Source organism: Pseudomonas capeferrum, from assembly GCF_013523055.1.
GTDB classification, from domain to species: Bacteria; Pseudomonadota; Gammaproteobacteria; order Pseudomonadales; family Pseudomonadaceae; genus Aquipseudomonas; species Aquipseudomonas capeferrum_A.
Genome location: NZ_JAAMQM010000015.1, coordinates 56698 through 168978 on the forward strand (window position 1 = coordinate 56698; position 112281 = coordinate 168978).

Annotated in this window: 123 protein-coding genes and 1 pseudogene (1 of these 124 only partly in view); 96 read left to right on the plus strand and 28 right to left on the minus strand. The window is 55.4% G+C overall.

The window, feature by feature from the left end; translation table 11 throughout:
- The 10 genes from G7009_RS17555 to G7009_RS17600 all read left to right on the plus strand — a co-directional run.
- On the plus strand, positions 1-931 hold the 3' portion of the coding sequence (locus tag G7009_RS17555) for a tetratricopeptide repeat protein (RefSeq protein WP_181131294.1). Its footprint begins 32 nt before the window's first position; the window shows 931 of its 963 coding nt (coding positions 33-963); the start codon falls outside the window, past its left edge; its stop codon occupies positions 929-931.
- A gap of 659 nt (positions 932-1590) precedes the next feature.
- Positions 1591-2007: a hypothetical protein gene (locus G7009_RS17560; RefSeq protein WP_060514586.1), complete on the plus strand. Its 417-nt coding sequence runs from the start codon at positions 1591-1593 to the stop codon at positions 2005-2007.
- The gene (locus G7009_RS17565) at positions 2004-3191 is read left to right on the plus strand and encodes a hypothetical protein (protein ID WP_082425728.1); all 1188 of its coding nucleotides are present in this window, start codon (positions 2004-2006) and stop codon (positions 3189-3191) included. Before G7009_RS17560 ends, G7009_RS17565 begins: the two co-directional genes overlap by 4 nt.
- A gap of 64 nt (positions 3192-3255) precedes the next feature.
- Complete coding sequence (locus tag G7009_RS17570) at positions 3256-4887, plus strand: conjugal transfer protein TraN (protein ID WP_258197969.1); 1632 nt, start codon at positions 3256-3258, stop codon at positions 4885-4887.
- Positions 4888-5150: 263 nt separating this feature from the next.
- The gene (locus G7009_RS17575) at positions 5151-5615 is read left to right on the plus strand and encodes an outer membrane lipoprotein (RefSeq protein WP_060514587.1); all 465 of its coding nucleotides are present in this window, start codon (positions 5151-5153) and stop codon (positions 5613-5615) included.
- Positions 5616-5758: 143 nt separating this feature from the next.
- Complete coding sequence (locus tag G7009_RS17580; RefSeq protein WP_181131295.1) at positions 5759-7690, plus strand: helicase-related protein; 1932 nt, start codon at positions 5759-5761, stop codon at positions 7688-7690.
- 16 nt (positions 7691-7706) lie between these two features.
- On the plus strand, positions 7707-8348 hold the full coding sequence (locus G7009_RS17585) for a hypothetical protein (protein WP_181131296.1): 642 nt from the start codon (positions 7707-7709) through the stop codon (positions 8346-8348).
- 79 nt (positions 8349-8427) lie between these two features.
- Entirely contained in the window at positions 8428-10170 is a 1743-nt protein-coding gene (locus G7009_RS17590) for a VWA domain-containing protein (protein ID WP_181131297.1), read from the plus strand.
- A gap of 119 nt (positions 10171-10289) precedes the next feature.
- A complete protein-coding gene (locus G7009_RS17595) occupies positions 10290-11354 on the plus strand; it encodes an AAA family ATPase (protein ID WP_060514613.1) in 1065 nt (354 codons plus the stop codon).
- A gap of 115 nt (positions 11355-11469) precedes the next feature.
- The gene (locus tag G7009_RS17600; protein ID WP_181131298.1) at positions 11470-12591 is read left to right on the plus strand and encodes a DUF3150 domain-containing protein; all 1122 of its coding nucleotides are present in this window, start codon (positions 11470-11472) and stop codon (positions 12589-12591) included.
- 48 nt (positions 12592-12639) lie between these two features.
- Here the strand turns inward: G7009_RS17600 and G7009_RS17605 are convergent, their stop codons facing one another.
- Positions 12640-13335, minus strand: a complete 696-nt coding sequence (locus G7009_RS17605) for an XRE family transcriptional regulator (protein ID WP_256213738.1) — start codon at positions 13333-13335, stop codon at positions 12640-12642.
- A gap of 288 nt (positions 13336-13623) precedes the next feature.
- Here G7009_RS17605 and G7009_RS17610 point away from each other — a divergent pair, with 288 nt between their 5' ends.
- From G7009_RS17610 to G7009_RS17620, 3 genes are all read left to right on the plus strand, one after another.
- Positions 13624-14613 (plus strand): hypothetical protein, encoded by a 990-nt coding sequence (locus G7009_RS17610; protein ID WP_258197970.1) that lies wholly within the window; start codon positions 13624-13626, stop codon positions 14611-14613.
- A gap of 144 nt (positions 14614-14757) precedes the next feature.
- Entirely contained in the window at positions 14758-17292 is a 2535-nt protein-coding gene (locus G7009_RS17615) for a DNA topoisomerase (protein WP_181131299.1), read from the plus strand.
- Positions 17289-19235 carry a hypothetical protein gene (locus tag G7009_RS17620; RefSeq protein ID WP_258197971.1) on the plus strand — a complete coding sequence of 649 codons (1947 nt, stop codon included), beginning with the start codon at positions 17289-17291 and terminating at the stop codon, positions 19233-19235. The genes G7009_RS17615 and G7009_RS17620 overlap by 4 nt, the downstream gene beginning before the upstream one ends.
- 68 nt (positions 19236-19303) lie before the next feature.
- Here G7009_RS17620 and G7009_RS17625 read toward each other — a convergent pair whose 3' ends face one another.
- The 4 genes from G7009_RS17625 to G7009_RS17640 form a co-directional block, all read right to left on the minus strand.
- Positions 19304-20275, minus strand: coding sequence for an ExeA family protein (locus G7009_RS17625; RefSeq protein WP_069553808.1), 972 nt, complete (start codon positions 20273-20275; stop codon positions 19304-19306).
- Entirely contained in the window at positions 20265-21902 is a 1638-nt protein-coding gene (locus G7009_RS17630) for a DDE-type integrase/transposase/recombinase (protein ID WP_200600544.1), read from the minus strand. The genes G7009_RS17625 and G7009_RS17630 overlap by 11 nt, the downstream gene beginning before the upstream one ends.
- A 4-nt stretch (positions 21903-21906) precedes the next feature.
- Positions 21907-22482, minus strand: coding sequence for a recombinase family protein (locus G7009_RS17635; RefSeq protein ID WP_069553806.1), 576 nt, complete (start codon positions 22480-22482; stop codon positions 21907-21909).
- 201 nt (positions 22483-22683) lie between these two features.
- Positions 22684-23580, minus strand: coding sequence for a cation transporter (locus tag G7009_RS17640; RefSeq protein WP_371859254.1), 897 nt, complete (start codon positions 23578-23580; stop codon positions 22684-22686).
- Positions 23581-23678: 98 nt separating this feature from the next.
- Between G7009_RS17640 and cadR the strand changes: the two genes are divergently transcribed.
- The 6 genes and pseudogenes from cadR to G7009_RS17670 all read left to right on the plus strand — a co-directional run bounded on the left by cadR (position 23679) and on the right by G7009_RS17670 (position 27696).
- Positions 23679-24086 (plus strand): Cd(II)/Pb(II)-responsive transcriptional regulator, encoded by a 408-nt coding sequence (gene cadR, locus G7009_RS17645; protein WP_069553804.1) that lies wholly within the window; start codon positions 23679-23681, stop codon positions 24084-24086.
- A 104-nt stretch (positions 24087-24190) separates the two neighbouring features.
- Positions 24191-24533: pseudogene (locus G7009_RS17650) on the plus strand (DUF3703 domain-containing protein).
- Positions 24530-25039 carry a signal peptidase II gene (lspA, locus tag G7009_RS17655; RefSeq protein WP_069553803.1) on the plus strand — a complete coding sequence of 170 codons (510 nt, stop codon included), beginning with the start codon at positions 24530-24532 and terminating at the stop codon, positions 25037-25039. Before G7009_RS17650 ends, lspA begins: the two are co-directional and overlap by 4 nt.
- On the plus strand, positions 25039-25785 hold the full coding sequence (locus G7009_RS17660) for a helix-turn-helix transcriptional regulator (protein ID WP_069553802.1): 747 nt from the start codon (positions 25039-25041) through the stop codon (positions 25783-25785). Before lspA ends, G7009_RS17660 begins: the two co-directional genes overlap by 1 nt.
- Before the next feature lie 68 nt (positions 25786-25853).
- Positions 25854-26720 carry a sterol desaturase family protein gene (locus G7009_RS17665; protein WP_069553801.1) on the plus strand — a complete coding sequence of 289 codons (867 nt, stop codon included), beginning with the start codon at positions 25854-25856 and terminating at the stop codon, positions 26718-26720.
- Between the two features lie 316 nt (positions 26721-27036).
- The gene (locus G7009_RS17670; RefSeq protein ID WP_258197972.1) at positions 27037-27696 is read left to right on the plus strand and encodes a hypothetical protein; all 660 of its coding nucleotides are present in this window, start codon (positions 27037-27039) and stop codon (positions 27694-27696) included.
- Positions 27697-27756: 60 nt separating this feature from the next.
- Here the strand turns inward: G7009_RS17670 and G7009_RS17675 are convergent, their stop codons facing one another.
- Both G7009_RS17675 and G7009_RS17680 read right to left on the minus strand, forming a co-directional pair.
- Positions 27757-28212 (minus strand): hypothetical protein, encoded by a 456-nt coding sequence (locus G7009_RS17675; RefSeq protein ID WP_181131300.1) that lies wholly within the window; start codon positions 28210-28212, stop codon positions 27757-27759.
- A gap of 114 nt (positions 28213-28326) precedes the next feature.
- Positions 28327-29355 (minus strand): DNA-binding protein, encoded by a 1029-nt coding sequence (locus tag G7009_RS17680; RefSeq protein WP_181131301.1) that lies wholly within the window; start codon positions 29353-29355, stop codon positions 28327-28329.
- A gap of 956 nt (positions 29356-30311) precedes the next feature.
- On the opposite strand from G7009_RS17680, the gene G7009_RS17685 reads away from it, so the two are divergent.
- From G7009_RS17685 to G7009_RS17715, 7 genes are all read left to right on the plus strand, one after another.
- The gene (locus G7009_RS17685) at positions 30312-30980 is read left to right on the plus strand and encodes a hypothetical protein (protein WP_177335358.1); all 669 of its coding nucleotides are present in this window, start codon (positions 30312-30314) and stop codon (positions 30978-30980) included.
- Positions 30977-32128: a tyrosine-type recombinase/integrase gene (locus G7009_RS17690; RefSeq protein WP_181131302.1), complete on the plus strand. Its 1152-nt coding sequence runs from the start codon at positions 30977-30979 to the stop codon at positions 32126-32128. The genes G7009_RS17685 and G7009_RS17690 overlap by 4 nt, the downstream gene beginning before the upstream one ends.
- 379 nt (positions 32129-32507) lie before the next feature.
- Positions 32508-33629, plus strand: a complete 1122-nt coding sequence (locus tag G7009_RS17695; RefSeq protein WP_023383511.1) for a ParA family protein — start codon at positions 32508-32510, stop codon at positions 33627-33629.
- Positions 33626-34663: a ParB/RepB/Spo0J family partition protein gene (locus tag G7009_RS17700; RefSeq protein ID WP_060514621.1), complete on the plus strand. Its 1038-nt coding sequence runs from the start codon at positions 33626-33628 to the stop codon at positions 34661-34663. Before G7009_RS17695 ends, G7009_RS17700 begins: the two co-directional genes overlap by 4 nt.
- 2232 nt (positions 34664-36895) lie before the next feature.
- Positions 36896-37363, plus strand: coding sequence for a hypothetical protein (locus tag G7009_RS17705; protein ID WP_060514623.1), 468 nt, complete (start codon positions 36896-36898; stop codon positions 37361-37363).
- A 579-nt stretch (positions 37364-37942) separates the two neighbouring features.
- Positions 37943-39202 carry a group II intron reverse transcriptase/maturase gene (ltrA, locus tag G7009_RS17710; RefSeq protein ID WP_020190400.1) on the plus strand — a complete coding sequence of 420 codons (1260 nt, stop codon included), beginning with the start codon at positions 37943-37945 and terminating at the stop codon, positions 39200-39202.
- A gap of 1687 nt (positions 39203-40889) precedes the next feature.
- On the plus strand, positions 40890-42353 hold the full coding sequence (locus tag G7009_RS17715) for a RepB family plasmid replication initiator protein (RefSeq protein ID WP_181131303.1): 1464 nt from the start codon (positions 40890-40892) through the stop codon (positions 42351-42353).
- A 2-nt stretch (positions 42354-42355) separates the two neighbouring features.
- Here the strand turns inward: G7009_RS17715 and G7009_RS17720 are convergent, their stop codons facing one another.
- From G7009_RS17720 to G7009_RS17730, 3 genes are all read right to left on the minus strand, one after another.
- The gene (locus G7009_RS17720; RefSeq protein ID WP_060514626.1) at positions 42356-43303 is read right to left on the minus strand and encodes a hypothetical protein; all 948 of its coding nucleotides are present in this window, start codon (positions 43301-43303) and stop codon (positions 42356-42358) included.
- Positions 43304-43419: 116 nt separating this feature from the next.
- The gene (locus G7009_RS17725) at positions 43420-44076 is read right to left on the minus strand and encodes a hypothetical protein (RefSeq protein ID WP_060514627.1); all 657 of its coding nucleotides are present in this window, start codon (positions 44074-44076) and stop codon (positions 43420-43422) included.
- A gap of 16 nt (positions 44077-44092) precedes the next feature.
- Positions 44093-44908, minus strand: a complete 816-nt coding sequence (locus G7009_RS17730) for an HDOD domain-containing protein (RefSeq protein WP_181131304.1) — start codon at positions 44906-44908, stop codon at positions 44093-44095.
- 306 nt (positions 44909-45214) lie between these two features.
- On the opposite strand from G7009_RS17730, the gene G7009_RS17735 reads away from it, so the two are divergent.
- Positions 45215-45832: a hypothetical protein gene (locus G7009_RS17735; protein WP_122228166.1), complete on the plus strand. Its 618-nt coding sequence runs from the start codon at positions 45215-45217 to the stop codon at positions 45830-45832.
- 468 nt (positions 45833-46300) lie between these two features.
- Positions 46301-46669 (plus strand): histone-like nucleoid-structuring protein, MvaT/MvaU family, encoded by a 369-nt coding sequence (locus tag G7009_RS17740; RefSeq protein ID WP_060514631.1) that lies wholly within the window; start codon positions 46301-46303, stop codon positions 46667-46669.
- 77 nt (positions 46670-46746) lie between these two features.
- Here G7009_RS17740 and G7009_RS17745 read toward each other — a convergent pair whose 3' ends face one another.
- From G7009_RS17745 to G7009_RS17775, 7 genes are all read right to left on the minus strand, one after another.
- Entirely contained in the window at positions 46747-47919 is a 1173-nt protein-coding gene (locus G7009_RS17745; protein ID WP_060514632.1) for a hypothetical protein, read from the minus strand.
- Between the two features lie 24 nt (positions 47920-47943).
- The gene (locus G7009_RS17750; RefSeq protein ID WP_060514633.1) at positions 47944-48228 is read right to left on the minus strand and encodes a hypothetical protein; all 285 of its coding nucleotides are present in this window, start codon (positions 48226-48228) and stop codon (positions 47944-47946) included.
- Between the two features lie 704 nt (positions 48229-48932).
- Positions 48933-49466 (minus strand): hypothetical protein, encoded by a 534-nt coding sequence (locus G7009_RS17755; protein WP_181131305.1) that lies wholly within the window; start codon positions 49464-49466, stop codon positions 48933-48935.
- 92 nt (positions 49467-49558) lie between these two features.
- On the minus strand, positions 49559-50557 hold the full coding sequence (locus tag G7009_RS17760; protein ID WP_060514635.1) for a lambda-exonuclease family protein: 999 nt from the start codon (positions 50555-50557) through the stop codon (positions 49559-49561).
- Positions 50558-50763: 206 nt separating this feature from the next.
- Positions 50764-51402, minus strand: a complete 639-nt coding sequence (locus G7009_RS17765; protein ID WP_060514680.1) for a hypothetical protein — start codon at positions 51400-51402, stop codon at positions 50764-50766.
- A 1033-nt stretch (positions 51403-52435) separates the two neighbouring features.
- A complete protein-coding gene (locus tag G7009_RS17770; RefSeq protein ID WP_060514636.1) occupies positions 52436-52960 on the minus strand; it encodes an RDD family protein in 525 nt (174 codons plus the stop codon).
- Between the two features lie 705 nt (positions 52961-53665).
- The gene (locus G7009_RS17775) at positions 53666-54703 is read right to left on the minus strand and encodes a ParM/StbA family protein (protein WP_060514638.1); all 1038 of its coding nucleotides are present in this window, start codon (positions 54701-54703) and stop codon (positions 53666-53668) included.
- Positions 54704-54926: 223 nt separating this feature from the next.
- Here G7009_RS17775 and G7009_RS17780 point away from each other — a divergent pair, with 223 nt between their 5' ends.
- From G7009_RS17780 to G7009_RS17815, 8 genes are all read left to right on the plus strand, one after another.
- A complete protein-coding gene (locus G7009_RS17780; protein WP_060514639.1) occupies positions 54927-55454 on the plus strand; it encodes a hypothetical protein in 528 nt (175 codons plus the stop codon).
- A gap of 2030 nt (positions 55455-57484) precedes the next feature.
- Positions 57485-57772 carry a hypothetical protein gene (locus G7009_RS17785; protein WP_060514640.1) on the plus strand — a complete coding sequence of 96 codons (288 nt, stop codon included), beginning with the start codon at positions 57485-57487 and terminating at the stop codon, positions 57770-57772.
- Between the two features lie 30 nt (positions 57773-57802).
- Entirely contained in the window at positions 57803-59674 is a 1872-nt protein-coding gene (locus G7009_RS17790) for a UvrD-helicase domain-containing protein (RefSeq protein WP_181131306.1), read from the plus strand.
- A 33-nt stretch (positions 59675-59707) separates the two neighbouring features.
- Complete coding sequence (locus G7009_RS17795) at positions 59708-60109, plus strand: hypothetical protein (RefSeq protein WP_060514642.1); 402 nt, start codon at positions 59708-59710, stop codon at positions 60107-60109.
- A 356-nt stretch (positions 60110-60465) separates the two neighbouring features.
- The gene (locus G7009_RS17800) at positions 60466-60951 is read left to right on the plus strand and encodes a DUF2726 domain-containing protein (protein ID WP_060514643.1); all 486 of its coding nucleotides are present in this window, start codon (positions 60466-60468) and stop codon (positions 60949-60951) included.
- Positions 60952-61000: 49 nt separating this feature from the next.
- Complete coding sequence (locus G7009_RS17805) at positions 61001-61669, plus strand: hypothetical protein (protein ID WP_181131307.1); 669 nt, start codon at positions 61001-61003, stop codon at positions 61667-61669.
- Complete coding sequence (locus tag G7009_RS17810; RefSeq protein ID WP_060514646.1) at positions 61662-62324, plus strand: hypothetical protein; 663 nt, start codon at positions 61662-61664, stop codon at positions 62322-62324. The genes G7009_RS17805 and G7009_RS17810 overlap by 8 nt, the downstream gene beginning before the upstream one ends.
- Positions 62317-62922, plus strand: a complete 606-nt coding sequence (locus G7009_RS17815) for a hypothetical protein (protein WP_181131308.1) — start codon at positions 62317-62319, stop codon at positions 62920-62922. The genes G7009_RS17810 and G7009_RS17815 overlap by 8 nt, the downstream gene beginning before the upstream one ends.
- Positions 62923-63499: 577 nt before the next feature.
- On the opposite strand, the gene G7009_RS17820 is transcribed toward G7009_RS17815, so the two are convergent.
- Positions 63500-64660 (minus strand): hypothetical protein, encoded by a 1161-nt coding sequence (locus G7009_RS17820; protein WP_181131309.1) that lies wholly within the window; start codon positions 64658-64660, stop codon positions 63500-63502.
- 569 nt (positions 64661-65229) lie between these two features.
- Between G7009_RS17820 and G7009_RS17825 the strand changes: the two genes are divergently transcribed.
- The 17 genes from G7009_RS17825 to G7009_RS17905 all read left to right on the plus strand — a co-directional run bounded on the left by G7009_RS17825 (position 65230) and on the right by G7009_RS17905 (position 77460).
- A complete protein-coding gene (locus G7009_RS17825; protein WP_181131310.1) occupies positions 65230-66120 on the plus strand; it encodes a hypothetical protein in 891 nt (296 codons plus the stop codon).
- Positions 66121-66374: 254 nt separating this feature from the next.
- On the plus strand, positions 66375-66593 hold the full coding sequence (locus tag G7009_RS17830; RefSeq protein WP_060514650.1) for a hypothetical protein: 219 nt from the start codon (positions 66375-66377) through the stop codon (positions 66591-66593).
- A gap of 191 nt (positions 66594-66784) precedes the next feature.
- Entirely contained in the window at positions 66785-67102 is a 318-nt protein-coding gene (locus G7009_RS17835) for a hypothetical protein (protein ID WP_181131311.1), read from the plus strand.
- Positions 67103-67378: 276 nt separating this feature from the next.
- On the plus strand, positions 67379-68926 hold the full coding sequence (locus tag G7009_RS17840) for a DNA cytosine methyltransferase (RefSeq protein WP_181131312.1): 1548 nt from the start codon (positions 67379-67381) through the stop codon (positions 68924-68926).
- A 185-nt stretch (positions 68927-69111) separates the two neighbouring features.
- On the plus strand, positions 69112-69453 hold the full coding sequence (locus G7009_RS17845; RefSeq protein WP_060514653.1) for a hypothetical protein: 342 nt from the start codon (positions 69112-69114) through the stop codon (positions 69451-69453).
- Between the two features lie 132 nt (positions 69454-69585).
- Complete coding sequence (locus tag G7009_RS17850) at positions 69586-69843, plus strand: hypothetical protein (RefSeq protein ID WP_060514654.1); 258 nt, start codon at positions 69586-69588, stop codon at positions 69841-69843.
- A 156-nt stretch (positions 69844-69999) separates the two neighbouring features.
- A complete protein-coding gene (locus tag G7009_RS17855) occupies positions 70000-70506 on the plus strand; it encodes a hypothetical protein (RefSeq protein ID WP_181131313.1) in 507 nt (168 codons plus the stop codon).
- Positions 70493-71137: a hypothetical protein gene (locus G7009_RS17860; protein WP_181131314.1), complete on the plus strand. Its 645-nt coding sequence runs from the start codon at positions 70493-70495 to the stop codon at positions 71135-71137. The genes G7009_RS17855 and G7009_RS17860 overlap by 14 nt, the downstream gene beginning before the upstream one ends.
- Positions 71134-71574 (plus strand): hypothetical protein, encoded by a 441-nt coding sequence (locus G7009_RS17865; RefSeq protein WP_181131315.1) that lies wholly within the window; start codon positions 71134-71136, stop codon positions 71572-71574. Before G7009_RS17860 ends, G7009_RS17865 begins: the two co-directional genes overlap by 4 nt.
- Positions 71575-71721: 147 nt before the next feature.
- A complete protein-coding gene (locus G7009_RS17870) occupies positions 71722-71955 on the plus strand; it encodes a hypothetical protein (RefSeq protein ID WP_060514660.1) in 234 nt (77 codons plus the stop codon).
- 57 nt (positions 71956-72012) lie between these two features.
- Entirely contained in the window at positions 72013-72258 is a 246-nt protein-coding gene (locus G7009_RS17875) for a hypothetical protein (protein ID WP_060514661.1), read from the plus strand.
- 115 nt (positions 72259-72373) lie between these two features.
- The gene (locus G7009_RS17880; RefSeq protein WP_256213739.1) at positions 72374-72895 is read left to right on the plus strand and encodes a DapH/DapD/GlmU-related protein; all 522 of its coding nucleotides are present in this window, start codon (positions 72374-72376) and stop codon (positions 72893-72895) included.
- A gap of 454 nt (positions 72896-73349) precedes the next feature.
- Positions 73350-73514: a hypothetical protein gene (locus G7009_RS17885; protein ID WP_155741805.1), complete on the plus strand. Its 165-nt coding sequence runs from the start codon at positions 73350-73352 to the stop codon at positions 73512-73514.
- 85 nt (positions 73515-73599) lie between these two features.
- Positions 73600-74160, plus strand: coding sequence for a hypothetical protein (locus G7009_RS27800; RefSeq protein WP_258197973.1), 561 nt, complete (start codon positions 73600-73602; stop codon positions 74158-74160).
- Between the two features lie 332 nt (positions 74161-74492).
- A complete protein-coding gene (locus G7009_RS17895; RefSeq protein WP_258197974.1) occupies positions 74493-75296 on the plus strand; it encodes a hypothetical protein in 804 nt (267 codons plus the stop codon).
- A 499-nt stretch (positions 75297-75795) separates the two neighbouring features.
- A complete protein-coding gene (locus G7009_RS17900) occupies positions 75796-76644 on the plus strand; it encodes a hypothetical protein (protein WP_181131316.1) in 849 nt (282 codons plus the stop codon).
- Positions 76645-76920: 276 nt separating this feature from the next.
- Positions 76921-77460: a hypothetical protein gene (locus G7009_RS17905; RefSeq protein ID WP_181131317.1), complete on the plus strand. Its 540-nt coding sequence runs from the start codon at positions 76921-76923 to the stop codon at positions 77458-77460.
- 211 nt (positions 77461-77671) lie between these two features.
- Here G7009_RS17905 and G7009_RS17910 read toward each other — a convergent pair whose 3' ends face one another.
- Complete coding sequence (locus G7009_RS17910) at positions 77672-78430, minus strand: hypothetical protein (RefSeq protein ID WP_308813334.1); 759 nt, start codon at positions 78428-78430, stop codon at positions 77672-77674.
- A complete protein-coding gene (locus G7009_RS17915) occupies positions 78427-79446 on the minus strand; it encodes a hypothetical protein (protein WP_181131319.1) in 1020 nt (339 codons plus the stop codon). Before G7009_RS17915 ends, G7009_RS17910 begins: the two co-directional genes overlap by 4 nt.
- Before the next feature lie 519 nt (positions 79447-79965).
- Between G7009_RS17915 and G7009_RS17920 the strand changes: the two genes are divergently transcribed.
- Both G7009_RS17920 and G7009_RS17925 read left to right on the plus strand, forming a co-directional pair.
- On the plus strand, positions 79966-80181 hold the full coding sequence (locus G7009_RS17920; protein ID WP_181131320.1) for a hypothetical protein: 216 nt from the start codon (positions 79966-79968) through the stop codon (positions 80179-80181).
- Between the two features lie 118 nt (positions 80182-80299).
- Complete coding sequence (locus G7009_RS17925) at positions 80300-81067, plus strand: hypothetical protein (RefSeq protein WP_181131321.1); 768 nt, start codon at positions 80300-80302, stop codon at positions 81065-81067.
- A 140-nt stretch (positions 81068-81207) separates the two neighbouring features.
- On the opposite strand, the gene G7009_RS17930 is transcribed toward G7009_RS17925, so the two are convergent.
- The gene (locus G7009_RS17930) at positions 81208-81609 is read right to left on the minus strand and encodes a hypothetical protein (protein ID WP_060514669.1); all 402 of its coding nucleotides are present in this window, start codon (positions 81607-81609) and stop codon (positions 81208-81210) included.
- Between the two features lie 204 nt (positions 81610-81813).
- Between G7009_RS17930 and G7009_RS17935 the strand changes: the two genes are divergently transcribed.
- The 3 genes from G7009_RS17935 to G7009_RS17945 all read left to right on the plus strand — a co-directional run bounded on the left by G7009_RS17935 (position 81814) and on the right by G7009_RS17945 (position 83366).
- On the plus strand, positions 81814-82038 hold the full coding sequence (locus tag G7009_RS17935) for a hypothetical protein (protein WP_181131322.1): 225 nt from the start codon (positions 81814-81816) through the stop codon (positions 82036-82038).
- 295 nt (positions 82039-82333) lie between these two features.
- Positions 82334-82708 (plus strand): hypothetical protein, encoded by a 375-nt coding sequence (locus G7009_RS17940; protein ID WP_181131323.1) that lies wholly within the window; start codon positions 82334-82336, stop codon positions 82706-82708.
- A 139-nt stretch (positions 82709-82847) separates the two neighbouring features.
- Complete coding sequence (locus G7009_RS17945; protein WP_181131324.1) at positions 82848-83366, plus strand: hypothetical protein; 519 nt, start codon at positions 82848-82850, stop codon at positions 83364-83366.
- Between the two features lie 261 nt (positions 83367-83627).
- Here G7009_RS17945 and G7009_RS17950 read toward each other — a convergent pair whose 3' ends face one another.
- Positions 83628-83810, minus strand: coding sequence for a hypothetical protein (locus G7009_RS17950; RefSeq protein ID WP_181131325.1), 183 nt, complete (start codon positions 83808-83810; stop codon positions 83628-83630).
- Between the two features lie 205 nt (positions 83811-84015).
- On the opposite strand from G7009_RS17950, the gene dnaB (G7009_RS17955) reads away from it, so the two are divergent.
- The 23 genes from dnaB (G7009_RS17955) to G7009_RS18065 all read left to right on the plus strand — a co-directional run bounded on the left by dnaB (G7009_RS17955) (position 84016) and on the right by G7009_RS18065 (position 98371).
- Entirely contained in the window at positions 84016-85545 is a 1530-nt protein-coding gene (gene dnaB, locus G7009_RS17955) for a replicative DNA helicase (protein WP_181131326.1), read from the plus strand.
- 56 nt (positions 85546-85601) lie between these two features.
- The gene (dnaB, locus tag G7009_RS17960) at positions 85602-86999 is read left to right on the plus strand and encodes a replicative DNA helicase (RefSeq protein ID WP_060514675.1); all 1398 of its coding nucleotides are present in this window, start codon (positions 85602-85604) and stop codon (positions 86997-86999) included.
- A 111-nt stretch (positions 87000-87110) separates the two neighbouring features.
- Positions 87111-87362 (plus strand): hypothetical protein, encoded by a 252-nt coding sequence (locus G7009_RS17965; protein ID WP_060514676.1) that lies wholly within the window; start codon positions 87111-87113, stop codon positions 87360-87362.
- A gap of 414 nt (positions 87363-87776) precedes the next feature.
- On the plus strand, positions 87777-88202 hold the full coding sequence (locus G7009_RS17970; RefSeq protein WP_181131327.1) for a hypothetical protein: 426 nt from the start codon (positions 87777-87779) through the stop codon (positions 88200-88202).
- A 304-nt stretch (positions 88203-88506) separates the two neighbouring features.
- The gene (locus tag G7009_RS17975) at positions 88507-88875 is read left to right on the plus strand and encodes a hypothetical protein (protein ID WP_181131328.1); all 369 of its coding nucleotides are present in this window, start codon (positions 88507-88509) and stop codon (positions 88873-88875) included.
- Between the two features lie 8 nt (positions 88876-88883).
- On the plus strand, positions 88884-89201 hold the full coding sequence (locus tag G7009_RS17980; protein ID WP_181131329.1) for a hypothetical protein: 318 nt from the start codon (positions 88884-88886) through the stop codon (positions 89199-89201).
- 77 nt (positions 89202-89278) lie between these two features.
- Positions 89279-89515 (plus strand): hypothetical protein, encoded by a 237-nt coding sequence (locus G7009_RS17985; RefSeq protein WP_181131330.1) that lies wholly within the window; start codon positions 89279-89281, stop codon positions 89513-89515.
- 431 nt (positions 89516-89946) lie between these two features.
- The gene (locus G7009_RS17990; protein ID WP_181131331.1) at positions 89947-90123 is read left to right on the plus strand and encodes a zinc ribbon domain-containing protein; all 177 of its coding nucleotides are present in this window, start codon (positions 89947-89949) and stop codon (positions 90121-90123) included.
- A gap of 61 nt (positions 90124-90184) precedes the next feature.
- Positions 90185-90439 (plus strand): hypothetical protein, encoded by a 255-nt coding sequence (locus G7009_RS17995; protein ID WP_181131332.1) that lies wholly within the window; start codon positions 90185-90187, stop codon positions 90437-90439.
- Positions 90440-90492: 53 nt separating this feature from the next.
- Entirely contained in the window at positions 90493-91785 is a 1293-nt protein-coding gene (locus G7009_RS18000; RefSeq protein ID WP_181131333.1) for a hypothetical protein, read from the plus strand.
- Between the two features lie 604 nt (positions 91786-92389).
- Positions 92390-92635: a hypothetical protein gene (locus G7009_RS18005; RefSeq protein WP_181131334.1), complete on the plus strand. Its 246-nt coding sequence runs from the start codon at positions 92390-92392 to the stop codon at positions 92633-92635.
- Between the two features lie 97 nt (positions 92636-92732).
- Positions 92733-92909, plus strand: a complete 177-nt coding sequence (locus G7009_RS18010) for a hypothetical protein (RefSeq protein WP_181131335.1) — start codon at positions 92733-92735, stop codon at positions 92907-92909.
- Positions 92906-93223: a hypothetical protein gene (locus G7009_RS18015; RefSeq protein WP_181131336.1), complete on the plus strand. Its 318-nt coding sequence runs from the start codon at positions 92906-92908 to the stop codon at positions 93221-93223. Before G7009_RS18010 ends, G7009_RS18015 begins: the two co-directional genes overlap by 4 nt.
- Before the next feature lie 2 nt (positions 93224-93225).
- Complete coding sequence (locus G7009_RS18020; protein ID WP_181131337.1) at positions 93226-93609, plus strand: hypothetical protein; 384 nt, start codon at positions 93226-93228, stop codon at positions 93607-93609.
- 14 nt (positions 93610-93623) lie between these two features.
- Positions 93624-93875, plus strand: a complete 252-nt coding sequence (locus G7009_RS18025; protein WP_181131338.1) for a hypothetical protein — start codon at positions 93624-93626, stop codon at positions 93873-93875.
- Between the two features lie 365 nt (positions 93876-94240).
- Positions 94241-94474 carry a hypothetical protein gene (locus G7009_RS18030; protein WP_181131339.1) on the plus strand — a complete coding sequence of 78 codons (234 nt, stop codon included), beginning with the start codon at positions 94241-94243 and terminating at the stop codon, positions 94472-94474.
- 58 nt (positions 94475-94532) lie between these two features.
- Positions 94533-94811: a hypothetical protein gene (locus G7009_RS18035; RefSeq protein ID WP_181131340.1), complete on the plus strand. Its 279-nt coding sequence runs from the start codon at positions 94533-94535 to the stop codon at positions 94809-94811.
- 35 nt (positions 94812-94846) lie between these two features.
- Positions 94847-95086: a hypothetical protein gene (locus tag G7009_RS18040; RefSeq protein ID WP_181131341.1), complete on the plus strand. Its 240-nt coding sequence runs from the start codon at positions 94847-94849 to the stop codon at positions 95084-95086.
- Positions 95087-95301: 215 nt separating this feature from the next.
- Complete coding sequence (locus G7009_RS18045; RefSeq protein ID WP_258197975.1) at positions 95302-95949, plus strand: hypothetical protein; 648 nt, start codon at positions 95302-95304, stop codon at positions 95947-95949.
- Positions 95946-97013 (plus strand): hypothetical protein, encoded by a 1068-nt coding sequence (locus G7009_RS27515; RefSeq protein WP_219856646.1) that lies wholly within the window; start codon positions 95946-95948, stop codon positions 97011-97013. Before G7009_RS18045 ends, G7009_RS27515 begins: the two co-directional genes overlap by 4 nt.
- 168 nt (positions 97014-97181) lie before the next feature.
- Positions 97182-97598 (plus strand): hypothetical protein, encoded by a 417-nt coding sequence (locus tag G7009_RS18055; RefSeq protein ID WP_181131342.1) that lies wholly within the window; start codon positions 97182-97184, stop codon positions 97596-97598.
- Between the two features lie 228 nt (positions 97599-97826).
- Entirely contained in the window at positions 97827-98024 is a 198-nt protein-coding gene (locus G7009_RS18060) for a hypothetical protein (RefSeq protein WP_181131343.1), read from the plus strand.
- Positions 98025-98038: 14 nt separating this feature from the next.
- Entirely contained in the window at positions 98039-98371 is a 333-nt protein-coding gene (locus G7009_RS18065; RefSeq protein WP_181131344.1) for a hypothetical protein, read from the plus strand.
- 166 nt (positions 98372-98537) lie between these two features.
- Here the strand turns inward: G7009_RS18065 and G7009_RS18070 are convergent, their stop codons facing one another.
- Both G7009_RS18070 and G7009_RS18075 read right to left on the minus strand, forming a co-directional pair.
- Entirely contained in the window at positions 98538-99824 is a 1287-nt protein-coding gene (locus G7009_RS18070) for a Y-family DNA polymerase (protein ID WP_181131345.1), read from the minus strand.
- Positions 99814-100245, minus strand: coding sequence for a LexA family protein (locus tag G7009_RS18075; RefSeq protein ID WP_181131346.1), 432 nt, complete (start codon positions 100243-100245; stop codon positions 99814-99816). Before G7009_RS18075 ends, G7009_RS18070 begins: the two co-directional genes overlap by 11 nt.
- A 191-nt stretch (positions 100246-100436) precedes the next feature.
- On the opposite strand from G7009_RS18075, the gene G7009_RS18080 reads away from it, so the two are divergent.
- The 12 genes from G7009_RS18080 (at position 100437) to G7009_RS18135 (ending at position 106509) form a co-directional block, all read left to right on the plus strand.
- A complete protein-coding gene (locus G7009_RS18080; protein WP_181131347.1) occupies positions 100437-101093 on the plus strand; it encodes an SOS response-associated peptidase in 657 nt (218 codons plus the stop codon).
- A 177-nt stretch (positions 101094-101270) separates the two neighbouring features.
- The gene (locus G7009_RS18085) at positions 101271-101483 is read left to right on the plus strand and encodes a hypothetical protein (protein WP_181131348.1); all 213 of its coding nucleotides are present in this window, start codon (positions 101271-101273) and stop codon (positions 101481-101483) included.
- Positions 101477-101755: a hypothetical protein gene (locus tag G7009_RS18090; protein ID WP_181131349.1), complete on the plus strand. Its 279-nt coding sequence runs from the start codon at positions 101477-101479 to the stop codon at positions 101753-101755. Before G7009_RS18085 ends, G7009_RS18090 begins: the two co-directional genes overlap by 7 nt.
- A 93-nt stretch (positions 101756-101848) precedes the next feature.
- The gene (locus G7009_RS18095) at positions 101849-102040 is read left to right on the plus strand and encodes a hypothetical protein (RefSeq protein WP_181131350.1); all 192 of its coding nucleotides are present in this window, start codon (positions 101849-101851) and stop codon (positions 102038-102040) included.
- A 70-nt stretch (positions 102041-102110) separates the two neighbouring features.
- Positions 102111-102341, plus strand: coding sequence for a hypothetical protein (locus G7009_RS18100; RefSeq protein WP_181131351.1), 231 nt, complete (start codon positions 102111-102113; stop codon positions 102339-102341).
- A 166-nt stretch (positions 102342-102507) separates the two neighbouring features.
- The gene (locus tag G7009_RS18105; protein WP_181131352.1) at positions 102508-102771 is read left to right on the plus strand and encodes a hypothetical protein; all 264 of its coding nucleotides are present in this window, start codon (positions 102508-102510) and stop codon (positions 102769-102771) included.
- Positions 102772-103739: 968 nt separating this feature from the next.
- A complete protein-coding gene (locus tag G7009_RS18110) occupies positions 103740-104129 on the plus strand; it encodes an ATP-dependent DNA ligase (protein ID WP_181131353.1) in 390 nt (129 codons plus the stop codon).
- A gap of 212 nt (positions 104130-104341) precedes the next feature.
- Positions 104342-104692 (plus strand): ATP dependent DNA ligase, encoded by a 351-nt coding sequence (locus tag G7009_RS18115; protein WP_181131354.1) that lies wholly within the window; start codon positions 104342-104344, stop codon positions 104690-104692.
- Between the two features lie 18 nt (positions 104693-104710).
- Positions 104711-104986, plus strand: a complete 276-nt coding sequence (locus G7009_RS18120; RefSeq protein WP_181131355.1) for a hypothetical protein — start codon at positions 104711-104713, stop codon at positions 104984-104986.
- A gap of 265 nt (positions 104987-105251) precedes the next feature.
- The gene (locus G7009_RS18125; protein ID WP_181131356.1) at positions 105252-105575 is read left to right on the plus strand and encodes a hypothetical protein; all 324 of its coding nucleotides are present in this window, start codon (positions 105252-105254) and stop codon (positions 105573-105575) included.
- 49 nt (positions 105576-105624) lie between these two features.
- Positions 105625-106134 carry a hypothetical protein gene (locus G7009_RS18130; protein ID WP_181131357.1) on the plus strand — a complete coding sequence of 170 codons (510 nt, stop codon included), beginning with the start codon at positions 105625-105627 and terminating at the stop codon, positions 106132-106134.
- A 6-nt stretch (positions 106135-106140) separates the two neighbouring features.
- Positions 106141-106509: a hypothetical protein gene (locus G7009_RS18135; protein WP_181131358.1), complete on the plus strand. Its 369-nt coding sequence runs from the start codon at positions 106141-106143 to the stop codon at positions 106507-106509.
- Positions 106510-106574: 65 nt separating this feature from the next.
- On the opposite strand, the gene G7009_RS18140 is transcribed toward G7009_RS18135, so the two are convergent.
- The 4 genes from G7009_RS18140 to G7009_RS18155 are packed head-to-tail and all read right to left on the minus strand — an operon-like array spanning position 106575 to position 108713.
- Positions 106575-107276 (minus strand): N-acetyltransferase, encoded by a 702-nt coding sequence (locus G7009_RS18140; protein WP_258197976.1) that lies wholly within the window; start codon positions 107274-107276, stop codon positions 106575-106577.
- The gene (locus G7009_RS18145) at positions 107239-107808 is read right to left on the minus strand and encodes an N-acetyltransferase (protein ID WP_308813333.1); all 570 of its coding nucleotides are present in this window, start codon (positions 107806-107808) and stop codon (positions 107239-107241) included. The genes G7009_RS18140 and G7009_RS18145 overlap by 38 nt, the downstream gene beginning before the upstream one ends.
- Positions 107792-108010, minus strand: a complete 219-nt coding sequence (locus tag G7009_RS18150; RefSeq protein ID WP_181131359.1) for a hypothetical protein — start codon at positions 108008-108010, stop codon at positions 107792-107794. The genes G7009_RS18145 and G7009_RS18150 overlap by 17 nt, the downstream gene beginning before the upstream one ends.
- Before the next feature lies 1 nt (position 108011).
- The gene (locus tag G7009_RS18155) at positions 108012-108713 is read right to left on the minus strand and encodes a hypothetical protein (RefSeq protein WP_181131360.1); all 702 of its coding nucleotides are present in this window, start codon (positions 108711-108713) and stop codon (positions 108012-108014) included.
- A gap of 344 nt (positions 108714-109057) precedes the next feature.
- Here G7009_RS18155 and G7009_RS18160 point away from each other — a divergent pair, with 344 nt between their 5' ends.
- The 3 genes from G7009_RS18160 to G7009_RS18170 all read left to right on the plus strand — a co-directional run bounded on the left by G7009_RS18160 (position 109058) and on the right by G7009_RS18170 (position 111863).
- Positions 109058-109801, plus strand: coding sequence for a hypothetical protein (locus tag G7009_RS18160; protein WP_181131361.1), 744 nt, complete (start codon positions 109058-109060; stop codon positions 109799-109801).
- A gap of 752 nt (positions 109802-110553) precedes the next feature.
- A complete protein-coding gene (locus G7009_RS18165) occupies positions 110554-110763 on the plus strand; it encodes a hypothetical protein (RefSeq protein ID WP_181131362.1) in 210 nt (69 codons plus the stop codon).
- A 131-nt stretch (positions 110764-110894) separates the two neighbouring features.
- Positions 110895-111863 (plus strand): HNH endonuclease, encoded by a 969-nt coding sequence (locus G7009_RS18170; RefSeq protein WP_181131363.1) that lies wholly within the window; start codon positions 110895-110897, stop codon positions 111861-111863.
- Positions 111864-112281: the final 418 nt, after the last annotated feature.

A 112281-nucleotide genomic window follows, 5' to 3' on the forward strand; every position in this document is an offset into this window, starting at 1 on the left:
GGCTTTCCCGTTAGCGTTCGCGAGCCTCACCTGTGCTGCAGGCAGCGCCCCAGACACGTCCGCAGCTGCTTACTTCAGCAACGAAGCAGCAGCAGGGGGCACCGGCCTTCCAGACATCTCAACTGCCATGAAGGGGCTACTTACAACCGCGCGGGAGGGTGGCAACGTACTTCGGACCTGGGCTGCCTACAAAGCAGGGGACAAAGCTGCGCTGCCGAAGCTGTTTGAACTCGCTCAGGGGGGGAATAGCCGAGCACAGAATGTGGTGGGCTATCTCTTGGATCACGGGGAAGGCGTTAAACAGGACAGCACAGCGGCGGCGGCATATTTCTCTGCCGCAAGTGCAGACTACCCCCTTGCTCGGTACAACTTGGCTGTCCTCACTTTGCTTGGCCGCGGGGTGGCGAAAGATGAGGTCAAGGCTATGGAAATGTTCGAATCTTCCATGAAGGACGCCTCGGTCGATCTTGCAGCGGTTCGCCTCTCACTCTATTACCTCAACAAGGGCGACCATGACAGGGCCTGGACGTGGGCAAACGAAGGTGCAAACCGCGGCAACGTCACGGCCTACTATCTGCTTGGGCGGATGCTCTACGAAAGCGGGGGATACCAAGAAGCGTACAACTGGTTGACGAAAGCAGCGCAGGCAAGTGAGCCCAATGCCCCAGCCATCCTCTCGGCCATGTACCGAAATGGCCACGGCATGGATCAGAACGCGAAGATGGCGGCATCATGGTGGCTGATATACGTCGGTCTTAACAAAGGGAAGCCTGGAATGAACTCATCTGGCTTATCGTCATTCGGGCTCACGGCAAAAGAGCAAAGCGACGCAACAAGCTTCGCAACCAACTGGCTTTCGACACACAAACACATGAAGCGTCCTGACTACGATGCCACACTTCTCCAGGCCAACAGAACTGATAAATCCTGAGTCCAGACGTACAGCGCCGCGGATAGCAACGCCGCCCCAAGCACTGGCCATGAGATCAGCGCCAGCCGCCAGTCAGCCCTTGATGGCCAGCAGTGCAGGATTGTTGAACCTGCAAGAGCCCACCCCACGAGGTCCTCCATTGCCAGTTCGCCAGCATGGTTTGATGTTCGCCAAATGGCGACCGCGTAAAGGGCGGGTAAAGCTACCAAGGGTGCGAGGGCGGTTGCCCAAGCATTCGCCCATGTCAGGCGCTCGAACTCCACTGACCCGAGGATAATGTGATTTCCCTCTCGCCTGGGTATCAGGGACATCCGGACTGGCTTTGCCCTCGTGAAGAACCCGACTGTGAGATGCAATGCCTCATGGCACGCGACACCGATAAATCTGAGTAGTGATACTACCAGCCAGTGTGATGGCAGTGCTCTCAATAGAACTGCCATCGCAAGCATCGGCGCCAGATAGCCTGAGGGGCTCGCTAGAAACCATTTCTCTGCGTCTCTATAGATCTCGACCATTGCTTCCATCTCGGAAAAATTATTCATATGCATCGATTGAAGGTCAGCAATCGCTAGCAGAAGGCGCAAATCTATCAGATTGCATTCCCAGACCAAGCTGATTACAGTTACGTGTAAAATACTGTCAGTATCCGGGAAGCTGAAATGCATTTCAAAGCCAAACTGTTGTCCCTGTGTACAACCATCATCGTCCTCGCCACTGCCTCTGCCACGGCGCAGGCCCAGACCTCAAAAGAAATTCTGATTGAAACGGTCAAATCTGGGCATGCGTCAGCAGAGCTAACCGGTGACCAGGCTGACGTGTGGATGGCTACATCAAAATCTCGCGAACCGATCATGGTTGAGGCAAAGGTCGTTGAACAGCTCCAACAACCAGGCTGTGCACGTGTGGCAATTCAGTACACACAGCAGATGGTACCTAAGGTCAACGGCGGTTCCGGCCCTCTTGAGGTCGGTTGGGGCATGAACGTTTGCGAGGACGGATCTCCACCGGCGGATCCTAGCCTGTTTACTCAGGATGCTAGTTCGCCAACCAAGGTCAACGAGGTCCAATCCCAATGAAACTAAGAGCCAATGGCCTGCTGACCTTGGCCGCAATGCTGCTGTTGTCGAGCACTGCTGTGGCTGATCCACACTCTGAGGGGACTGCACTCGGCAAGTCGAACCTCAGTAAACTTTCCTCTAATGTGACTTCCTCCAATGCAAAGGCGATGCCGTTTTATACCGATACGCCATCGCAGTCTTCGCAATTTGGCAACTCATCACTCTTCAACGTCGGCACCTCACGGATTAACACCTGCAAGACAGAGGCCGATGGTCCCGACCAAATCGCCAACCAAGAATGCGATGCAGTCAACTTCCTTGCTAAGAACCCGTACGAGCGTGTAAAAGTTGATGTAGATGAGAACGACCCTATCATAAGCGGCATCGGGGAAATCATTAATAACGCTAAACCCGGAGACATTACCGAAAACTGCGGTACAAAAACCACTACAACCCCTGACATTTACTCGACCGAGGTCTGCAACGAGTACAACCTCAGCGAAAACAACAGTTGCACAATGGGGCAGGTAGTTAATGTCGACACAAAAGCCAACTTCCAATGCAACAAAACATACAATTCTCTTGAAAACGTAACCTGCGATAAGTTTCTTGCCATTGTATGCGAACCCCCAGTGGCCGGGTGCGATAATGGCGGGATTATTCCCGGAACCACCCAGGCAGACATGTATACAAGCTGGTCCCTGGCCAATGCAGCTTCTGGTACTTATGCGCTCCAATTTGGCTCCATCGGCGACAACTACTGGAGCGAAGGCCTTTACGACCGCTCATTGCAATTTTCCATTAAAGACCCGGCATTGATCACTGATTTTGTCCTAGCATCTGTTGCTTATGATGACTATATCCTAATAAAGATAAATGGTCATACCGTGTTTAGTGGCCCATTTGGTGGTGCAACACTTGATTGGATTTTAACTACTTGCAACAAAGGCCGAGCCTGCTATCGCGTTGATGTGGGTGATGGTGTATTGCGCGATCCTGAAAGAGGTGAAAGCAACGAGACCCGGCCTAACATTGATCTAAGGCCCTATTTGGTCGCAGGCAACAACATCTTAGAAACCAGAACAGCGGTTGGCGGCTCAGGGGAAACTTACATTACGATGAATGCGCGAATGGTTTGCCCAGGCGCTTGCACTGAAACATGGACGGACCAATGCAGTTCACTTCAGGCTAGATCTCAGTGATAGAACTTGTAAATGACCAAACTGACCAACCAACCATAATACTGCTCTGATTTGGCGGATAGGGATGTTAAAATTAACAGAAATACTTCGAACAACTGCAGCGCACGGACTGTTAGCGCTGAAGTCAGCCTTTTGTGTTATAGCTATTTTCTTTGCTATATCCGCAACTGTGTATGCGGCAGATTGCCGGATCACAGGCCAAGCATGCGTTGAAGGGCCTGAGACCCGTAATATTGCCGGCAATATGATCTATAAAGAGTGCTGGCGCTACCGATCTACTTATGAGTGCATCAAGCCTGATTCTGTTGATTATTGTGCTGCGATTTCAAAGGTAGCGGGCTGTTATCAAACGTCGACCTCATGCATTTCAACAGCCTGGAATGGTACGTGCCTGGTTGAGCAGCGAACCTATCGTTGCGATAACCCTGCAACTCCGAAACCATCGGACACTGTCCAGCTGGACGATACCCATACGATCATCCGAGACGAACTTGATACCAGTCAGTGCAATCCTCTCGCCACAAATCCGTTGTGCTACAAAGCAGCGCACACCTGCGTCGAAGGGCCTGAAACCCGTGTAATCAACGGACTGCCAGTCTATAAGGCATGCTGGAAATACAAAGACGACTACTCCTGCATCAATCCGAACAAAGAGAATGACTGCCAGCAGTTCGAGGACAAGGGGTGCAAAAAAATCGACCAGACCTGTATCGAGAGCACCGACCCGATCGGGTGTGTCATGTCTCAGGTGACCTATAGTTGCATCACAAAAAAAGGCGAGACCACGACCACAGAGGACTGCAGCACAAAGGTCTCCTGTTACGAGGGAGTCTGCTGGGATACAAGTTACCCTTCGGATAGTGATTTCGCCAAAGCTGTTGCAGCTAAAGAAGCTGCCCGAGAAGCTGGGGTGTACGGTTCGGACGGGGAGTTGTTCGGTGGTGAAGATGAGTCCTGCCGGAAAGGCTACGGCGGTATCAAGAACTGCTGTGGTAAGAGCAGCGGCGCTGAAACAAACTACTCCATTATGGGGCAAGCCGTTTCTACAGTAGGAGGCGGCCTAGCTAGTTACGGCTCGAAGTATATGTACGATTTCGCGTACAACAACGTAGAGTGGGTTAAACAAGGCGCGTCTGCATTGGGTGCCGCTGCACCATCTGCACCAACACTCAGCTTCAGTGTTTACGGATTGAGTTATGCAGTTGGCGGTACTATCCCAGCTACCGGCATGCTTGGCGGCCCCGTGTACGGCCTTGGCGGCGGGTTCTATTTTGATCCATACAGTTTTGCGGCTGCTGTGGCAATTCAAGTGGTGATGGAGCTTAAGTCATGTGAACCAGAGGAACAGCAACTGGGCATGCACCGCGGCGCAAATCTTTGCCACTTCGTCGGCAGCTACTGCTCCAAGAAAGTCTTCGGCGCGTGCCTGGAAACCACCCAAGCGTACTGTTGTTACAACTCTGTGCTTGCGAAGATAATCAACGAGCAGGGCAAACCGCAAATAGGGAAGGGATGGGGCACGGCCGAAAGCCCTAGTTGTGGTGGCTTTACGGTTGAAGAGTTCCAGCGAATTGACTTCTCAGCACTCGATCTATCTGAGTTTGTAACTGACATCATGAACGCGACCGTCCTTCCTGAAGTCAAGAATATTCAAGAAGATATCTCGAAGAAGGCTGGTGACAATACATACAACTAATTGAAGCTCTTTCTAAGCTCCGCCCAGGCGGAGCTTTTTTTGGGTCGCGCTCCCGTGCCAACCATAATTGTGTGCATTTAAATTGAGAGCAAAGGGCATAAGAGATGATCAACACGGTTCCATAAACGTAGGGTTGATTATTTTCAGTCGCTTACAAGCGCGTGTTGCACATACCGAGAGTGTACAGATAACCAAAACCTCACGGCCAATGCCGTCTCTCTAATTCGCCCTACAAAAGCGAAACACTCTCAAGGATGCTAAATATGAAAAAATTCATCGCGACTGTGCTGATCGTTACTACTGCTGCAATGTCTGGATGCGCATCGAACATGACGAGCCGGGATTACTCGCAGTCAACTGCCATGCAGAAAATGAAGGTTGAACTGGGAGTCGTCGACTCTGTTCGTGATGTCAAAATCAATGGGAAGCCTTCGCCGATCGGTGGCATGGCAGGTGGTGCCCTGGGCGCTATCGCCGGCAGCAATGGCGGTGGTGGTCTGGGACAACTGGCCGTCATGGTTGTCGCTGGTGCCGTTGGCGCTGCTATTGGTGCTGCGGTCGACAAAAAGGCCCACGATGCTGATGGGATCGAGATCACCGTTAAAATGACCAGTGACGGCAGCTTGCAGGCGGTCACCCAGGCCAAAGACGCAGCTGAAACCTTCTCTCCTGGTGATTCGGTTCGCTTGATCACGGGCCATAACGGCGACTCTCGGGTCAGCCACTGAATGTTCCGCACAGCCCTAGACGACATCCATCGTCTAGGGCTTTTTTGTGCCTATCCTGGACCTAGGGGAGCGCTTTTTGATACTCATGGGTTATAGTTACGCGTGACTATCCATATTCGATCATAAGCTCATGAAATCTGATTATGCATGACATAGGCCGACTCACACGCCTGGGATTCACATCGCTGCCCGAGTGCCTTTTGACGGTGCCGAAGGAATACAGGGATTTTCATGACCCCATTGAGGTGCTCCCCCTGCCCGACACTGGGCTTGCCTCGTACATGTCGCTGACCTTGATCGAGCGAGTTATCTATGACCGTGCCGGCGCTGCTCTGCATGAGGTCAAGGGGGCGTTCCGCGGATTCGTCAAATTGGTCGACGGGCGGGGTCAGCGCTTGCACATCAACTTGATTGGTAAGCCTTCGATCGAACCCTGGATGGGGTACGAATTTGGCGCCACTGTGCACACCTACGGCGAGGTGGTCACCTATGAGGGCCGACTCTCAATGTCCAACCCAATGGTCATACCCTCTTCGATGATTGGACGTGTGATGCCCGTCTACCAGGGAAAGCAGAATCAGGTGAGTGCTGAGGTTCTTGGTGAAGCTATCACTGCGGCTATGGCACACATCAACGAGGCAGCCTGCCTACTTCTAGAACAGGCACTCATGCACGAAGATGACTTTCGGAAGCTGACAGGCCTTGTCGACCCTGCTGATTTGCTGCGTAACCTGCACACCCCTCTGTCAGTGCGGGAGGGAGAGGAGGCGGTGAGGATTGCCAAGGCCGTATGCATACAGGCGCTTGTTAATCGCGTTGAGGCACATCGCAACCGACCAGCAGTCAAAGGTGCCCTCCTGCGAATCGACCGAGCCCAAGTTGCTGACCTAATCAAGCGTGCTCCTTTCTCTCCGTCCGCCGATCAGCTTCAAGCCATCGACGAGATCGTGTCAGACCTCAGGTCGCCATATCCGATGCAGCGCATCCTGTCGGGCGATGTCAGCACGGGCAAGTCATTCACTTTCATGGTTCCAGCTGCGGCAAGCTACCTCGCGGGGGCAAAGGTTGCGATTATCGCGCCCGGACAAATCTTGGCGCAGCAACTGGCGGCCGAGTTGAGCAGCCTCTTTTACGAGATCCCGGTTGTCACTGTTGTTGGTCCGATTGGAAAGGCCCACATTGACCTGACTGCCGGAATCGTGGTCGGCACAACTGCAGTTCTTTCAGCCGCCAAAAAGGCAGGGATAGTCTTCGACCTGGTCATCGCTGACGAGCAACAACGCTTCTCTGTGGCCCAGCGGAGTCAACTCATCGCGGCCCACACCAACTACCTTGAAGCAACTGCAACCGCGATTCCCCGAACTGTCGCGCTGGTTAAGCTCGGTGGGCTTCCGATCTCAATCCTGAGAACTACGCCGGTACCGAGGGAAATCGTCACCAGGATCATCACCCACAACGCCAGGCAGAAGCTGCATGAACTGGTGATGCAGATCATCAAGCAAGGTGGGCAGGTCGCATTCATCTACCCAGTCGTCAATGGTGAGGCTGACACTCGCAACGCTGTGGAGAACGCCTACGAACGATTCAGGAAAATCCTTGGTGACGATGCCGCGATGATTCATGGTGGGCTGCCAGAGACAGCCAAAGCTGACATCATAGACAGGATGAAAGCCAAGCAGATCAAACTGTTAGTCGCCTCAACGGTGATTGAGGTAGGGGTAACCTTTCCGGGCCTGACCCTGCTGATTGCAGTTAACCCGGAGCACTTCGGCGTCGCACAGTTGCACCAGCTTCGCGGCCGAGTGGCTCGTAAAGGTGGCCGAGGCTACTTCATCATGTATCTTCCCAACCCCATCAAACAATCAGCCTCATCTCGCTTGCGGTTGTTGACGGAGTGCAATGACGGGTTTGTGCTGGCGGAAATGGATGCAGAAAGTCGCGGCTATGGTGATCTGAGCCAAGATGGTGAAACGCAGTCTGGTGCAACGCGTGCCCTGTTCTGGGGCTTGCGGCTCAGCAACAGTGACATAACGTTTGGTGCAGTAAAAGCGGGCCTCATTCCGGGTCAGCAATAGGATAGGGGGTGACAAATTGGCCGCGAAATCAACACCGCTCGCTGTCAAGGTAGCGATTTACCAGCGACTGCTCTCCGGGGACATAGCCCGCGACGTCGGCCGCATGTATGTCATCAGTCTGCCTACCATCTGGAAGTATGCTAATGACGCTGTTGCGGAGCTGCGCCTGCTTCAGGCCGTGGAGAGCTCTCCCATTCTCGTTGGCTTCTTGAGTCGCACCGTCAAGATCCAATGCTTCCAGTACGTGGATGACGAGGCAGTACGAGACCTGATGGCACCGATTTTGGAGCCCTACCTCGGCCAGGCAGAGAAAATCAACTTCGCAAGCCGTGAGAGTGCTGATCAGCCATTGTCGACTAGGGTGAGTCGTACAACAGAGGAAGATTTCCAGGCGATCGTTGCTGAGATGTCGCAATCATCCCACCCAGGCCTCACATCGTCAGCGCTTTTGCGTGACATCGTTGAGGAATACGTGGCCCGCTACAAAGCCAAAGACCGGACCTTACAGCCGAGTTTCGACCATCATTCACAGACGCCGGCGCCAGCAGTGCTAGCAGCGCCTACCCTCGACGGATTGGCACTCATGAAGGACCTCCAGGGCGCACTTCGCGAACAGTTGCAAAAGCATGGCATCGAGCTGCCATTAGCCGAAGATTGATCTTCTAGTCACGTGTCGAGCATTCCCCTCTGTAAGGCGTAGGCATAGCCGATGCCGTCATTCGAAAAAGGGGAAATCCATGACTCTCGTTCAAGCGCAGCTTCCTGCAACGTCCAACGTCTCGATGCGTCACATTTACCTCTACACCCATCTGCTGATCGCGGAAGCGAACAAGCTGGGTCGGCGGGTACGTGTCATCTGGGCGAATATCACAACTGCTTCAATTGGCCCGGATCATAAGGCAGCTGGTGGGTTGCTCCTTACCTTGCCGTTGACCGCAGCCATGGGTACTGATGAAGATCTAGAACTTATCCAAGGTCTACTCGATCATGAAATCCTGTGCCATGGCCTTCACACCGACTTCTCCGTTGTGATGAAACCGGATATCTCTGGAACGTTGCAGAACGTCCTGGAAGATCCACGCGGCGAGCTGTTGGCAAAGCCGCGATTCCGTGGAGCCAACAACAACATACACAACACCTTAAAAATCCTGGTGAAAAGAGGGACTTTTCATGGCCCAGTCGCAGGTCAGGAAACACCTCAGTCCATTTTGGTCTCCTGGTTGGTCACTGAGCTTCGTAGTGAGCTTCTTGAGCAAACCTGCCTAAAGGATTTCGCTATTGAGTATCGCGCCCTGGCTGTTGCAACATTCGGTGCGCCTCTGGTTGAGCAAGTAAAGGCAATTGCTATAAAGGGCTGCAATGCACCAGATACTCAGGGTGCGGATAATGCCGCTAACGAAATTGTCGAGCTGCTCAAATTAACGAAGGACCAACAACAGAGTGCACCGCAACCAGGATCTGATAACCAGTCCGAACCACAAGGAGAACCCGGCTCACCAGCAAAATCAGGTAGTAATGGACAACCGTCCAAAGCTGGAGATATCTCCGACGCAATCAATCATGTACTTAACGCGAGTCAGAGTGATTGTGGAAGCTATGCAAAAGGCTTGGAAGATGTCATCTGCTCTAGTCTGCCTGGAGTCGGCCAGAATCGGTCGGGGGGCTATCAACCAGATGCTTCAAACGAGATGCAGGAATTGAGTCTTTCTAAGGCTGGAGGCTCATTTGAAAATCGAAGCCTTCTTCGGGCTGGCGCTCAGAAGACTGCTGCGATGCTGTCAGTAACTTTTGAAGATCTCATTGAAACAATCACACAAAACGAGGTATGGGCTGCAAGTGAAGGGCGACTCAACACCCGGAAACTATGGCGAACCGCTGTAGGTGATGATTTAATATTCACTAAAAGAAAGTTGGCAGAGGAGATTGATACTTGTTTTTACCTGTTAGGTGACGAAAGTTCATCCATGGGTAATAAGTTCGGCTCGATCCCTGAAAAGAATGAGAGCGAAAATAGGATAACTGCACAGGAAGCTTGCAACCGTGTTTCGGTTGCAGTTGGTGAGGTGTTGAACAATTCGTCCATCCCTTTTGGAATTGCTACGTACAACACGGTGGTACGGGAATGGCACGCATTTGAAGAAAGCTGGGCCGGCACGTTGCAGCGGTACAAGCCAATTCCCAAAAGTGGAACGAAAACCCACCTTGCAGTGGTTTGGGCGCTCAAGAAACTCATCGATCGACCGGAAGCTCGACGAATCCTGATTGTGGTCACTGATGGGGATCCTGGGAACAGCGACGTGCTGCGCTCAGCCGTTGAGGAGGCTGCATTGATGGGGATCGAGGTACGCTTCGTCCTGATCGGTGATGATCATGTTAAACGCTATCTGGATGCAGGCATGGCCTGCGGGGTAGCAAAATCTGATACCGACCTTGCGACAGCTGTCTTTGCAGCACTGAAGCAGGGATTGTATAGAGCCTAAACGAAAGACCAGCCGGACTCCTTGGAGTCCGGTTTTTTTATGCTTCTACTAGCGTGTTAGGCATCCCTCTGTACCAGGCCTTCGCAAGAGGCCATCCATTGCCTACTGGGGATTCGACCATGACTGCTTTTCACTCCATCAATGACCCACAACTCAACGCTGTAATCGACACCCTCAATCCGATAGAGGTTCGTTTAGCACCACAGGTTTTCGGTACAACAGCACCATTTTTTGATGGTATGCAAACCAAAATCTTTGCTAAGACCCCCTTCACGCCAAAAGTCGTTCCTTACAGCTTCGACGAAGAACTGCTCACGCGGTTGATCCTCTGGGCCGCTTCAGCAGGGCTTCCACAGGACTTTTTCAAGGCTTCCATCAAGAAAGCGACCTATATCTATGGACCAACCGGCGCCGGTAAAACCACGTTGGTGGAGGCCTTTGCATCCCGTACGGGCAGATCGGTCTTCACCGTCCAGTGTTCCGAAGAAACGACGATCTCTGACCTCTTTGGGAGCTGGAAATTGTGCGGGCCTGAGGGTATGAAATGGATCTACGGAAAAGTGTGTAAATGGGCTAAAACTCCGAATTCCATCCTGCTCCTGGATGAGTTCGATCAGCTGCCGCCGCAGATTCAAATGGGTCTCAACGGCATCCTTGACGGGAAGCCAATTGTCCTCGATCAGACTGGTGAGGTGATTCAGATCTCTCCGGGCTGCTTGATCGCGGCAACCGGCAATACGAATGGCAACGGGTCAGCCGGCGGTAAAGGGGGCAGCGCTTCCGGTTACAGGGGCACCAAGAGGATGAACATCGCCACAATGGACCGCTTCAACGTCATGTACTGCACCTACATGGAGGAAAGCCGCGAGGCCAAACTCATTGTTGAGCAAACTGGCACCCCAGAGGTAATCGCGAATGCGATGGCTACCCTGGCCAGCAAGATCAGAGCCAACTTTATTGCGCTCACGGAGGATGCCGGCGCCGGCGGTATGGCCTTTAACTTCACGATCACCACTCGGAATGTACTGAATTGGGCCATGAACTACAGGCTGCTCATGCAAATGGGGAAAACCACTGAAGAAAGCCAGAAAATGGCACTCCGAGTGACTGTTCTTGACTTCGCTCAACATGATGAGGCTGCGTCGATCTTGGCGGCTTGGTCCACCGTTGTCGGAACTGTCTAACGCTCCACCAAACCCCGGCTCGCCGGGGTTTTTTCGTTTATGGGTGCCTGTGAGGCATCTCCTGTCACTGGGTCTTTCGCAAGGGACCCGTTCTTTCAATTTCAGGAGAGCCACCATGAGCACGACCAATCAAACCGATGACTTGGGCATCAGCATCCTTCAGGACGTGGTGCTTTTTGACTACATCATTGGAGGTAGCACCGGTGAGAAGACAGTTGATGGGGACGATTTCATTCGTGAGGTTGGACGTATGCTGCCATCAGGGTCCTTCGCTTGGGTGAACAAGTACCGATCGGAGGCAAAGCGGGAGATCCTGAAAGTAGGGGTCTCACGAAAAGTAAACAACCGAATTCGCGGATACTTCGTTCCTACTCAACACGCCCAAGAGCTTGCAAAGGTTCTCAACGCGATCAAAGAAAAGTATCTAGCGGAGAAAGCAACTTTCCTCAAGGCTCTTCCAAAACTTGTGGAGGATTGGGCTGAGTCTCCAGCTAACTCTGTTGCAACGCAAGGCGGCAAATCTCGTGCGGACTTGATCCGTCAGCATGCTCCACAGGTCTCTGTACTGGAGAGACTGCTAACTTTCGACACTTCGGCTATTCGCATCAGTAACACCAGCTACTTTGGTGAAGGCGATGCGCTTCAAAAGGAGGTCAAAGGGTTGGTCGGGCAGGCAGCTTTAGAGATTGCCGAGGACGTAAATCGCTCTTGGACTCGTAAGGGCAACGGTAAAACCACTTCAAGAATCTTGGGGCTGATCCGTCGGGTTCAGGACAAGGCTGAAGCCATGAGCGTGCTTTCAAGTAAATTTTCCAACTTGGAGAAAATGTGCGCGTCGGTTTTGTCTGCTGTACCTACCGGTCCTAGCATTGAAGGAGTTGCATACATTCAAGTATCTAGCTTGCTGTCATTCTGCATGGATCCTGAAAAAATCCTTGGAGAACACGCCACCGAGTTTGATCCGTTGACTGTAGAAACTGCCGATTTAGCGCCACCACATTCTGAAACAAACGTTTTCTTCAGTACATCAACATCTGAAGGTATTCCGTCTGAGGCAGATCAAAATGAGGTGACTATCGTTCCTGAGGTCTCTGTGGTCCCGCCACTTCCAGCTGCCCGCAAAACAGAAGAGAATCTTTTCTTTGAGACTGCACCTGAAAAACCCATGGTAGAGCCGGAAAAGGCCGAACCATCAGAAACAACGTCGCAGCCACCAGCGGCTACGTTCATTTTCTAACCTCCAAAAAACCCCGGTCAATGACCGGGGTTTCTTTATTTCTGGAATTTATGCAGAAGGTGGGGCTTGAATACCAGGTAGCTCAATTTCTGCCTTAGCCAACAACTGGCGTCCAGAGAGCTGCTCATAGAGCAACACCATGGTCATGCGAACAGAGAGAGGGGTTTGCTCCCATTCTTCCTTCTTCGGGATGTAACCAGCCCAGGTAGGATCGCTACCCATCTTCTCAATTGACAGCCAGAGTTGCTCATCAAGATCTTTCTTGTAAACAAAATCCTCTGGCGTGAAGAAATCAGCCAGGTTGTAAACCTGAATGAGGGGGAGGCCAAGGAAGTCAGCTACCAGTTGCAGCTTTTCCTTACCGAGCGATCGTATCTGCCGATTCCCGTTAGCCAGGGAGTTCCAGTATATGACCGTGATACCCATGACATCTGCAATTTCACGATCAGGTAGCCCACGATCAACGATAACCTTCTTGATCATCTTGACGAGGCGGGAGCCTGGCATAGTGTTCCGAGTCTTGATGGCTGCAACTGCCTTATCTTCTGGTGCTGCTGTTTTGGCCTTTGCAGATGCACGAGCTCTCGTAGGCGCAGCGGCAGATTGATTGGCTTGCGTTTTTGCAGCAGATTTTTTAGCTACCGGCTTCGCCGCAGCATTAGCAGGTGGCTTTGCCGGTGCTTTGGCGGGCGCAGACCGCCGTCCTGTCGATTCATTTGCGGTCTTGTCGCTAGCTTTGGGCATTGTGCGGCTCCAGTTTGGTCGCGGCGTCTAACACGATTCAGGACGCTCTCTAAACAAATAAAGCAGAGAAATCCAGTATAAATTGAAAAAAGATTCTACACAGTTAACAACAAGATTCAAATCTCTTGTTCCGGTGGAAAAAGAGACTTTTTGGCTCGATTTCTCCCCCATGACCGTAGCTCTCTGACCGCGGCGGGCACCATGAGTGCAATATGATTCACCTTGTATTATTGGTACGTGTTGCGTATTCTTTAGAAAACCAAGCCATTCAACGTATCGAGGTACTCAATGCTGCCCCAGGACGCAAAGCGGAAGCCTGACTCCTATTCGTATCCAAACGGGATGCTCAACTCTGGCTACATCGCCGGCGTCCTGCGGTTGAATGATCCGGTCAACGGAATCTGCTACATCCAGCAGACCCGGTCGGAAAACCACATGCTCCCTGTCCACTACGATCCCAAAAAGTCGCCTATTCCTAAGGACATCAAGGAGTGGGACCTCATCATGGCATTCGTGCACACCGACGGCGCCATTCAGGGGGATGACCGTATCGCCCGGGTGAAGAGCATCCGTTTCGAAGCCCCAAACCTGATGCACCTCGGTGGGCGTTTTCGAGACGACTTCATGCGGAAATGGGATGCTGTTGTGCATGCCGCCGCAAAGGACTCCGGCACCCCGGATTCTGTAGCACAGCTGGAGAAACAGCCCGGCTCCGGCACTGAAGACCGTCGCGATTCGTTCGATTGGAAAGCGATGGAGCTCAACAAGAACGCCTCGAACCAGATCCGTATCGCTGGCTTCATTCAGGCAAAGTCACTGGAGCGCAACCGTAAACACCCAGTAGACGGCACGCCGATCAACGACCGCCTGGTCGTGCTAATTCGGCAATCGAAAGACACCGATGCCTGCATCCCTGTTCGGTGGTATGGCCGTAACCTGCAACCACTGTCCGAGAAACTCGCCCGCGGAATGCCCATCATCGTCAACGGCGAATTCCGAATGGACGTCAAGGCCATTTCCCTGCCGGACGAGCAAACCGGGGTCGCCGCTGTGTCCAAGTTGCCCTTCATTCAAGCCAAAGACATGCCTGGCCCAGTGACCCCGGACTCGGGCCACATCAAGATCGTACCTGGCTGGGCCGCAGAACTTTTCAAGGGCCACGGCACCCAGGCGCCTCAGCCGAAACCTGATTCCGAGCGCAGCGCAATGTTCGCCTCGGCCTTTGGTTCCGGCTCGGCGAGCAAGCCTGCAACCCCAGATGAGCAGCAGGGCGCATAGGCCGCGGCTGCTTCTCCTCGTTTCGCGAAGCCATCGAGATCCAGCACTGGAGTCGGTGGCTTTTTTGTTTCTCGCGCAGCAGCTGTCCAGTCATGCCGGCTACTGCACGAGAAATGTAATTCTGCATTAGAAGGCTAGTCCGCGATGGGCAAGACACTGATCATCACTGAAAAAGCAACCGTAGCGGTCTCTATCGCGCAAGCGGTCGGAGGCTTCAGTAAAGTGGAAACATGGCTTGAGAGCGAGAATGCAATTCTCGCCCCCGCGGCCGGCCACCTGGTTGAAATCCACTCCGAGGAAATGGCCAAGGCCGGGCGGGACATCGGCAATTTGCCTGTAATCCCAGATCAATTCGACCTCAGGGTTATCGAGCCGAAAGCGAAGTTCTACAACGTACTGCAACGCCTGATGCGCCGCCCGGACGTCACCGCTGTTGCGAACGCATGCGACGCAGGACGGGAAGGCGAGTTGATTTTTCGGCTCATATACAAAATGGCTGGATGCACCAAGCCAATGCTCCGGATGTGGATGAGATCGATGGTCGATGACGCCATCCGGCAGGCATACAAGAACATGCAGCCAGGCGCAGAATTCGACAACCTCGCCATGGCAGCTGAGATCAGAAGCGAAGGCGACTTCATTGTCGGCATCAACGCGAGTCGGGGCATCTCCCGCCTCTATGAGCGAGAGACCGCAAAAGCCGAGATATTCCCGCTTGGCCGCGTGCAAACCCCGACGCTGTCTTTGGTTTGTGCTCTGGAGCTGGCTATTTTGACCTTCCGGCCGGTTCCCTATTGGGAGGTCCATGGGAGCTTTGGGGTTGCGGCTGGAAAATACACCGGTAAGTGGTTGGCACCACAGACGTCCGAGGCCAAAGGCGGCTACCAGCACCGGGTCATGGATCGAGCAAAGGCCGATGCGCTGATCAGCAAGTGCTCTGGGGTAGCTCCGAGCAGTGTTGTGGATGAGGTCAAGCCAGCCCAGACAGGCCCCGGGAAGCTGTACGACCTCACCTCGCTACAGCGTGAGGCCAACCGCAAGCTTGGGTTTTCTGCAGCTTACACACTGGAGATTGCCCAGAAGCTTTACCTGGAGCTCAGCCTCACCACCTACCCGCGAACTGACTCTGCTTACCTACCCGATGACGCTATTAGCGACACGAAAAAGGTCATGGGGATGTTTGGTGGTACCCCATATGAAGATCACGCGCAGCGCGTGCTCGATGAAGGTTGGGTCCGGCCCAACAAGAAGATTTTCGACTCGACGAAGGTGTCGGACCACTTCGCTATCATTCCAACCGGAAAGCGAGCTGGGGACCTTGAGCCGGACGTTCAGAAAATCTACGACATGATCGTCAAACGCTTTCTTGCCGTGTTTCATCCAGCAGCAGAGTATTCGGTTACGGTCCGGCTTACCACGGTGGCTGACGAAATCTTCAGGTCGACTGGTCGTGTGCTTGTGTCCCCAGGTTGGATGGTGGTTTACGGGGCAGGGATCGTCGAGGACGCAACCGATCGAGATGGTGATTCCGACGACAAGAAGGAGCTCGCACGGTACGTCAAAGGTGAAACAGTCACTCCTCAGGGCATCGAGCTGAAGATGCTCAAAACCAAGCCTCCAGAACGGTACACCGAGGATACGTTGCTGGGCGCGATGGAGACGGCAGGGCGCCTGGTAGAGGAGGAGGACCTTCGTGAGGCGATGAAAGAGCGGGGGCTAGGAACACCGGTCACGCGCTCTGCAATGATCGAATCGCTCCAATCCACCAAGGACGGTGCCGGCCGAAAGAAAGAACCCTATCTCATCCAGCAGAAGAAGTACTTCGCTCCTAGTGCGAAGGGGATGACTGTCTACCGCTTCCTGGTCGACAACGGCATCGATGCTCTCACGTCGCCAGTCCTCACCGGGGAATGGGAGCACAAGCTCCGTCAGATGGAAAAGGGCGCATACAACCGAGATGTATTCAAGTCCGAGCTTGCAGACCTGACGACAGGGATCCTCGACACCATCAAAAACAAATATGCAGGTGTCCAGGTCAAGAAGCTGGTTGCCCCTTGTCCCACCTGCGGCGGTGCAATTGAGATCCAGGCCCGAACGTTCATGTGCGAGCGCCAGTGTGGCTTTTCTATATGGCGAGAGATTGCCAGTCGCATGTTGAAGGTATCGGAAGCCGAAACTTTGCTCCGCGACAAGGTGGTGCTTGGGCTCAAGGGCTTTGTCAATCCAAAGAAATCGACCAAGTTCGAGGCCGGCCTGAAGCTGCTCGACACCGGGAAGGTAGAGTTTTACTTCGACCCCACCGCGAACACCCGAGACTCCAAAGGGAATGTCGTGTCCTGCCCGAAATGCCAAGGAGGCATGCGCAAAATCAAAGTCGCCAAAGGGCACTTCTGGGCCTGCGTCGATCGAGAACAGTGCAATCACACCATGAACGATCGGGACGGCGATCCAGTTGAGCGGCCAAAGTCATTTCCATGCGACCTCTGCGGCAAACCCATGTACCTGCGAAACGCCGGCAAGTCGCCTTTCTGGGGGTGCAGTGGCTTCGTTAAAGGGGGCGGAGGGTGCTCTCAAACCTTGAAGGACAATAACGGCACCCCGGTACCTAAGGACCAACAAGCCAGCTCTGACGGAGCGCCGTTACCAACGATCCAGAAAGAGAGCGGAGCTTTCCTTTGAACGCCAACAACAAGGTCATTCGCGCCACTGCCATCGTGTTCGGTTTCTGGTGGCTGTTACTCACTGCCCGGGCCTTTGGCGGTTCTCCGATGGAGTTCTTAGAGAGCTGGCCGCTGGTGGGCTACAACATCTCACACTGGATCCTGGGAGTTGTTTCCGGCCTGTTCATCGGCGTCTGGTTTATCTGGTTCACCAGGTTGTCAGCACTGAACAAGCTATACGCCGGCAAGAAAGGAAACATCCTCAACGGCGCCCGATCTACGCTCGGCAAGGTTCCTATGCCCACCTCGGCGCTACCTCGCATCGAGGCACCGTCAAAACGTCTACCCATCAACAGTAAAAAAGTGCTGACTTGGGTTGCTGCCAATGAGAAAAAGTGGCCAGCCCATGTAGCGTTTTTTTGGGCCATTTGGGATACCTATTCCGCACATGCGGACTTCCCCGCATCTCATCGCAAGGGGGGACACGGTAATCGCCGGCTTTGGGAGCACTGTCTGGCCGTGGCAGACACCGCACTGGAGGATGCTGGCGCTTACGTGTTCGATGGAGTTTATGTAAAGGCCCGAGGCAAGCCCAAATTCAAAATCATCGATCTGAAGAACAAGGAATACCGGTTTGACGCCACCGATCCGCTGATCCCCATTCTGGGCCTAGCGCACGACATCGGTAAGCTGGAGGCCTATGAGCTTCTACCAGACGGCAGTGTTATGACACAGGAGGAGGGTGGAGCGCTCACCCCGCAGGATGACAACCGCATCTCCCACGATGCGCTGGGTGCGAGAATTCTTGCTCGCTTCCCGGAATACTGGGCCCTGCCTGCACGCGATCGACAAGCCGTGAACCTGGTCATCGCTCATTACCACCACCCAAGTGACTTCCCTGTTGACCGCAATGGACTCAGCTTGGATGACCGCATGACAGCCCTCATGGAGTTTTTAATCCTCGCGGACAAGAAGACCGGCATGGCCGAGTCGTGCATCACTGAGACGTTGAGTGATCACGAGATCTCTGAGGACGAGTCCAACGCCATTTATCACAGCTTCGTCGAGATCATGACGGAGTACGGCAGAGTTAACGGCACCGGTGACCAGGCCAAAGATTCCACGCTGAAAATTGCTCAGAAACACGATGGACTTATCGTCATCCGGGAAAAGGAGCTTCGATCTCTCATCTTGGCAAAAATGGGTTGGTCGTTGGAGGAGGGTGATGGCCGGTACCGAATGACCCTCAACCTGATGACGACGCTCCAGGAGAAGGGGCTGCTGTACTCAAGACATAATCACGCCGATATGAGCCGGTTTTTGCCGATGTACTCGGTATCGTTGCGCAACGCACAAACGGGAGCTCACCTGACTACCTGGGAACCTTGCATCATTGTCGTGCCAGTTGCCACCACTCCCGAGCTTGCGGGCCTCAGTGGACTACCCAGTATGGGTACAAAGCTGGATATCGAGCGCCCATTGTTCACTCACAATTTGGGAATCACTGAAGCAGATGCGCTTCGGGAGATCGTTGCCCGTGGATTCAGCGCTGAGATCGCCGCGAAGATGAACATCGCCGGCAAGCAAGAAGAGAAGCCAAAGCCGAAGCCACAACCTGCACCTGCACCTGCACCTGCACCTGCACCTGCACCTGCACCTGCACCTGCACCTCAAGCTCGGCCTGATGAAGGGATTAGTCAACCCGCAGCTGATACCGCGAGCGTCCCACAACCGAATGCTCCAACAATCGACTCAACCGAACACTCAACATCTGCGCTGGTCGGCGCCGCAAGCAGTGAGTCCGAGCACAGTGACGATCCAGGAACGCAACTCGGTATGTCCGCTGAATCGCTAGCTGTAACGACCTGCAAACGAAAACACCCCGACCTGCAATCGACACCGATTTTGGCCAGAGTTAACTGCGACTGTCCGAACTCGCAAACCAGCATTACCTGCGAATGAACCTGCATTGATCCGCGCCGACCTGCATTCCAGCACTACCAACCAGCATTAATTGCAAATGACGGGGCTCAGATCGGCAGGCCCGCTGCTAGCATCTTGTCGCGCAAATCGGCTGCGCGTGTTGGGTCGAGCGTGTTGCTGAACAACGCCTTGATTTCGGTGGGTCTGGCGTCGAACTGCTCCACCAGATCCTTGATGCGGTAACCGTGGCGAGTGAGCGTCGGTTCCAAGTCATCCAGTTGGCGCGACAGCACCGATTGCACGAGTTCCGCCGACACGGGTTTCTCGCCGGTCAAGTAGCCGGCTTCCAAGGCCAGACTGAGGTGCAGTTGGATTTGCAGCGGTGTGCGCAGCTTGGTGGCCAGCAGATCGATGGCGTCCTCGGTCAGAATCGACTCGGGTTCGACCTTTCCCTCCGTGCAGGTTTCCAGCAACCAGTGAATGTATTCCCGCTGGCTGCCGGTGATGCCGTCGAGCGAGAAGATGTCGGTGCGGTAGCCGATTTCCTCCATCGTTGGTCGGCGCAGGTCATTACGCAGTTTGGGGTGTCCGGCGAGCACGATCGATAGCCGCCCGTCACCGTCCTCGACCAACTCCATCAGGCGTTTCAGGCCGGTCAGGGTGTGGCCGTTGAGGTCATGGGCCTCATCGACAAACAGGGCCACCGGACGTTTGTTCTTCCTCACCAGTTCGCGCAGGTCACGCTCACGTTTCTCGCCTTGGGTGGGGATGCGTACCTGCTTCTCGGTGGAGAGGTCATAGAACAGCGCGGCGATGAAGGTGGCCAGCTTGATGCTGTGCTTCTCTATGGCCAGCGACTTGGATACCGTGATCTTCCTTTCCTCCTCCATCGCCTGCTGAAGCCGGCGCAACATCACGGTCTTGCCGCTGCCGATGACGCCGCACAGGGCAATCAGCCGCCCTTCGAAGATCGCCCCCTTGATGTCCTTGATCAACTGCTGATGGTGGCCGGTTTCAAAGTAGCCTGCCTGGTTCAGTGGTAACGCCAGTCCGTAGTGCAGCATCACTTCAGCCCGCATGTTCTTCTCCTGCTTTCGTGTGGCGGAAGTAGCCCCGCACGCGCTCCAACACGATGCGGCGTGTCAGGGTTTCGCTCAGCACCTGGTGGATGAAGGTTTGATCGTCGGCGGAGAGCTTAGCCAATGGCTGCGCCAGGTCATCGGCAATAGCCAACTTGGCGGCGATGGCGTTGGGAAACCGATATTCGTGCGCCTCGGCATCGAAGGGTTGGCGCGGCAATACCATGGGCGTCGCGGGAGGCGTCAACCGCACGTCATCGCCGGCCAATGCGGCGATAGGCAGGCCAAGCTGGTCGGCCAGCGAGCGGATTCGATCGGAGCGCTCATCCGCCTTGCCGCGTTTGAAGGCGCGGTAACGATGCAGGGGAATGGGGCCAGAGACGGGGTAGTAAGGTCCGAAACGCTCTCCCTCGAATTCAGCATAGAGTTCGTCATCGAACAAGCCCCAGAGCAACAGCACGGTTTCGCCCGCCATGTCGGGCTCTACCTCGTAGGCCGTGCCGTCGATGGTGACGCGGGCATCGACGCCGACCTTGCGTCGTTCCGGCTCGCGGGCGAAGCGGCAGAACTGTTCCCAGGTGCACATTTCGCGCAGGCCCTCAACGGGCAAGTTGGCCAGCCAGTCCTCAATCCGCGAATGCGGCTCGGAGCGATGCCGCTGAAGGTTGTAGGTGCGCACCAGGTAACGCAGCAGCCACTCATTGGCCTGCGCTTCGGTTTCCGGCTTGTGGAAGTGATACAGCGTCTCGTGGGCTTCCTTCACTGTGCGGAAGGGGCGCTCCACTTTGCCTTTCGAGCGCGCCGTGGTGCGGGTGCCATCCTTGCCGGCCGGGATGTGTGTCTGCCATTCGATGTCCAGCGCCTGCATGACGTTCTGGAAGACCCGGCGCTTGGCCACTGGGCCGTTGTCCAGGTAAATCATCTTGGGGCGGCCTTGTAAGGGAAAGGTCGGATCGACCTTCGGTGCCATGGCGTTGAACAGGAAGCGCAGCGCTGACTCCGCGTCCTCGCCGTATACGCAGTGGTATTCCTGATAGGCCACCCCGCTGCGATCATCCACCACGCTGAACAACATCAGCGTCGGCATGCCCCTAGCCGGATCGATCCAGACCGGCTTATCGATGTGCTTGAGGTCGGAGGGCGACAGGTCGAATTGCCAACAGTCGTTACTGTGCGCCGCTTGAAAGCGGATGGCCGGTGGTTGCCGCAACAGCCGAGACTGGTCCAGGTGCCAGCGGCTTAAGTACTCGTTCACCGTGCTGCGGGTCAGAACCCCTTGGGGCGCCTTGACCAAGCCTTGCTCGGTTTCCACCCCATAGCCCTCCAGCAGATCGATGGCACGGCGGGTAGATAGGTGCCGCCCTTGTTTGTTGGTGGTGCGCAGTTTCAGCGCGGCAATTAGCTCGCAGTAGCGCTCTAGCTCGGCCTGCTGCAATACCCGCGGCTTACCATGGTCGGCGCGGTGAGCCGTGTGGGGTTTATGGATGAGGTTCAGCGCCCGGTATACGGTACTTGGGGACACGCCGTACAACTCGGCTATCGCGGCCACCTGAACAATCCGTTCCGGGCTTTTCTTGGGTAGGCGGTCGAGCCGCTGCCGCAACTGCATCAGCGAATCGGTCGGAATGGTTTTACGCCGCCCGCTGGGCATTGCGTTCGGCCTCGGTGAGGTAGTTGTAGAGCGTCGAACGGCCGATACCCATCATCCGGCAGATTTCCGCCACGGTATGTTGCCGCTCGTGGTAGAGGCGCAGGGCCAATTTCTGCTTTGCCGGATCGAGCCGTTTCTTGCGACCGCCCTTACGGCCGCGAGCCCGTGCAGCGGACAACCCGGCTTGGGTGCGCTCGCGGATTAGGTTGCGCTCGAACTCGGCCAAGGCGCCGAACAGGTGAAACACCAGGCGGCCACCAATCGAGGCGGTGTCGATGTTTTCCTGCAAGCTGCGCAAGCCGACGCCGGCGGAGTCCAATTGCTCAACCAGCCGGATCAGGTCCTTCAGCGAGCGGCCGAGGCGATCCAGGCGCCAAATCACCACGGTGTCGTCACGGCGTAGCGTGGCCAGCAAAGCGGTCAAACCAACCCGCTCAGCCTTGGCGCCGCTGGCGGTATCCTCGAACACGCGCTCGCAGCCGGCCGTTGCCAGCGCATCACGTTGCAGATCGAGGAGTTGATCGTCGGTCGAGACGCGGGCGTATCCAATCAACATGGCGTTGTCCAACTATTCAGCGATAGCTCAGTGTAGTCGGATACTGAAAGATGGAAGCTATAGTTGGATGCCAGCGACGCGGGTTGCTTGAGAATTTCCAGCTCGGGGTGTGTAGTCCAACAAACGAAGGTTTGTTGGACTATGCGTACCATTGGTGTTTGAAAGCGTGAATCCATCGCAATGGAATACAGGTTCGGTTGGTCAGGCTTTCAATGCCAGGATTCGGCGCGCACCGTTCAGCACGATGAGGCCAACGACCGTGCCAATCACCAAATCTGGGTAGGGAGAACCTGTCCATGCAACCAAAGCACCTGCGACGATAACGCCAAGGTTCGCGAGCACATCGTTGGCCGAAAAAATCCAACTCGCTTTCATGTGTGCACCACCTTCGCGGTGGCCATAGATCATCAAGAGACAGCTGACGTTGGCAATCAGTGCGACTAAGCCAATCCCCATCATCAACATCGACTCAGGTTCGCTGCCGTAGAGAAAGCGTCTAGCCACTTCCACCAGTACACCCAGAGCCAACACGATCTGAAAGAAACCCGCCAGGTGCGCAGCGCGAACCTGCAGCCGTGCACCCCGGCCGACCGCAAAGAGAGCCAGGCCATAGACGGCAGCATCAGCAAACATGTCCAGCGAGTCGGCAATCAGGCCCGTCGACTGGGCGATCAAGCCTGCGCCCATCTCGATGACAAACATCGCGGCATTGATACCGAGCAGGATTTTGAGCGTGCTGGCCTCCTTGGAAGCAGTCAGCTCTTCACTGGCGCTATTGGCCGAAGCTGCTTCCTGACTGGCCGGTTGAGTACCCAGCAACGTTGCCCCCAGGCCAAGTGACTCCAGCTTGGTCGCGATCTGGTCAACCGGACCGTCATGGAAAGCGCGTACCTGTCTGCTGGTCAGATCAAAGGACAACGAATTGAGCTCAGGCAAGCCATTCAGCGCGAGCCGAATCATTCGTTCTTCTGAAGGGCAATCCATCTTGGGCACAGAAAAACTGCTGACCCATGTTCCTTCATTCGACGACGCGGTTGCCGCTTCAGTGGTTGCCGACACTGGGCCACAGCCACAGGATTTCTCACAAGAACTCATGATCCGTTGCTCCTATTGGACTTGATTCTGCCGATTGAAAACCATATAGCAGGTATAGGGTCAAGCATGGATATACTGGCTTTTTTACCAAGGGGCAGATAATGCGCATTGGCCAACTTGCACAGCTGGCGGGGGTGGACATTCAGACGATCCGTTTTTATGAACGCCAGGGACTGCTTCCCCCTCCTAACCGCCAGGACAACGGCTATCGAACCTATAAAGCAGACCATGCGGAAAGACTGCTGTTCATTCGCCGATGCCGCTCTTTTGGCATGTCACTGGAAGAAATTGGTGTTTTGCAGAGCTATCAGGAACAGCCGCAGCAACCCTGCACGGCGATCAATGCGCTCCTTGATACACATATCACCCAGGTAAGGGCTCAGATCGCATCCCTGCACGCCCTCGAAAACCAGTTGGTGACGTTGCGGAGCTGCTGCGATAACGAACGACAAAGCCTGGACTGCGGAATACTTTCGGGCCTGCTGGAGGGCGACAAAACTCTTTCGTAATTCACGGCTTAAAGTCATTTTCGCGGCGCCTCAATCCATAGCGCTTGACCCTATAGCGGCTATAGGGTGTTCACTTGCCCATCTGCTGCGTAAGTGAGATCCAGATGAATACCGCCCTTCGCATTGCCATCGATGAGGCCTTCTTTCGGGCAAGGAAAGCACTCGATGCGCCAACCGAGGCTTTCCCTTGGCTGGAACGAGTCCACCATTTTGAGCCAGCGACTGCCTGTTCTTCATGCTCAGAGTCATTGGCTGATGCTGAGGGCTGGCTGGCAGTTGCGCGACTTTCGGGAGATGCTCAGCCAAATACCGCGAATCATGGCGGCCCTGCTGTTCTCAAAGATCTGGGTGCCGCTCGGTAACACCGGGCGCGCCAGGGTCAGTGCTTTCGCGCCAATGCCCCTCTCACAGGAGTTGCAGCGACTTCTTGAAGGAGAGACGCGATGAGTTCGTCTCCTAAAAGGTCGCCTTTCGTTGCTCCATGGTTTTGGTGGACGCTATCGCTGGGCATTGCCTCGGCCGATCAAGCGTTCAAGACTGCAACTGAGGGCTCACTCCCAGTTGGCACCGTAATTCCTCTCGCCCCGTTCTTCAATCTGGTTCATTTCTGGAATACCGGTGCAGCGTTCAGCTTCCTGGCTGATGCAGGTGGTTGGCAGCGTTATTTTTTCATCGTCATCGCCTTGGTCGTTTCGATGGTGCTGGCTCTGATATTGCGTAAACCCAGAGCCAACAGCGAAGCCTTGGGCTATAGCCTCATCTTGGGCGGGGCAGTTGGGAATCTGATTGATCGCGCATTTCGAGGCCATGTAATCGACTACCTGAATTTTTACTGGCAGTCCTGGCATTGGCCTGCGTTTAACTTGGCGGACATCGGCATCGTGGTCGGTGCCACCACATTGGTCCTGAGCAGTGTGCTGAGTCCAAACGCAGAACTGGACCGGGGCAGATAATGCGAAGTTCAGATGCCGGAGAAGTGGCTCGTTGGTCAGGCCATGTGTGGGTCGGCCCCGGTATCGGTGTCTTTTTCGGCTATGCCGGCCACCAGGATTGGCACCGCCATCAAGCGCATCAAATTGCAGTAGGGCTCGACGCTGCGATAACGGTTGAAGCCCCGTTGGACAGGCTGTCAGGGAATGCCATCTTCATTCCGGCAGGCTTGAAGCACCGGCTCAGTGCCGGGCATGTCCTGTCGATCTACCTGGATGTGTTGTCCGATGAGGCCCGAACCTTGCAGGTGAGTGAAACCGCGAGGCTGATGGAGATCCTCCCGGCCGACGTTGCGGCGACCGTTGAGGCTTTGAGCACATCGGGGCATTCGGCAGTCCAGTTGCGAATGCAGGTACGGCAACTGCTGCGGCTTCCTGATCCGCCGATCTGTGATCCTCGCTTGACCAGAATCACCACGGCTCTGCGTGAAGGCCAAATGGGGCGTGAGGCAATGGCTGCGTTGGTGCATTTGTCTCCCACGCGCTTTTCCCATTGGTTTGTAGAGCAAACCGGCCTGCCGTTGCGCAGCTACGTCAAATGGCTGCGCCTCACCCAAGCCCTGCAACACCTGGCCAAAGGGGTACGGTTGACCGAGGCCGCTCATGCGGCGGGCTTTTCCGACTCCGCGCATTTCTCCCGAACATTCAGAGCGCTGCTGGGCATCGATCCGTCCTCCGCCCTAGTTGAGGTCGAACTCCAAGAGTCTTAGCTCTTTCGTTCAAGTCGCACGTCGCTCTCTCCCTATACCGTGAAGGCTCTCTGCACAGGAGCTGAGTGATGCCTATTTCTCTACGATTCGCCCTACGCTGGTTAAGCTACCCGCTTGTGTTTGGTGGCAGCACCGCCTTCATGGTCTGGGCCTTGTACGCTGGAGTACCGTACTGGCCCACCAAACCCTTGGTTGCCGCAGTCGGTCTATTGGCTGTCGCAGGACTAGAGCGTGTCCAGCCGTTCCGGGAGGGCTGGCTGCACGATCACCAGGACACCCTGACGGACCTGGTGCACATGCTGGTAAATCTTTCCGTCATCCAATTCACCGCCGAAATCCTGGCCAGGCTGGGCGATGCCGTGCCGGCTGCAGTTCGTCTCTTCCCAGTTGAGAGCCCACTGTGGCTGCAACTGCTGCTGGTCGCCGCCGTGCTCGATCTGAGCCTTTACGGTATGCACCGAGTCAGTCACCACGTCCCCTGGCTGTGGCGCTTTCATATGATTCACCACAGCGCCGAGCGCTTGTACTGGATGAACGGGCAGCGGCGGCACCCGCTGCATGCCGCACTCATGGCCGGCCCTGGGTTGGTGGTGTTGTTTGCATCCGGCGCACCTTCAGTAGTAGTTGCCACTTGGTTCGGTATCCTGACCGTGCATCTGGCCTTCCAGCACTCGAACCTCGATTATCGGGTGGGTTGGCTGCGGTATGTTCTCGGAGTCGCCGAGATTCATCGCTGGCATCACAAGCGCGACTTTGAGGATGCCCAGGTGAACTTTGGTGAGTTTCTGATGGTGTGGGATCGGATCTTCGGCACCTTCTACGACAGCACTGGAACGCTGGGCGACGCCAATGTCGGCTTGCGTGAGAGGGACTACCCCAAGGGTTACCTTGGTCAGTTGGCCGAACCCTTTGGGCGAGGCCGAGCACGCACATAGCGTAGGGCCTCAACGATTCCTGCAACCTGTTGACTGTGTCATTGCAAAGTGAGCGTGCTCCGATCTGCTCGAAGCAGGGCAGTCAGTGGATACTTTGGACTCAACATCGCCTACCTGTCATTTGCAGCTAATGCTGGCTGGCGGCGATGGAATGCAGGTCGGCATGGATCAATGCAGGTTCATTCGCAGTTAATGCTGGTTCGCCGGGCCGGACAGTCGCAGTTAATCCTGGCCGAAAATCGCCTTGATTGCAGGTCGGGGTGTTTTCGTTTGCAGGTCGTTACAGCTAGCGGCGCAGGATGATGATGACCCGCTGATGAGTGGTGGTGCAGATGACGACTTGCTAGAAGAGGACCTGCAGAGCTTGTCGCTCAGCTCGTTCGGCCCTGGGCAGGAGGTGGAACTGGAGGAAGATTTCCTCACCATAGTACCTGGGCACTCAGGGAGTGATGACGTCGATGATGTGGATGATGTGTTCGGCGCCTTCGCGCTCAGTGAGTCCTCGAACGTGGACACAGCCGAGCACACGGTGAATGCAACTGCAGGAAAGGAAGGGCCGGGCGCTTCGCTCATACAGACCGATGCTGATCCAGGCATACCGACGCCGGTGGCGGTAGCCATACCTGATCCTGATGCAACTCCAACTAAAAGGACTAGCCCTGCTGCCGAAGCCGCGGCGCTCAGGGCTCTTGAAGAAGCGGGCGCCAACTTCACCGCATTCGTAGCACCGAGGAAGAAAAAGCCAGGCCCTGCTGAACAGCTGGAGAGTATCCGCGCAGCAATAAAAGCGGCAGAAATACCGATCTGTGGGACAAGGGATGGATTTGATTACGTGTTGGAGTCGGACCTGATGGCCTACGACCCAAAACTGAAATTGAGCACGCTGGTTCGGGCGGAGAAGTTGCCTACTGTCGAGGCTAAGCCAGGCGTGGTAATGGTGGGCATTCCGGTGGCGCCGATGCAGCTGGACCTTTGATGAGCTGCCGGCTGTGATCATGACTCCCTGGCCGACATCAAGAAAGCCAGGGAGCCATGATCACTCGTTCATTTCAGCAAATTGCCGCTCGCTCATGTTGCTGAGCAGTTTGAAGAACTGCACCCGCGACACCTGGTTAAATTCCTTGATTTGTACCGACAGCATCACATCAGCAGCTGCGGCTTCACTCATCTGGGACGTGAAGGGAATGGGTTCAGGTGCGTAGTACACCTTACCGGGATCAGCCTTCAAAGCAGCATCCATCACTTGCTCGACTTCCGCGTAGCGGTGGGGAGAAGCGACAGTCAGAAAAACACCATCGTAAACGCTGTAATTGCCCCCAGAATCCTCGACCAATGCTGCCATCAGAGGCCAAGTATTCTCCGCACCATCGGTCCAGGAGCCACCCGATTTGGGAGTGGCGAAGAAGATAACCTTGCGAGTGGCAGCTTCTTCGAGGTGTTTGAGAATGGAGCTCAAATGAGAGCCCCTGTTGGTCATACGCGTCGCTGACATAAATTTTTTCCTCATAGAATGGGCGCACCAGGGAGGTGCATTAATACGGTAACACCATTCATCAGAAAAATTCAACAAGTACTTGACAAATTGACAAAATGTCAATTCAGCAAACTATTTACCCTCGCCAGTCGCTCCTGCCTTACCACCTCTAAAGCCTTCTAGCAGCGCAGCCTGCAGGGTGCTGTTCAGTTCACGCAGCTCCTTGTTCTGCGCCTCTAGGGCGCTCAAATTCTGCTGGGTAACCTCCAACCGACCGCGGGTCTCTGCAGCATCGTCATTGGCCTTGGAGCGCTGTACTCTTAATTGATCAGCGAGCGTCAACGCATGCTGCAGCTCCTTGCTGACCTTCTCTGTTTTGCCTCTCTCTTCATCCCGAACCCTGGCGGTCTCCATCATCAGGTGATTTTCGGTTCTCTCAAGATGCTCCTCTGCGGCAATCCGTGCAGACTCGGCCTTCACACGTGCGGATTCAGTCGCATCGTTTGCTGCTTGAACCTGCTTCTGTAGGCGCTCAAGTTCCCCACGATGCATGTCCTGGGCACGCTCAATGACGCCGTTGTGCACGTCCTGCAGGCGCTTGATCTCCTCGCCATGGGCCTGGCTTGAGGCAGTTAGTTTCTTGTTCAGATCTGCTAGCTCAGCTCGAAGCTGCCGAATATCAGCACTCGACTGTTCAAGCTGATCGGTCAAGCGCTCCTTGTCTGCGATGAGGCCGGCCAGCTCTCGGCGCTGAGCTTCAAGGGCTGACACAGCAGTCAGTTCATTCTCCCGCGATTCCTTGGCTGTCGCTTCAGCTGCAGCAGTGGCGGCCTCAAACGCCTTGCGCTCAACCTCGTGAGAGCTGGTGGCTGCGCTCAGGGCTACATCCCAGATCTCATCGAGCTTTTCGCACACGGCGTCAGGAATGCCAGGTCTGCGCAATCTGGCACTCAGCACGGGGCCAATTTCGCTCCAGAATTTCTTGATCTCCTCGTTGACCAGGTTCGGCGAGGCCTTGAGGTCGTGGTGGATGAAGATGCACTCACGGATATCTGCCTGGCGAACCTCACGCCCAGCATCGAGCAACTCTTTCGCATAACGGTGGACCAGCTCACGTGTGCCCAGGCGCTTGTCAGGTTGAACTCCGTCGGCGGTCGTCATGGCGAATCCTTAATCTGTGATGGGTGTGGCGGGATAACCCCGGCCACGGCGGCATCATTTGTAGCGCAACGCGCCGGCGCACAGCGTGCTGCAGAGGAAATCGCAGCATAGTGCGACGCCGGGTTAAAATCAATTTCTTATTGATTATCATACGATTCTTATTAAAAAATTGGGAAATTCGTGAATATCTCCGATTATCACGAGTTTTTTCAAGCAAGAAAAAACGCCCCTCCAAAAGCGCATCGCTATCAGTAGCTGGCTTTTCAAAGAGGCGTTTTTGATTACTCGTTAACCCCTATGAACAAGGGGGTTCTGGCAAATTTGCTTGCGCTGGAGATCAAGTATCAACGTCAGCCATAAATGCGAAGCCACGGCCAAAAATGCTAAAGCAAGGCAGCACCGGATCTGCGGGGCACCATAGCTGAAACGAACCATGGACACTTTCAAACCCTAGCACAGAGCGGCCGCAACCCGATCATTGCCCGATCAGCTGCAGAAAACCTGCTGTATGGGCAAAGCCTCACTGATGCTCCTGGGTCAAACGCCCAGGCAAAACCGTCTTGTTGAGCAGTCTGTGCGCCGGCGGTGATCCAGACGTCTGAGGCATGGCTGCCAACGGCGGGAAGTAATTCGTGAACTTGGAGGATGAACGCAACGGTCCAGGAATCAGTTCCGGAAACGTCCTCAGTATTACTTCCGAGGACAGAGCCCCACGGTACCTTGCTCATAAGCCGCGGCGACCACTGGGATGTACGGACCCCGAAGACGCTCCTACGTCGATTCTGATCAATTCGCAGGGGCTAACATCGCCAGATTTCACACAGGAGCACGTAAAAAATCCATCTTCTGGGCTCATCTCAGGATTCAACGGGCGCAACCAACCTGGCTCATCCAACTACTTGATTTCATCGTTAATGCCCCTAAAATCAGGGCTTTCACAACAAAAGACTTGCGCTGTGGATCAAGCCAAAAATGCAAAGATTTCTCGTGGGCTGCTGCTCTTGCGCCCTGGGAAGCTGTCCCGAGATGACTTCAAGCAACTGATCCTACATAAGGGTTGGCGCATGGCTGATGTGGCATGCCGTTGGTCAATTCGTCCAGAGCACATGAGCCGCATCGCTGCCGACGAGGACAGGGACTTCAAATGGGACGACCTGGCCCGGGCTTTACCAACGCTGAGCCCAAACGAACAGGCTGCGGTGAAAGCAGCTCGCATGGTGCTGGCGCCACCAGCCAAACGGCAACGCAAGTTCACTCAGGTACAAGAGGCACCGATCGAGGTGCCAGTAGCGGTCGCAAGCTCTGCAGCTGATGATAAGCCCTTCACTTGGAATCATGATGACGACGAAGATGACGAAGAGTTCGCAGGGGTCGCCACAGACGGCTATCGCTGGAGGCGCTACCTATCCCGCGGTGCCGAGTTGGTCGTCGACAGCGAGATCGACAACTTTGCGACGTTCGGGTCCATTCTGGTAGTGGTTGCAACACGGGAAGGTGTCGATTCGGCTGGAGGCGTACAGGAAGAGTACCAGTGCGAAGCACCATCAGGCTCGCAGCGATGGTTCGAGCCCGATGAGATTGACGACTGGCTTGTCTACAACGGCAAAACGCGAGACTTACGATGAACACGAACACTCCAGCCATACACAGAATTCCGTACCTCCAGGCCAAGTCAGAAGTTGCGCTGCTTGATCGCGAGCCTGTCGACGTCATTGACCAGGTCGATGTGATCCAGGCAGATAACGACATCGAAGCAGCTTGGATGTGGCTCCATGCCAAAGGAACGAACCCTAAGACTAAACGGGTTATGCGGAAGGAAGTGGAGCGGTTCATCCTCTGGGCATTGCACACCCTGGGTAAACAGCTCTCCCAAATAACTGTGATGGACATCACCCAGTACATCGGCTTTATGGCTGACCCACAGCCGGCTGAGGTTTGGGTATCTCATACAAAGCACAAGCGCTCTGATCCAGACTGGAGACCGTTCGCTGGACCACTTAGCAAAGCGTCGCAGCAGTACGCCCTGATCCAGATCGGCAGCATGTACAAGTGGATGATCCAGGGTGGACGCCTTAAAGCGAACCCAGTGTCGCTCGTGGCCAAGCCCCAAGTCGACGTCGACTTGACGATCAAACGGCTGCTTCCCGAGGCAGCCATAGGCTTGGCATTTGAGGCTATCGCAGCTACAAAAAGCCCACTCAAACGAGCTCGCGACCATTTCATGTTGAGCTTGTTCTACATGACCGGCGTGCGAACGTTCGAAGCGACCGGCGCTACCATGGGCAAAATCCGGCGATCTGCAAGCGGTACTCTGTGGTTGGAGGTGCTGGGCAAACGAAACAAGGTTAGAGATGTGCCGATATCCGAAGACCTCTATGAGGACTTGTTGCAGTATCGCCACGCGTTCGGGTTGTCACGTGAGGTGCCAGTGAAGGACACAACCCCCCTCCTCCTCGCCTCGAACTCAAAGCTCAAACGCGCGCATAACGACACCATTTTGAAAGCAGTCAAAGAGATCATGCATCGTGCTGCAGCCCTGGCAATAGAGCGCAGCCAGTTCGATTTGGCCGATCGACTTGAGGAGGCCTCAACGCACTGGCTCCGCCACTCGTGCTTCAGTCACCTTGCCAAAGCTACTGGTGACCTGGTGATGATCAAGGCTCTGGCTGGTCACAGCAAAATCGAAACCACCAGTCGTTACCTGCATACGGAGGACGACGCTTTGCATGCGGGTGTCGTTCAAACCCTAAGCACCCCTCGACTACACCGGTAAATCTCTCCAGGCCTCAGTGTTGTTGAATCAGTGACGGTGGCAGCCAAGGCCACCCTTCGCTGATGGCCCGGCTGCTGTGAGGGATGAAGCATCGTCCGACCATTTGAGACCAACAACTCTCATACCTGCAGTGTACGTCCTCAGCATAGAGCCCTCTCCGTTACGGACATCTGAGCGCCCTACCCTCGATATTTTTGTCGCTAAATCAGTTAATTACCCAAAATCATCTGGTTGACAGCGTTTGAACCCAGACACTACCAGATGACAGATTTCAGTAAGTGGTCTATCTCTATCAGGTAGAAATGCGTTTTTTCTTGTCTGACCGTATGGATTCGTATGAAAATGCGGTCATCCTACCTACCTGACCTCGGTAAACCACATGACTTCAGCTGCTGCGCCACTCGATCAGTACATCTTCACTGATTTCACTCAGCTAACCTTCACCCCACAATTTGTGGCTGAACGCTTGATGATCAGCACGCAGACACTCAAAGCCATCGAGAAGGAACACGACCTCAACATCGCACGTGTCGCACGCGGATCCGTAGAGGTCAGGAGCTACACGCTAGCTGACATGTTCCTGATTGCGTCGATTCGTCGTGCAAATGGGAACACTAAAGGATTTTCGAGACCAATCACCTGCTCGACTTACGTCCAAAAAGGTGGGACCGCGAAAACTACCACCACTTGCAATATCGGCATCGAGTTCGCTTTGGCAGGTTTCAAGACCCTGATCATTGACAACGATCCTCAAGCCGACGTGTCCAGCATGCTGGGCTATGACCCTGACCAGACTACCGAGGAGCTTGTAGAGCTTGGCCTTCCTGCTGACAGAGCAGTAGAGGGCCACCTCGGGAACCTGATACGTCTCGGAAACTTCCCAGAAATGACCCTGGACCAGGTGATCAAAAAACCATTTGGGGAGCACGGCCCCCACCTCATCCCAGCTTACGATTCCTTGGACGATATGGACGTTGTGCTCCGTAACGCCCAGGGTGCCGACTTCCGGTATTCACTGTTCATCGAACGAGCTCGCAAAGGTCAGCTCCCTCACTGCGACTTATCAAGCTATGATGTGATCATCATGGATAACGCACCTTCTGGAACCATGCTATCCCGGAACAGCCTGGCCGCAGCTGATTTCCTGCTGTGCCCAATCCGTATGGACAAATTCTCCTTCCGTGCGCTCTCTCGACTGGCGCACAAGATCAATGAAATGAGCACCGATTTCGGTCGGGCTCCAGAGATCGTTGCAGTTCCCACCATGTACATGCGCAACCGCCCCCGCCTACAAGCGAACCTCGCTCGCTTGTCCAGTTTGTTCCCAGGGAAGGTTACGGAACAACCGCTCTTCCACTCCGAGGACTACTCGAAAAGCCTAGAAGACGGCGTACCTCTTTCTCTCTGGAAACAAGGTGGTGAGAATTCTTTGGTCGCGTTCCGCAATGTGTTCGAGGAAATGGTTGGCCGCATCAAAACAGTCCTGGAGAAGGGTAAATGAGGAGTTCTAGCCCTATCGGCAAGCCTACTGTGATCGCGCCGGCTGAGGGCTCGGCTACCATCCAAGGCGTACATGTTCCGAAGGTCATTCCGGAAGCTAACCTCCGGCCGATGAGTGAGGTGCTCAGTTCTCTGCACCTTGATGAAGAAAGGGACATCTCAGCGGAACCGCTGGAACGAGCTCCTGTTGCTGATGCTGATCACGTGCACCAGCCGGGCTTGGATGACATTTTCTTGAGCGGCGAGCGCTTGCCAGGCGAGGCAAAGTTCTTGCTATTGACGCTCATACGCCGCGGGAAGTATCAGCCACGCCGCAAATTTGACCCCGAGAAACTTGGCCTTCTCGCGAACACGATTGAAGATAAAGGCCTCAACAACGCGATTATCGTTCGCCCTCTTGCTGACGGTACATACGAGCTCATTGCTGGTGAGCGCCGGTTCCTAGCTCATGAGCTGCTCCGCAAAGACTACATCTACGCGCTCATCCGGAATCTGTCGGATGCTGAAGCGGCGATCTTGTCGGTTACGGACAACGACGCCCGGGAAGACCTAACTGAATTCGAGCGTGGTGCAAGTTACAAGAAGCTTCTCGATGACAAGGTAGTACAGTCCCAGGCGGAGTTGTCACGCCGTGTCGGTCGAAGCATGGCCACGATCAGCCGCTGCCTTGCTTATTTCAAGCTGCCTGAGGGTGTCATTTCATTGCTGGAAGAAGATCCTGACCTGATTGGTAACAGGGTTGTCTCCGAAATGGTTGCATTGGCTGACAAGGGTCATATTGAGACAGTTCTGGCCGCAGCAAATCGAATTAAAGAAGGTGCTTCCCAGGACAGTGCAATAAACTGGGCCAAGGGTGAGGTTCGGCGCAAGACGTCACCTCAAGCTCCAATCCCACCGCGGCAGATCGACTACAAAGAGCGTACCCAGCTAGACGCTCGTATTGATGGGCGCAAGTTGATTCTCACCCCTCCCAAAGGCATTGATCCTGCAGAGGTCCTCGCATACATCGAGGAGATGCTCAAAACGCGTAGTTAATGTCCCTTCCGCCGCCGGTCCCTCCGGCGGCAAGGCTGCCCTCGCCTTTCCCTTATTAATCCACTGATATTGTTGGGTTTTTCTCAGTTTCACTGTGAAAGGCTCCGTCCTGGTTCACATCACTTCTTGTTCTCTTGCCTATTTTTCACAGTGAAAATTTTCCGTCCTGCCTCCGGCGTTTCACTGTGAAAACAAGCCGCATTCCCCATGACTACCAGGCACCAGTGCTCTCTATCCGCGCTCATTGCACGCTGCGCACTGTGCACTATGCAGTGCACACCTCACACTACTCACTGCTCACTGCTCACTGCTCACTGCGCACTGCATAGCCCTTATGCTGCATAAATCACGGGGTCATGCTTTTCACTGTGAAACGCTCAATCAGCCCTTCTTTCCCAAGCCACACCATTTCACAGCACGACGCGCTCCCGCCGATTGCCGTGGCCCTGGAGCTAAGAACGGGTCGTTTCACAGTGAAAAGGTAATCGGCTTCCAACTGATCTCTTCCTTCTCTGAGCCGTGCTCAGAAGTCTCGTTCTGCTCCTGGGATACTGACATCACCGGCGCCGCCGGCAAGTTGCATCAGCACAATGAAAGGTCGATTTTTTCCAAGCACCGATCATGGCAACTTTTCACGGTGAAAGTGCGCTCGGGCATTTCGACATGGGGACTCCTTACCAAGACAGGTGCTGCACCGGCCATTGTCTAGAAGATCCAGGCTATGCGGGGCAGCCAAGGCCGAGACCAATAACCAGTGTCAGGAATGTGCTTGTTGTGAATACCCATAGATTTCCGCCTCCCTTTTCACGGTGAAATGACTTGGCTGGTCTTGGGTAGTGCCCACAGATAATAGGATGCGCGTTACATCTTTGATGATCACATCACCCACTGCCGGAACGGTGTGTCATCCGCTTTCACTGTGAAAAGGCACCCCTTCACGCTGACGAGGCCAAAAGGCAAAAGGTTCAACTAGGAACCGACCAGGATCTCCGTCCGTTAATGGGAATGAGTGATCCGCGGCAGCGTGCTTGGCTTCAACCTAGCGTCGAGCTTTTCACGGTGAAAATGCCACGCCCCCATGTACGGACAGGGTCCGGTTTCTCTATTTCACTGTGAAAACCTTCACCTCGATGAGCCTGGGTTCAAAACGCAGCTCGGTACGTAAACAGGAATCGAACTGCCAGGCTTAATCAGCCCGTGTGTAATTGGCGCCACTGGCGGCTTTCCGACCTTTTCACAGTGAAAACCCTCGGGGGTAGCACCCCATATCGCGGTTACCGCGAACTGCTCATCAACATTCCCAGCGGTTAAAGGAAATGCGAAAAACAACAGGGCACACAAGTCGATGGTCCATTCCATTGAGCAGTGCCCTGCTGCGCGGTGTCCACCGCCAGGGCCCCCGTGGCGTACTACCCCAGGCAACAGCGGAATAAGCGCGAGTCGCCGGCCGGATCACTGGGTTACAGCGCTTCCGCGGTGGGTTCGGTGAGAATCCGGGTCTGCGCATGTGACGACTCCCCGGGCAGGTCAGGCGAAGCAACTATTCGGCATTTGTTTAGGCCAAGGTTCTCGCGCCGTGTTGCCTTCTTATTCCTCGCGGAAGCGGCTCCGGCGGCGCACCCGACGAAGTCATCGATTCCATGGGACAGGAGCGTGGGCGCGATGTTGTAGCCATCAGCGGCTTATTCGTCGGCCAGACCTGCATTTGGTCGGCCACAACCTGGCCAGTGCCGACGATGATCGGGTGCTCCTGGACCATGCCGATGCACTTGTAAAGCTGGCGAATGTCAGGCATTCGCGCTAGGCGGTCTCTAAGTCTATCTGCGCGCTGCTACGCAGTCCCACGGTCTCCAGGTTCGGCTCCGGCATCCGGCCGTCCATCAACTCACGTGGTGATTTCACTGTGAAACGTCGGGATGAAACGAGCTCAAAAATTATCCATTTCACAGTGAAAATTCTGGCGCCCGGTTCATCGAGGACCATTGGTGCAGTGCATAGAGGAACCGCCAAAACGTTCTCGCCGTAGCCCCCAACATAGCCAGTGCATGTGCTTGGCCTAGCATAGCGACCTCTTTGATTAGTAGATCAAAGGCATGGGCACCCACATCAATCTGTTACCATCAGATTCAACATGAGTACGTTTACGTGTTATGCGTCGAATATAAAGCCATGTGCTGCATAACAGCAGTGCAAGCTATGGCGCATACGCCCCCAACCGATCAGGAGAAACGCATGTCTATTGCAGTGGTATTGAGCGAAGGCTCCGGCACCATCTTCGAGAACAAGAACCGCACATCTGATGCAGCACCCGTGATGATTGGCTATATGGAGTTCCCGCTGAACAAGGAGCGCAATCAGAAGCTGAAGCTTGAGGTAGCGGTCTGGCTCAAGCAGAAGAATGGCTCGAACGAGAAGTTCTACTCACTGTCAGTAGGCGGGATCAATGCCAGCCTGTTCAAGGAAGCTGACAAGAAGGATAAAGGCCCGGACTATGCGGGTAGCTTCGGTTTCAACCACGAAATGCGTATCGCAGGCTGGCGCAAAGAGGGCGTGGACGGTGGAGCACCATTCATCAGCCTTTCGGTTACAACAAAGGTACGGCCTGTAAGCCAGCCATCGCCAGCAGCTGACGCTACAACGCAAGGAACCCCGTCTCAGGATGGTCAAGTGGATACAGGTGATCCTCGGTTCCAATTCTGATAACCCCAGACCCCGCTTAGCGGGGTTTTTTTTTGGTGCGCCCGGCAGGGCGCGCTCACTCAGGGGTGGAAGTCCCCCGCACACCCGGCAAGGGGAAGTGCTAGCTAGAGGCAAGGGTTTCGCGGGCGACTGCGAGTCTGAAGGAAGCCCGAGGCAAATCGCTGGCCTGACGAACAGGAAGCGGATACGAGGCGGCATGGCGGGGTAAGCAGTCCGAAATCTGCGAAACCCAATACTTGCACAGAACGCCATGACGTAGATCCGACAGGCATAAGCGTGAAAGTGGGTGCGCAATACCCGGGGAGATCTGCACGGTTGCCCGTCAGGGCTACCGGCACCGCGAGGTGCTGGAATGACTGTGCAGAAGTCAGCAGAGGGCATAGTAGGTCGCGAGACTGAAGGCCTGAACGATTAATACCGAGAGTAGAACAGCTGATCTCGACAACCCACGATGACGCAGAAGCTCCCGACACGGGAGGCCTGCCTGCCATGGCCGGACGGAATCCGGAAAGAAGCCCGCAAGGTGCTGAGGGGGTTGCGGCGACGGCTGGGCGAACGAAATCGGAGGACTACCGGCTCATGGAGCAGGTGGTCGAACCCAGCAACATGCGACGAGCGTACAAGCGCGTCCTGAAGAACCGAGGCGCGCCAGGCGTTGATCGCTTGACGGTTGAGGAACTGAAGGACTGGCTGTTGGTGCACTGGCCAAGTGTGAAGGCGGCACTGCTGGAGGATCGGTACCTGCCACGGGCGGTGCGCCGAGTGGACATTCCCAAGCCTAATGGCGGGGTTAGAACACTCGGCGTACCCACGGTGGTGGATCGGCTTATCCAGCAGGCGCTCCATCAAGTACTGCAACCGATCTTCGAGCCAACCTTCTCCGATGGCAGCTACGGCTTTCGTCCGCAGAGAAGTGCGCTCGATGCGGTCGTCAAGGCGAAAGAGTATGTGGCCGAAGGAAAGCACTGGGTAGTGGACATCGACCTGGAGAAATTCTTCGACCGGGTCAACCACGACGTGTTGATGGCTCGACTCGCCTATCGAGTGAGGGATGGTCGCGTACTCAAGCTGATCCGGCGCTTCTTAGAGGCGGGGATGATGGCTAATGGCGTGATTCAACCCCGCAGCGAGGGTACGCCTCAGGGTGGGCCGCTGTCCCCATTACTGTCGAATATCCTGCTGACCGATCTTGATCGAGAGCTGGAAAGGCGGCAGTTGAAGTTCTGCCGATATGCTGACGACTGCAATATCTACATCGGCAGTGAAGGCGCAGGGCAACGGGCGATGGCGAACATCAGAGCCTTCCTGGAGGGTCATCTGAAGCTACGTATCAACGAGCAGAAAAGCGCAGTAGCACGGCCTTGGAAGCGAAAGTTTCTGGGCTACGCGATTACGATCTATCGCCAAGAGACACGGGTGCGACCTGCCCCCGAAAGCCTGCGAAGACTGATGGATCGAGTTCGTGAGTTGCTGCGCAAGGGGCGAGGACGGTCCTTGTCTCACACTATAGAGATGCTAAATCCCGTGTTGCGGGGTTGGGCAAACTACTTTCGGCTTACCGCGAACATGCGGATGCTGGAGGAACTCGATTGGTGGCTGCGTCGAAAACTACGTTGCCTGCTCTGGCGACAGTGGAAAACCCCGAAGACCCGCGAACGACGACTCATCTTGCTTGGGCTTAGGCCTGAGCGGGCGTGGAAGTCGAGTGTAAACGGGCGAGGGCCTTGGTGGAACTCGGCATCCAAACACATGAATCAGGCAGTACCGACGTTGTACTTCGCCAAAATGGGGCTGGTCTCGCTGCGCAGCACTGTGCAGGGACTCCAGCGTATTAGTTGAACCGCCGTATGCGGAACCGCACGTACGGTGGTGTGAGAGGGCTGAGGGAAAAAAAATCCCTCACCCTACTCGATCCTGTTCATTTCCCCGGGCAGCAAGCGACGTCGAAGCAGGCAAGCATGCCTGGGCGAGGCCAGCCAACACAAAAAAATCGGGGCTTTAGGTCAGTCAAGACTGCAACCGATCAAGACCTGGGCCATGCTGCCCATACCCATAGAGAGAGCGTGATCTGCGCACCTGGTTACCGCCACGGGCTTTAGCTGCGGGCGGGCTCGCTCAGTGCGACTGCCTTTTAGGAGGCCTTGCCAGGCCGAGCAGCTACATTATTCCCGCCAATTAGGCCGGCAACACGGCTCTTCCCGATAAGGCCACGGGTACTCTGGCAATGGCGGCCTATTCCGTCGTTATCGCCCATGCTCGTTACATCAGGCGTAGCCATCTCGCCGGCAGGAATCGATGATGACTGCGACGTATCGATGATGGACAGGTACGGCCAGGCACCGCGGATGCAGCCTGACATCTTGTTTCGTAGCCTGGTCGACTCGATCGCACCGCATTTTCGCTGCCATGACTTCAGCGACCCAGGCCTCTTGATCGAGGGGGATTGCTGGGCCCCGCCAGCAATGTTTTCACGTGAAAACCTGACGCCGCCAAATGTGCCATGGCTAGAGGTGGAGACCTTCGTAGGCGTGAGCCTCCCTGGACCTGACTGGCGGATCACCGGGCGAAACAGCGAAATGTGCCATCTCTAGAGGCGCGACAGCTCGAATTTTCCCAAATGTGCCATTGCTAGTGGGCAAGATGGGGATCATGACCGAAATGTGCCATCTCTAGATGGGGTAGGGGCAGTGCCACCCAGCCAAATGTGCCACGCTTCGAGTACCTCCCCATCAGTCTTATGCCACTTTTCACAGTGAAAACTATATCAACGATGCCGATCGCGAGCTCCGTTCAACTAGTTCAAAGAGGTTGAGTCATTATGCGTCGTGTCAAGCCAGTACTAGGGGGTGTGAAGGGGGAGTCGCCCCCCCCTTGAATCATCAATTGTGCCATCGTCAGGGGCAGGAGGGGTTCTGTAGGTGTCTGATAAGCCTAAAGAAACGTAATGTGCCATTGTTAGAGCATTGCTAAAGCAATTTCGGCAGATCGCTGGGGTTCGCGTGCCACGAATCGTGATGAAGAGTGCCATCGTTAGTGAAGGTGCTGATGCGATATCGATCATCAGTAATGGCTGGAGGGCCCGTATTTACTGGGCTAGATCCAATTGTGCCATCGCTAGGAAGCCACATGCCTACCAGTGGCACAATTCACGAGATCGCCTAGCGATGGCACAGTACGGGTCTAAAGGTGGCACATGTTTCTAAGAATGGCACCGGAGCCATCTACCGCCGGCACATTAGTCTCGGAGGATGGCACTGTTCCCCCTGGAGATGGCACACAAAAATGGCTAGAGCCCTTGTATTTCAAGGGTTCGAGGGATTCACTAACAAAGCTTTAAAAAAGCAGTGAAAACAGAAACAAGCTGTTGTAGGTTTTTTGCTATCGCTTTTTTTGAGTCAAAAGCGAAGGGCAAAAGCAGTCCCTAGGGATGGCACAATTGGGCACTAACGTTGGAACCGTATTTTCGTTGACCAGGTGTCATACGTTCGAGTAATGTGCCACCACAGTCACCGATGGCACAATTCACATGGACTCAGAAACCCCCACACCGCGAGCTACGCGACAAGAGCGTACAGCCGGAGCAACAACGGATACTAGTCCAGCAAAACGCAAGAGAGCACCCAAGCTCCAAGTCGTTCGTGATGTTGAACCATCCAAAGCCGTCGAGCTGAAAAAGGCCACCGAAGCCCTTTCGATGCGAAACGTCTCTGCCGCCAGTGACTTCACATTCCTTCAGCGAAAGCTCTATAACACCCTCCTTCAATTCGCTCAGCAGCGGCCGAGGGAGGAGATGGTTCACGAGATCCCGATCAAGCAGGTCGAGGACAACATTGGGCACACCACCTCGAACAGCCGTGATTACCTCAAAAAGGTACTCGTGAGCATGTCTCAGACGCAGGTTGAATTTGACTACAAGGGTGAAAGCCCTGGGCGGAAGAGCGAATGGGGCATCGCAAACCTGATCGCTGAAGCCTACATCTTGGAAGATGGGCAGACCCTCCGCTTTTCGTTCCCGCCTGATCTGAAACGCCGACTACTGGACCCCGCGATCTTCAACCTGATCGACTTGCGGATGCAGTACCATTTCTCCAGTTTTTCTGCGCTCACTCTCCACGAGATCACATCTCGCTACCTCGGTTCACCCATGGGGGAGACCTACCGTGCACATTGGTCCGAGTGGAGCGTTGTGCTGTCTGGATCTGCTACACCACATGCCGAGTTTCGCGACTTCAACAAAATGCTGGGTCGCGCAATCGACCAGGTCAACAGCATTGAACGGAGATTTCGCATCACGCCGCACGTCACCAAGCTAAACCGGAAGATGGACAAGCTTTGGTTCAAGCTGGAGACCCTGATTCAGCCTGGCTTAGACCTTGGACCATCACCAGAGCTGGTTAGCCAGGATGTGTCAAAGCGCCTTAAAGCTCTGTCCTTGAGTCAAAAGGATATCGCTGAGCTTGGCATGACCCATGACGAAGAGTATCTGCTAGCGCAAGCTGACTACACCGAGGCACAGATGCGTAAAGAGGGGGCTAACGTTGCAAGTCCAGCGGCATATTTCAAGGCCGCGGTAGCCAACAACTACGCCAAGGCGCCAACTCAACAGAAAGCCGCGGAGACAGGCAAAGGCAAAAAGCCGGCCGCCTCAAAATCAGGTGATAAGGCAAAGCCTGCACCAGCGCCTTCGCAAGCGCCAAAAGCAGCACCGTCGAACCAAATGGCAGATCTGTTGGAACAGTGGGGTGCTGCTCAGCGTGAAGCAATCCGCGCCCAGTTCATGGTGTTGTCGGATGAGCAGAAGAAAGAGCTCGCGGAGAAATATGAGACCGAGCTACGCAAAGATGATCTGGCCTACTCGCAATACCGGTCGAAGGGTTTGAACACCATGGTGATCAATTGCTTGGTAGCGATCCAGTTCCAGGAGCGTTTCCCTGAGACCCCAAGCTCGGAAACACTCCTGCAATTCTTGCTGGGTAGTGCGAAGATCTAAAGCTATCTGTGGACGTCCGAGGACGGCTGCGGGGTTATCTGCGCGGTACGCTGGACTATGTTCAGTAGGGTATCTGCGGAGAGGAAAGGGGAGTTCTTCAGCATCTGCTCAATGAGTAGAGTCACCACGCCAAAGCAGTCGCCCGGGCCGATAGGCAACGATCGAGGTGGCCTACCTTTCGTATTCACCGAGAGAAAAACCTTCCCGGGCTGATTCTCGATAGTGAACCACTTTTCGTTTTGCGCACCATGCCCTTTCCCATCGAACTTGCCCTGCATCTGCATGAAGGTCGCCAACACGCTGGGCAGCTCGCGTCCAGAAAGCTGAATGCTGATCTTGTCAGACCAGTTAAATTTTTTGGATGCAGTTATCTCCGCAGCTTCGATTCTAATCGTGTGTTCACCCCCCCTGGTCGTATCGGATTGGAAGCACACTGCGACCTTTCCGCCATAGACATGCCGACTGACAAAGGTCTTTTCGCCTGCAGGCTCGCAGGCACTGTCAAAGGTGACTGGCTCCTCGGCAGCCTCAATGTCAGTTGCTTCGATCAGCACCTCTGGCTCCTGCGATGAGGAGAACTGCGAGTGAGCGTTTCGGTAGGTCTCGCACAGAGACCTACCAACATCAGAGTCTGCGTATCCACCCTCAGACCAATGCTTGAGCTGTTGAGAGAACTGTGGACCCTGAGCTTTCCCGATGCCGATCAGCACAGGCAGTGAAGGCTGAGGGAGGTTGGCTTGGAGGATGCGCTCAGCACATCCAGGCAGAATCGTGAAGAAGACTCCACGAAGATAGTGCAGGGCTGAGTTGTCGCCCGCTTGCGCCCGTTCGATCGCATCGCTGAGGTCATCACCCTCTGTTTTGTAGACCTCACCGAGCACATCGATGGCGGGTACTGGGATTCGCAAACTAGTGAGCTTGGCTGATGCAGACTGGGCATCGAAATGCATAAGGAAGAACCCTTGGCTCAGTAAAATACCGTTCGTAACCTAGCGGATACTAGCAATAGGGTCTTGCGTTATCAATACGTGTTATATCTACTTTTGGAATAAAAAAGCAGCAATAACTATAGAATGTCTATATCGAGGGCTTTGTTCAGTTCGTCTTCAATATCGACGGAGCATCCATCCAACAGGAAATCAGATTTCGCTAGTACTCCCAACGACATCATGATCAGTGGGGTCCCGAGATCAATACGCTTCGCTACGGCCCTGATAACAGTAAGATCTCGGAGCGACGGCTTTGGGCGCCCCGTGCGCCAGGAATTAAGCGTCTCAAACGGGACCTGGATTTTTTCTGCCGCTTCTTTCAGGTCTTCTGACCAAGTAGCTGCGATCAGTTCATCCAGGATGAAAATTGGGGATGAGGCGACGTCTGCCTTCGTGACATCCTCGAAATAGGCAGCGGTCTCATGGCTTTTGCTCACGGCTTTTGCATTAAACATCGCGGACTGCTGGATCAGGCAGTAGTCCGACCAGCGAAAAACGTCCGCCATCTGCAGAACTCGGAACCCCGAGCAATGAAGAAATGCAGCGATCAGGTCGATTCGTTTTCGATCCAGTACGTCGTGGAGGGCACGCGGTTTGGCTTTTGACTCATCCCCAAAACAACTGGCCAGCGTGTCTGCGGTGAAACCACAGGCTTTGCTAGCCTCTTGGAAGGGGAGCGATAGCAGTTCAGATCTATCGATTATGGCCTGATATAGGCGGAGCCCTGGGTTCACTAAAAATCCTTCTCTCTTAACCGATCATCAGCACTGATTCAGACACACGTTGTCGGCAGCTATCCAACAAATCATGAGAGAGGCCGAGAGATTTTGCTATCTCTGGGTCAACCCTGTCTGCGAGTGATGATATATCCAACCCCATAACCACGCCATATGCGTAGGTCGAGGATACTGATAGCAATTGGCCAAGGATATCGGGTAGGGGGGATCTATTGGAATACGTGAGCAGCGCTTTTTGAATTGGGGTAGGGAATTTCCAGCGCTTCAGCAGCTCTGCACCAACCTCAGCATTGTCAAATCCAAGCTGCGCCTGCTCGACAGCACGCCGGCCGGCAAGGTCGAATGCATCAACGGATTGAACAACAGTGCAGGCTTCATCGGGCATTACCAGGTGAATGAGAAGCGCGCCAATGCCTTGCATCAAACCAGTAGTGAAAGCGATATCCCGTTCAGTACCTATGCTCTCTGCCAGGGCAGATGCCATGAACGCGGTATGCAAACCCATCTTCCAGTAGGTCGGCATATCAATGCCTGGTGCGTCCGGCAGCGCTTTCAATAGACCTGTCGTGATAATGGTGGTACGGAAATTGTGTATGCCAATTGTAGATATCGCATCTTCGAGACGGGAAACAGTTCCGCTGCGTCCGAAATATGCAGAGTTGGCCGTTCGTAGTACCTTTGCGGCGAGAGCCTGGTCAATGCTCACTGATTTCACAATGCTGGACAACGGCACTGAGGGGTCCCTAGACATCTCTAGTAGCTCCATAACCACCGAAGAAATCGTGGGTAAGGCTGCGGGATTCTTGAAAATATTTGCCAGGGCTTTCATAAAAAGTCTCAGTGAAATTTGAGCCATCTATCCGTAGGTAGAAAGTCAAATTGTAACGTCTTGAACAAGCATGGTCATTAATGATTCAAGAGTTGGAATCCTGCGCCGATAGTGTCAAATGGCCCAAAAAAAGCGATTCCAGGAAACCACATCACGAATCTGTACTCTGATAGAATTGATTTGCACTAGTTGAGTATTTCTTGGTTATTGGTTCATGATTTCATCTTACACATGCATGTGACACATCCCCTGAAGCAAGGCAGTTAGGCGAGAAGCCTCAACAGCACACTCTTTCAGGAGACTCACATGATTTCGTACCCACAACATAATCAAGCGCAAACTCGCTCCCTGCTGATTTCCGGACTGTTCCCCAACGGGGACCCGTTCGCGGGGGAGGTCCAAGCCGATTCGTCCTATGAAGCCCAGATCAAGGCACTCGCCCAGTGTCGCTACAGCGATTTGGGTGGTGACCTGGATGTCACAGGGCTGACAGATGTTGCCACTGGGGCATCTGTACTGGATTCGCTGTTGTCGGCTGGCCAGGACCTCCTCAGCGAAGTAGAGGCTGTCGAGTATGTGATTCACACCGTTCAAAATTCCCTCAACAATGGCCGCACGTTCTCAGCTGGTTCTACCAGCGAGTTGAGCGCCTATGTTGAGTTCTTCGACCTCATCCTATCCGAGGCCCCTCATGCCTTTGACGGGCTGTGCTCCGGCGATCGGGTAGCGGATGATGAGGAAATTACCCTTGATTTCGAAGATTCCAGTTCCGCTGAGTTTGCGCTCGTGCCAGCAGATGCTCTGTTGACACTGGCTACCGTGGCACTGGGGGAGGGGAGGGCTGCAGCCGCTTATCAGGTACTGGAGATGGCGAGCATCACCCGTGTTGCATTGAGTAAGGCCTGCATTCGGGCCTTGGTGTAAAAAAGACCTTCTGGATACCCTCCAGAAGGTTTTTTTTTACCACTGCATTATCACTTGGTGTAGCTCGCTGATGCGCGCCTGCCGCTGGCCTTGGAAGTGGGTTACCTGACCTCTCAGTAAAACCCTAAAGCTCGAAAAGCGGTCACCCTCTACCCAGCCTGCCTTTGCTGGGTCCACGATGCAATCGATGCTGCCGGTGAGGTCGGATGCAGTGAAGCTCAACCACGTGTCCCCCTCTATGCATGCAGTCTTGGGTGGTTCTGCAACCAAGTAAACGCCTTCGAACGTACGACCAGCTATCAGTGTTGCAATGTGGTGGTGGCGACCGGTTTTTGCATATTCATCAGCGTTGCAAATCATGGGATTTCCGTCGAGTCAGTAGAAAGCGTGCAGCACCTGAGGTATAGTATTTTTGCAAATTAGTTATCGATGCTTGTTTGTTGAATTGTACATTAATGAGGGTTAAACATGAGCAAGTTGGCTGAATTTCGTGCTGCAGAGAAGGCGCTGCAAGAGCAACTTTCTGCTCTGGAGGCGCTGAAAAATGATTCTGGGCTGCAACGTGAAATTGAGTTCGAGAATAAGCTCAAAAGCCTGATGCAAGAGTACGATGCGAATTTGGGAAAAATCATCGCTATCCTCGATCCGGCTTCGAGTCTGCGGAAGATCAACGCACGATCGGAAGGTGATCGGCAGCAGCGTAAGCCACGCGAAGTTAAGGTCTACAAAAACCCGCATACCGGTGAGACTATCGAGACCAAAGGTGGCAATCACCGGCAGCTGAAAGAGTGGAAAACTCAGTATGGTGGTGACGTCGTCGAATCCTGGAAAAGCTAATTGAGCTCTTCACAAAACCGGCTGCTACAGCCGGTTTTTTACGCCCCAAAAAAACCCGCATAAATGCGGGTTCAACCTTATGAGCGCTCTGCTTGAAGCCGCTGCTCGACTGCTTTCTTGATGCGATGCTCGTAGTCGTCGATCCATTGCTCATAGCGAGCCAGAGCCGTTGCATCTGGTTTGGTTTCGTTGTTACGCCACCGGTAGATCGTCATTTTGGTCACCCCAAGTATAGTGGCCATGTCTTCGTCTTTCTCGACATCAATGGCGAGGCGAGTCATCCAATCAGCCAGGATAACGCTCATGTCTCGGTCGAAGCGCTTAAGGCGTTCCCTCCGATGTGGCTCCTCCGCTAGAAGACCACGAGCCTTTTCCATTACTTCCATTGGCACCGACGCTGTACGGCCATAGATGTACGAGGAGAGTCGAGGGAGACCAATGCCCAGGGCAAAGGCATAGTCTTGATTGCGCAGGCCCAGGTCAGAGCCGATCTTCACCAGTTCTTGCTGATCAACCGAAAGCTCGGCCCGGCTTCCACCGCGGGGACGCTTTGCACCAGCTTCAGCTGGTTTGGTTCGCGATGAAGTGTCCATCTCGTGTTCTAGGTCGTCCGAAGGCTGAGGTTGTACAAGGCGCACCATTGGATCTTGATCCATGGCGTAGATGCCGGAACTGGCCACTGTTTGTTCTCCGTTGATCACCCGTTTTAGTGCTGCGGCCATTTTGATGGTGGCAGCTTCTGTATCGATATCTCGATCGTGGTCTACTTCTACCTGGTCGGCTAGCCCGACTTGTTCAAGCTCCTCACCCTTCTCCTGCATGTCCTCAATGGAGCGGTGATTGATCAACAGCTTCTGGCGATCCCTCAGTACTTCTCGACTGACGTTGTGTGCCACAGCGTAGACCACCGCATAAACGGCATCCTGATCTTCAATCTTCGCCAGCATGGAACCAAAGAACACTTCCAGCGTTCTTTGCAAGACCTCATCAAAGTCGGTGAGTTCGCACTTGTTTTGACGGAGCTTGACTCTGCAGATTTTGCGAACGCGCTCATCGCGGTTCATCTCGAAGGCCAGTCGATTCACAAACTGGGGTGAGCGGTCCATGTTCGAGATGTAGGTCCCGCACAGCTTTTCGAAGGTCGAGGGGGGGCCGGAGGGCTCTGAGGGGGGGAGTAACTCGATGTCGGTGTCTTGCTCAGGCCCTGAAGCAGTCTCCTGCTCCAGGGCATCAATCTTTTCTACTGCCATAAAGGGCTCGTTGATTTATCAAACCTACGCAGCCACGGTATCCACTGATCGGTCCAGGAGAGGGAGAGCGACACTCCTGAACAGCGCCAGCGAACTGGACACATCGAGGAGGACATTGATGCCGGCGGCCAAGATCTCAGTCTTGATCTCAGGGTAGGCACTCATCGCGTGCTCGATCCGCTCACCTACATTTCGGATCTGGTCCGCTTGGCTTAGATCATCCACCCCAAACACTGTGCTGGGGTTCTGACCAGGTTCCACACCAAGGGCGTCCAGGCCGATTTCGATTGGGGAGTACTCGTGGATCATGAAACATTACCTCTGGTAGCGACCACAAAGGGCCGCCTTTATTGATTATACGTACGTGACAGAGAACGTCAATCGAATCCATAACGCGTAAGTGGAAGACTGTGCCGTTTCAAATCGTTGTACTGTGCATTACGCAGGCATGTGATTGGTGATGCAGGGGGGGGGATCAGATGCAGGTAGCCTGGATTGCCCGCTCGAAGCCGGACAAAGCCAAGTGAACCTCAGTCATATCTGATGCAAAAGTAGACGCAATAACGACGCCGGCTAGCAGGATCTCGGTCTTGGCTTCTGGGAAGTCTGTCATTGCTTTGAGCATGCACTTTGAAGCGCACTTGTTGGAGCAGCTTTTATTGAATTTGGGGCAATGTGGCTTGCCATCCGTTGAGAAGCAACCCAGCGACGCGAGACCTATTTCCGTAGCTCCCTGGTATGTGTCAAAGCTGAAAGACATGCTGTGTCCCTAATTCCTATCTAATCCGTTGATTGGCGATGCGGGACAAATTATAGGGACGTGTTGTTGTGAGGGTCAACAAATCGGCGCCAGAAAAGTTCCATTGAAAAAGCACTTTAATGCGTGCAAAATTTGGTATGCACGATTTTTCGTATGCAAAAATTTCGCTCATGGTTTGAATTTGGCAAGTGTAATCTATTTCATGAATAAAAAAACCAGCACCTTAGAGTAGGCGCTGGTTTATGTGATGCAGTTATAGAAAGACGTCTCCATCAGGAACAACAAGAATATCTCCTGACGTGTCTACTATGCGGGTTTGATCCTCGAATAGGTCTCCCATGGATCCAAAAGTAGGTGCCGCATTTTCCGTGGTCGGCAGCTTTGATACGAGTGCACATTGCACTGTTTCTAGCCGCTTTTTATTGGCGGGTGGAGTAATGCCGTTGCCTTGAGGAAGGTTTTTGAGATGTGCATCGTTTCTTCTTTTTGGTGGGTGCGGAATGTCGCTAAGGTCATACGTTTTGGGCGTATCGCGCTTGCGTGGAGTTTGTCTAGCGCGCTCGTGCTCGTTTATCTGTCGCTTGAATGGCGCTCTGTCAATTTTGGACAGCAGAACTGGCCAGTAGGTGAAACTCCCTGTTTTCCACCAAGCAATAGTTGGTAGGCAAATAAGCAGCGTCAATGTGAATAGCGCTAGTTTGTGCGTTACGCCGGTAGCCGCTAGCAACGCGATGTAGATACAAACTGCTACAAGCCAAGCGGATACATGCCTATTAATACGTTTCATTCGGTCTCCCCGGTTCGCTTCATGAAAGGAGATGCCGCACACGGATATGCAAAAGGCAAAAAAAATCCCCCGTTTCCGGGGGATGTGTGGCGTTAAAAGACGAAGTCTTTCTTCAGGTTTCGTGTCGCTGGTTTAGGAGCTAGCTGTGCAGGTTGCACGGATGGGCCAGACTGAAGCAACTGTGCCGCAGGTAACGCGGGTTCTGACAGGCGGGGACCGAGCTGATCGCGAATTATCACGTTCTCTACAGCGGGTTTCCTGTAGGCATCGATTTGGCTTTCAGTCAGCTTAACGCCGTGTGCACTGAGCAACGCACGCCAGTCGACTTGCCCTTTACGAGTGGAGTGGAGGACAGATACGCCGTCGCATTCATGTCGTTTGCGACCTGGCGGCATCTGCGATAGTAAAACACCCCGTGCTGCTTCCTCCCGCGCTGTGGCTTCCTGTAATTGTTGGTTTGACTTCCGCCAGGCGGCCGCTGCGGCTTCCCATTCATCAGTACTCCATTTGCCTGTTTGAAGCCGGTGCCAGAAGTCGAGCTCACCCCTTAGGATTTGATCGATCCGCTTCTGGTTACGCATGACTTTGAGCAGCACGCCTTTAGACCCATCGAACGAGTAGTAGTGGGCGAAGCTGGCTTCGGCAACAAAGATCTGGTGCTGAACCTGGTCCACATACTCCGGTGGGACGATGCCCTTGAGCGCAAGCCCATGAGCTGTATCCCCTGGACATTTGACCTCGACCGGGATCCCAAGGAAAGGATTGAAGCCGTCTAGCGATGCCCGGATAAATGGTATCGAGTCACTCTCAGCAATGATGGGCGTTACCGTGGTACCGGTATGTTTCTCGTATGCAGCCCTTGCGATGGGTTCCAGCTGATGACCCCTGGCTCGAATTCGATCGACAAAAGGGTTCGGCGGCGGGGGAGGCCCGATCCCTAGCCTGAGTCTGAAAAGCTCATATGAACTGCGGAATTTTGACGTACCCATTATCTGGGGCGCCTCACTAGCACCGATTCCTTCACTACGCCATGCGTACCAGGCGGCGGAGTTTTGCTGAGCAGCTGGTCCCGTGATGATGCGCATTGCCATGGTGCGATCTCCTTTAAAAATGACCTGCACCGGAACGGTGGACGGCCTGATAACGGGAGATGCGTAACGTTCTTGCTGAAACTGGACGCCTTGGACTGGCGTGAATGGGAGGGCGGATGAAGGATGGGCTGTGGAGAAGGGGCTGGAGGAAGGGCGCTAACCGAGAAGGCCGGCTGCCTGGCAGCCGGCCGCATACGATAACGGCGTTACTCGCCAATCCTCATCGTTCGGGGAAGGCCCAGCATGGCGTTCTGCATACGCAGGTCATTCAGCGAAATCGAGGGGTCAGACGTAGCTGCAGCTGAACTGGCACAACCACGGCCGGTTAAGCAAACCGTGTGAATCACCAGGTTCGTACCGGCGAGTTTGTCGACGTTCTGGCCGTTGGTGGTCTGTGCAGCATCGGATGCTGCTGTTAGGCCTGAGGCGACGTTGTTCCCAACCATCCCAGAGTCGGTGCAATTGCTCAGCAGTGAGCAGGTCGCGAGGGATACAGCCAGAGAGGCACCCGTGGCCACAGCGTTGCCCACTGCAGTGTGAGCTTCCTTGTACTGTGAGGCAGGGCCCGCATAGACCTCACTGATTGTGTACGTGACCTTGGCATCCCCCGCGGTCTGGTTATAGCCAGCTTTCTTGAGGGCGTCATTCACAGATGCAGTCATGTCAGCCAATGCGGCGTTTTCGGTCACAGCCTTTACAGTCACGCCGGATACGAGGCGTCCGTTGATCTGAGCCGCCTGAACGCGTACAGGACCTTTTTCCACGGTGATAGGTTTCGCGGCACAACCAGATAAGCCCATGATGACGCTGGTGGCAGCTAATGCGGCGATTACTTTGTTGATCACGTGTGCCTCAGGAGTGGTCGATAACATGTAACTATAATACTGGCGGGCGAGCATGAAGGCTAGTGGCAAAATGCTCATATGAGAATTGGCACTATTGGATAACCATCTATGCAATGGATGAAGCAAGCCGCGACCGCCTCAAGCGCGGGCTGTAAGCGTAGGGTCATGTCACGATCGTAGATAGTCATGCTGCCGAGGGCTGGCAGGACTACATCCACCAGTAGGACGCGGGGACTTACAAGCCTGAAAGGAGTAGTTCAGTGTTCATGGTGGCCCCCGCCTTGACCAACGATCGGCCAGTCAAGGATCAGGTGGTATCGGAGTAGGTCTTTGGATGGTCAGACGTCACTGAAAGAGGGGCGGCGGGCAAAATCCCGACATCACCAGAGAGATCGCCACACGAGGGCGCGAACGGAAGATAAAAAAACTGGGCCTTTTGATATACAAAAGAGCCCAGTCCTGGTAACCACAGCTGCCGCGGCGCTGTAGGTGGAGAATCCACCGTTACCAAGACTGAGCTCACCTCTTTATCGCCATTAGGATAGTCGACAGCAGTACGACGTCCTGCTTGGCTAGCTTGCGAATCCCCACCAGTTGCACCTGGCTGCTATGTGAAGGACATGCGTCCGGGGAAGTCATTTGCGCTGCTCACGTAGTGGTGAGCGACCTGAGGGATAACCGCTTCGACCTAATCGTCCAGCTGTGTTGTCAGTTCCTAGGGAGAAGCCCGGACTCGACGAATTTGTCTGATCTCAAAGACTGGCGGTGCATCACCGAGTCGAGAACACAGAGGCAAACACAGGGGATGCATTAGGGAGCGGAGATATCAGGCGGTATGTGGGTAGTGCGCTAACCCGTTACCGTGTGGCTGACTACAAAGGAGGCTTCGCGACCTCGGACCTGACTGGCTTCTCCAGTGGGAGTATCCGTTAACTTTGCCTAAGGTGATGTTCAACATGGGCTGATAAACACGATTACCCTGGGCCAAAAAAAAACCGGCCCTAAGGCCGGTCATGCGTTTGTTGCCGAGTAGTCATGTGCCCCGTTTAGCTACGGTGGTGGAGGCCATGAGGTCGAAGATGAACTGGGATTTCACAGTGAAAACCGGAACTGAGACGAAGGCTGCAAGCACAACGACTAGCACGAGCGGATGCCCGATGCTGAGCAAAAGCAAGACGGACATGATTTTCAAAGTGGTGCGCAAGATGCATTGCCAGATGGACAGGTTGCCCTTGAGCGAGACTGTCCTGACACGGAACAACAGCTTGCCGGCGGTGGTGCCCCGCCAGAATCTGGTCAGTGTTGCCTCGTAGATCAACCACACCAAAGGCAACAGTACAAGGAAGTACGGTGCCAAGCTAAGCGCAGCGCCTTCTGTCCAGCTCAGGCCGGGAGTAGATACGTCGAAGGGACCTTCCGTATCGACATGGGCGGTATGAGCCATGACGAGAGCCAGTAGTGATAGCGATACTCCCAAAACCAGCGATACCAGGACAAAGTCGGTCATGGTTGCCGCTAAGCGCTGAGCCACATTCAGCAGTTTGGAGCCAATTTTCATCATTCACCTGATTTTTTTGTGGAGGGCTAGAACATGGTGCCCAACGCGTCGAGTGCTGCCTTTTGCGCGTTTGTAGGTTCGGCCGGTGTCGCATCTTGAGAGTCATGCGATGGGCTGGCCTCATCAAGGGCATCTGCGCTTGAGAGCATCTGAGGCTGTTGGTCGATGAGTGAGTCCTGAGCACCCATACCGTGGACAGGTGGTGTGGCGACAGGTACAGACTCTACGTGAACCTCGACAGCACCAGTGTGCAAAGGAGCACCTGTCTGGAGGGACACCGGCTCAGGTTGCAGGGAAGGGCGAACCTCCTCGACAACCAAGGCCGGCTCCATCGGTTCAGCGGGAGCTAGGGGCTCTGAGGGTGGCTCGACTGCAGGAGCTTTGACAGCCCCAGGTTTTGCGGTGATCTCTCGCTGCCGTGGTACCCGTTTTTTTCGAGTCGGTGGAGCTGCACTTTCACGCTTGGATTGGCGGCCCGTCGCAATCATTCCCCCCGGGCCAGCAAGAGCGTCATTCAGAGCTTGGTCTAGGGTGCCGGCCTCACTGTGGCTCAAAAACCACTGATAAAAGACACCCCTGATAAGAGGCGTGTCTTTACCGTATGGCAGTTCGGACATGAACTCCAGCAAACCTGGGCAAACGTCCTCTGGGATATTCAGATTTATTTTGCGCTCAGTTTCATTAGGGTCATATACACGAATTAACTTAGCCATTTACAGCAGACACCCTTTTGGCATTCGCGTTTACGATGCTCCGGATGATTTGTCCAAGGGCATAGCGAGCAAAACCGTCAGCAACAGCCCAGCGAGGATTTTTTACAAGAATGCTGTGTTGCCATACATCTTTGGCACGAGCATAGATCGCCTCGGCGCTACCACCCGCAACCAAAATCCCATTGAGCGACCGTGCATCATCGGAAAACAAAGAGTTACCTTTAGAGATAACTTCCTGAACCACGTGCTGCTGAGCTTCGGTCACCTGCTCTTGAATGTTTACCTCTTGGCCGTACTGGAAAAGAGATTTGGTGCTGAACGATTCCTCGCACTCCACCAGGCTTGCTTGAATCTCGCGCTTGCCCAAGATGCGGCGCAACTGCTCAGCCGCTGCACTCATCCCGGCACAAGAATCAGCGCCCCGTTCAATGTACTGACCCTCCCTCATCAAAAGGAAGTCAGTCGAGTAATGACCTCCCTCGATGACGCCATAGGATTTTGGCCTTCCGTTAGCACCATTGATCAAATTTTCAATGGGCATGCCCGACTGATCAAGGATGTAGTCGCAGTAAGCGCCCATTGGCTGAGGAAGTGCTTTCAACTCGACAGTTTTAGGGAGTGCTTTTCTAGTGCGCTCGACCAAGCTGTCCTTGCGAGAGCCGAACAACTTGGACGGTGTGCCGATGATGACAAATGCGTCATCAATTCCTTGAACGCCCTTGGCACGGAGCCTGGTAAAAGCCGACTGAATAAGCGCCAGGTATTCCGGGGTATCCGTCCAATTGTCGTTCAACCCAATAGAGGATGTGAGGTTGCCCTGGAGGCGAGCGGTATCGCCAGTGAAGTATGCCTTTCCATCGACAACCTCGGTCTCGGTCTGGGCGCGAGCCGCAGTCGTCGGGTCGGTGAGTTCGACGGCTGGAACCGCCAGAGTGGGGTACATGATCTCAGTTCGTTTGCCGTCGTGGTAAGCGACGACTTTAATGGCGCTACGACCCGCATCCAAACCGATTGCGACGCGACCTTTCATGAAATAAAACCTCTATAAACCAGTGACTTAGAAGGGTTGACGATGCGCACTGTGCAGTGTGCAGTGCATACAGTGCAGTGCGAAGTACCTACTGCGCTGTATGCACTGCTGGGAGTCTAAGATACATAACACGTATTGACAATACTGTATAAGCACAAAGAGAATTCGCCAGAATGCGCCCCTCGGCGCGGCTATACACAACCCCCCGGCGAACGCTTAAACAATGGCTATACACAACCCCCCCTCCATCGACGATTTCGAAGAGCTGCGGCGCAAAGGTAAGGAGTCGGTCGACACTGCCGTCGACTACCTAATTCGCATCGATCAGCTCCTGGTCCGCATGGGCGAATTGCTCTACGTCATGCAGCCGTTCCAGACGGGGCGCATAGGGATTGATTTCAACCTGCACCGGGGCCAATCGAGGCCTTTTGTCCGGGTCTACCGAAAGCTCAAGGCTGGCAAGGGGAAATGGATGTCCACGAACGTAAGTCACAAAGGGCTCACGAAGAGAGTGAAGCGAGCGCGAGAGTTCGAGCCCAATCACAAGCTGGTTCTGAGCCTGTGTGAAAGGGTTTCCAAACTCTTTGACCTCAGAGCCGAAATGCATGAGCGCGTGCGGAATATGAGCCATGGCGTAAAGCTAACGCTCAAGGCTAGGGAAGATGATCTGGCATCCCTTGAGGCTTTGGTGGGCAGCATGCTAGACCAGGTAGAAACAAAGTTTGAAGGAGAGCTCGACGTGGATGAGTAATCCTTAAACAAACTCGTGAAGGCCTTGTCGATCAACGTCGGCAGGGCCTTTTTTGTGGCTGAGCGAGACCAGAAACTATTCGGTGACAGGCCAAGTAGGAACCGGGCTATGAGCGAAGCGGACTAGAAGCAAATCGGTGTTATGCGATGTGTGACTCTGCGGCGTTGGCGAAGCTGACTAGAAGCTTACCGATGTTATGTGCAGTGTGACCACCGGCGTTGGCGCAGCTGACTAGAAGCGTACCGGTGTTATGCGTAGTGGAATCCCGCGGCTTTGGTAAAGCCGACCAGAAGCCTACCGGTGATTTTGTGAAGTATTATCCGAGCTCTTTCTGAGCGTAGTGTGATCAGGCCGCTGATAATTGCTTTTGCATACGGTGATGAGCTGACTTCTACTTGGGCCTGGCGGTGTTTGACTCGAACTGCCTCGCGCCCATTCCCTTAATCTAATTTAATTCTCTTCATTCATTTTCTCTTCTCCCGGTCGCACCATCAATCTCATTCTGGCGGCGGCACTTCATGTGGCTGAATCTCTTTTTCCGCTGCTCGTTGTGCCGGAATCTATTTTCCCGCTGCTCGTTGTGTCGCACCTCATTCTGCAAGCTTGGTTTGAGTTTCTGTTCATCGCGGCGGCGATTGTGCACCTGTCAGTTCCGTCTGTGCTGCTTTTGCCTCTGCGCCCGCCGGCTCCCTGCTGCTACCGAAGTTGGCTCATTCTTCCGCTGTAGATACTCTTTTCTCTTTTCTCTTCTTCATCTCCATTCTTTCACTGCGCCTTCTACGTCATCTGTTGCGCGTGAGAGCATGAGTAGTGGGCTCTTATTGTTCTCGCGCCAGTTCTAACTATTGAGTTGTGCCATCGCTAGTTTGGGGTTTCGGTCGTGCTGCTGTTGCATTGGCATTTCATTGTGCTGGCGATCGTTCTGCTGCCGCGGATTTGCGCTTTTTGCTACCGCCGGCAGCATAACCATTTGTGCCTGTTTCTCTGCGGCCGCGGCCGGCGCTCGACCACCAGCTCCCGGAGGCTGCGTCCAGCGAAACAGCTCACAGGCTGTCGGTGGCGACCCTAAGAAGGATCTGACAGGGGAGGAAAGCGACGGGCTGAGAAGGATACGACGGGGGTTACTGCGGTCAGCTGTGCAGGCGCTGGATGCTGGTCTTGGTCTTGGTCCTGGTCTGCAGCTGGCCACTGATGATCGGTAGCGGCCGGTGGTTGGTGCTGCTGGATCTGATGCGATGGTTTGCGATCCTTACCTTGCCCGGTGCTGCAGTTGGCCCTGGCCGGCAGATTGTGATGCCCGGCGGTCGGTGGCTGGCGGTGTGGGATCTGATACGGCGGCTTGCGATCCTTGACTTGCCCGATGCGCAGCTGGACCTGCCCGGCAGAGTGCGATGTCAGGCGTACGGTGGTGGGTGGAGTTACATCTGCGATGGCGGTGATCGATCCGGCTCGCAGCGTGTGATGCTTGGCTGGCGGTGGGTCGATATGAGATCTGCCTGGCGAGGGCGGACCCTGCTGCTTTGGTGCCGAGTGCGCCCGGGCTGGCCGGTATGGACGATAGGCTGGCGGTGGTCAGCACCTGGTGCCGGGTGGTGCCTCTTTAGCCTGGTCGGATTCGTCTCTGCTCAGGCTGCTTGGGACCGCTTTTCTCTGTTCTGTGTCCCGTGGGTGGGAAGCACTTCATCGCCTCCATTATTCTCAGCTCATTGCATGCATACGTGCCCATAGGCGATTTCGGCCCGGGCTCTATCTGCCCGCGAGCTCCTCCCTTTTGGTTGCTGGGCGATGTATCGGCGCCGATGGGGCCGGCTGTTATGGCTTCGCATGAGCATAAATGGTTGTGCTATGGATTCCCCGCTTTTATCTCCCCGCGGGCATAAATGGTTGTGCTGACGCCCAACGCTTTTCTCGCAGTAGAGCCATAAATGGTTGTGCCTGCATTTGTAACACGTAACTATAATTTGCCTTGCATCTATACAAATCTATAGGTATCGTTGAGTCATAAATGGTTGTGCCAAGGAGCTGCCGAGATGAACAAATCCTTTGTGCTGAAACAGGTTGGGAAGGGGGTCGGGTCGATCGCTCTGGCTGCGGCAGCTTGCCTGTTTGCTGCATACGTTCGACACGCCTTTGGTGGCTGGGCCTTCGCCGGCTCTTTGCTCTTGGTCATCGCAGCCAGTATCCCGATGGTCCTGTTCTTCAACCTGTTTGCTGACTCCAATACAAAGCGCAGCAAGAAGGTCCGGCTGATGGATCAGGAAGACCCTCACTGCATCTTCAATGACAGCCTCAACATGTTCCGCAAAGACGACGACTGATTCACCACTCACACCTCAAGGAGGCCGGCAATGGCCGCGAAAGCTTTCACCCCAAACAAAGACCAGGCTGTTGCTCTGGTCAGTACCGCCAAGCGCTTGCTGATCCGCGCCAAGGCCGGTGCTGGTAAGACCTCGCTGCTCATCGAGCACGCCCTGCGGTTCCCAACCCAGCGCCTGCTGTATGTCACCTTTGGCAAGGCCAACAAAGAAGACGCAGCTGCTCGCTTCCCTGACAACGTGACCACCAAGACCAGTCATGGGCTTGCTTGGGAAGTCGGTGGCCAGTTCAAGAAGGTTGGCAAGCAAGATGATCTCCACCCATCCCAGCTGGCGAAGCAGTACAAGATCCCAATGGCGTTTGCTCGCCACCTGTACGTCACCCTGCACAACTACATGGTTTCGGCAGACCGGGAGATCCTGGTAGCGCATGTGCCGGCACAGATCGTTGGCGATGACCGTCAGAAAGCTGCGGAGTGGGCGAAGCTTGTTTGGGAAGACCTGCAGCGCCTGCGCCAATGGTCTCGCGGGTGCGGCGAGAGCCAAGCCGAGCGTGCCGAGTTCCTGGAAACCACTCACCTGCGAATGCCGCATGATGGCTACCTGAAACTGTGGAGTCTGGGTGACCCTGACCTGAGCCACCGCTACGACCAGATCCTTCTGGACGAGTACCAAGACACCAATCCTGTCTTTGCTGCGGTCATCCTGCGCCAGAACTGCCCGCTGCGCTTGGCCGGTGACGACTTCCAGGCAATCTTCGGTTTCCGTGGTGCCTACAACACCTTCGAGCCGTCGCAGTTCAACCAGGTCGTATCGCTGAGTGAGAGCCACCGTTATGGCGCCGGCATCGCCGATCTGGCAACCATGCTCTTGCGTGAGTTCGCCGGCGAGCAGGATCCAGTGCGCAGCTCACGTCATGAGCTGACTACCCGCTTCGCCGTCGACCGCACCAAACCGTACGCAATCATCGGGCGCACCAATGCGAAGCTGTTCGCCAGTGCTGTCCAGTTGCTGGAAGGCCAGCGTCTTCACTTCGTGGGTGGCGTCAACGAGTACCCGTTCGACAAGCTCGTTGAAGTGCACCACCTGCGAGCCAACACGGGTGTCCGTCTGCGCGATCCTTTGCTCAGTGCGTTCCGCTCTCTCCAGGATCTGGAGGCTTATGCCAACGACACCGATGACAAAGAGATTCACGCCCTCATCAGTGTTGCCAAGCAGTACGGCGATCAAATCCCGAGCCTGGTACAGCGGATCAAGGATGCTTGCGTCAGCGACATCAACGACGCGACCGTCATTCTGTGTACTGCCCACCGCTCGAAAGGCTTGGAGTTCCCGCAGGTGGTTCTGCTGAGCGACTTCCTCAACCTGATCACCGATGCCGGCCTGCCGCTGGTGCTGGATACCCCTGAGCTGCGCCAAGAGCTCCACCTGCTGTACGTGGCGCTGACCCGTGCGATGGAATCCATTGAGGTGAATGAGCAGATCCAGGCAGTTTTGCGTTACTGCGAGACCGCTGGGGTGGTGGGTGAAGCGGTGGTACCTGTCGCGAAGCACACCGAACAAGTGGGGGGCCTATCGCTGGTTGTGAGTCCTGAACAAGAGGCCGAGACCTTTGCTGCGATCACCGGCGTGGGGGCGCTTTCCAAAGTGGCTGAGCTGGTCGGTGCCGATGCTGCCCTGCTGTTCGAGGGCGATGAGGTTGAGTCGCGCATCGAGCTGGCCATCCTGCGTCATGCGGCCCTTACTGCGGTGGCGATCGCAGGCGTAGTGGGTGTCTCCGTATCCCAGGCGGCCGATACCGTTGCCTCGATGGTGCGTCAGGGTCGCCTGCATGGTGGCCTGTTCATCAGTTGCCCAGATATCACCGGGCGCCTGGTCAGTGACCTGCACCTGGAAGTGGCCTGATGCACTACCTACTGATCGTTGCAGGGGGCGGACATGGCTGACGATTTCATCCGGATCTTTTACCGCCGGGAAGCGGGAGGAAAATCCAAGAAATCATCCGTTTCCATTGACCCGCTGATGTTCGAGATCTTCGTCAAGATCAAGGGGAGCATCGGCGAGGCACGGGACACCCTGAGGGAGTGGGCGAAGGCTGCGGATACCGAGCGCACCGACGCGAACTACCGCATGGGGAACTCTCGCATTGTGCAGCAGCGGATGTCTCAGGAAATCCTGGACATGGTCAATGAGGGCATGGCCGCTCGGGCGGTGAAGGAGGCGGAAGCCGCGGGCGACGGGAAAGGCCGGGGTTCTCGACGTGGCAAGCGGGTTGTGAGTGTCGAGCCCTCGCATCAGCTGCCGGCGGTCACCGGACACCTTTTGGAAGACCACGGATAGCGGCTTCGCTGGCGCTCATGAACGTGCCTGGCGGGCAGGCTTCAAATGGTTCGTTTGTATGATTGGTCAAGTCGGCGCGCATGAATGCAGGCAGGTGACTTGCTTCGGATACAGGAGGTCAGGAGGGAGGTGGTGCACGACACGAGAGTGTCGCCAGGAGGGATTGAATCACCCTAACGGTTTCACGCCCAACGAGCAATACCCAGGGCAGGTTTGCTGAAGGAACGGGGCGGAGGTGCTCCTCCCGGCTTGGATGCGTAATTAGATTTACTTGACCAACATCACAGGCGGACTACTCGCCATTTTTTAACCAGCAAGCGTATTGGTACGCGTAAAGAATCTAATCAGGAGGAAAGATGTCAATTTTCAATGGCCTGGACGGGTTGGGTGTCCCGATCTTGGTGGTCTGCGCCATGGGGTATGTCGCCCTCAAGATGCTGAAGGGGCGCAAAGGCTACTCAACCAAGCACTACCAGTGCATCCCCCTGCTCACCGAGCGCGAGCAGGACTTTTTCTGGCGACTCAGGGAGGCAGTTGGCAACGACCTGGTCATCGCTCCCCAGGTCGTGTTCGGTGCCTTCATCAAGGTGAAGGCCACCGCCATGACCGACAAGAACCACGCACGGCATGTGGTGGCCCACAACCGCTGCGACTTCCTGCTCTGCGACAAGAAGCTCAAGCCGGTGGCGCTGGTCGAGGTCGACGACTCCACGCACAACAGCTCGAAGGCCAAGGCAAAGGACCGTCGTCGTGACGAACTGATGAGGGCCGTGGGGGTTTCCGTGCATCGGTACCGCGCAATGCCGTCGGCCCGAGAGATCCGCAGGGACCTAAAGCTTTAGAGCTCAGGACCATTCCATACCCGGAATTCGAACACAGTAGGTGAGCAATATGAGTGACTTCGATTCATCCAGCGAATACCTCGCTCGCGCAGCAGATTCGGCCGGCGAGGGGAGGCTGACATTCAGGTCGGTGTTCCTTGGATTGGTGGTGTTGTACGTCGTGATTGCGGCAGTCAGCATAGGCGTTCTGATCTTCAAGGTGCCCGTGAGTGCTGAGGAGCTTCAGCATGCAACCTGGTTGGTCTTCTCCCCACCCATTTACACCGCGATCTTCGGCGCATTGTCCGGCTTGTGGCTCCTGCTCTATATGCAAATGATCAGGCCGATGACCCTCGGCCTGGGCGTACTCATGGTCAGCTTTGTTGCGGGCGTTTCATCTTCTCCAAGCGTCTCCTTCCGCAGCGCCGTACTGGCGGGGGAAGCGAAAATTGGCTGTTACGAGTACGCCAACCATACCTGCAGCGACATTCAGGGCCTGTCCAGCAGTCCAGCCAGCCTTCATCAGTCAGGTCGAGCGGCTCGACATCTAATCATCCCCGTCGAGGTGATGGCATTCCTTCGAGCGCCATTCGATGTGTTCAGAGCGGATCGACTCAACCACATGCTCGATAGGCAGCGCCTGGAACTGGCAGAAGAGATCCACAAGGGTTTGATGAACCAGTCCTACACCCTCCCTACACCCCTAACTACACACCAAACAGGTGAGCATCATGAGTGACCACGTTTCTTCCAATGACCAATTCGAATCCGCACCCGCACCTGGTAAGGCCGGCAATGGGGCCCTGGTAGTCGTGGGAGTGTTCCTTGCCGTGTTTGTGCTGTACACCGTACTTGCTGTCATCAGCACCGCCGTTCTGAACTTCAAGGCTCCTGTCAGCCCCGAGGATCTGAGGTATGCCTCTTGGCTGGTGAATCCGCCAACCATCTCGTTCATCGCATCCAGTGCCAGCGTCTTCGCGTTCGTCATTGGAGCCTTCCGCGTTTTTGTGGGCAGCGCCTTCGGCCTGGTACTGATCATTGCCGGGAGTGTGAGCGCCACCACTATCTTCCCGAGTGTCTCGTTCCGCAGCGCTGTTCTGGCGGGTGAGGCGAAGGTGGGTTGTTACGACTACACCAGCCGTGTCTGTACCGAGATGCTGGGGCTGCCTAACAGCACTGGTTCCAACCAGGCTAGCAAGATCGAGGGCAAGACCTCGGCGCCGATCGAGTTGCTAGCTTTCGTTCGAGCTCCCTTCGATGTGTTTAAAGCGGATCGACTTAACCAGATGCTTGATGAGCAGCGGCTTGTGCTGAAAGAACATCATCCGCATGGACTTGAAGCTGCAGCCCAGCCTTCCTCGAACACCAACCAGGCAGGTGAGCGTCATGAGTGACCACGACTCTTCCAATGACTACTTCGATCCAACACCGGGTAACGCCGGCGAGGGATCACTGATCTTCGCCAGTCTCTTCATGGCCGCGGTGGTTGTGTACGTCGTATTTGCGGCAATCAGTACCGCCGTCCTTAACTTCAAGGCTCCTGTGAGCGCCGAGGACCTGCACAACGCTTCCTGGTTGGTTGTTCCGCCATCGCTGTCGTTCATCTGCGCATTTTTCAGCTTCATGTGCATCATGGGGGGCGCCCTGCAAGCCTTCAGAGGCAGCGCGCTGGGCCTGATTCTCATCATGATTGGTGTGATTGGTATTCCCACCATCTTCCCCAGTGTCTCGTTTCGCAGCGCCGTACTGGCCAGTGAGGCGAAGGTCGGCTGCTACGACTACACGAGCAGCGGCTGCACCAAGATGCTTGGCCTGCCCAGCAGTTCGACGACTGATCAGCCGAGCAAGGTCGAACGCAAGACATCGGCACCGATCGAGGTGATGGCTTTCCTGCGGGCACCTTTCGATGTGTTCAAAGCGGATCAGCTCAACCAGATGCTCAATGCTCAGCGCTTGGAGCTGAAGAAGCAACTGGACGCCTACGCCGAGTAGTCAGCGATGGGGTGGCCGGCGCCGGCCTCCCCGAATGAACCTGGCATAGCTGTGGTGGTTTTCGTCAGGGGTTTCGCCGCCCTAGCGGTGCTCATGCTGGGCTTTTTGATTTCGGGCGCTGCGTGTGAGCAGTACTTCGCGCTAGATGCGGCTGCGGTGATGGGAGCGATAGGCTTGCCCTTCCTCATGCTTGGGATCGGCGTGCTGATCTTCAACCCAGCTCACTGACACCCGCGCAATCCTCAAAGCCCGCCATTGGCGGGCTTTGTCGTTAAAGTCCTCCGCACGGTTTAATGGACTTGACGCGCAGCCCAGATGTTGGGGCTGGACTTAGAGAATTAAAACTGTCGCAACATATAGCTCGATCAGTTGTAGTCACCCGCCCGCGCCGCCGCACCCCGGACTCTACTCAGGCTCAAATCGAGTGACGCAGGTTGGTCACTGCCGGCGCCCTACTGAAGGCTGCCTGTTAGCTCACTGGTTATGGTCGCTGGTGGGGTGATGCTCGCTTTGCTGCTGGTAGTCAAGGTATTTCAGTCACCGGCGAGCAAAGCCCCAGTCGCTTACATTCTGTGGATCAGTGCTGTGTGTCGGGGGTTTCAGGGTTGCCGACAACATAGATGTGGCCTGTTAAATCATCCGCGGAGCTAGCGCCGATTAATTGCGGTTTTATCCATTTCCGTTTGATAAGACTGTTGGCTTGACCGTGGTGTTGGCGTCGCCAGTGGCCCCGCCGCCAATGAGCGCGACGGTGGCCTCCGTGCGCAGCTGTATTAGAGGATGAGAATTCTCGGCCAAGTAGGTATACCGCCGTATAGCCCTCGGACAGCAATTTTGATTTCAACTTCTCACGTTGTCTTGGGTTGGACTGCTCCCAACGTACCGTGTAGTCAGTTGGGGCGTCTCGACCTGGCTCTAGACGCCGCTGAGTACCAAGCGACTCCAGGTAGAACAAGACATTCACGATCAAACTTGAGGCCTGCTTTAAGATTTCTCCGCAGTCATTGATTTCAGCACGCCGATGAGCGTTTAGCGCTTTAGCTGACTCGGAGTCATCGAGTTGATCTAAAAAGTTGCTGGCGCGACGGGCGATAGCATGCTCAATGGCCAGCGCCACCGGCATAGCCTGCTCCTCCGGTGTGAAATCCATAAAGTAGCCCGGCGACATCACACCTTCACCACCCTTCTTGCACGTCGAGAACCCGAGTTTCAAACGCACGTTGCCTTGTTCATCGTATGGGGTCATTGCAACGAAAGCACCATCTAGATACTCAAAATCTTCTCCCCAAGGGAGACGGATAGCATCCCGCTTGCCGAAATGAACAAAGAACGCCTCATAAGGTGGGTGCCAACCTTCGAGCGTACAGTCGCCGAAATCCGTTTGCTCCAGCATCTCGACCACTTCATCTGTAAGGTCGAATATCTGGCGTCCGCAATTGAAGAACTGAGCGGCAAGCGGCACCCAATGACGCATCTCCGCCATCTTTGCACCGATTGCGCACGCCAAATGGCCACGTTCAGCCGAGCCTGGGAATTCCTGCCTAAGCTGCTCCATCCCAACCCGCAAGGCCGGCTCAACTAGCTCATCTTGAATTTTATCCATTAGGTGGTACGCAATGCGCCCATCCTTTAGAACGCAGCTGGCGCGAGCAGCTTCCACCGCAAAGATCCACCAGATCTCTTTCTGATAGCGCACAGGAGCATAGGGCGAGAACTTCAGGCGGTCGGTGACGTTCATAGCGGTCTTCTTGAATAAATAGGGAGGAGACAGCGAAGGACCTCTGATCCAACGCTGCTACACGCCAGTGGTGCTATCTATGCAAGCTGTTTTGCCAGTTCTTAAGGATAGTCTGCGCTGCCACTTTTTGCGGATTTAGCTAAGAGAAATCAGATCATAGTACCAAGCTAAGCACCTGCAGGGCTTAGGCAGTAAGAGCAGGAACACTTTCGACGCTCATCATCAGAGAATTAAAACTGTCGCAGAGCTGCGCGTGGGGGGGCCTGGCACCTGGTGTCTTTCCGTGAGACGTGGCCATCGCGCCGGTGGCCATAGGGAGTTACGCCGGCCGCGAGCTTAACCGCTGATCAGCTACGGGTTGCGCACGTCGTGACCAAGGTCTCCCGCGACAGCTTTGAATAGCCTGCGACAGTTTTTAATGTCTAAAACCAGGGCCACGCTGATCACCATCTTGCCAAGTATAGATACGTGTTCGGAATCCAATTGCCATTATCATGTGAGTTCGAAGGACGGCCCTCGGTATCCCAGGGTCTCATGAAGCGATCCTCAGCGGATCCAGGGGAGGGGGCATGGCCAAACAAGATGAGATGACGAATCGATCCATCGCGATCCTGATCAATCTGTCTGCGGGCTTGGACGAAGCCGGCATCGAGTGCGGCGATGAGCGCGTGCCGCTCACTGCAAACTTGCGTTTGGCCGCGGCCGCCGGAGCTGCCTCGTTGTCCCAGCGAGCCAAGCGGTCGACGCCGTTCTCGAACCAGACGAGTAGTCCGCATGTGAAGTTGGTCAAGACCGCCGCTAATTGGCTCGACCAGCTCAAAGTGGTCAAAGGGTTCCACGGGGACGTCTCAGCCGCTGAGTTTCTCGGTGTCAGCCAGACTCAGTTCTCCCGCTGGCGTACCGGCAAGGACCTTTTGGACAACTACCACGCCTGGCAGATCGCAGCAGCGTTGAATGTGAACCCAATGGTGGTGATCGGCAGCGTTGGTTTCCACCACTCACGCGACACTGATCGCACCAGGTGGTTGTCCATGCTCTCAACGGTCCTTGATTCGGAACTCCCTGCGGTACCTGCGCAGACGCCGCCAGCGCCAGCCCGGGCAGCTGAGCAGTTCCAGCAGCAGACTCCTGCTCCTAGCAGTACCGGGGGGAACGCTGAGTCGACCGCCCAGGGCAGCAAATGGACAGACGAGGAAGATCAGCGGCTTGTTGCGGGCTACCGTGACGGTTCCGCGATCGACGCCCTGGCCACGGCTCACAGGCGCACGCCCAAGGCCATTTTGCTGCGGCTCAGCAATATGCACCGGTTGATACCGGCCGAGCAGCTTGCGAGCTTGTGCGAGCTCTACGGCGTGAACCTGAGCAGTCCTGGTAACGGCCGCAAGACCGAACAGAAAAAGGGCTCCCAGCGGCAGAGAAGGGGAAAGGCCAAGGAACATGCCCCTACGGTGTTCCTTTGAGCGATCAGGTACCTGACTGGTCAGCTGCTGGCGCTAGGAGTACAGATGTACTCCTTTCGTGCAGGCGGCAGTTTGGGCAGGCCTGCCAGCTTCTGACTTGACCAAATGTGCCATACGAATCACCAGGCACTAACGATGGCACATTTCGGATGGCGCCAGCCCAGTGTTTCCGGGCACGGATTGAAGGTTCGGCAACAGGCACTAGCGATGGCACATTTCGGCGCCATCGGTACAACCGGCAATTGAGGTGTTCTATGAGTACAACCCAACTCCCTGAAGCATCACCCCGGCGAACGCTGCTGCAGCGGATTTTCGGCGCTGGACTGGGGCAGAACCTAATCTCGGTCTGGGTGACTGAGATCGGCAACTACGCCTTTGGCCAGGTGGTCACCGAGACGAAGGTGAAACTCGGTCGATACACGGTGCTGCATTGGAAGACGTACAGAACCCCTGATCTTGATCGAGAAGAATAGGGGGCAGCGGTAAAGCTAGTCGCTGATTGGTACTGGGGATCCCCCCCTCTTGTTCAGTGTGCCTTGCTGGTTTGGGCTTCGTTATCTGCAGGTGTTTCCCATAACGAGTTGACCAGTGAACGCGATAGCGCTGTTGGCCTCGCACCGATTCAATCCTGCTGCTGGCAGAAGCCAGCCAACGGAGATCATGGATGTGCACACCCAACGAACAGGCTTCACGCAGATTGATGGCCAGCTCAATCGAGCTGATCACCGACCGGGACGAGAAGTTCTCTGCTGTCGTAACCAGCATGGGCAGCTATGGCAACAGGTCTTTCCAGGAGGCCTTCAAAGTGCAGTACCCCGAGGACTGGGCGACGATCGAGCGAAGCTACTCCTTGCCCGGGCTCCATTACGGGGAGGTGGGGCGGTGTGTCGATGGGAAATGGACCATGGTTGCGATTGAGCCTTCACCCTTCGCACTGCTGGACGCGCAGTACTGCGACTACCTGCGGAACCCGCCCTTTTAGGTATCGGATGGAATGCTCTGCACTCTGGCCTGGCACGCTGCCCGGCCGCATGAACGCTACACCCACTCCGGCCATGCTTGGCCGGAGTTTTTTAGGCCCAGCAGAAGGGGCGGCCGGCTCGCCCGACGCCGGGAGTCAGCAAAATAAATTGTCGTATAGTTTAATTAATCATTGATGAAGGTTGTCCTATAGTTTAATTTCGGTGTCCTGTAAGTACACAAACCAGGGGAATCGATCCACCTGGCGGGCGCCACACAACTCTTCTAGGACGGCTGCATGCTGATCAAAAAAATCCTCACTCACTTCCACTTCTGCTGCGGCTTGGGCGGTGGTGCCAAAGGCTTCAACCAGGCGAAGCCCATCGTCGGCAACATGCAGGCTGAATGGGAGTGCCTGGGAGGCGTCGACGTTGATCCGGCCGGCCTTGCAGACTTCAAGCGTTTGACCGGTGTTGAGGGCACGCAGTTGGATCTCTTCACTCGCGAGCAGTACATCAGGTTTCACGGCAAGGAGCCGCCAGCCGGATGGAAGGAAGCAACGCCAGATGACATCCGCCGTGCCGCCCAGAACCGCCGGCCCGATACCGTCTTCATCAGCTCCCCATGCAAGGGCGCCAGCGGGTTGTTGTCCGAGAAGATGAGCGCCACCCCCAAGTACCAGGCCTTGAACGAGCTCACCCTGCGTTGCATCTGGCTGATGGCGGAGACCTGGCGCGATGATCCGGTGCCGATGCTGGTATTCGAGAACGTCCCGCGTCTGGCCAACCGCGGCCGGCACCTGCTGGACCAGATTGGCGCCTTGCTAAGCCACTATGGGTACGCTGTCGCCGAAACCACCCATGACTGCGGGGTGATTGGCGGCTTGGCTCAAAGCCGTAAGCGATTCCTGTTGGTGGCTCGCCATGTCGAGAAGGTCCCGCCATTCCTCTACGAACCAGAGAAAAAGAGCCTGCGCTCTGTAGGCGACATCCTCAGCCGCATGCCTCTTGCCGGCGACATCGAGCGAGCCGGACCAATGCACCGGGTGCCAGCTCTGCAATGGAAAACCTGGGTCCGCCTGGCATTGGTCGAGGCGGGGAAAGACTGGCGCAGTCTCAATAACCTGGCGATACAAGATGGATATCTGCGCGACCTGGTCATCGTCCCAGGGTATCGGGCGGGATACATGGGAGTGCATGGCTGGAACGAAAGTATGAGCACGGTGGCTGGACGATCGAACCCAACAAACGGGGCGTTCTCGGTGGCAGACCCGCGTGCCCGGGCCGGCGCCCTGCAGTATCAGCAGTACGGTGTTCGCCGGTGGCAAGACACCAGCGGCGCCATCATTGGCGTCAAGAGCCCAGGGCAAGGCACATTCAGTGTCGCTGATCCCCGAGCGGCGAAGATGCGCACAAATGGCGAACCCTATCTGCCTGGCGGGCACTACGGCGTGGTACCGGTGCAGGGCGCCGCGGGCAGTCAGCATGACGACGGGCGGTGGGACGTTGCCGACACCCATCTCCCAGGCGCTGACGAGAAGCTCACCTGCGTCATCGAGTCGCTCGACGGGACCTGGCACCGGCCATTCACGACCTTGGAGCTGGCGGCGATCCAGAGCCTTTTTGAGCCAGAGGAGCAACTGGAATTGGACGGGTTGAGCGATCAGGCCTGGCGCGAACGGATTGGCAACGCAGTTCCCCCGAAGGCAGCTGAAGCGATCGGCCATGTTATGGGCACCACTTTGCTGCTGGCCGCCCAAGGCGAGACTTTCATGCTGAGCAGCATGCCCATCTGGGTCCGGCCAGTCGCGGTAGGCCTGAGCGTATCTCAGCTGGCGACACAATGATCATGATCGGCCCACGGCACCGGCTAATCCGCGGGTTAGGCGCCAGCGGAGCGGTGCACACTTGGCTGTAGACACTTTCGAGACCGCCGATACAGTGCTGCCACTGATTGGCAAAAACGATGCTGGGTTCGCCTGGCATCTTCACCACGACGTGAAGATCACGTCATCACGATGAGATGTAGAAAATGGATGACAGAAACAACGGCCTTCTGATTGAAGGCTTCGTGCAGGGTTCCTATGACCGCATGTTCGGTGCCGGCAAGGTGGAGGCTCGCCACAACCCGCTCACCAGCTGGTCTCAGGCAACCCTCTCCAATAGTGAACACAACTTCCAGGACACGCACCGCGAGGTAAAGCGTACCTTCGAAGGCTTGCAGCACACGCTCTACAAGGAAGGTGGTAACGATGAACTGCTGACCGATCTGTCTGCAGTCCAGGACCGACTGACCAGCGCTACGACCGTCGACGAACTGGGCACCGCGATCATCGAGTCGCGGCCAGTGCTTGACCAGGCGTTTAACCAGTAAGGCAGGCGCTTGAAGCCCTGGACAGCGTTCAGGGCTTCTCACTGATCGGTGCACGCATGAGCCGTCTCACATGCTTGGCCGAAGGCGTCGCGACGGAAGCACTTCGTCCACGAGGTAAAATAGGAATCCCTAATGGCAACCTTGAACATCCCAGCTGATAAAGCCCACTCCGCGCTCGAACACCTTGCCGACCATTTGCAGAGTGGTCGAAGCGATCCCGCTACCCGCATTGCTGCAGCAAGAGCGCTTGGCATCGCAGGCGGTGCAGAGGCGCTGGAAGCGCTGATGACTTTTCTCCGTGTAAACGGCATGGCACCGACCGAAGTTAGGTCAGCTGCAATGTTGGCAGTCGGCCAAGTGCTTAGCACAGCGGGTAAATCGGGGGGATGAGCTGAGGGGGCCGAGTTGCCCACTGTCTTGACTTCCTCTGGTCGCAGGCGAATACGAAATTTCCCGAAAATAGTTGTCGCATAGTTCAATCTTTGTTGATTTAGATTGTCCTATAGTTTAATGTTGTGGCTCAGTCATTCAACGGACCCGCTGGCCATGAGCCGCTTCAAATTCCTCGGAATCAACGACGACAAATCTCACTGTGAATGTTGCGGCAAGCAGGGTCTCAAGCGCGTGGTTTGGATTGAGGACTGCGAGACCAACGAGATTCGCCACTTCGGCACTACCTGCGCCATGGCGCCGGTAAAGGGGTTCACGCTCGACCTTGAGATCAAGGCGGAAATGCGTCGGCTGGATGAGGTGCAAAAGTCTCGCTTTGCCCGGGCGTACCAATCGTACCGGCAAAAGGGTGGACGTTGTGTGGCCAACCCGGCCAAGCCTGGATACTTCATGTACGCAGATCCAGATCTTTGGAAGGACTGCCTAGCGGCGGCATCGCGCCCCCGTTTCGGACGTGTAGGTCGCCTACGTGCGCATCACCGCACGCTATGCCCAGTCTCCGAGCTGGGCCGAGCCCATAGAAAGACAATCATCAATGACCTGCTGGCGCAGTTGCCGCCAGAGGCCGCACGCCTGCAGGAGGCAAAGCATGAGCATCACTAAGATCACCGAATGCCGCGAGTGCGGTAGCAAGTCCCTGACTTGGCAGACGCACAACAAGAACATCAGCGATGCACAGCACGGCCGTCTGCGCACGAGCGACATTCGTTGCCAGCTGATTTTGGGCTGTGATCAGTGCTCGGAAACCCTGGCCATCATGAGCGCCGACCAGGTAGCTGTATGGCTCACAGAACAAGGACAGGAGCTGGCTGCTCAGCACCAGGGCAGCGATGCCATCCCAACGGCCGCCAGTGCTGGCGAGGTTGAAGAGTCGCTGCTGTGGCTTGACGACTTTGTTGCGCGCTGCAATGGGGATGATCGCGGCTCCTGCGCTGCTGTCGAGACCCTGCGCACTGCCCTGGCCGCCAAGGTGCAGGCCAAGAAGATCAGCGCCGTTGCCTTGCGTGAGGCGATGGAGAACCTGGCGATCAGCGCTTCCGTGGCCGACCTCCCAGCCTTCTTCCTGCCTGCGTCAGTGCGCCAGCAGCCGCTCGTGATGCTGGGCGGTGTGTGCGTGCGTGTTACTTACTCCGGACTCAAGTGGTACCACGAGCAGCTGGTGGATGACCGCTGGGAAGCGCTGGCCGTGGACGAATTCGAATCGCTGTTGGTGGAGGCCCTGGCGAAGGCATGAAACAGATCACACCTGCAGAAAATCTCGTTGTCGGGTCTACGCCGTTCCCCGGTGGTCCAGGCTATGAGGGTCCGTTGACCCTAACGTCTGTCGATGATGTCCGAGGCCTGTTTGAAGGGCTCTGTGCCGTCGTCTCTATCCTTGAGCTTGGCGCTGCCGCCAATGCCGCTTTCGCGGTCACTCCATCTGTCCTGGAGCTACTCAAGCATGTATGTGGCGACGATCCGCGCTTTGCTCGGGTCTCTTGTAACCTGAATGTCGTGGATCGCCTGGACATGATCGATTGCAGCATTTACCGCACCAAAGTACCAGCGCCAACCAAAATGGGATTAAGAGAAGTGATGAGCGTACGCATACTTGGCGTTCCGCTTGTGGTGGTGCTTACCGTGGTGGCAGGTGCATTTGGGGGGCTGATCGGCCATGTACTGACCGGCTGATCATGGGGCGCTGGCCAGCACTGTTGGTTCGAGCTGGCGCCAGCAATGCATCTGTAAATAGGCACATGTGCCTACCGCCGCACTCGCCGCATGCTAGGCACATGTGCCTAGCACCCAGGCCCGCTCATCAAGATGGAGAGCCTACACATGGCCCCGACTCCCCGCAAACCCCGTAATAAACCAACTCAGCTGCAGACCGGTATTCTCCTCGCTGCTGCCGATCTCTCGCGTTACATCTACGACAGAGGCGATGCTGCTGCGTTGCTGAAGCGGCAGGGCTTAGACGATGCAAACTGCTCTGCCCTGGATGAGATGGACAAGGAAGAGTTGCGGATCCTGCGCGATGACTATGGGCTCGCCAGTCTACGTGGCCTGGATTGAATACCTCTCTCACTCTGAAACATGCATCACCACTTCACCAGTTCGAGGACGCCACATATGGCGCAGTACGACACCGAGCGAGGTTGCCCAAAATGCGGTGGCCACGAGGGATACCAGTTCGACCTGGTTGAAAAGCACATCATGGGCGCCGGATGGGGCGAGCCCCCCGTGTCTATCGACAGCGGAATCATCGTGAGCCGAAGCCTGGTCAAGTGCATCGAATGCGGCCATCGGTTCCGCCTGGACACATTGCGTACCCTTGGCGCCATTGGCGGAGAGGTGGATGAGGGCGAAGGGGAATAGCCTCGAACGACGTCACAAGTCTCAACGTGCCCAACCTTCACCTGCAGCTTCAGTCATGGGCATCCCTGCCGATACTTTGTGCTCCTACATCATTTTCGGACCTCGGATCCTTCGCGTGCTCCTACTCATCGCCAAACTCAAACGTTCGTTGACTCCGCGTCAGTACATCCGACTCCTCGACACTCACGATCTCGGCAAGAAGGTGTCCAACCGCCTCATGTCGAAGGTGGGCATCCGAACCGAAGGCAAGGTGGTCATTCGTCCGCCGTTCTACTTCGAACGGGGCAATCTGGAACTGGGGGAGGGCGCCTTCATCAACAGCGGCTGCGTGTTCCTGGACGAGGCACCCATTCGCATCGGCCGGCACGCCATGCTCGGTCCACAGGTGCGCTTGTGCACCACCAGTCACGATGTTCATCCAGAGCGTCGTAAGAGCAACGACTACACCGCACCGATCACAGTAAGCGACAATGCTTGGATCGGGGCCGGGAGTGTGGTGCTTCCAGGTGTCAGCATCGGACACAACAGCGTGGTAGCCGCCAACAGTGTGGTGACCGAGGATGTTCCGCCAAACGCGCTCTATGCTGGGGCGCCGGCACGGTTCAAGAAATGGCTCGTTGTTCCACATGAAGCTTGAGGCATAAGACCGTTCCTCATGCCGGTATGACGAGTTCTTCCCTATGATCACGCAGGCAGATCGAAATGGCGGTCTGCCGATGTCCCTCGATCGCCCAAGCTCAATCCTTGCCATGTGCGGTGCTCCCTGTTGTATAAAACATCGATCGTTGAGAAAAACCCAGGCTTCTCCATCGGTAATTGAGAAATCGCCCTGGTTGACGTGAATGCTGAGCCATGCGCGTTCGGGCTCGCCAGCGAGCGGGGCGTCTTTCTCATCCATTGATGGTGATTTCTCATTTAACGATGTAGTTCTCAAATAGCGATGTGTCTTACACCTGTACTGCCTTGGTTGCCAGGGTTCAGAATGCACGCTCAATCGTTGATAAAGTTAGCGTATAAGACAACATTACCTTTATTTAAGGTTGTCTTATGGTTTAATCTTTTGGCCTGTAGTCATCTACCAGGACAAATCAATGCGTACCTACAAAGGTTCCATCAAGACCGACGTTCAGGGCTCCGAAGTGGAGTTCGAGTTCGAGGTCGAAGACAACGCCACCCAGGCCGAAATCGAATACGAAGCTAAGCAGGCTGCCTTCGAGCACGTGGAGTGGAATTACGCGGAAGTGAAGGGTGCGTAAAGGTGCTCTAGGCCCGCATCGTGCGGGCGAACGTCAGTCTAGGCGCGAGCTTCGCGGCCCCAACCAGATAGGACAGGTGATAGAGATGGATCAGGTATATCCGCGGGAGACGCTTGAGCACAAGCGTGCAGGATTTGAGCAGGGCATCAAGACAATCGCCGTCGAGCGTTTTGGCTACTCGGGCAATGACAACACCTTCTACATGCTGATCGAGCGCAACCGTAATGGCCGCTACGCGGTTGAGTGGGTGCGGGGGGCATGGGAAGGCCTGATGCTGGCGGAACAGCTTCAGGCCAGCGCGTTGGCAGCTGGCATGGGCCCGAAAGCGCTGCAGATCAATTTCCCGGCGGCCGAGCGTGCAAATGTCAGCGATTCCAAGCTCTACAGTCATGCCGAAGTACCGAGCATGGACCGGGCCGACGAAGACTACATCGTGCACCTTACAGTGCGGGCTGCCGACCCTGACCAGGAGCGTCTCCTTGCCGATACCTGCACACGCGCCGTGACATCCGCTCCCAAAGCGCTGGCAGCCATGCACCAGGCATATGCGAAGCTGGACAGCGTCGCCTTCGTATCGGTGGAGGGTGACACCGACGAGGTTAAAAGCGCGTTGCTCGATGCCATGGCCGCTCTCTCTGTTCAGTGATGTTCCTCTCTGCGCCCGGGCGTGAAACACCGCCAGGGCGTGGGTAGAGGTCAGATAAACAGCGCCAGCGCACGCAGAGGACTCAACATGGACCAGCAGCCTAATTGGCGGGTTACCTACCACGATAACGCCGGCCAGGTGGTTATCGTCGAGTGATCGCACCCAGCTACAACTACGCCATCAGCGAGGCGTCATCCAAGGTCTTCAACGTCTACTTCCAATCAGCGAAGCGAATCTAGGTCAGATCCTGAACCACGCATCCCCAGCCATCGAGCTGGGTCGATGGCGTGGAAGCGGCGCGGATTTCGTGTGCGCATCAGGGGTGGAAGATCATGCCGTTGACCTGGAACGTTGCTTATTACTCGGGGATGTCCAGCTCTCAGGACCTGCGGGCCGCCGTTGATGAGGGTGTCCCAGTAGGTGTTGTTGCCACACTGCTGGACACCCTTAAACTCATTCGGACGCTTCCTCGACATTTGGATGCAGGCGGCTCCGTGTTCATCGACTCGGGAGCCTTTTCTGCATTCCAGAAGGGCGAGCTCGTGAGCTGGGAGAAAGTGTTTTTCGCCTACGAATGTGTACTGGCGCGGACAGACTACCCCTGGGCTTTGAGCATCGTGGCGCCGGACGTCATCGGCGATCAGTCGGCAACCCTCGACTTGTGGGCTGTGCACGCCGAGCGCGTTCGCACGTGGATCACGGCCGGCGCTCGTGTGATCATTCCCCTGCAGCGTGGGGAGCTGTCCGCCGGCGTGATGCTGGCGCATGCCAAGCGGATTTTTCAGACCGACCAATTCTGCGCGGGCATTCCGTCCAACCTAGCTGCAATGGGGGCTGAGGACTGTGCAACCCTGCACCATCACGACTTCCACTTGCTGGGGCGAGTAGTGATCAACGCCGAGTTGGGCGATAAACTGCGTGCCCTGCTGATCAACAATCCCAATGCCATTTACACCGCAGATGCAAACTGGCTTAGGTCGCGCATCAAGCAAATCAGCGTCGCTGCTAAGGACTTGCGGCAAGCGCCGCCGGATAACCCATTTGAAACCTCGCGGACCCGTGCGGTACGAGAGATCCTGCGTCAGGATCCGTATCATCAGCAACACGGCCCCTCGGAACTGACTTATGGCACATAACACTGGCACCGCTCAGTGCTCGCACTGTGGCGCTAAGTATCGACTGGTCACAGAGCACAATCGCGATATGCAGCGGCTATGTAAGGCCTGGCTAAGCCGCCACGAGCGGCCGTGTGCCACCAGGACGCCGGAGCAGCGTCGGGCTTGGGCGCAGAAGTACGTAGAGAAGACTTTCACAGAGAGCAGCTTGACGGTCGACCTGGACCACGCAGGGTTTCGAACCCTTTCGTGCAATCATGCAGATGAAATCAGTGATGCGTATCGGCCGGGTCAGCAAACCAAGATCAACACCTGGTGAAATGAACATTGCTGGCTTCTTTATCTGCGAATCGTTCTCCGTTTCTCCACATCCATCCTGGGCACCTAGCAAGGAGAATAGAGCCACCAATGCCTGCGGAGCGTGCGAGCTGGCGAGCTCTCTGGCACAGTGCTGCAGGGTGAGGGGCCATTCTCTCTCTGGTGATAGCGGCACCAGCCATTTGCAAAGGAGCTTCGAGCAGTGAAGAGCGTCGATGTTGTGAGTAAGGCTTGGACAGACACCTATGAAGAAATTGCTGCAAAGGCTCAGCGAGTGCGAGAAGTATTGGAACAGCGAAGTGTCAAGTTGAGGTCTGGCAGTGCGCTTTCGCAGTTGCTCAGCCAGGCGGACAGGCTGAGTCGGGCGTGGGCTGACCAGGTAAAACCGGACGACCGGGTCGTATGGGAAGCGGCGTACGTAAATCGACTTGCTGATGCAGTCACTAATCTGCCAGATGAACAAGGAATTCAAGAGGCTCTAAATCGAATGGCCGGCGGTGTAATGCAGCCTGACGATCGAAGTGATTCCCACCAAGGGAAGGACGCTCTCTGGGAGCTTGTTCTGCTCTCCGACTTGAAAAAACGCGGGTTCACGGCGAGGGCTGCAGAACCAGACATTCAGGTTGACTTCGGCATGGGTGACTACCCGATAGCGTGCAAAAAGATCTGGTCAGAGAATGGGGTCCGAAAGCGTGTAAGCCATGCTGCTAAGCAACTGGCACCGTTCAATAATGGCGGGGTCATTGCTCTCAATCTGGACGAGCTGGTACCTGTAGGGAAAGTGCTTAGCGTACCTACAAAAGCTCATGCTAAGGCTGTCCTCGGCATGTTCAATTTGGACTTTATTGAGCGTCATAGGAGCGCCCTGCAGAACGCTGTCATGGACGGTAAATGCGACGGCTTACTCATTTCGACCACCGCCTTTGCCGTGCTATGGGAGGAGGAAACTTCGGCCTATATCGTTTCGCAAAGCTCTATGTGGCACCTTGAAGATTCGTCGCAAGAGGCCCGCCAACGCTTCCTCGCATTCGGACACACGCAAGGTATGTAGCCAGGAGCCTGCAGCAAGCGGGAGTGCACGGGGAGGACAATATGTCTCCTGTCGGTTCACAACATAGGTGATAGGCCAGAATCCCTGATTTTTTTTGTAGCGAAGGAGACCTTTTCACAGGAAATCTGGGAAAGTCATACTCAGAGATACAAAACTGATCGGCTTGGGACCGGTGTCGCCCAGTGCGACCAAAGTGATAAGCCGAATTAACTTTGGCAGAGCGAAAATTTTCAAAAAATCATTAATAGCTACGAGAGCAAAGGAAGCCTAATACCAATGATCAAGTCACTAAACCGACGCATCGCAAAAAAAATCCACGCGGTGATAATGATGGCCCCTCTGAAGCGCGAAATGATGCGCCTAGGTGTTTGCTGCCTCTTTGCAATTGGTCTGAATATAATCTTGTTTTTTGGTGTTGCCGACGACGGCACTATCAAGCCGTGGGCAGAAAGGCCGTTGAAGTTATTTGCTTCAGCTACACTATTTTTAATCATGGTAAAAGTTGTCCTTCCTCTTCTTGCCTGGACAATTCTAAAGGCAGTGTTGCTAAGTGCAAATAATGCATTCAGCGGAATTCTTGGCTTCTTGGGGAACCAGGTTACAGGCGCTCTGTACTGCACCGGGATTGTCCTGGGATCCATAGTGCTAAAGCAATATAACATCACCGGCATACTGGACGCCGAGCTAGCCTTCATAGCAGCTTGTGTGTTTGTATCCGGGTTCCTGTGGTTCTTTATTTTCCAGTGCGCCATTCAAAACACAATGAATCCGGCTCTGCGTACACCCGCGGTCCCACGCAAGAACATTAAACCGTGAGTGGTTACTGCTGAATCCTCATTCAAGTGCATGCACCTCTCAACCGCCAGGTCCACCTTGGACTCAATACCTTGCGGAGCCCATCGTCGGCCTTGCATAACCGATGCGCTTCACACCTGATCAGTGGACGGAGTTCATCAACGCGGTCGTCGCATTCGCAGCGCCCGAACTGGGGCCGGGCGCTGAAAAAGGCTTCGCGGAATTAGCTGGATTATAAGGTCGGCTTAAGGCCGAAGGATTCTGCTATACGACCGATGATGGTCTTGAGGTCACCTCGAATCTTTAGCGCTTTGAAGTCGATCTCTTCGACCGCCAGGCGCTCAAGGAACCTCCCCATGTCCGCGGCAATGCTTTCGGGCAACTCGATCACCTCTCCAGTCAGCAGGCCCGCGAGGGCCAAGACATCGTTCCGATGCTTCCTGACATTTCGTGAGTCGACCGCTTCTCCGTTCGCCTTGCGCTGAGACAAGTCGAGCCAGGCCTTAGCTTTGAAGGGGATGAGACGATCAGCACTGATGTAGGTCAGCTCCTCGCGCTGATGGCGGCCGGATCGCAACAGCCCGTAATAGTCGTCATCGAGCAGGATTGCGCTCAAGCTCGAAACCGATTCATCGGTGGGGATTGGGGTCAGTGTTGCGTTTTCTACATGCTCCAGGCCTTCAGGTGCACGAGAAAAGAGTTCGATCATGACCGGAAAGGTTTCATCGGAGGGATTCTGGAATCTGTAGAATACGGGCCTGTCACCGCCTCTTTGTTTGATCTCATAGCCTCCGGCTTTTATGAACTCCCAGAACCTGTTTACAAAAGAGGAGTCCAGAGCCTCAATCACGAGCACGATGTCTAGGTCTTTCGTGGCCCTGAAGCTCTCTCCCGCATCTTCCATCGCCAGAGCAGAGGCAACGCCACCGATCAGGACGTAGCTATCGCGGAAATCGCGAAAGTGCTTTGCGAACAAATCTAAACCCTTCACGCTAACCAATTGACCTGCTCCTTAAGTTCATCCAGTGCAATCTGGATACGTTCGTCTGCGTTGTCTTCCAGGCTCAGAAACAGCGACGCTGCATCTGCTATGTATTCTCTTTCTGTGAGCGACGGATACGCCCAGATCTCCACCCACTCTTCGATCGCGTCCACTGCCTCGATCACCTCGAACGCATGGTTCGCCAGCATGTTCTTGAACACATACTTGGTCATGCCCCATACGGCCTGCTTTGGCTCCGCCAGCATCGTGTACTTGGCTAGGGCAGTCTCTCCAGCGATGAACACGCCAGGCATCATGGGGAACGAATTGCGGGTAATACCTATTCTTTTTTTGACGGGGGACCGTAGGTGTTGCTTGGCCTTTTCGAACACCTCTGCAGGCGATCCGTTGAAAGCGTAGGTCTTCCAGGGAAGGTCGCTTTTAGCCGGTGTAATTACGCCCAGCGATGTCAGTTGATCCACTGCCTTCGAGAGGGTCACGCGGCTGTAGCCGAGATCGCCGAGGAGAGCGTTCGTGGTGAAGTAGGCTTCGTCGGCTATCCCGGCATAGAGGCACGAGAGAAGCATGGCTTGGGCCGCGGGGAGGAGGGCGGCTAACTCGCTCTGCTCTCGCCGCTGACGGAAGCTTTCACGCAGGTCCAGCGCCAACTCCGGTATGAACATCTGGAAGCTGGGCTGGATAAAATTGACCTGGTGCATGATCAGGCTGCGGCGGTCTGGAATCGACAAGGACCAGCAGACGTACACCACTACCTGGTTGGTGACGTTGCGCACCAGCTCGATGTGCTTCTGTAGCTTCACGATGCCTGGGTACGCAACATCATCACGGGAAACCAGCAGCATCATGTTGAGCGGCGAACTGTTCCCCATTGGGATGCTCAGCTCGTAGGTCTTGTAGCTGTCTCGGATGGTGTACGGGACCCGGAGTGGCACCGGTGTCATCTGCGCTGCCACACCTAAAATGGACTCAATGTAGGCCTTAGCTTCTTCGTGTAAATTCGGCATGCTCTGGCCTCTTGTTAACTACTTTTTTTCACTGTAAACCACAGTGGTTTACAAGTCAAAAATGAGGTTAACAGGCCAGTGATTACGGGGCTTGCAGCCAAGTCGTGCCCCTCGGTAGTGGCTTCTATTCGTCACACTCTACACTGTGCACTGCACAGTGTAGAGTGTGCGACTGGAGCAGTACCTCCTAGCGACCACGCATGACAATCGCCGGCACGCCGGATAGCAACCAGTTACTCATGCAGTGTGAGCTGATATAGATCTCGAAAGAGATTTGCGAAAACGGCATGAAACGAATTAACTATAATAAGTCATGATTGATTGACATATTAGGCTACATATCTTCTCCCTGGTTACGATGTGAGTGTATCGCGTTTGGGGGGGATGAGTTCATGGCCAAAACAGTCGCCGGCGGAAAAAAAGCTGCAAAAGAGCTTGCAGCTGCTGAGATCCTTGATCAAGTGAGAACGCGAACTAAGCGTCAAGGCAGCGTTGCCGAAACTATGGAGTGAGCGACCAATGGGCATCGTGCATGAAGGATTAGAGGGTTTCGAGCTGGTTTACAGTGTGCAGATCGACAGCGGCCAGATGCTTGAGCTGCTGGTGGACGAGGTCGACTCAGGGGACTGCGTATGGCAAACCACCCTTGCGAGCGGGCAGGTTCTGACCCGTTCCGATCGCTATGAAGATCAAGCCCGGTGTTTGCGTGACGGTCTGAACAGGGTCTTGAAATAGGAGCAATCACCAGGTGCTTCCAAGCGCAGCCATCGAGCTGGGCTCTCTGGTTGTTGAGGTTGCAAATTCAGATGCTGCTGTAGCGTGTAGGCAGCGCGGGCAATCGAGTGGACGAGCGATGGATCTGAATAAAATTGTTGCACAACAGGTGGCACGAGCCGAGGCCTTAATCGCTGTTTACCTTGGTTTGTACGCCGGCAGCATCGACCTCGCCGACTTCAACCCAGGCTCGGTTAAACGGGCAGGGCCAGAGTTCAAACGTTGCGTGCAGCTGATCCAGGATCTCGCTGCCATGCCGGTGGTGAGTCAGACGACAGTCCGCAAGATGGTGGCCGCAGTGGATAGACTTGCCGGTATGGTCCGGGCACCGCAGATGATGGCGCCAACACGCGCTCTTTGGGCTATTGAGGATAGGATTCGTCGCACTCCGCTGGCGCTGGTGCGCCATCTGGCCGCAATTGCAGGGGCCGTAGGAGCGGGTGTCTGGGGGACTATCGACAGGAGTGCAGAAGCGGAAATCGGCGTGGCTCTCGCCGGGGCACTCGTGATGTTGTCTTTTGGCTGCAGCCTGAGCCATCTCCGAGATCCTGATCACACTGTTCCGAAAGGGCTGCTGGCGTTCCTGGCCGTAGGAGCACTGGTGCTCGTGACGAAGGGCGTCCTGTTCACATTCCTGATCTTCGGCGTTATCTCTGCGGGTTTTTTCATCCGTGATATTGCGGTGTGGTGCTCCAAATCGCAGACGGGCGCAGCAGTTACGCGCAATCGTGATGATGAGCTGTTCGGGGATAAGGGCCAAATCTTCACGGTAGAGGAGCTGTACGACATTAGCGGGGGTCCCGGCCCTGCGCATAGCGAATATGGCCTTGCCAAGGACGATGATTGACCGACGTCCCTTGGTTGCAGAGTGGGCGAGCCGGGGCGCCTGCGAGAATGTGTGGCAGCCGCTTGAATAGTGATGAGCTTCATAAAGCTCGGTCTCGATTAGTCTGGGAGTCGAGACCGAGCGGGTAAACCGATCCGTGTTTACTTGCCTTCTCCGTTTGCACGGGCGAGCTGTGCAATGTCCAGTGGTGAACCTTCAGCGAACCCGGCCGGCTGGTAGCACCAGTCTACGACCCAGTCCCGAACATTGCGGCGGGTGAGGGGGCCGTACGCTCGCTTTACGGCCTTGAGGCTGATCAGTCCGCAAATGGGGTTGATGATCCAAAAGCCGATGTGCTTGGCGCAGAGAAAATAGGCTGCGGCGTAAAAAATTGCTGACGCGATGTTCCCGTACATCTCCCGGATTTGAACCATTGGGTAGTAGAACGCAGCTATCGTTGCCAATGCGCAAATCATCACGAGGTGCCACTGGTTCCAGAGCTTAAAAGCCACAAAGCCGGTAATCCACCACTGTTGCCGCTTGTTCATGTCGTCCCATTTCATTTCTCTTTGGTGTCCTTTTGTCTAAGGCCTAGCGGCCAGGACGCAGGATCATATCAATACTGGTGTCTTATCTGTACGCGTTATGTGGTATTTTCTCTCCGGACAGAAATCCATGTGGGGTGATCCGTGGCGACTACAGAAAATAGGATTCGAAAACGAACGATTTACTGGGGAGTAGCGTTGCTCGCCCTGGTTGGTGGGCCGATGGCCTACAAAGGCCTTGGTTTGAGCAACCTGAGGACTGGATACTCCTCTGCGACGCCTGAAGAAATTCAGGCGGTGACCATGGATTCAAAATGCGCGACTCGGCTGCTGGTGAATGCCAACCGAAGCGCGCAGGAAATCCGGGTTAGGGATCTGGACAGGGTCAAGGAGCGCTGCGCGCTAGTTGATCGTCAGTCTGCAGCGTTCGAGGGGGCGGCACCATGATTACGCCCTGCCGGCAGCCCACCACAAATCAGATTCGTCGCAACTATGTAGTTGGCACCGTCTGCATCGCAGCTTTTACAGCGAGCTCGTTCGCATATACGTTGCCCGGCCTCACCGCAAAGGCTGCATCGTTTGTGGTTGGGTACTGGGCAGCACTGCCGTTTGTACACCTAGCTACAGGGCATGGGTTTGGATTCAAGAAAAAGCGGGCAGCAGCCTCAGGCGTAGATGGCCAGGAATGCTGTGACGCTGGTCGCGCAGATGCGGGACCCTCCCAAGCGAAGGATGAGTCAATATGAAAAGAAAACTCAAAAATGATGCACCTGGGTGGAAGACAAACTGGCTCGGTGTCTGTGAGCGTCCCCGCTTCTTCACTATCGTCACGCTCAAAGCGCTGACGATGTTTGTTTTGCTAACTATTTTGAGCCTATTACGCTCCGCAGCAGTGTTAGTAGTGCTTTTGCTACTGGTTTCAGGTATTGGCAAGATTTTCAATTCGGCTGAGTCGTTCTACCCACAAAGTTTGGCGGTCTTAGAGGGACCGTCGGACTATTTCGTGCTGACAGTCATGTGTTTGATCTGGCATGGGATGGTTTGTGATGTATTTTCTGTGCTCCGAAAGTGGCGTCAAAAGAGAAGTCGTAGTCGGAACGAAATTAAAATGAGCTGACCTCGGGGCCTGAGCGCTCGATGGGCGGGGAGGGGGCCGAATCGGTAGTGAATCTCGCGCCCTTTTCAGTCAGTATTCGGCGGGGTTGCCGGCTGAGGATGCTGGGCCCCCAAGAGAGCGGCACCAGGAGCTGAGACACTTGAATACCCAGAAGTTACTCCGTCACTACGAGGCTGCGATCATCGCTGCACCTCGGCGTGTACTGGCTGGCGACACCAGCTGGAAAAAGGACATCACACGTGACGCAGGGGTCTACGTGATTTGGAAGGGAAAAACCCCAGTGTACGTGGGTGAGAGTTCGGCACTTCGCGCCAGGATGAGAGACCTAACGAATTTTAAAAATCATTCATTCGCCAAAAAAACCTGCGCTTTGTTTGGCCTTTGCGCCAGCGACAAAAAGGGCTTGGTCAGCACATATTCGAGCAACTACGAGCTGTCCTTCTGCGCAATCCCGTTTGGGAGAAAGGAAGTCGAGGAGTACTTGATCTTGCGCTGGCGATCAACCCTGTCGAACAAAGAGACAGCACGGCTGCTGGCAGGGCCCCAGTACAGTTGGGTCGTGCCCGCGGCTACCTTCGAGACCGAGACCGGCATAACTGCGGACATCCAGGAGCTGCTGGGCAGCCATGCAAAAGAGCTCGATGGCGAATTGGCGTAAGAGCTATTGACCCTCCCTTGTTCTGTATTTTCGGCAGTCATGAAGGTCTCATGGTTTCGCTGAAATCATAGGATATTCAGTGCTTTACACTTCGCCCCACTGACCCTCCATGTCGTTTGACATTCAGTAAATCTTTCAGGATTATAGTTACGTGTTACGGCCTTTCGGCCGTTATCCGCGACTGTGCATGTCAGCTCAGGCGTTGTCATGGCCCCATCCTGGAGAGTTTGAATGTCGATCCCAACACCGAGTGCCGAAACTTCAGGCCAGGCCGGCAATGATGCTTGCCTGGAGGCGGCGTTGCAGGAATTCCGCGATAAGATCCAGGCCGCTACTGGTCGAGCAGTGCTCCCGCTTGAGTTGGCGGCATTTCGCGCCCAAGTCGCTACTTGCATCGCTCATCGGCAGCCGCGGCTCGTGCAGCTGGGCCTTTGCGACTTTCAAACCCGCTCCGGCCGGGCAACCATGATCGAAGTTACGTTCTGATCCGGCCGGCCACCCAGCGCGTGGTAGTTGCGTTCTAGGCCCCCAAACAACGAACATCGTGACCGAAACCCAGCTGTCAGCCGCAGACCAGGACCTCCAATAGGGGCTCATTGCCGCTGGCGGCTTGATCCAACCCAGCATTTTCACCAGTAAGGCCTGAGGCTTGAACGACCATATCCATCTAGCAGCTGAATACGAACAGCCCCCTAACCGGGAGCTGCCGCATTCTGTTGAAGCCGAGCAGGCCATTCTAGGCGGATTGCTGAATGACCCGCGTGCCTGGGTCCGAGTCTCTGACCTGGTCGTCGTATCTGATTTTTTCCGCGCTGACCATAGGCTCATTTTCAAGGCTATTGCCAGGCTGCTTGAAGAGGGGCAGGCGCTTGATGTCGTCACGGCACAGGAGGCCTTAGAGCGTGCAGGTGAGCTCTCCAATGCAGGTGGCTTGGCCTATCTGAAAGAGCTTTCCGATAACACCCCGTCCGTCGCCAACATCGCGTCCTTTGCTCGCGTAGTCAGCGAGCGTTCGCAGTTCCGGAAGATCATCGGTGTGTGCGAGGAGATCGAGCAGAGCGCCAACTCTCCAGCCGGCCGCTCCGCCGAAGATCTGGTGCATGATGCCGAAGCGAAAATGCTGTCTGTGGCCGGTCAACGGCCGAAGGAGGGCGGTCCGGTTGGCATCGAAACCCTGCTCAGGAAGGCCGTCGAGAAGATCGAAACCGCCCATGAGTCAGGGCTTGAGTCGCTGGGCCAATCGACAGGTTTCGTCGACCTCGATAGCAAACTGAGCCTGTTGCGTCCTGCTGACCTGGTCATCGTGGCCGGCCGGCCATCCATGGGCAAAACCACTTTTGCCATGAACATTGTGGAAGAGGCCGTTCTGCGGTCGGAAAAAGTGGTCGTGGTCTACTCCATGGAGATGCCTGGCGATGCCCTGCTAACGCGCATGCTCTCCTCGATGGGTAGCATTGACCAGTCGCGAGTCCGATCCGGGAAGCTGTTGAACGAGGACTGGACCAAGCTGACCAAGGCTGCCAACGCGCTCAACAAGAACGATCGCTTCTTCATTGACGACACGCCGGCGCTGAGCCCTTCGGAGATGCGTAGCCGCACGCGGAGGCTTCGGCGTGTGCACGGCGAGATAGGCCTGATCATGGTGGATTACCTGCAACTGATGCAGATCCCCGGATACGGCGGTCTCAACCGGACCAACGAGATTTCGGCCATCTCCAGGTCACTCAAGGCTTTGGCCAAGGAATTTGATTGCCCCGTGATTGCTCTCTCGCAGCTCAATCGCTCGGTGGAACAGCGCAAGGATAAGCGCCCGGTGAACTCCGATCTGCGCGAGTCCGGCGCCATCGAGCAAGACGCTGATGTGATCATGTTTGTGTACCGGGATGAGGTGTACAACCCCGACTCCCGGTTTGCTGGCACCGCCGAGATCATCATCGGCAAGCAGCGAGAAGGCCCCACCGGTTTCGTCCGGCTCGGCTTCGAGGGGCGATACACACGCTTCGTCAATTTGGAGCCGGGTACCCACGACTTCACCGATCAAGAAATGGGGGTTGAGAGAATTGACCCCAATCCGCGACTTGGCCGTATGCCTGTCCAGAAGCTCGTAGAAGGGGCTGCGAAGAAGGTTGAGGGGAAGGGCAGGGGGCGGCGCCGAAAAGGCGTGAGAAAGCCCCCGTGAAGCCTCCTGTTACCACTCCACTCGATAGCGCCCCCAACTGACGGAATCAGATGCACATGAACGACGATTACGCACCAGAGCAGCTCGACCTACAGACATCCTCGCTGAAGGTGCCACCGCACTCGATCGAGGCTGAGCAGTCCGTGCTCGGTGGTCTCATGCTCGATAACAACGCCTGGGAGCGCGTGCTCGATCAGGTGTCCGACGGCGATTTCTACCGGCATGATCACCGGCTGATTTTCCGCGCCATCGCCAAGCTGGCGGACCTGAACGAGCCTTTCGACATCGTCACGCTGCACGAGCGTCTGGACAAGGAGGGTCTGAGTAGCCAGGTCGGCGGGCTGGCCTATTTGGCGGAGCTGGCCAAGAACACTCCGTCGGTGGCCAACATCAAGGCCTACGCTGCGATCATCCGGGAGCGGGCGACCCTGCGCCAGCTGATCAGCATCAGCACGGACATCGCAGACAGTGCTTTCAATCCGGAAGGGCGGAATGCTGCGGAGATCCTGGACGAGGCCGAACGGCAGATTTTCCAGATCGCTGAAGCCCGGCCGAAAACTGGCGGCCCGGTAGGTGTCAAAGACCTGTTGACCATGGCCATCGACCGCATCGACACGCTGTTCAACTCCGACAGCGACATCACCGGTGTGTCGACCGGCTTCACCGACCTAGATGAGAAGACCAGCGGCCTTCAGGCGGCCGACCTGATTATCGTGGCCGGCCGGCCATCGATGGGCAAGACCACCTTCGCCATGAACCTGGTGGAGAACGCTGTGCTGCGGTCCGAGAAGGCGGTGCTGGTGTTCTCGCTCGAAATGCCAGGTGAATCGCTGATCATGCGTATGCTGTCGTCGCTCGGCCGCATCGACCAGACCAAGGTGCGATCTGGCCAGCTGGACGATGATGACTGGCCGCGACTGACTTCCGCGGTGAACCTGCTCAACAACCGCAAGCTGTTCATCGACGACACCGCCGGCATCAGCCCCTCGGAAATGCGAGCACGCACACGCCGCCTGGCCCGTGAGCACGGCGAGATTGGCATGATCATGGTTGACTACCTGCAGCTGATGCAGATCCCGGGCTCTGCCGGCGACAACAGGACCAATGAGATTTCCGAGATCTCCCGTTCCCTCAAGGCGCTGGCCAAGGAATTCAACTGCCCTGTCATCGCCCTGTCGCAGCTGAACCGCTCCCTGGAGCAGCGCCCGAACAAGCGCCCGGTGAACTCCGACTTGCGTGAATCCGGTGCGATCGAGCAGGACGCCGACGTGATCATGTTCGTGTACCGGGATGAGGTGTATCACCCCGAGACCGAGCACAAGGGCGTGGCGGAGATCATCATCGGCAAGCAGCGTAACGGTCCGATCGGCTTTGTCCGGCTGGCGTTCATTGGCAAGTACACCCGTTTCGAGAACCTGGCGCCGGGCATGTACAACTTCGACGATGATGAGTGATGACGACGTAAGCGGGTAAGGGGAGGTCCAGCGCAGTCATGTGCTGCTGCCTTCATACTCGCTGTTGAGCATCTCCTAGGTACGAAGCCTACATCCTCCTGGAGATGCCACATGCACAACCTCAACGTATCCGAACTGACCTGGCCACAACAGGTTGCTCTCGACGACTACGTGATCTACACGCAGCGCCTTCCTTGCGAGCCTGTCGCTGCTGAGCAGTGGTTGGAGCGGAAGCGAAAAGACTTCATTGAGCACATCATGCACATCAACGAGCAGGCCAGTTATACCGCTTTCCTTGCCCGCCTGATCAAAGAAACGCCTTCTCCCGCCGCACGGGCCGCTGAACTGGCTGCTCGCCAGTGAGCCCGCGGCTGCTGGTCCTGGTCTCGATCAAGGGAAAACCCCGGCTGACAGATGTTCAGGGTCTTTTCCGGTTAGCCATCACCGCACGCAGCTCTGACGAGTACCCCTGTTGTGTGATCAGCTTTCAGTAAACGCATCACCCACCCCGGCCAAGGCTGGGGTTTTTTATGTTTGGCCTGCTCTGGTTACCCGGACTGGGGCCTTGGCGGGCGGTCAACTGTTTGTGCGAGCAGCTATCAGTGAAAAAGCAGCTCTCTCCTCACGCGATACGTTTGCATCATAGTGTCTTCATTTACCAGTATTACGCGTACGTGTTACGATTCAGTTACGAGCATCATGCGCAACATACACCGCGCTTGCTGATGTCGAGAGACTGATCGACTTGGCGTCAACACCCGTTGAAGGAATTTACCGATGAATGAGTTCGCCAATTGGAAGCAGGCGGTCGTGGAAGCTGTAGCAAGTAAGGGTCGGATCCCCTGCGAGATCGCAGCGAAGGTTGCCGAGGACAATTGCTCTGTCCTCCAGCATGCTTGGGGCCTGCAGCTCGATGTCAACGTGGCTGCAGCAAGGGTCATCGAATCTGAGCAAAAGGCGGCTATTGAACAGCACAAGGCCGGCCTGACTACGATCTGTCGGATCGCGCCGTGGATACTCCTGACTTCCGGAGGCATGGCAGTGATTGCTAAGGCGTTCCATCCCCTGGCCGGCACTCCATTCGCGGCGATCGAGTCACTTGCAGTTTTTGCGGGTGGCACGGGGGCCCTTTGCGCTCTGTGCTTCTACGCAGCTGCTCGACTCAAACTGGACGAGTTTAAGAAAGCTGAAGAAAAACTCTAATATCAGCTCCTTGGTACGGGGCTACCCGTACTAAGTTCGAGGAGACCCCGATGAAGCATACACGTATACGGCTAAACCCTAATGGCTCTTGGCTACCCCTTACCATACTCTTTTTGGTATTGGCTGTTGCTGTAGCCGGCGTGATTGCTACGCATGTTCGATACGGCTAAAGCTGTGGCCCTCACCAGACACAACGAAGGTTGAGGAAAACGCTGCCCAAGTACACGCCAAGCCCAGCCATCGAGCTGGGCAGCGGCATTAGAAGGGGCGATGTTCGAGCCCAGGACATAATCAGGAACGCTGCATGCCAAATACCAATGTACTGAGCGACGTAGGCCCAAGCTGGTGCACCTTTCTTCCCGAGGTTGATCGCTGGGCTACAGAGCTTGCAGCGCTGGCCAGAGCTGATATGCAGGGCCAGATTGAAGCCCTTGTATGGCCCTATCGCCTTCGCGGTGACGAGTATCTTTCTGTTGATATGAAAGGGGCAGAAGGCGGTGACGTGTCGCTTACCTTCGGGATTGGCGGTGTTGATGTCACTGAGTACGACTTTGACAACCTTGCTGGTAACACGTGCTTCAACGTCCCTGACATGACCGAGGCTTTGAGCATGACGGTCGTACTGATGGAGAAGCTTTCTGCCACTGTCATTCTGCTCAATCGGAAGCGGTAGGAATCTGTATGCCTTGGTTACAAGCGGATGACACCACCACCGATCCAGTCGAAGGCGAGGTTAGCAACGCAGTAGCTGCATACAAGATGGCCTTGGTGATGACGCATTACCGGAACTGGGCACATCGGCTTGCCTGCTGGGCGCGGGGCCGTGAAGCGCTTCGGCGTGAAGTTGTTTTGAGCAACACGAAGAAACATGCTCAAGAAGTGGTTTGCAGATCGCTCGCGCATCGCGCAGCCCTGAAGAAAATCGTCAAATCGCAGCCGAGCGACATTGCCGAAAAAGACAATCTGCTTTCACTTTTGGCTGGCAGCTTAGAATCATAGAGAACCGCCTAGGTATGCCCAAGCCCAGCCCCGTTTCAGCTGCGATTCCTGAACCTCCCCAACGAAAGGAAACCGACATGTTGAATTTCATTACAGATCAGCTGCCAGGAGAGCCGGATTTGTTTACCACTGGGAAGCACCTGGACTTAGAAATCCGTTCTCTCGCCGGCAACGTGCTGGCAAAGGTGACAGCCCCGGCATCCGGCTGGACGCATGAGCAGCTGTCGGCTGTTGCCCGGGAGCAGGAAGCTGTTACCCGGGACGGCGCCGATGGCTACCTTGGTGGCCAGTGGCTCGGCAGCACCGAAGTCTGATGTAGGAGAGTCACGCTCAAGCTCAGCATGCTGGGCCAGGGCTGTAGAAGCAGGGCGTCTTTCACGTCCAATTACCAGGGGGCATCTCGCATTGGTCCATTCAGGAGAAGCGAAATTGGAGGTAGCTCAAAAAGGTGCCTTGCGGTTTTACGCATGGGCGGCTTGGCTTGGTGCTGTGGCGTGGTTCGTCAGCAAGCTCGCTGCATACTCAGCGGCACATGGTGGCACCGACCAGAGCTGGTTTTTTATCAATGTCTTCGGGGTCATAGCCTTGGCCCCAAAGTGTCGCTGCGAGATACAGGTCGGGCGGTAACCGGAATGCGCAACTTGCCATAAAGAGTCGACTCGCGTTATACGGCGGTATTTGGTGGCTTTTGCTGGTTACCGGCATCTTTGGCGTATACGCGTAATTCAACTAGGAGAATCAGACCATGACCACCACGCTGACTGTCCTGTATGTATATCACTGCGCTCAGTGCGGCAATGACGGCAAGCTCCAGCTAGAAGAGACTGCACCCGAAGTGTCGACGGTGTGCTCTGGGTGTGGTGCAGAGGTGATGGCAGAATGGGATGGCGGTGTAGAGCTGGTCGTAAATCCGACCGAATAACGAAATTCCCCCGCTTCAACACAAGCCCAGAGTACGGCTCCATGATTAGGCAGGAGAATATATGCAGTCTAATAATCATCCCGCTGCGCCTGACAGCTTTGAGCGTTCCCGCTTGGCGGACCTGATCGCGCTGCATCAGGCAATCGCAGCTCTCGGCCAGGCACCTGACTACATGGCAGTGATTGAGCAGCGTTCGGCGCTGTATGACCGCGTGCGTACCCTCCATCCTACCCTGGTAAGTGCCGAGGAATGTTCTGCCCTGAACCTGCTGATTGGATCGATGGCCGAGACGCGCAAGGAAACTCTCGGCCTCTAAATCCTCAAACCCCTCATCATGTCAGGGCTGAGGTGTAAACCCGTGCCGCCAACATGCGAGAACGAGGCGAGGAGGAGGCCGGGCGGCTGGTGCTGAATGAGCATGGCTCGTATAACTGCTCGATCATCGCCGACTGGGAGATGGAGGAGGTGTGGGAGTTCCTCATGGCCTGCGAGGCGAAGCGCGGTGGTCCTTATCGGACATTCGTCGACAACTTCGACTGGTGCCTGGAGCTCTACAAGGAAGCCAATGAAGGCACGTGCGCGATCATCACCGGCGACGGTGGTAACAAGGCGGCGTGTGGGTCACGTTTTGGCTGTGCCTGGTGCACTGTCACCGGCGAACGCGACAAGTCCATGGAGGCGATGATTGCGTCTGCGCCCGAAAAACACGGGCACATGGCCGGGATAAACCGCTTCCGAAACCATCTCATCAACACCCGCTGGGACATGGGGCGTCGAGACTGGATCGGGCGTACAACCTCGGACGCCGGCTACATCAACGTCACAGGAACAGCGTACAACGCAGAGATGCGCCGTGAGCTGTTGCGGTACCTGCTGACTCTGGATGTGCTGGAGGAAGAGCGGGCAGAGGAGCACGATGCGCGGATGTTCCGCGGCGAACTGGAAAAGACGGAGTCCAACGAAACCCTTCGTGGGAGCACCTTCCAATTCATCACACCGAAGAACCTGCTGGCCATCGACTTCGCCTGGTCACTGAGCTACGGCTTCGACCATGCCTTCCCTGCTTTGTCGGAGTGGTATGAGATCCGGGTATTAGGGAAGCGCTACCTGATCGATGATGTCGCACCCACGGAGAAAGGCGTTATCCCAGAACAGCGTTGGTTCAAGTTCGATGACTGGCAGAGCCCTGCGCAGGAGATGGGCTTGCAGGACGCTTACCTCGCAGCCACCAACAAGCACCGATACCCTGAACGTCCGGCCATGCGCACGATCCGTGACCGCTTTGAGGGCAAGGATCGCAACATCGTCTACTACGAAGAAGCAGACGAAATGGAAGTCGACCCGGCAGATGCAATTTGCTTCGTAGGCGAGTTCGATGAGGCGTTCTATGCCTTGGCAAAAAACCTGGCGCCGACTGACAGCGCCAAGTTCTACCTGAACAAAGGCATGATCAAATTGGCTAAGGGCAAGGCTGCTGAGTACGACGCAATGGCCCGCCGAGCGCAATTCTGGCAACGCATGGAGCGCGATCTGGCCGGTACCGATCTGCGTTCCTACATACGGCATCATTCGATCAGCAACGCCGAGCACGAACAGATCCTGGAGTCGATGAAGGTTAAGTCAGCCATTCAAAACTCGACGGTCCCGGATCTTTTTGCTTAACCCAACGAAGGCTACCTCTCACGAGGTGGCCTTTTTTTTCGACGACGCTGAACTAGGTGGTACACGGGACCTAACAATGCATTGGTCTTCGTCGGTCGTGTCGTCGTCGCCCCTGCGGCTAAGTCAGCACAGCCTCCCCGGCGATCCTGGGAGGTGCTTAATTTACCTTTCTGGTATTATACATACGTGTTAGTAATTCTCGTATTGCTTTGGCGAGGCTCAACTGGACCAATTAGCGCTTTTGGGAAGCTCGCCTTGAGGCCGCTACCGCAGGCGATTTCTGCAAAGCCGCTGTGTTGGTACGGAAAATCATGGGATCGGCCTCTCCAGCGCTTCGGAGACCTGAGGCGGAGCATGCGCTTTTCCATTCCATGTGGGACTACGTTTCAAAGGCGCTGGACCATGAAGACTATGACCCAGCGAATGAACAGGCGGATCGCATGAGCGACCACGTAAAGGCCAGACATGATGAACAGGGGCTGGCTAAGTCGCTCTGAGACTGGTCCAACCGATTTCCCCTGTATCGTCGTTTCCGGTGACGAGAAAACAGAAAACGAATCAATTTTGGCGCCCGCGAAAATCGGGCAAGTGGAGATGCATTGGAATGGCAGTAATAGATTTTTTCGTTGACCGCGTTTGGGCTATTGCCGCTTTCGCTTTGGGCCTCGGCATGATGCTTGATGTAATCCTTTTCCATAAGCAGCTGAGGGCAACCTTGCTGCTCCCGCTGGTAGTGGGTGTTATGTGGCTCTGGGGCGACTCGGCTCAGATGGTGCAAAAATGGCAGAACGAGGCTTATCAGCCTCAACCTGCTCAGCAGGTTCCACAACAAGAAAAATCCAGTGAATGACATTCAGCGTTCGGCTTGACGATCGTCCTGCGGTGCCAGCGAAGGGCATCCGCTATTGGCACTGATGTCAAAGCCACGTGTTTAGGAAAAACGAGCCATGAGCAAGCTGAAGCTGCATTACAACGAGTGGGACGGCGGCACAGAGGCTGACCAAGACATACCAGAGGAGTTGATGTGCGGCACCGAAGTCGGCGATGCGCAACTGACGCAGTATAAGGATCAGGTGACCTGTAAGCGCTGCCTAAAAATCATCGAAAAATGGAGCAAACCGTGATCGTCGATAAAGCTAAACTCAGGGCGCTGGCCGAAGCGACAAAAGGCTGGGATTGCATGACTGGGTGCTGGCCGGAAGGGAGCGAAGATGGCGAGGAAGTAACGGGCAATTGGTGTGTTGGCCAGGTCAGCGTGGATGACGACAAGTCACAGGTGTTGACGGTAAACACTGCGCAGTGGGATGCAGAAGAAGATGCGCAAAAGCTGGCCGAATATTACGCCGCAGCCAATGCGCCTGCCATCCTGGCCCTGCTTGCAGAGATTGATCAACTCAAGGCTGATAACGAAGCTCTGCGCCATGGCGCAGAAGGATAACCATGCAATCCATCACCGTTAAGCAGGAACTGACTGCCGCTGCACATGAGAGGCTACGCCATATCAAGAAAACCTCCGCCTTCGATGAATGGCGTCAGCGGCTGCGGCCGAACGACCGACTGCCACGGGGGTGCTTCTTCAAAGGCAAAAAGGCGGGTGCTGCATTTTTTGTCATGGACGAGTTCTGCTTGGCCAATGCCGTAAAGCCCTACGACCACAGCCAATTCAAGCCCTTTGAGACTGTCATGCTTTGTCAGCCGCCAAGCTTTGGTGTTACCCCTGAGTCGCTGGCTCGATTCAAGCTCATGGAAGGTATTGAAACCCCATCGCCCGGCGCTCGCGCATTCCTGGACTCTATCGAATCTCAGACCAACAAGCCTGAATAGCAGGGACAACACCGATGAATTACCACGCCCCGAGCAAGCAATTCACCGTACCTTTTGACAGCCTGAAAAGTGGCGCTGCCAGCCTGCGCTTTGCCATCAAGATGATTCGGCAGGCCGCAGGGCTGCCGCTTGAAGGTGGAGATCGGCCCGTCCAAATGTCTGATGCCTGCCATGCCGAACAGGCGATTCTCGACGCATCACGAATCTTGGGGATTGACCTCGGTGCGGCCCGTGCAGGGCAGCTGGACGTGCGAAGCGCTGACTAAAGGAATAAAGCACCGCCCAACCCCAGCCAGCCGCTGGGCTGAGATAGCCTGAGCCACAGAGCAGCCATACCCACACAGGACAGTCCACCCCAATGCGGCTATTCCTCCCAGATCACGCTACGTCTCCCAGCCAAGCATCGGCTCGCCGGGGCGACCAAAGCCGAGCTAAACCTATCGGCCTGTAACCGCCATCGCCTGGTGCCATCTGCGGCTGCTGACACCAATAGAACTTCCCATTTGATAGCAAACCGCCGCCGTTCCCACAGCCCCCCCAGTCGCGGGCTTTGCAGTAAACTGGGCCTATAGTCCGTAGTGCCAGGTGCGATTTTACGGGCCCGCCTCCATTTGTGATCGAGGGTGCCACGATGAGTCTCAATGTTCCCCACAACCGTGACGCGGCCTTGGGCGCCATTCGCCAGGCTATCAAGGCCGTTGCTCAGGCCGTAGATGAGCGTGAGCTGGAGGGGCGGGCGCGCTTGGCCGACGACCTCATCACTGATTGCTGCTCGGCCGGGAGGATCGATGAAGATGACCTGCCCGACCTCAAGCTGGAACTGGCGCTGACCGCCAGAAAGCGCCTGCAGCATTTGCGTCCGTAACCACCGAGCGCTGCGTGTGACGCCTGAACCCACCCCCTGATCATCCAAGGAATCACCCATGGCCAAATCACGCAAGTACATCCGTACCGAGCCTCCGGCCCTGTTGACTGAGCCGCTGACCTTCACCTTGGACGGCTACGCCCTGCAGCAGCTGAATGTTTACCGTCAGGCGCGATATGCATACCTGAGTTCGTTGGAGGGCGTCGAGCCGGAAGAAGGCGGGCGCTTGATCATGGCGCGTCGCCAGGCAGCGGAAGCGCTGGCCGGCTATTTGGCGATGAATGTGCAGCATCAGCTGGGCGAGCCGAGCGACTTTGGCCCGATCGACGTCGTGTAAGCGAACCCTACCCCCCGATACCGAGGAATGCCCCCATGGCTACCAGTACCCAATCGCCCCTGACCCCTGCGCAGATCAAAGCCCTGCGTCTGGCCGTCGACTCTGGCGGTGAGCTGATCATCGGCGGGCCGGATGGTCAGTCGGTGCGCATTGCGGTCGCCGAGCGCCTGAGCGAGCGAGGCTACTTGCGCTGGGAGCCGGCGTTTCTGCGTATTGGCACCTGGTATCACCTGACGGCCGAGGGTCGGGCAGTGGCCGAGCGGCTGATGGCGTAGCCACGGAACAAGAACGCCACTACACGATTGATCTTGCGCAGGACCTCGGAATCCAGTGCACCACCAGCCCGCCCAGTCGGGGCTCTGGCAGTACACCAGACCAGAGCGTGGCTCTAAAAACAGACAACCAGCATGGCTCAGTTGGGCCTAGGCAATCAGAGCATCTCCATATAGATTATGTATACGCGTTATGAATCTAAATAAGGGAGAGTTGTATGGGGGTGAATCAAAGTGCCGATGGATCATCAGCCATGAGCTTAGCTGTAGAGCGTTCTGTGGTGACAAAGCTTGTCATCAGGGGAGGTGTAAACCTTGACCCGATCACCGTCTTTCTGGAGGACCTCGGCAGCCGTGTGTCTCCACGTGATGACGGCCCAGATAGTGTCAGCTGTCAGGGTAACCTCACCATTCTTTGCGCAGGGGAGAGTTGGACTGCCTACTGGGGTGGCATGGGTTCAAGGACGGTGACTGAATTCGTTGCAAAGTGTGGTGATGAGTACATCCTGAATTGCCTAAACCGAGGCCTGAGTAGCACCCGTTTCAGCGCAAAGGCGCTCAAGCAGCTCTCTGCAAGGTGCATCATCGATCGCCGGCGGGAGCGCAGCGGTACCGATTGGGAGCTGGGGTATCTCGACGCTGAAGAGGCTCGTTCGCTGTACCGGCGGCTCGACGAACTCCGCGATGTTGAGTCGTTGCGGGACTGCTGGAGTCATTCCGATCTCCTATCCCTTCTGTTCGGTGATGAATGGCATTACCCCGTCGATCGAGCTACCGAGCCTAACCCGGACTACATGTACCTGCTTCGCATCGTCCAGACAGTTCAGCAAGCGCTTACACAACCGATCGAGGTGGCAGCAGCATGAGCACCCCTGAACAGCACGCAAGCCTGCCACCCTTCGCTTACCTGGTCATCCGTAAGTTGCAGCGTTTCGAAGAATGCGCCAGCGATGGACAGGACGCGGACATCGGAACCCCGTGGTTTGATGTTCTCACCCAACTGGGCTTGCTCAAGCGAGTACAGCGAAGCCCGGCCCTTTGGCAGGTCACCGAACAAGGTGAGCAGCTCCTGGAGATTGGTTCAGGTGCTCAGTGCCGCGACAATGCTGTGCGGGTTGAAGCTGTCGCTGTGACCCGTGCAGACGATGTGGAAGGCCTTCAGCTTGAATGGCTACTGGAGGGCGGCATCGCAGCGCTGGAGCAAGCAGGCCAGGTCCTGCTGATTGCCCACGGCAAAATCACGGACGAGGAGGGCGGTGGAGAGGTATATCTGAGGGCTCCCGCCATGCCGACAGTAGAGCAGCGCGACATGGCTCGCATATACGACGTCATCGGCCTGCACCATGGGCACCCTTTGGGTGTGCTGCTGACGAATCTGGGTAACATCAAGCGCTTCGCGGACTACCTGGGTGCAGTGGAGCACGCATTCTTCATGGTTCCCGGGGAATCGTCGGAAGAGGACGGGGAAGCAGGCGGCCCTATCGACGACGAGTGCCTCTTGAACAAATTCCCGGCGACCAGCACTGAGCATTACGTTGACCAGTTCCGTGAGGCTCTGATCACGATAGGGGCCTTACAGCGCAACGAGCCTGGTGCATTAAGTGCCAACGAACTCGCGGCCGAATGCATTTCGTTGAGGGGCCAGCTGGATGAGCTGCCGGCGTACATTGCAGCGCTTGAAAAATTTCAAGCTGAGGACGGTGAATTTGTCCGTCTTGCCGATGTGCTTGCAGCACTGTCTGCCTGTGCTGATCGAATCCGGGCAACTGGGTATCGCCTGCTCACGCCAGGCGAGAAGATGCGTGCTGATGACCAATTCTTGGCCGATGACGCGACTACCTGGCGCCAGCTTGTAGAAAATCCAGTATTTGTCGGCATGCCGTATTCACGCGGCTTGCTCCCGGTGCGTCGGGTAGCCTCTGCGGCATAAGTCATCACCAACCTTGAACCCGGCCTGGCCGGGTTTTTTTATGGGGTGATTCTGGGGCCGCGCAAACGGGTAAAGCCGATCCTGCATTCTCCAGTATTAGGGCGAGAGGCTGATCTTCATGCTGGGTGTGACTCATCTCATGGCATTAGGACAACATCGAGGTATGCCATGACCGGTTTCATTGCGATTAAAACCAGCTGCACCATTCCTGAGAAAATGCATGTTCAATCCGTTCTTAAAGAGCAAGGTCTAATCGGAGATCGTTATCCCAGGATAATGGAGCACGTACCCCGTTCGGTTCGCGAGCATTTTGAGCCACTCCCTCTGAGTCACGATGCATTAAGTGTCTTCTCAAACGAAGTAGAAACTTTGTCATATCGTAAAGCCGCTGCTGACTCGCTGGGCCAAGCACTTGAAGAGCTTCCAGCTTCAAAAGTTCAAGGTCCCTTAAGAACGGCACGCATCAAATGTAAGTTGGCGGCGAATTTCGGTAAGACTCATGCGGAAGTAAACGACCGATATTGCGAAGTATTTCACTTGCTCCATGAGGGCGGTGTGAATTTCGATTTGACCGAAGTGAATTAAGCGTAGCGCTTGTAAGGGGAGCAAAGATGAAAGCTTATGTGAGCAACTTCGTAAAGCATGCCCGTCGTGTGAATCGAGTACTAATTCTATTGAAAAAACAGGGTGAGCACGACAAAGCAATTGACTGTAAATGCATTCGAAATCTTTGGATGTCTGAGGCTCGACGAGCCGCTATCTGACCAGGCTCTTGTTTCCCATTAACGAACGGTCCACCAAAAGGCAGGCGCCATGACCAGCTACGACACTATTAATACTCACATCAACATGATCCGCTCTGGAGACACAGTTTTCCATAACGGCGAACTACGCACTGTTTGCAATTCGGACATCAAGCGTGGTGGTTTCATGGGTACGTCATTGTTTGGTGACAGCTACCGCTTGGGCTATTTGCCTGTGCAGCTTGTACGCTTCCGTCGCGCCGTCTAAACAGGAATTTCCATATGCAATACAAAGTGACCTACCAGTGTGGTGACAAAGTACGTGACGCCATTATGACGCAGAAAGAACTGGATGAATGCCGAAGTAGTTATGAGGTGATTGAAGCGGTTGCTATCAGCGGCCAACAGACGTCTGCCACGGATTCTCGCTCTGAAATTCAGGAGACCGATGGTTGGACGGAATTCTCCTACGGTGGCAAGCGCTGGTCGTTCGATTCCGATCAGTTGGCACAATGGGACACGGAGTTAGAAGGGTTTGAATTTCTTGCATACCATCAGCTGGCTCAACCCACTATAGAATCCGTAACCGGATTCATTAAACGTCACGGTTATTGACTCCATCTCCCGTCTACGCCGGCAACGTGCGGTGTGGCGGGGTCCAGACCAACGCAATACCCACCCGGCCACGTGGCCGGGTTTTTTGTCCGCGCAATAAAATGGTACGGTGTGTGTCCTTACTAGCGAGGGTAGAGAAACATCACGCCAGCAATAGCAATTGCTCTCAGCGGCATTGTACTTTCCATAACTGTTCCCAACTGGTCATGTAGCTGGGACTAAGGAGTGCTCGGCGCATACCCCAATCAGGGGTCAGAGGCACCGCAGCGGTCCGCAGGCAATCATGCCCCCAGCGCCGGTTGATTTTGTCCATGGTGGCCATCAATGCATCTGTGCGCTCCGGCTGACTGGGGGTGAACAGATCCTGCGTGTACTCCCCTCGCTTGCGCAAATCCATTAGAAGGACCTCTGCCTTGCTGTATGCATATCCCGGCCGGTAGATCCCATCCAAGGCACGGAGCGCGCAGCTGGTGAGCTGGCGGACATCATCTGTTGGGTAGGCTGGGATGATAGTTGCTGCATTAGCGTACTTCGGTCCGTCGCCATGGAATGACGTCTGAATGCCGATGCGCAAAGCTCCGCAGAGGGAGCGTTGTTTCCGCAGCTTTTCAGCGGCACGGTGAATGTAGGTCGCTAGGGCTTCCTGCAGTCCCTTGCGGGTATGCACGCGTTGACCAAACATCTTGCTGGAGCAAATGGATTGCTTCGCGGGCGCTGATTGCTCCAGTTCCATGCACGATTCGCCCTGCAGCTCTCTGATGGTCCTTTCTAGCACGATGCTGTACTTACGGCCCATTGACCGCGCATCAGCTTGGGATAGCTCCCACGCGGTGCTGATGCCATCACGAGCCAGGTTGTCGCGCATACGGCGACCTATCCCCCATACGTCCTCAACCGGCATTCGTCGCAGCAGCCATTCAACCGCCTCAGGCTTGCGCAGGTCAACGACGCCGCCTGTTTTTTCCCTCCACACCTTTGAGGCGTGTTGCGCAGCTTTGGCCAGTGTTTTAGTATGCCCAATACCCACGCCGACTGGCAGGGCGGTCCACTGCAGCACGCGGGCCTGAATTGCCCGGCCTACTTCGATGATCGGCTCAGGGATGCCATCGAGCTGTACGAAGAGTTCATCAATTGAATACCGTTCCCAAGCGGGTACCAAAGACTCTATAGCCAGGCCTACGCGGTTACTGAGTTCGCCGTACAAGCTGTAATTGCTACTGAACACGGCTACGCCGTTTTGTTCGAGGAACCCGCGGACCTTGAAGTATGGGTCACCCATCTTCAGCCCGAGGGCTTTGGCCTCGGCAGTCCTGGCCACGATACAACCATCTGCGTTCGAAAGAACCACGACTGGACGCTGCCGCAATTCGGGACGGAATATCCGCTCGCAACTGCAGTAGAACGCGTTCACATCGACCAGCCCGAAGACGGGTCTACGCTCATCAACTCGCATGCTGGGTTAAGTCCCACGTGACGACGCCGAACACCTCAATCGAGCCGTACTGCTCTGGGGTAATTGTCTTGTAGTCGGGGTGAGCCGATTCCAGCAGCCAACGATCATCGGGGGCTTTGGCCAGCCGTTTCACCAGCGGTTGGTTATCCACGTAGGCCAGAACGATCTGGCCGGTTCTCGCCGTGATCGATCGGTCGACGATCAAGACCCCGCCATCGTAGATTCCTACATCACGCATGCTTTCGCCCTGGACACGTACGATCCATACATGCGGTGCCCGGATGTTCAACAATTCGTCCAGGGAGACCGGGGGCTCATAATAGTCCGAGGCTGGCGATGGAAAGCCGCCCGCAGCAGTTCCGGCGAGCACCGAAAGCAATTGGCTTGAGCCTCGAAGGGGCTGGATTGATACAACATTCATGGAAGCACCGACTGTACTGTTTGTATATACAGTAATGCAGGCTGTACGGCGCGGCTAGAGTAGCCGCGACAAAAGGCCTTTCCACAAGGCGTAGAGTCGCCTCACGGGCGGTCGTATTGATAGGGCCCGGAGCTACTGCCAGTCTTGGTACCGCCACGCTCAAATCGACAATGCTTACAGGAGAGGCTGGTATGTGTAGTCATTACGAGGCGCCGACGCCAACCCAACTCGCAGCGGCTTTCGGCATCGAGGACGATCAGCAGGGGAAACTGGACCTATGGCCAGGCTACATCGGTCCGTTTCTACGCCGAGCTGGTGAGATGGTTGGACAGGATGATGAGCCAGCGGAGTTGGACATGCTCACTGGGTCGTTCGGGTTAATACCCAGCTGGAGCAAGGACACCAAGATAGCCAGGCGCACCTATAACGCCAGGTCCGAAACCGTGGCTGAGAAGCCCTCTTTTCGCAATGCGTGGCGGCGTGCTCAGCACTGCATCATTCCTGCGGCCGCGATCTATGAGCCTGACTGGCGATCGGGGCGTGCAGTGCCCACTCGGATCGCCCGGGCTGACGGCGAGATTATGGGCATTGCAGGGCTGTGGGAGGAGTGGCGTGACCCTGAAACGAGCCAGCTGCTTCATTCGTACACCATGTTGACGGTTAACGCTGATACCCATGCATTCATGCGTAACTATCACCGGCCCGACGACGAAAAACGGATGGTGGTCATTCTGCCGCGGGGCCTGTATCGCGATTGGCTAGACGCGCCAGCTGAAGCGAGCGGTGATTTCATGCGCCGCTATCCGGCTGATCGGTTGGCGGTCATTGAACGCGCCGAGCCACGGTAGATAGCTGGCGGCCATCGCTGAGTGAAGAGTGGAGGTAACTGCGCGATCAGCAAGTGAAATTGTTAACGTATAGGATAACAAAATGTTGAATAAAGTTGTCCTATAGGATAATCTTTATCTCAGATTTAGAGCTGATCACCTGTTAGCCCGATTTGCCGGGCCTTCAAGGAATATCCTATGGCCAAGCGCTTAACCCCAGATGAACTGTACGCCCGCTTCGTAGCTTTGAAAGAAGCCGCCGACCACCTGCGTTTGCTTGAGTGGACTGATGACAAAACTGAGCGTGAACAGGGTCAGCAGATTGCCGAGTTGCTGATGCACCAAGCTTATGACTATCAAGAGCGTGCCCAGGCCGCTGCCGCAACTGAACAAGGAAAAATCTCATGCTGACCTTCGAAAAAGCTACGGCTGCGTATAGCGAGTTGCTGGCGCTACACCCTGACAAGGCCCTGCGCATCGACTCATACAACATCGCGTTCTTGCTTGACGGGTCGCTGGTCGGTTTCTGTGATGCTGATCGCAAATTCGAGGAGGGGATGATCTACGATTTTGACCGCTCTGCATGGAGTGACGAAGAGGGTGGCTGGTGTGGAGCAGCTGAGCAGACCCAAGCAGCGATCAACGTCCCAGTGTACATCGACATACCTGTGTTTCACTGCTAGGAGTTATCCGCTGCACCATCAGCCCGCGAATGTCGCGGGCTTTGGCCGTAAAGCGCCGGATCGGCCAGTGCAGCAGCTATCAAGGAGCGGGTGATGGAGAAGTACAGCAATCGGCGTGTCTTGCACCGCAAAGGTGGCAAATTCGCCTCCGCGCCAACGCTGGAACAGCAGGGCTATGCGATCAACACCTCCCGCTTCACCTGCGCAGAATGCTCCCACGAGTGGGCACCCATACTGGTGCCGGTGAAGTGTCCGAAATGCAGTGCGGCGATCAAGTCCGAATAAATGGGACAATCTGCTGCGCCTTCAGCTTGCTAGTTGCACTCTGAAGAAGAATCCAGGTAGGAAGATGAGCATGGCAACAGAAGCGAATGTGAGCGAGCGGATCATTCAGGCTGAAAAGCACGTCAATGAGCAGTTGAGTTATGGCGGGATTTTTCCCTCCACCGGGCCATTCGGTAGCACGTTGGAATATCGCTATCACGACGGTGATTTGGAGGGGGAAATCGGCCAGATGCGGCGCCTTGCGGATGCGTTCATCCAGCTCGCTGACGCGCTTGAATCCCACGGCAAACCACGGGCCTGAAAGGGCATTTCGCAGTACCAGTACCTTTGAGGAGACATCCCATGACCCCTTTAAGGGAGCCTTCGGCATTCACCCCCGATTACTGGGCAGAGCGCGTAGCGGTGCTGCGGGCGGCAGCGAAAACTGCTGATTCCTAGGATTGAGGGAAAAGACCGAGGACACCCCGATGAAAAATGAATTTGAAGAGCTAAGCACCCAAGAAAAAGAGCTCATCCGTCAGCACAGAGCAGAGGAGGCGAGGAAAGCACAGGCCGTTGCTTTTCGTCTCAAAGCTATCCGGGTCGCTGCAGAATATGAGCAGTGGTTACAGGATAATGGGCGTGGCGACTCTTACTCGACTTTTGCCAACGAATTCGGCTACGACGACCCTCAGCGCAATTTAATTCATGAGTGTGTGGTTCGCATACGCGACGCTGCTACGATCAGCTAGGGAATCAGCAAATGCCCAACTGTCTCTGCATTTTCTGCGCTGGAGTTGTGGCGGTTTGTTCCGGTACGAGCAGTCGCGGTATTTGCAGCTGCGGGTTTTGCTGCAGTCGCATCCAAGTCTCCTTTGGGTGGACCGAACAGGACATGCTTGATGATCAGGACCGCATCGCTGAGGTCGTGGAGAGCGAGCTAGAAAAGGAAATTTGGATGGCTGAAGCTCATTGGCTCTCGATAGCTGATTTCCTAGGCTTCCTAGCCAATCGTCGTAGTGCCGCAGTAGCCTTCGGTTAGAGCTGTAATTCAAGCTGCACCCCAAGCCCTGGCCATCAAAAGTCGGGGCCGAGGACTTAGATAGGGACGCTTTTCGCTCCCCCAGGGTTGAGCAGGACAAAGTGACATGGATGAGATTGATTGGGGATCACGTATCCCAGCGTACGCGGGCTTAGCCCTTTCAATACTGGCCCTTTGGCGGGGTCGTACCTCTGTAAAGGTATCCCTCGGATTTCGAGACAAGGATGAAGAAATTTGGGTGACCAATATGAGCCCCCATGAGGTAGAAATCGTGTCTTTGGGGGCAGTGAACTCAGACGGTAGCCTTTCTGATTGGTTTGACGGGCCCGACCCATGGCCAGGTCTTCCCAAGCGCGTCCCTGCTCGTTCCGAAATAGTGATCCAGTTGCATCAGGCGCTCACACCGTCGAACTTGTACCAGCGACACAGCGCTGGTGTAGGAGGCTGTTTTGTACGGATTGCCGGTGGCCGTTCGTTCAGCAATCCGTCGCTCGTGAGGCGACTATGTTGGCGGACAAAAAGCTGGTTCAGCCGCAGGTCGCTCGACTAGAACCTTCGACCAGGAAAGCCCTCATCCCCCGGGGGAGGTCAAGCAGCTACCCACTGGGTTACAACGCCGGATCTTTCCGCCCGCTGAACACTCAACTGGAAATCAAGGTTCAGTGAGGCGAGATTGTCATGGCCGGCAAGAAAGCTCCAATGCCTGAGCGGATGAACCCGCAGCTGGTGCGCATGGTGACTAAGCCGCCGGCCGGGGCCTGGCACTTCGAGCTGAAGCTAGACGGCTATAGATTCCTCGCTCGGATTGATGGACCGATCGTCCAGCTGTTCACCAAGAACGGCCACGACTGGACAAAGAAGCTTCGACGTATTGCCAAAAGCCTTTCGCGGCTTCCAGTCCACTCGGCCTGGTTGGATGGCGAGGTGGTGTTCCAGCAAAAGGACGGCATGCCGGCATTCCACATGTTGAAGCCTGCATTCGATTCCGGACAAACCGACGATCTCCATTACGCAATTTTTGATATGCCTTACCTCAACGGAGCGGACTTGCGTGGTGAGCCGCTTTAGCTCCGGCGGCAGGCTCTTGAGGCATTGCTGGATTACTGCCCCCTAGAACAAATCCGTTTCAGTCCATCGCTCGATGCTTATCCACTGCAGCTTCTTGCCAACTGTGCTCGCATGCAACTGAGGGCATCGTTGGAAAGCGCGATGGCAGCCTTTACACGGGCGAGCGGGACGGTACCTGGATCAAACTTAAGTGCTGGAACAGGGCAGAATTTGTGATTGTCGGTCTGACCAGGTCGACTGCCGGTATCAGCTCTTTACTGCTGGGTGTTCATGATGACGACGGGCGGTTGGTGTATGCCGGCCGTGTGAGTTCTGGCATCGACAGAATCAGCGCGCAAATCCTTAGCGCATCCCTTGTGCATCTGGCGCGAGAGAGTTCTGCATCGTGCAATCCGCCACAACTGGGCAAAAATGTAGTTTGGCTGGAGCCGCTGCAGGTCTGCGAAGTGCAATTTGCCGAGCTCACCCCCGCCGGGAAGGTACGGCACCCGGTGTTCATCGGTCTTCGTGATGACAAGCCTGCCGCAGGAATCAGCCTGGAGACAGACACAGATCTTCTTTGAGCAGGCTGGGAGGTCGACGTGTATGAGGTCCATATCGACGCTGAGGGATGCGTGATCCAGTGTGAGATTACTGAGATCATCGAAGCGGTATCGAATCCAAGTATCTGGTCAAGTGACTGGGATGCCACGGGGTACCGGGAAATGGAGTTCCGCGTGGTTTCTGGTATTGCCTATGACGAGAGTGGCGCCGCAACAGAATTGGGCCGAAATGGCTGCGCAGAGCTTGCTGAAAGGTACGGCGAGTTTATCGAACAGGCTCTCTGGTCACAGCTCCTCCAAGATGGTGCCCTTTAGCTTGACCTGGTACAGGTTGGGAGCTCCGCAAATCGTCTACAGCCAGCTAGCCAGCGGTGCAGCCATGCATGGATGGTTGGTGGGGTATGGCATGGGGTGGTCGGGGCATCGTGCCTTCCCAGGCAATCGATCTAGTTTGATGTATTTCTCTCTTGTGCTGTATTATGCATACGCGTTATGAATCGCAATCAGGCTTGAGGTGGGCGGTCGGATGACCGGATGAACCGATGGCCAGATCAGTACATTTATTGAAGGTAAGATTGATATGGGGATCTTAATTAGCCTGCTGATGGTTTTCATCTTTGGGCCTGCAATTGCAATTATTTTGTTCTTCGTAGCGTTGCGCGACCTCGCCGACTACTACGGGGGCTGGCTTTTCCCCGCAATGTTTGGGCTGATAGCTGGAATCCAACTGCAGCTCATTCCGCCCTCTAATCCTGACCTTCCATTTGAAAGTTTGGTAGAGGTTATTGCTGGTTCGCATCTGGTAGGAGTGCCGACTCCTCTTGTACTTATCTCTGTAGGTGTCATTTCCATTCTTGCAAAGCCGGTATTCACTCTGGTGAGTATAAAAAAAGGGCATAGTTGATAGGCGATAGCCTAGCTGCAGGGCAGGTAATTCACTTAGGAAAAGTATGATGAATGAACAACTCAAGGTTGACGATAATCAGAGCCCTAGCGTTCTTGCAGCTATGGGAACATCTGTAATTTACGTTCTGATTGGGCTGGGAGTATTAGCGGGTATCGCCGCGATTATCGCCTTAATGATTGCTTTACCGCCAGTTTGGTATGCTTGGGCGCGAATTATCACACATAATTACACAGATGTTACTCCGGCGCTTTGGATCAACTGCATTTCGTTGATCGCCGCGGCCTGGTCTTTCGGTGTGAGCTTTAAGCTAGGGAATGATGCATTTCGAGCAGCAGCATGGTTTGCGGGCTTGATGGTTGCTATCCTGATTTTTCTGACTATACCGGCTGCATTTGCATTGATTGCCGCGTCCGAAGATCTAAAATTTCCACTGGATAGCAGCGTGTCAATGCTAGATAAGATGGCCGTTGGGATCGCATTTTTTACCTTTTTAATTTTAGGTCTCGGGGTAGTGGTTTTATGCCTCACGGCAATCTGCACCGGCTCACAAGAGTAAAGCATCATGAGCGAAAGAAAAGTAAGCTTCTTAGCTTTTTTTCTGGCAACGATTTCCTATGTTGCTGGTATGCATATTGCCATGTCTTTGCTGGGCGATGACAATATTCTGATGGGTACAACAGGTAATCTCATTGCTGCTGTTGTTACTTTATATTTGGAAAGAATTCAAGCTCGCTGGATTGCATCGGTAGTCTATATGCTTCCCGCAATCTTGCTGCCGTTGTTTGTTTCGTCCGCTCTAAAAGGCATGTACGAAGACAAAGTATTCGTGCTTTTGTGCGCTATTATAATTAGTGGGTTCATGCTTCCAGTCGCGAGGCTGATAATCCCAATTTTTGCCACGCTGGCGCAACGAAAGATCATCGCAAAATAGCTGCACCTTCGGCCCCGGGTCTACGCTCACACTTGTGTCAACTAGATTCACAATTGTGAGCGGGGTCAGCCTTCCCAGTGTGGGCCGTACTCCGCATCAAACCGCGCCTTTATGGCTGGCCACTCTGGTGAGGCCATCGCTTCACGCATTGACCGTTCGAACTCAGATTCTGGAATCAGATGCTGCCATCGCTGCTGCTCACCGGGATGCTGGGCGGTGCTGATGTTCGGGGTCAATTCGACCCCAGCGGCGGCGAAGCGCTTGCGTGCTTTGGCCCAGAATCCAATGGACGAGCCCTTTTCGTGCATAGGGGACAGCGGTACTTGGTACTGCTGCCAGAGCTTCCACAGGGTTGCCTGACCCAGACCACGGCGTTGCTGGTCGTAGGCAACTTCAAATTCGCTGATGTATACACGGTCATTCAGCGGGCTGACGCAGTAGCGAATCCAGCCGACTTTTTGCCCGTGCTGCACGATGGCTGCAACTATGTTCAATCCTGGGAAGACGAAATGTCCGCGAGTTGATTCGCTGCGCAGAGTGCTTAGCTGCAGTCCGATCGCCTGCGCATCGAGGCGGGTTATGTTGCGGCGCTGGAGGAAGAGACGACAGTAGTTGATCAGGTGCATGGCCAGCTCCAGGTTGGCAATCTGAAAGGGTCGGGACTTGGACAGCAGCAGCCGGTGGAAACGGTGACATGCAAGGCGGAATTCCCTTAGGTCCGGGGACCGATCATCGCACACCAGGTCCGGCCGGGCGGCCAGCTGCATGCTCTGCTTCCACCCATTCCCAATATCGGCGAATGGACCGATCCATAGCCGATTCCGGTACCAGGTTCTGCCAACGCAATTGCTCGGCGTCCTGTTCTTCATTCCGCAGATCTTGTGTAATGGTGGCGCCAGCCGCGGAAAATCGCCGGCGCACTGTGGCCCAAAATAGTCCTGATCCCAATGCCTGAGATAAAGGAGTGAGCGGCAGCCGGTGCGTGCACCACAGCTGCCACAGGGCGGCTTGGCCCAGACCACGGCGTTTCGATGCCTTGGTGATCACCAGGTCATCAAGGTAGACGCGATCAAGCAGCGGGCTGACGCCATAGCAGATCTCGCCAACCGGCCGCGAGTGGAGCTCGATGGTGGCAGTAATAGACGGCGCAGGGTCGAGGAAGGTGCCTGGGTATACGACGCTGCGTTCGGTCATCAGCTCCACGCCGACCGCCTGATCATCGAGCAGGGCGGCCTGGCGACGATGGAAGAAGTCGCGCATCGGGTCGAAGGTCTGATCGAGATTATCGACGGCGGCCACAGATAGGCTCACGGTAGGCAGTTGAGTCGGCTGCAGCTATGCAGTAGATGTCGCAGAAGTCCCGCAGGTTATCCAGGTAGAGACGTCCGGCCTGCTGGTTGATGATGTTGGCAAACCATTCGACTGCCACTGGGCTGCTGAGCAGACGCTGAGCTTCGGACACGGGAATACCCGGGTTGTGGGTATACGCCAGAGCGTACACTTCAAGCCCTCTTGTGATGTTCGTGATGGATCGCGAGACACCGGTCAATGACTTCCATTACGCCGAGATGTGGCGTATGGCGACTTTTGAAACCGGGCGGGCAAATGGTCCTATCGTGGTACGGAAAGCCTCCAAAAATTCCGCACGGTGATGCGTTCAGTTCGAGGGAGAGCAGCACCAGGGTCATGAAGGCGTTGGGTACCTGTTCAGTTTCAAACTTTTCCCACTCTTTCGCCTTGGCCAACCTGACAGTACCTTTGTCATTTTCCCATTTTGACTTGTAATGCACCAATCTATTACGTGCTTTCACAAGATTTTCGAGCCCTTTGATTGCTGGGCCCTTTATTTCAAGCGGCTGACCGACAAGCCGCTCGGGCATTTTCACCCACTTGCGTACCAGGCCCCAGCTGTCTATTTCACCCTTGTCCTCCTGACGAAGCAGGGTAGGAGGCAAAAATTCGAAGGCCGCCGCCTCTATGGCCATCGCGGCAAATACGATGGTTTTGATGCCAAAAGCTTTGCTTCTCTCGCTGTTGCTCGATGCTTTTGATGCGGCAAGGGACGCTTTTTCATCGAGAAAACCAGCGAATGCGTCTTCGGCAATGTTGGAGTAGGTCTGAACCATCGAGTCTGCGATCGCTGGATAGATCTCGCGGAATGATACTGAATTCTGCGGTGGCTCCTGCTCTTCAATTCGTTTCATTGCACTTCCATATCAACGTCATTGTGGGTCGCAAAGGAGGATTCTCGAAGACCGCCATTCGCATCAATAGTGAGGGTCATACGGACTGCCCCCGGTGGTTCAGGAAAATGACTTTATCACCAAAATCTGAAGAGCAAAGCTTGTGTACGGAGATCAGAGGTCGTTGACCCTTTGTCACCCACCTGTTCGGTGAGCTCTCCGGTCGAGGGACACGGAGCTACAGCGAAAAAGCAGCTGATGGCGATGAAAAAAGGTTAACGTAGGGTACAACCTATCATTGCAAATTGTTGCCCTATAGTTTAACTTCTGTGGCACTCAATCACCCTTTCAGGGAATGGACGACGATGGATGTTGCAAAATCCCGAGCTGCTTACATTGAGCAGCGCCAGCAGACCCAGGACGAGCGCAAAGCCCGTGCGGCCGAGAAGCTCAAGAACCATCAATACACCTGTCTGGTGAAGCAGGACGACGCAGAGATCTGGCGTTGCAAGGCTGAGGGCACCACGGCTTATGCATTCGACATCATGATGACCCGCTTCGGTATCGCGGTAGTCGGCGACATCGGCCATCTGACGTTCAGTGTTGGCCTGGGCTATGGAATGAATTTCCTGGCCGGCGATGACGTCACCTATTACTTGCACACCAAGCTACATGAGTCCCACAAGAAGCAGGTGTTCAGCACGGACCTGTTCCGTCAGGTGTTGGTATCGAGCATCTGCCGGGAGCTGCACAACGATTGCTCAGAGGAAATCTGGGAAACTCTTCCAGCGTGGGCGCAGGACTCTGACCTGGTTAGAGGTGGGCATTGGGCTGAATTCCGCGCTCTGACCCTGACCCATCGTCGTGACCTATCGAACGGTGATGACCGATGGATGCACTGGGACAACCTCTTTGATGCTGCGGAGAACATCGGTTTCACCGAGGAAGCTCACATCTACATGAGAGACAATTGTCAAACGTTGTGCCTGGGTGAAGAGTGGTACGAGCACCGCATTACGGAGACATGTGACAGCCTCTACGCACAACTGTACATGATCAACCATGCAGCCAAAGCGATCATGGCCCAGGCTGATAAGGCTGCGGCTTGAGGGTGTAGATCATGACAACCGCAACCAAAGCACAGTTGGACCTGATCTATCGCCGTACGCATAACGATTACAAGGGTGTGTCAGCAGATGGTGTCCGTATGATTCTGGTTTGTCGTGGCTCGACCTGTCTTGTTCCTCTGGATGACCTTACCCCAGAGGAAGTTGCGCAAAGACTACCGAAGCCAAAAGCCAGTTAACGCACGAAGCATCCGGACCTCGCTTAGAGGTCCGCACACATCCACCAAGTAACCCTTCCTATCGAGCAAGCTAGAAGATGGTCACCCACTACGGAACCGGCGAGGATCAAGTCGCCTGCGGTCGAAACAACCACAACCTGGTGTCGACGAGAAACCCCAATGGAGTCACCTGCAAGACATGCCGATCAACCGAAGCGCATCGCGTAGCTGTTGCAGCGCCAGCGGTAAAGCCAGAATCACAAGCGGACATCGGCCGCCAACTCATCGCAAGCATCCGCACCGCTACTCAGCACCTCCACGCAGAGGTTCAACGAACCATGTCGAGAAAACAAGCGTGGGAATGGCGTCTGACGAGGCTGGGGCCTGGAAACAGGCTGCCTCGTGGTTTCAAGCAGCAGTCGTTCACGAAGCAAATATGGATCATGAAGGACGATTGCCCCCAATACCCCATTGGGCTACCCGGCCATGGGCGCGCAACAATGTCTGAATTGGAGGAGGACAGTAAGCCGGATCAGTGATTACACTGAGCCATCATCCACGCAAGGAGCAGCTCCGATGGCAATTGAAGATGTAACCGAGTTGAAGCAAGTGAATGGTCAGACTCAGGCGCAGCGCCTGCTGGATGAAGGGTGGCGGATTTTGGCAGTGTGCGTGATCCAGGATGGCAGCAGCCAGTATGCTGAGTATCACTTCGGGCGTGCCAAACCGGTTGAGTCGGCAGTAGGCCCCGGTGTGCAGGTCAGCAGGGTGCCGCTTAAGGGCTGACCATCCGTTGTTCCAAGTCGACTACACTCAGCCCCGGGAAATCCGGGGCTGATCCATTTTAAGCGCAGCTCAGGCCGCCAGCGCAGAGGGATAAGCTGGACTGCGGCCGCGTGCTACGAGGGAGAGTTGAATTGTCCAATTCACCACCCCGTCAATTCCGGGGCTCGGAAAGTCTCGCGGCAGAACAGCGCTCTCGCGACGCTGTGCGGCCATTCTTGGAGGCCTGCGGCTTCAACGTTGTCGAGGATCGCCGAATTCCAACTGGCTCAGCATCCCAGCGGATTGTCGCTTTCAACACCCACGAAGGACAGCATGTCAAAGCCCGGGTGCGCCTTTGCTGGCGCCGTGATGGTCGTAACCCGAACGAGCAAAAGTACTCAGCTGCTCAGTTGACCGCCCACCTACGGCCTGGCGGCTGGGACGCCACCCTGGAGCACGTGGTGGGGAGAGACCTCGCCCAAGGCATGAGCCACGCCATGCTATTTCAGCGCGACGGCGAGGCGGTGGCCTATGCGGCTCTTATCCCGCTAGGTGCTTTGCATCCGATCTGGAATCGTCAGCGGGAAGTGAGCGATGAGCTCTTGCGTCTGGGGCTGAAGGGCCGCATCAAGAAGAACCATGCCCAGAACGGAACAAGTCCAACGCTGTGGTTACAGGATGATCGGTTGCCAGATACCCACCAGGTAGCTGATGTCTTGTGGCAATGGCCAGGGGTTGTCGATCTCGCGAAGCTGATCCCTACAGACGCGTTTTCGCCGGGCCTTGACGATACATTCGACGATTGTCCTACGCCGGATTATTCGTCTTTAGGGCGGGACGAGGGGGAGAGGGTGAGCACTCTTCGGTCGCATGTGAAGCGAGATCCTCGGGTGCGCCTCGCGGTGCTAGAGCGAGCTCGGTACCGATGTGAGAGATGCGACGAGAGTCGAACTTTCCGAGGCTTCCTGGACGTGCATCACGTGCTAGGTGCCGACGTGTCGGACCGCGTCTACAACTGCGTTGCACTCTGCCCGAATTGCCACCGGGAAGCTCACTACGGTGAAAACCGAGATGCAATGAATACGCAGCTTCTGGAGTACGCTCTTCAGTTCCGATCATGACTTGCCACTGCCAATGGTCGTGACGCCATTCTAGGACCTCATACACAAAGCAGGTCCGATTATGAACGCAGTACCAGAAGCAATTTATCGGCAGGTGGACGAAGATCAGGTCACGTTCTGGGTCGCAGTCGACGGGCGAGTTTATCGAGCGTGGGGCACTTTCAGGGGACGGCACATCGATGCCCGGAGAGGATCTCGATCGGCCGCAGTAGGCGAGTGGCTTCGTAAGGCGATTTACGCAGCCAACGAGTGATGTCTCGGCTGAGGGGCGGGAGGGTTGATCCTCGGCCGCTCCTCAGCGGGTGCGCCTTTAGGGCAGGGCAATATGGAGGCTGAGTGTGTGCTGACCAGGCTAAGGAGATGGTAGTCGCCGGCAAGTCGTTGGCTGATCCCAATCACCCTGATTGGTCGTGAGAAA

Excerpts from the sequence above, each read along its gene's own strand:
- G7009_RS17560 (WP_060514586.1), top strand. The coding sequence starts at position 1,591 with ATGCATTTCAAAGCCAAACTGTTGTCCCTGTGTACAACCATCATCGTC.
- G7009_RS17565 (WP_082425728.1), top strand. The coding sequence starts at position 2,004 with ATGAAACTAAGAGCCAATGGCCTGCTGACCTTGGCCGCAATGCTGCTG.
- G7009_RS17570 (WP_258197969.1), top strand. The coding sequence starts at position 3,256 with ATGTTAAAATTAACAGAAATACTTCGAACAACTGCAGCGCACGGACTG.
- G7009_RS17575 (WP_060514587.1), top strand. The coding sequence starts at position 5,151 with ATGAAAAAATTCATCGCGACTGTGCTGATCGTTACTACTGCTGCAATG.
- G7009_RS17580 (WP_181131295.1), top strand. The coding sequence starts at position 5,759 with ATGCATGACATAGGCCGACTCACACGCCTGGGATTCACATCGCTGCCC.
- G7009_RS17590 (WP_181131297.1), top strand. The coding sequence starts at position 8,428 with ATGACTCTCGTTCAAGCGCAGCTTCCTGCAACGTCCAACGTCTCGATG.
- G7009_RS17595 (WP_060514613.1), top strand. The coding sequence starts at position 10,290 with ATGACTGCTTTTCACTCCATCAATGACCCACAACTCAACGCTGTAATC.
- G7009_RS17600 (WP_181131298.1), top strand. The coding sequence starts at position 11,470 with ATGAGCACGACCAATCAAACCGATGACTTGGGCATCAGCATCCTTCAG.
- G7009_RS17605 (WP_256213738.1), bottom strand. The coding sequence starts at position 13,335 with ATGCCCAAAGCTAGCGACAAGACCGCAAATGAATCGACAGGACGGCGG.
- G7009_RS17610 (WP_258197970.1), top strand. The coding sequence starts at position 13,624 with ATGCTGCCCCAGGACGCAAAGCGGAAGCCTGACTCCTATTCGTATCCA.
- G7009_RS17615 (WP_181131299.1), top strand. The coding sequence starts at position 14,758 with ATGGGCAAGACACTGATCATCACTGAAAAAGCAACCGTAGCGGTCTCT.
- G7009_RS17625 (WP_069553808.1), bottom strand. The coding sequence starts at position 20,275 with ATGCGGGCTGAAGTGATGCTGCACTACGGACTGGCGTTACCACTGAAC.
- G7009_RS17635 (WP_069553806.1), bottom strand. The coding sequence starts at position 22,482 with ATGTTGATTGGATACGCCCGCGTCTCGACCGACGATCAACTCCTCGAT.
- cadR (WP_069553804.1), top strand. The coding sequence starts at position 23,679 with ATGCGCATTGGCCAACTTGCACAGCTGGCGGGGGTGGACATTCAGACG.
- lspA (WP_069553803.1), top strand. The coding sequence starts at position 24,530 with ATGAGTTCGTCTCCTAAAAGGTCGCCTTTCGTTGCTCCATGGTTTTGG.
- G7009_RS17660 (WP_069553802.1), top strand. The coding sequence starts at position 25,039 with ATGCGAAGTTCAGATGCCGGAGAAGTGGCTCGTTGGTCAGGCCATGTG.
- G7009_RS17665 (WP_069553801.1), top strand. The coding sequence starts at position 25,854 with ATGCCTATTTCTCTACGATTCGCCCTACGCTGGTTAAGCTACCCGCTT.
- G7009_RS17670 (WP_258197972.1), top strand. The coding sequence starts at position 27,037 with ATGAGTGGTGGTGCAGATGACGACTTGCTAGAAGAGGACCTGCAGAGC.
- G7009_RS17675 (WP_181131300.1), bottom strand. The coding sequence starts at position 28,212 with ATGTCAGCGACGCGTATGACCAACAGGGGCTCTCATTTGAGCTCCATT.
- G7009_RS17680 (WP_181131301.1), bottom strand. The coding sequence starts at position 29,355 with ATGACGACCGCCGACGGAGTTCAACCTGACAAGCGCCTGGGCACACGT.
- G7009_RS17690 (WP_181131302.1), top strand. The coding sequence starts at position 30,977 with ATGAACACGAACACTCCAGCCATACACAGAATTCCGTACCTCCAGGCC.
- G7009_RS17695 (WP_023383511.1), top strand. The coding sequence starts at position 32,508 with ATGACTTCAGCTGCTGCGCCACTCGATCAGTACATCTTCACTGATTTC.
- G7009_RS17700 (WP_060514621.1), top strand. The coding sequence starts at position 33,626 with ATGAGGAGTTCTAGCCCTATCGGCAAGCCTACTGTGATCGCGCCGGCT.
- G7009_RS17705 (WP_060514623.1), top strand. The coding sequence starts at position 36,896 with ATGTCTATTGCAGTGGTATTGAGCGAAGGCTCCGGCACCATCTTCGAG.
- ltrA (WP_020190400.1), top strand. The coding sequence starts at position 37,943 with ATGGAGCAGGTGGTCGAACCCAGCAACATGCGACGAGCGTACAAGCGC.
- G7009_RS17715 (WP_181131303.1), top strand. The coding sequence starts at position 40,890 with ATGGACTCAGAAACCCCCACACCGCGAGCTACGCGACAAGAGCGTACA.
- G7009_RS17720 (WP_060514626.1), bottom strand. The coding sequence starts at position 43,303 with ATGCATTTCGATGCCCAGTCTGCATCAGCCAAGCTCACTAGTTTGCGA.
- G7009_RS17730 (WP_181131304.1), bottom strand. The coding sequence starts at position 44,908 with ATGAAAGCCCTGGCAAATATTTTCAAGAATCCCGCAGCCTTACCCACG.
- G7009_RS17735 (WP_122228166.1), top strand. The coding sequence starts at position 45,215 with ATGATTTCGTACCCACAACATAATCAAGCGCAAACTCGCTCCCTGCTG.
- G7009_RS17740 (WP_060514631.1), top strand. The coding sequence starts at position 46,301 with ATGAGCAAGTTGGCTGAATTTCGTGCTGCAGAGAAGGCGCTGCAAGAG.
- G7009_RS17745 (WP_060514632.1), bottom strand. The coding sequence starts at position 47,919 with ATGGCAGTAGAAAAGATTGATGCCCTGGAGCAGGAGACTGCTTCAGGG.
- G7009_RS17750 (WP_060514633.1), bottom strand. The coding sequence starts at position 48,228 with ATGATCCACGAGTACTCCCCAATCGAAATCGGCCTGGACGCCCTTGGT.
- G7009_RS17755 (WP_181131305.1), bottom strand. The coding sequence starts at position 49,466 with ATGAAACGTATTAATAGGCATGTATCCGCTTGGCTTGTAGCAGTTTGT.
- G7009_RS17760 (WP_060514635.1), bottom strand. The coding sequence starts at position 50,557 with ATGGCAATGCGCATCATCACGGGACCAGCTGCTCAGCAAAACTCCGCC.
- G7009_RS17770 (WP_060514636.1), bottom strand. The coding sequence starts at position 52,960 with ATGAAAATTGGCTCCAAACTGCTGAATGTGGCTCAGCGCTTAGCGGCA.
- G7009_RS17775 (WP_060514638.1), bottom strand. The coding sequence starts at position 54,703 with ATGAAAGGTCGCGTCGCAATCGGTTTGGATGCGGGTCGTAGCGCCATT.
- G7009_RS17780 (WP_060514639.1), top strand. The coding sequence starts at position 54,927 with ATGGCTATACACAACCCCCCCTCCATCGACGATTTCGAAGAGCTGCGG.
- G7009_RS17785 (WP_060514640.1), top strand. The coding sequence starts at position 57,485 with ATGAACAAATCCTTTGTGCTGAAACAGGTTGGGAAGGGGGTCGGGTCG.
- G7009_RS17790 (WP_181131306.1), top strand. The coding sequence starts at position 57,803 with ATGGCCGCGAAAGCTTTCACCCCAAACAAAGACCAGGCTGTTGCTCTG.
- G7009_RS17795 (WP_060514642.1), top strand. The coding sequence starts at position 59,708 with ATGGCTGACGATTTCATCCGGATCTTTTACCGCCGGGAAGCGGGAGGA.
- G7009_RS17800 (WP_060514643.1), top strand. The coding sequence starts at position 60,466 with ATGTCAATTTTCAATGGCCTGGACGGGTTGGGTGTCCCGATCTTGGTG.
- G7009_RS17805 (WP_181131307.1), top strand. The coding sequence starts at position 61,001 with ATGAGTGACTTCGATTCATCCAGCGAATACCTCGCTCGCGCAGCAGAT.
- G7009_RS17810 (WP_060514646.1), top strand. The coding sequence starts at position 61,662 with ATGAGTGACCACGTTTCTTCCAATGACCAATTCGAATCCGCACCCGCA.
- G7009_RS17815 (WP_181131308.1), top strand. The coding sequence starts at position 62,317 with ATGAGTGACCACGACTCTTCCAATGACTACTTCGATCCAACACCGGGT.
- G7009_RS17820 (WP_181131309.1), bottom strand. The coding sequence starts at position 64,660 with ATGAACGTCACCGACCGCCTGAAGTTCTCGCCCTATGCTCCTGTGCGC.
- G7009_RS17825 (WP_181131310.1), top strand. The coding sequence starts at position 65,230 with ATGGCCAAACAAGATGAGATGACGAATCGATCCATCGCGATCCTGATC.
- G7009_RS17830 (WP_060514650.1), top strand. The coding sequence starts at position 66,375 with ATGAGTACAACCCAACTCCCTGAAGCATCACCCCGGCGAACGCTGCTG.
- G7009_RS17835 (WP_181131311.1), top strand. The coding sequence starts at position 66,785 with ATGTGCACACCCAACGAACAGGCTTCACGCAGATTGATGGCCAGCTCA.
- G7009_RS17840 (WP_181131312.1), top strand. The coding sequence starts at position 67,379 with ATGCTGATCAAAAAAATCCTCACTCACTTCCACTTCTGCTGCGGCTTG.
- G7009_RS17845 (WP_060514653.1), top strand. The coding sequence starts at position 69,112 with ATGGATGACAGAAACAACGGCCTTCTGATTGAAGGCTTCGTGCAGGGT.
- G7009_RS17850 (WP_060514654.1), top strand. The coding sequence starts at position 69,586 with ATGGCAACCTTGAACATCCCAGCTGATAAAGCCCACTCCGCGCTCGAA.
- G7009_RS17855 (WP_181131313.1), top strand. The coding sequence starts at position 70,000 with ATGAGCCGCTTCAAATTCCTCGGAATCAACGACGACAAATCTCACTGT.
- G7009_RS17860 (WP_181131314.1), top strand. The coding sequence starts at position 70,493 with ATGAGCATCACTAAGATCACCGAATGCCGCGAGTGCGGTAGCAAGTCC.
- G7009_RS17865 (WP_181131315.1), top strand. The coding sequence starts at position 71,134 with ATGAAACAGATCACACCTGCAGAAAATCTCGTTGTCGGGTCTACGCCG.
- G7009_RS17870 (WP_060514660.1), top strand. The coding sequence starts at position 71,722 with ATGGCCCCGACTCCCCGCAAACCCCGTAATAAACCAACTCAGCTGCAG.
- G7009_RS17875 (WP_060514661.1), top strand. The coding sequence starts at position 72,013 with ATGGCGCAGTACGACACCGAGCGAGGTTGCCCAAAATGCGGTGGCCAC.
- G7009_RS17885 (WP_155741805.1), top strand. The coding sequence starts at position 73,350 with ATGCGTACCTACAAAGGTTCCATCAAGACCGACGTTCAGGGCTCCGAA.
- G7009_RS27800 (WP_258197973.1), top strand. The coding sequence starts at position 73,600 with ATGGATCAGGTATATCCGCGGGAGACGCTTGAGCACAAGCGTGCAGGA.
- G7009_RS17895 (WP_258197974.1), top strand. The coding sequence starts at position 74,493 with ATGCCGTTGACCTGGAACGTTGCTTATTACTCGGGGATGTCCAGCTCT.
- G7009_RS17905 (WP_181131317.1), top strand. The coding sequence starts at position 76,921 with ATGATCAAGTCACTAAACCGACGCATCGCAAAAAAAATCCACGCGGTG.
- G7009_RS17915 (WP_181131319.1), bottom strand. The coding sequence starts at position 79,446 with ATGCCGAATTTACACGAAGAAGCTAAGGCCTACATTGAGTCCATTTTA.
- G7009_RS17920 (WP_181131320.1), top strand. The coding sequence starts at position 79,966 with ATGGGCATCGTGCATGAAGGATTAGAGGGTTTCGAGCTGGTTTACAGT.
- G7009_RS17925 (WP_181131321.1), top strand. The coding sequence starts at position 80,300 with ATGGATCTGAATAAAATTGTTGCACAACAGGTGGCACGAGCCGAGGCC.
- G7009_RS17930 (WP_060514669.1), bottom strand. The coding sequence starts at position 81,609 with ATGAAATGGGACGACATGAACAAGCGGCAACAGTGGTGGATTACCGGC.
- G7009_RS17935 (WP_181131322.1), top strand. The coding sequence starts at position 81,814 with ATGGCCTACAAAGGCCTTGGTTTGAGCAACCTGAGGACTGGATACTCC.
- G7009_RS17940 (WP_181131323.1), top strand. The coding sequence starts at position 82,334 with ATGAAAAGAAAACTCAAAAATGATGCACCTGGGTGGAAGACAAACTGG.
- dnaB (WP_060514675.1), top strand. The coding sequence starts at position 85,602 with ATGAACGACGATTACGCACCAGAGCAGCTCGACCTACAGACATCCTCG.
- G7009_RS17965 (WP_060514676.1), top strand. The coding sequence starts at position 87,111 with ATGCACAACCTCAACGTATCCGAACTGACCTGGCCACAACAGGTTGCT.
- G7009_RS17970 (WP_181131327.1), top strand. The coding sequence starts at position 87,777 with ATGAATGAGTTCGCCAATTGGAAGCAGGCGGTCGTGGAAGCTGTAGCA.
- G7009_RS17975 (WP_181131328.1), top strand. The coding sequence starts at position 88,507 with ATGCCAAATACCAATGTACTGAGCGACGTAGGCCCAAGCTGGTGCACC.
- G7009_RS17980 (WP_181131329.1), top strand. The coding sequence starts at position 88,884 with ATGCCTTGGTTACAAGCGGATGACACCACCACCGATCCAGTCGAAGGC.
- G7009_RS17985 (WP_181131330.1), top strand. The coding sequence starts at position 89,279 with ATGTTGAATTTCATTACAGATCAGCTGCCAGGAGAGCCGGATTTGTTT.
- G7009_RS17990 (WP_181131331.1), top strand. The coding sequence starts at position 89,947 with ATGACCACCACGCTGACTGTCCTGTATGTATATCACTGCGCTCAGTGC.
- G7009_RS17995 (WP_181131332.1), top strand. The coding sequence starts at position 90,185 with ATGCAGTCTAATAATCATCCCGCTGCGCCTGACAGCTTTGAGCGTTCC.
- G7009_RS18000 (WP_181131333.1), top strand. The coding sequence starts at position 90,493 with ATGCGAGAACGAGGCGAGGAGGAGGCCGGGCGGCTGGTGCTGAATGAG.
- G7009_RS18005 (WP_181131334.1), top strand. The coding sequence starts at position 92,390 with ATGGCAGTAATAGATTTTTTCGTTGACCGCGTTTGGGCTATTGCCGCT.
- G7009_RS18010 (WP_181131335.1), top strand. The coding sequence starts at position 92,733 with ATGAGCAAGCTGAAGCTGCATTACAACGAGTGGGACGGCGGCACAGAG.
- G7009_RS18020 (WP_181131337.1), top strand. The coding sequence starts at position 93,226 with ATGCAATCCATCACCGTTAAGCAGGAACTGACTGCCGCTGCACATGAG.
- G7009_RS18025 (WP_181131338.1), top strand. The coding sequence starts at position 93,624 with ATGAATTACCACGCCCCGAGCAAGCAATTCACCGTACCTTTTGACAGC.
- G7009_RS18030 (WP_181131339.1), top strand. The coding sequence starts at position 94,241 with ATGAGTCTCAATGTTCCCCACAACCGTGACGCGGCCTTGGGCGCCATT.
- G7009_RS18035 (WP_181131340.1), top strand. The coding sequence starts at position 94,533 with ATGGCCAAATCACGCAAGTACATCCGTACCGAGCCTCCGGCCCTGTTG.
- G7009_RS18040 (WP_181131341.1), top strand. The coding sequence starts at position 94,847 with ATGGCTACCAGTACCCAATCGCCCCTGACCCCTGCGCAGATCAAAGCC.
- G7009_RS18045 (WP_258197975.1), top strand. The coding sequence starts at position 95,302 with ATGGGGGTGAATCAAAGTGCCGATGGATCATCAGCCATGAGCTTAGCT.
- G7009_RS27515 (WP_219856646.1), top strand. The coding sequence starts at position 95,946 with ATGAGCACCCCTGAACAGCACGCAAGCCTGCCACCCTTCGCTTACCTG.
- G7009_RS18055 (WP_181131342.1), top strand. The coding sequence starts at position 97,182 with ATGACCGGTTTCATTGCGATTAAAACCAGCTGCACCATTCCTGAGAAA.
- G7009_RS18060 (WP_181131343.1), top strand. The coding sequence starts at position 97,827 with ATGACCAGCTACGACACTATTAATACTCACATCAACATGATCCGCTCT.
- G7009_RS18065 (WP_181131344.1), top strand. The coding sequence starts at position 98,039 with ATGCAATACAAAGTGACCTACCAGTGTGGTGACAAAGTACGTGACGCC.
- G7009_RS18070 (WP_181131345.1), bottom strand. The coding sequence starts at position 99,824 with ATGCGAGTTGATGAGCGTAGACCCGTCTTCGGGCTGGTCGATGTGAAC.
- G7009_RS18075 (WP_181131346.1), bottom strand. The coding sequence starts at position 100,245 with ATGAATGTTGTATCAATCCAGCCCCTTCGAGGCTCAAGCCAATTGCTT.
- G7009_RS18080 (WP_181131347.1), top strand. The coding sequence starts at position 100,437 with ATGTGTAGTCATTACGAGGCGCCGACGCCAACCCAACTCGCAGCGGCT.
- G7009_RS18085 (WP_181131348.1), top strand. The coding sequence starts at position 101,271 with ATGGCCAAGCGCTTAACCCCAGATGAACTGTACGCCCGCTTCGTAGCT.
- G7009_RS18090 (WP_181131349.1), top strand. The coding sequence starts at position 101,477 with ATGCTGACCTTCGAAAAAGCTACGGCTGCGTATAGCGAGTTGCTGGCG.
- G7009_RS18095 (WP_181131350.1), top strand. The coding sequence starts at position 101,849 with ATGGAGAAGTACAGCAATCGGCGTGTCTTGCACCGCAAAGGTGGCAAA.
- G7009_RS18100 (WP_181131351.1), top strand. The coding sequence starts at position 102,111 with ATGGCAACAGAAGCGAATGTGAGCGAGCGGATCATTCAGGCTGAAAAG.
- G7009_RS18105 (WP_181131352.1), top strand. The coding sequence starts at position 102,508 with ATGAAAAATGAATTTGAAGAGCTAAGCACCCAAGAAAAAGAGCTCATC.
- G7009_RS18110 (WP_181131353.1), top strand. The coding sequence starts at position 103,740 with ATGGCCGGCAAGAAAGCTCCAATGCCTGAGCGGATGAACCCGCAGCTG.
- G7009_RS18125 (WP_181131356.1), top strand. The coding sequence starts at position 105,252 with ATGGGGATCTTAATTAGCCTGCTGATGGTTTTCATCTTTGGGCCTGCA.
- G7009_RS18130 (WP_181131357.1), top strand. The coding sequence starts at position 105,625 with ATGAATGAACAACTCAAGGTTGACGATAATCAGAGCCCTAGCGTTCTT.
- G7009_RS18135 (WP_181131358.1), top strand. The coding sequence starts at position 106,141 with ATGAGCGAAAGAAAAGTAAGCTTCTTAGCTTTTTTTCTGGCAACGATT.
- G7009_RS18140 (WP_258197976.1), bottom strand. The coding sequence starts at position 107,276 with ATGCAGCTGGCCGCCCGGCCGGACCTGGTGTGCGATGATCGGTCCCCG.
- G7009_RS18155 (WP_181131360.1), bottom strand. The coding sequence starts at position 108,713 with ATGAAACGAATTGAAGAGCAGGAGCCACCGCAGAATTCAGTATCATTC.
- G7009_RS18160 (WP_181131361.1), top strand. The coding sequence starts at position 109,058 with ATGGATGTTGCAAAATCCCGAGCTGCTTACATTGAGCAGCGCCAGCAG.
- G7009_RS18165 (WP_181131362.1), top strand. The coding sequence starts at position 110,554 with ATGGCAATTGAAGATGTAACCGAGTTGAAGCAAGTGAATGGTCAGACT.